The organism is Pseudomonas petroselini, assembly GCF_045037875.1.
Classification (GTDB): domain Bacteria; phylum Pseudomonadota; class Gammaproteobacteria; order Pseudomonadales; family Pseudomonadaceae; genus Aquipseudomonas; species Aquipseudomonas petroselini.
In genome coordinates, this window is the sequence record NZ_CP173614.1 from 6,033,239 (window position 1) to 6,147,753 (window position 114,515).

The 114,515-nt window shown below is 59.1% G+C and carries 108 protein-coding genes, 4 tRNA genes and 1 riboswitch (2 of these 113 running past the window's edge); of the genes, 51 read left to right on the forward strand and 61 right to left on the reverse strand.

The window, feature by feature from the left end; all coding sequences use genetic code 11:
- The 9 genes from mltG to ACI512_RS27825 form a co-directional block, all read right to left on the reverse strand.
- Positions 1-634, reverse strand: partial view of an endolytic transglycosylase MltG gene (gene mltG / locus ACI512_RS27785; protein WP_231808246.1) — the 5' portion only. The gene continues 500 nt to the left of window position 1, outside the view; only the first 634 of its 1,134 coding nucleotides appear in the window; it begins with the start codon at positions 632-634; its stop codon lies off the left edge, out of view.
- A gap of 1 nt (position 635) precedes the next feature.
- Entirely contained in the window at positions 636-1,451 is an 816-nt protein-coding gene (gene pabC, locus ACI512_RS27790; protein ID WP_064055079.1) for an aminodeoxychorismate lyase, read from the reverse strand.
- Positions 1,451-2,695: a beta-ketoacyl-ACP synthase II gene (fabF, locus tag ACI512_RS27795; RefSeq protein ID WP_236379280.1), complete on the reverse strand. Its 1,245-nt coding sequence runs from the start codon at positions 2,693-2,695 to the stop codon at positions 1,451-1,453. Before fabF ends, pabC begins: the two co-directional genes overlap by 1 nt.
- Positions 2,696-2,824: 129 nt before the next feature.
- On the reverse strand, positions 2,825-3,061 hold the full coding sequence (gene acpP / locus ACI512_RS27800) for an acyl carrier protein (protein WP_003175607.1): 237 nt from the start codon (positions 3,059-3,061) through the stop codon (positions 2,825-2,827).
- 191 nt (positions 3,062-3,252) lie between these two features.
- On the reverse strand, positions 3,253-3,996 hold the full coding sequence (fabG, locus tag ACI512_RS27805; RefSeq protein ID WP_236379270.1) for a 3-oxoacyl-ACP reductase FabG: 744 nt from the start codon (positions 3,994-3,996) through the stop codon (positions 3,253-3,255).
- 30 nt (positions 3,997-4,026) lie between these two features.
- Positions 4,027-4,965, reverse strand: coding sequence for an ACP S-malonyltransferase (gene fabD / locus ACI512_RS27810; RefSeq protein ID WP_015885433.1), 939 nt, complete (start codon positions 4,963-4,965; stop codon positions 4,027-4,029).
- Positions 4,966-5,091: 126 nt separating this feature from the next.
- On the reverse strand, positions 5,092-6,102 hold the full coding sequence (gene plsX, locus ACI512_RS27815; protein WP_015885434.1) for a phosphate acyltransferase PlsX: 1,011 nt from the start codon (positions 6,100-6,102) through the stop codon (positions 5,092-5,094).
- A 4-nt stretch (positions 6,103-6,106) separates the two neighbouring features.
- A complete protein-coding gene (gene rpmF / locus ACI512_RS27820) occupies positions 6,107-6,289 on the reverse strand; it encodes a 50S ribosomal protein L32 (RefSeq protein ID WP_003179396.1) in 183 nt (60 codons plus the stop codon).
- Positions 6,290-6,302: 13 nt separating this feature from the next.
- Positions 6,303-6,833: a YceD family protein gene (locus ACI512_RS27825; RefSeq protein WP_015885435.1), complete on the reverse strand. Its 531-nt coding sequence runs from the start codon at positions 6,831-6,833 to the stop codon at positions 6,303-6,305.
- A gap of 105 nt (positions 6,834-6,938) precedes the next feature.
- On the opposite strand from ACI512_RS27825, the gene ACI512_RS27830 reads away from it, so the two are divergent.
- A complete protein-coding gene (locus tag ACI512_RS27830; RefSeq protein ID WP_236379269.1) occupies positions 6,939-7,517 on the forward strand; it encodes a nucleoside triphosphate pyrophosphatase in 579 nt (192 codons plus the stop codon).
- A 73-nt stretch (positions 7,518-7,590) separates the two neighbouring features.
- Here ACI512_RS27830 and ACI512_RS27835 read toward each other — a convergent pair whose 3' ends face one another.
- From ACI512_RS27835 to rluC, 3 genes are read right to left on the reverse strand one after another with little or no spacing between them, the layout of a single operon-like run.
- Positions 7,591-8,574: a S49 family peptidase gene (locus ACI512_RS27835; protein WP_015885437.1), complete on the reverse strand. Its 984-nt coding sequence runs from the start codon at positions 8,572-8,574 to the stop codon at positions 7,591-7,593.
- A gap of 21 nt (positions 8,575-8,595) precedes the next feature.
- Complete coding sequence (locus ACI512_RS27840; RefSeq protein ID WP_046035653.1) at positions 8,596-9,258, reverse strand: HAD-IA family hydrolase; 663 nt, start codon at positions 9,256-9,258, stop codon at positions 8,596-8,598.
- Positions 9,245-10,204: a 23S rRNA pseudouridine(955/2504/2580) synthase RluC gene (gene rluC, locus ACI512_RS27845; RefSeq protein WP_015885439.1), complete on the reverse strand. Its 960-nt coding sequence runs from the start codon at positions 10,202-10,204 to the stop codon at positions 9,245-9,247. The genes ACI512_RS27840 and rluC overlap by 14 nt, the downstream gene beginning before the upstream one ends.
- Before the next feature lie 768 nt (positions 10,205-10,972).
- Here rluC and rne point away from each other — a divergent pair.
- Positions 10,973-14,152 (forward strand): ribonuclease E, encoded by a 3,180-nt coding sequence (gene rne, locus ACI512_RS27850; protein ID WP_236379267.1) that lies wholly within the window; start codon positions 10,973-10,975, stop codon positions 14,150-14,152.
- Between the two features lie 102 nt (positions 14,153-14,254).
- On the opposite strand, the gene ACI512_RS27855 is transcribed toward rne, so the two are convergent.
- From ACI512_RS27855 to ACI512_RS27865, 3 genes are all read right to left on the reverse strand, one after another.
- On the reverse strand, positions 14,255-14,845 hold the full coding sequence (locus ACI512_RS27855) for an NTP transferase domain-containing protein (RefSeq protein WP_236379265.1): 591 nt from the start codon (positions 14,843-14,845) through the stop codon (positions 14,255-14,257).
- On the reverse strand, positions 14,842-15,828 hold the full coding sequence (locus tag ACI512_RS27860) for an XdhC family protein (protein ID WP_046035649.1): 987 nt from the start codon (positions 15,826-15,828) through the stop codon (positions 14,842-14,844). Before ACI512_RS27860 ends, ACI512_RS27855 begins: the two co-directional genes overlap by 4 nt.
- Positions 15,829-15,967: 139 nt before the next feature.
- Entirely contained in the window at positions 15,968-17,299 is a 1,332-nt protein-coding gene (locus ACI512_RS27865; protein WP_064055086.1) for a dicarboxylate/amino acid:cation symporter, read from the reverse strand.
- Positions 17,300-17,637: 338 nt separating this feature from the next.
- Between ACI512_RS27865 and ACI512_RS27870 the strand changes: the two genes are divergently transcribed.
- Entirely contained in the window at positions 17,638-18,636 is a 999-nt protein-coding gene (locus ACI512_RS27870) for an AraC family transcriptional regulator (RefSeq protein WP_236379261.1), read from the forward strand.
- Between the two features lie 120 nt (positions 18,637-18,756).
- Here ACI512_RS27870 and ACI512_RS27875 read toward each other — a convergent pair whose 3' ends face one another.
- Genes ACI512_RS27875 through ACI512_RS27885 form a run of 3 tightly spaced genes read right to left on the reverse strand, consistent with a single transcriptional unit; the run spans position 18,757 to position 21,104 of the window.
- On the reverse strand, positions 18,757-20,103 hold the full coding sequence (locus tag ACI512_RS27875; protein ID WP_046035648.1) for an ATP-binding protein: 1,347 nt from the start codon (positions 20,101-20,103) through the stop codon (positions 18,757-18,759).
- On the reverse strand, positions 20,100-20,777 hold the full coding sequence (locus ACI512_RS27880) for a response regulator transcription factor (protein WP_015885446.1): 678 nt from the start codon (positions 20,775-20,777) through the stop codon (positions 20,100-20,102). The genes ACI512_RS27875 and ACI512_RS27880 overlap by 4 nt, the downstream gene beginning before the upstream one ends.
- 18 nt (positions 20,778-20,795) lie before the next feature.
- Entirely contained in the window at positions 20,796-21,104 is a 309-nt protein-coding gene (locus ACI512_RS27885) for a hypothetical protein (protein WP_043205769.1), read from the reverse strand.
- 137 nt (positions 21,105-21,241) lie between these two features.
- Between ACI512_RS27885 and ACI512_RS27890 the strand changes: the two genes are divergently transcribed.
- Positions 21,242-21,958, forward strand: a complete 717-nt coding sequence (locus ACI512_RS27890; protein ID WP_236379259.1) for a 4'-phosphopantetheinyl transferase — start codon at positions 21,242-21,244, stop codon at positions 21,956-21,958.
- 79 nt (positions 21,959-22,037) lie between these two features.
- Here the strand turns inward: ACI512_RS27890 and ACI512_RS27895 are convergent, their stop codons facing one another.
- Complete coding sequence (locus ACI512_RS27895) at positions 22,038-23,648, reverse strand: ATP-binding protein (protein ID WP_015885449.1); 1,611 nt, start codon at positions 23,646-23,648, stop codon at positions 22,038-22,040.
- Positions 23,645-24,370 carry a response regulator gene (locus ACI512_RS27900; protein WP_236381839.1) on the reverse strand — a complete coding sequence of 242 codons (726 nt, stop codon included), beginning with the start codon at positions 24,368-24,370 and terminating at the stop codon, positions 23,645-23,647. Before ACI512_RS27900 ends, ACI512_RS27895 begins: the two co-directional genes overlap by 4 nt.
- Positions 24,371-25,150: 780 nt before the next feature.
- Here ACI512_RS27900 and ACI512_RS27905 point away from each other — a divergent pair.
- Positions 25,151-28,045: a ribonucleoside-diphosphate reductase subunit alpha gene (locus tag ACI512_RS27905; RefSeq protein WP_015885452.1), complete on the forward strand. Its 2,895-nt coding sequence runs from the start codon at positions 25,151-25,153 to the stop codon at positions 28,043-28,045.
- A 92-nt stretch (positions 28,046-28,137) separates the two neighbouring features.
- Here the strand turns inward: ACI512_RS27905 and ACI512_RS27910 are convergent, their stop codons facing one another.
- The 7 genes from ACI512_RS27910 to ACI512_RS27940 all read right to left on the reverse strand — a co-directional run bounded on the left by ACI512_RS27910 (position 28,138) and on the right by ACI512_RS27940 (position 34,431).
- Positions 28,138-29,082 (reverse strand): hypothetical protein, encoded by a 945-nt coding sequence (locus ACI512_RS27910; protein ID WP_236381841.1) that lies wholly within the window; start codon positions 29,080-29,082, stop codon positions 28,138-28,140.
- A gap of 304 nt (positions 29,083-29,386) precedes the next feature.
- Complete coding sequence (gene flgE, locus ACI512_RS27915) at positions 29,387-30,691, reverse strand: flagellar hook protein FlgE (RefSeq protein WP_064055090.1); 1,305 nt, start codon at positions 30,689-30,691, stop codon at positions 29,387-29,389.
- 31 nt (positions 30,692-30,722) lie between these two features.
- Positions 30,723-31,448, reverse strand: coding sequence for a flagellar hook assembly protein FlgD (flgD, locus tag ACI512_RS27920; protein ID WP_015885455.1), 726 nt, complete (start codon positions 31,446-31,448; stop codon positions 30,723-30,725).
- Between the two features lie 16 nt (positions 31,449-31,464).
- Complete coding sequence (gene flgC, locus ACI512_RS27925; protein WP_015885456.1) at positions 31,465-31,908, reverse strand: flagellar basal body rod protein FlgC; 444 nt, start codon at positions 31,906-31,908, stop codon at positions 31,465-31,467.
- A 3-nt stretch (positions 31,909-31,911) separates the two neighbouring features.
- Positions 31,912-32,319 (reverse strand): flagellar basal body rod protein FlgB, encoded by a 408-nt coding sequence (gene flgB, locus ACI512_RS27930; protein ID WP_003175633.1) that lies wholly within the window; start codon positions 32,317-32,319, stop codon positions 31,912-31,914.
- 308 nt (positions 32,320-32,627) lie between these two features.
- On the reverse strand, positions 32,628-33,455 hold the full coding sequence (gene cheR / locus ACI512_RS27935) for a protein-glutamate O-methyltransferase CheR (RefSeq protein ID WP_064055091.1): 828 nt from the start codon (positions 33,453-33,455) through the stop codon (positions 32,628-32,630).
- A gap of 43 nt (positions 33,456-33,498) precedes the next feature.
- The gene (locus ACI512_RS27940) at positions 33,499-34,431 is read right to left on the reverse strand and encodes a chemotaxis protein CheV (protein ID WP_015885458.1); all 933 of its coding nucleotides are present in this window, start codon (positions 34,429-34,431) and stop codon (positions 33,499-33,501) included.
- 82 nt (positions 34,432-34,513) lie between these two features.
- Here ACI512_RS27940 and flgA point away from each other — a divergent pair, with 82 nt between their 5' ends.
- The 4 genes from flgA (at position 34,514) to ACI512_RS27960 (ending at position 37,107) form a co-directional block, all read left to right on the forward strand.
- The gene (gene flgA / locus ACI512_RS27945; protein ID WP_046035644.1) at positions 34,514-35,278 is read left to right on the forward strand and encodes a flagellar basal body P-ring formation chaperone FlgA; all 765 of its coding nucleotides are present in this window, start codon (positions 34,514-34,516) and stop codon (positions 35,276-35,278) included.
- 141 nt (positions 35,279-35,419) lie between these two features.
- Positions 35,420-35,743 carry a flagellar biosynthesis anti-sigma factor FlgM gene (gene flgM / locus ACI512_RS27950; protein WP_015885460.1) on the forward strand — a complete coding sequence of 108 codons (324 nt, stop codon included), beginning with the start codon at positions 35,420-35,422 and terminating at the stop codon, positions 35,741-35,743.
- 48 nt (positions 35,744-35,791) lie between these two features.
- Positions 35,792-36,262 carry a flagella synthesis protein FlgN gene (locus ACI512_RS27955; RefSeq protein ID WP_015885461.1) on the forward strand — a complete coding sequence of 157 codons (471 nt, stop codon included), beginning with the start codon at positions 35,792-35,794 and terminating at the stop codon, positions 36,260-36,262.
- A gap of 95 nt (positions 36,263-36,357) precedes the next feature.
- Entirely contained in the window at positions 36,358-37,107 is a 750-nt protein-coding gene (locus ACI512_RS27960; protein ID WP_064055092.1) for a flagellar brake protein, read from the forward strand.
- 62 nt (positions 37,108-37,169) lie between these two features.
- Here the strand turns inward: ACI512_RS27960 and ACI512_RS27965 are convergent, their stop codons facing one another.
- Positions 37,170-38,555, reverse strand: coding sequence for an MFS transporter (locus ACI512_RS27965; protein ID WP_064055093.1), 1,386 nt, complete (start codon positions 38,553-38,555; stop codon positions 37,170-37,172).
- 441 nt (positions 38,556-38,996) lie between these two features.
- On the opposite strand from ACI512_RS27965, the gene ACI512_RS27970 reads away from it, so the two are divergent.
- The 12 genes from ACI512_RS27970 (at position 38,997) to ACI512_RS28025 (ending at position 48,850) form a co-directional block, all read left to right on the forward strand.
- The gene (locus ACI512_RS27970; protein ID WP_405121438.1) at positions 38,997-40,058 is read left to right on the forward strand and encodes a tyrosine-type recombinase/integrase; all 1,062 of its coding nucleotides are present in this window, start codon (positions 38,997-38,999) and stop codon (positions 40,056-40,058) included.
- An 824-nt stretch (positions 40,059-40,882) separates the two neighbouring features.
- The gene (locus tag ACI512_RS27975; RefSeq protein WP_405121439.1) at positions 40,883-41,716 is read left to right on the forward strand and encodes a GIY-YIG nuclease family protein; all 834 of its coding nucleotides are present in this window, start codon (positions 40,883-40,885) and stop codon (positions 41,714-41,716) included.
- A 333-nt stretch (positions 41,717-42,049) separates the two neighbouring features.
- On the forward strand, positions 42,050-43,516 hold the full coding sequence (locus tag ACI512_RS27980; protein ID WP_236383872.1) for a PIN domain-containing protein: 1,467 nt from the start codon (positions 42,050-42,052) through the stop codon (positions 43,514-43,516).
- Between the two features lie 428 nt (positions 43,517-43,944).
- On the forward strand, positions 43,945-44,865 hold the full coding sequence (locus ACI512_RS27985; RefSeq protein WP_405121440.1) for a hypothetical protein: 921 nt from the start codon (positions 43,945-43,947) through the stop codon (positions 44,863-44,865).
- 592 nt (positions 44,866-45,457) lie between these two features.
- Complete coding sequence (locus ACI512_RS27990; protein WP_236380958.1) at positions 45,458-45,874, forward strand: DUF5681 domain-containing protein; 417 nt, start codon at positions 45,458-45,460, stop codon at positions 45,872-45,874.
- Positions 45,871-46,302, forward strand: a complete 432-nt coding sequence (locus tag ACI512_RS27995; RefSeq protein ID WP_236380957.1) for a hypothetical protein — start codon at positions 45,871-45,873, stop codon at positions 46,300-46,302. Before ACI512_RS27990 ends, ACI512_RS27995 begins: the two co-directional genes overlap by 4 nt.
- Positions 46,289-46,498 (forward strand): hypothetical protein, encoded by a 210-nt coding sequence (locus ACI512_RS28000; RefSeq protein WP_236380956.1) that lies wholly within the window; start codon positions 46,289-46,291, stop codon positions 46,496-46,498. The genes ACI512_RS27995 and ACI512_RS28000 overlap by 14 nt, the downstream gene beginning before the upstream one ends.
- A gap of 4 nt (positions 46,499-46,502) precedes the next feature.
- The gene (locus tag ACI512_RS28005; RefSeq protein WP_236380954.1) at positions 46,503-47,057 is read left to right on the forward strand and encodes a hypothetical protein; all 555 of its coding nucleotides are present in this window, start codon (positions 46,503-46,505) and stop codon (positions 47,055-47,057) included.
- Positions 47,058-47,126: 69 nt separating this feature from the next.
- Positions 47,127-47,336, forward strand: a complete 210-nt coding sequence (locus ACI512_RS28010; RefSeq protein WP_236380952.1) for a hypothetical protein — start codon at positions 47,127-47,129, stop codon at positions 47,334-47,336.
- 69 nt (positions 47,337-47,405) lie between these two features.
- A complete protein-coding gene (locus ACI512_RS28015) occupies positions 47,406-47,750 on the forward strand; it encodes a hypothetical protein (protein WP_236380950.1) in 345 nt (114 codons plus the stop codon).
- 8 nt (positions 47,751-47,758) lie between these two features.
- A complete protein-coding gene (locus ACI512_RS28020; protein ID WP_236380949.1) occupies positions 47,759-48,355 on the forward strand; it encodes a tail assembly protein in 597 nt (198 codons plus the stop codon).
- A gap of 63 nt (positions 48,356-48,418) precedes the next feature.
- Positions 48,419-48,850, forward strand: a complete 432-nt coding sequence (locus tag ACI512_RS28025) for a trypco2 family protein (protein WP_236380947.1) — start codon at positions 48,419-48,421, stop codon at positions 48,848-48,850.
- A 70-nt stretch (positions 48,851-48,920) separates the two neighbouring features.
- Here ACI512_RS28025 and ACI512_RS28030 read toward each other — a convergent pair whose 3' ends face one another.
- A complete protein-coding gene (locus tag ACI512_RS28030; RefSeq protein WP_236380946.1) occupies positions 48,921-49,583 on the reverse strand; it encodes a DUF4145 domain-containing protein in 663 nt (220 codons plus the stop codon).
- A gap of 152 nt (positions 49,584-49,735) precedes the next feature.
- Between ACI512_RS28030 and ACI512_RS28035 the strand changes: the two genes are divergently transcribed.
- Both ACI512_RS28035 and ACI512_RS28040 read left to right on the forward strand, forming a co-directional pair.
- Positions 49,736-50,374 carry a recombinase family protein gene (locus tag ACI512_RS28035; protein WP_236380945.1) on the forward strand — a complete coding sequence of 213 codons (639 nt, stop codon included), beginning with the start codon at positions 49,736-49,738 and terminating at the stop codon, positions 50,372-50,374.
- A 2-nt stretch (positions 50,375-50,376) separates the two neighbouring features.
- Positions 50,377-51,153: a hypothetical protein gene (locus ACI512_RS28040; protein WP_236380944.1), complete on the forward strand. Its 777-nt coding sequence runs from the start codon at positions 50,377-50,379 to the stop codon at positions 51,151-51,153.
- A 159-nt stretch (positions 51,154-51,312) separates the two neighbouring features.
- On the opposite strand, the gene ACI512_RS28045 is transcribed toward ACI512_RS28040, so the two are convergent.
- Positions 51,313-51,389: transfer RNA gene (locus tag ACI512_RS28045), tRNA-Arg, on the reverse strand.
- Between the two features lie 325 nt (positions 51,390-51,714).
- On the opposite strand from ACI512_RS28045, the gene ACI512_RS28050 reads away from it, so the two are divergent.
- The 3 genes from ACI512_RS28050 to ACI512_RS28060 all read left to right on the forward strand — a co-directional run bounded on the left by ACI512_RS28050 (position 51,715) and on the right by ACI512_RS28060 (position 52,843).
- Positions 51,715-51,942, forward strand: coding sequence for a hypothetical protein (locus ACI512_RS28050; RefSeq protein WP_015885464.1), 228 nt, complete (start codon positions 51,715-51,717; stop codon positions 51,940-51,942).
- 11 nt (positions 51,943-51,953) lie between these two features.
- Positions 51,954-52,133, forward strand: a complete 180-nt coding sequence (locus ACI512_RS28055; protein ID WP_015885465.1) for a PA3371 family protein — start codon at positions 51,954-51,956, stop codon at positions 52,131-52,133.
- 383 nt (positions 52,134-52,516) lie between these two features.
- Positions 52,517-52,843 carry an Arc family DNA-binding protein gene (locus ACI512_RS28060; RefSeq protein WP_015885466.1) on the forward strand — a complete coding sequence of 109 codons (327 nt, stop codon included), beginning with the start codon at positions 52,517-52,519 and terminating at the stop codon, positions 52,841-52,843.
- Positions 52,844-53,055: 212 nt separating this feature from the next.
- On the opposite strand, the gene mgtE is transcribed toward ACI512_RS28060, so the two are convergent.
- From mgtE to ltaE, 8 genes are all read right to left on the reverse strand, one after another.
- Positions 53,056-54,498 carry a magnesium transporter gene (gene mgtE, locus ACI512_RS28065; RefSeq protein ID WP_015885467.1) on the reverse strand — a complete coding sequence of 481 codons (1,443 nt, stop codon included), beginning with the start codon at positions 54,496-54,498 and terminating at the stop codon, positions 53,056-53,058.
- A gap of 340 nt (positions 54,499-54,838) precedes the next feature.
- A tRNA-Arg gene (locus tag ACI512_RS28070) sits at positions 54,839-54,915 on the reverse strand.
- A gap of 72 nt (positions 54,916-54,987) precedes the next feature.
- Positions 54,988-55,064, reverse strand: a tRNA-Arg gene (locus ACI512_RS28075).
- 108 nt (positions 55,065-55,172) lie between these two features.
- Positions 55,173-55,263, reverse strand: a tRNA-Ser gene (locus ACI512_RS28080).
- 62 nt (positions 55,264-55,325) lie between these two features.
- Positions 55,326-55,514, reverse strand: a complete 189-nt coding sequence (gene csrA, locus ACI512_RS28085; protein ID WP_003175645.1) for a carbon storage regulator CsrA — start codon at positions 55,512-55,514, stop codon at positions 55,326-55,328.
- A 172-nt stretch (positions 55,515-55,686) separates the two neighbouring features.
- Positions 55,687-56,928: an aspartate kinase gene (locus ACI512_RS28090; RefSeq protein WP_010208327.1), complete on the reverse strand. Its 1,242-nt coding sequence runs from the start codon at positions 56,926-56,928 to the stop codon at positions 55,687-55,689.
- A 94-nt stretch (positions 56,929-57,022) separates the two neighbouring features.
- Entirely contained in the window at positions 57,023-59,641 is a 2,619-nt protein-coding gene (alaS, locus tag ACI512_RS28095) for an alanine--tRNA ligase (RefSeq protein WP_236380943.1), read from the reverse strand.
- Positions 59,642-59,787: 146 nt separating this feature from the next.
- Positions 59,788-60,792 (reverse strand): low-specificity L-threonine aldolase, encoded by a 1,005-nt coding sequence (gene ltaE, locus ACI512_RS28100; RefSeq protein WP_236380942.1) that lies wholly within the window; start codon positions 60,790-60,792, stop codon positions 59,788-59,790.
- Between the two features lie 191 nt (positions 60,793-60,983).
- Positions 60,984-61,153, forward strand: a riboswitch (FMN riboswitch).
- Between the two features lie 96 nt (positions 61,154-61,249).
- On the opposite strand from ltaE, the gene ACI512_RS28105 reads away from it, so the two are divergent.
- Positions 61,250-61,759, forward strand: coding sequence for a 6,7-dimethyl-8-ribityllumazine synthase (locus ACI512_RS28105; RefSeq protein WP_003193604.1), 510 nt, complete (start codon positions 61,250-61,252; stop codon positions 61,757-61,759).
- Between the two features lie 132 nt (positions 61,760-61,891).
- On the opposite strand, the gene astE is transcribed toward ACI512_RS28105, so the two are convergent.
- The 7 genes from astE to ACI512_RS28140 form a co-directional block, all read right to left on the reverse strand.
- Entirely contained in the window at positions 61,892-62,896 is a 1,005-nt protein-coding gene (gene astE / locus ACI512_RS28110; protein WP_236380941.1) for a succinylglutamate desuccinylase, read from the reverse strand.
- An 11-nt stretch (positions 62,897-62,907) separates the two neighbouring features.
- A complete protein-coding gene (locus ACI512_RS28115; protein WP_003214319.1) occupies positions 62,908-63,198 on the reverse strand; it encodes a hypothetical protein in 291 nt (96 codons plus the stop codon).
- A 38-nt stretch (positions 63,199-63,236) separates the two neighbouring features.
- Complete coding sequence (gene astB / locus ACI512_RS28120; RefSeq protein WP_046035640.1) at positions 63,237-64,583, reverse strand: N-succinylarginine dihydrolase; 1,347 nt, start codon at positions 64,581-64,583, stop codon at positions 63,237-63,239.
- A gap of 99 nt (positions 64,584-64,682) precedes the next feature.
- Entirely contained in the window at positions 64,683-66,149 is a 1,467-nt protein-coding gene (astD, locus tag ACI512_RS28125; RefSeq protein WP_046035639.1) for a succinylglutamate-semialdehyde dehydrogenase, read from the reverse strand.
- The gene (astA, locus tag ACI512_RS28130) at positions 66,146-67,174 is read right to left on the reverse strand and encodes an arginine N-succinyltransferase (protein WP_015885474.1); all 1,029 of its coding nucleotides are present in this window, start codon (positions 67,172-67,174) and stop codon (positions 66,146-66,148) included. Before astA ends, astD begins: the two co-directional genes overlap by 4 nt.
- Before the next feature lie 51 nt (positions 67,175-67,225).
- Positions 67,226-68,245 carry an arginine/ornithine succinyltransferase subunit alpha gene (aruF, locus tag ACI512_RS28135; RefSeq protein ID WP_015885475.1) on the reverse strand — a complete coding sequence of 340 codons (1,020 nt, stop codon included), beginning with the start codon at positions 68,243-68,245 and terminating at the stop codon, positions 67,226-67,228.
- Positions 68,246-68,478: 233 nt separating this feature from the next.
- Positions 68,479-69,699, reverse strand: a complete 1,221-nt coding sequence (locus ACI512_RS28140; RefSeq protein ID WP_015885476.1) for an aspartate aminotransferase family protein — start codon at positions 69,697-69,699, stop codon at positions 68,479-68,481.
- A 286-nt stretch (positions 69,700-69,985) separates the two neighbouring features.
- Here ACI512_RS28140 and ACI512_RS28145 point away from each other — a divergent pair, with 286 nt between their 5' ends.
- Complete coding sequence (locus ACI512_RS28145; protein WP_405121441.1) at positions 69,986-75,916, forward strand: dermonecrotic toxin domain-containing protein; 5,931 nt, start codon at positions 69,986-69,988, stop codon at positions 75,914-75,916.
- On the opposite strand, the gene ACI512_RS28150 is transcribed toward ACI512_RS28145, so the two are convergent.
- The 7 genes from ACI512_RS28150 to acs all read right to left on the reverse strand — a co-directional run bounded on the left by ACI512_RS28150 (position 75,917) and on the right by acs (position 83,815).
- The gene (locus ACI512_RS28150; protein ID WP_015885478.1) at positions 75,917-76,897 is read right to left on the reverse strand and encodes a GlxA family transcriptional regulator; all 981 of its coding nucleotides are present in this window, start codon (positions 76,895-76,897) and stop codon (positions 75,917-75,919) included.
- A gap of 143 nt (positions 76,898-77,040) precedes the next feature.
- On the reverse strand, positions 77,041-77,805 hold the full coding sequence (locus ACI512_RS28155; protein ID WP_003214336.1) for an ABC transporter ATP-binding protein: 765 nt from the start codon (positions 77,803-77,805) through the stop codon (positions 77,041-77,043).
- A 27-nt stretch (positions 77,806-77,832) separates the two neighbouring features.
- Positions 77,833-78,945, reverse strand: coding sequence for a succinylglutamate desuccinylase/aspartoacylase family protein (locus ACI512_RS28160; protein WP_231807745.1), 1,113 nt, complete (start codon positions 78,943-78,945; stop codon positions 77,833-77,835).
- Between the two features lies 1 nt (position 78,946).
- A complete protein-coding gene (locus ACI512_RS28165; RefSeq protein WP_015885480.1) occupies positions 78,947-79,645 on the reverse strand; it encodes an ABC transporter permease in 699 nt (232 codons plus the stop codon).
- Positions 79,642-80,331, reverse strand: a complete 690-nt coding sequence (locus tag ACI512_RS28170; RefSeq protein WP_015885481.1) for an ABC transporter permease — start codon at positions 80,329-80,331, stop codon at positions 79,642-79,644. Before ACI512_RS28170 ends, ACI512_RS28165 begins: the two co-directional genes overlap by 4 nt.
- A gap of 91 nt (positions 80,332-80,422) precedes the next feature.
- Positions 80,423-81,208 (reverse strand): ABC transporter substrate-binding protein, encoded by a 786-nt coding sequence (locus ACI512_RS28175; RefSeq protein ID WP_015885482.1) that lies wholly within the window; start codon positions 81,206-81,208, stop codon positions 80,423-80,425.
- A gap of 651 nt (positions 81,209-81,859) precedes the next feature.
- The gene (acs, locus tag ACI512_RS28180) at positions 81,860-83,815 is read right to left on the reverse strand and encodes an acetate--CoA ligase (RefSeq protein ID WP_015885483.1); all 1,956 of its coding nucleotides are present in this window, start codon (positions 83,813-83,815) and stop codon (positions 81,860-81,862) included.
- A gap of 413 nt (positions 83,816-84,228) precedes the next feature.
- Here acs and ACI512_RS28185 point away from each other — a divergent pair, with 413 nt between their 5' ends.
- The 5 genes from ACI512_RS28185 (at position 84,229) to ACI512_RS28205 (ending at position 88,749) form a co-directional block, all read left to right on the forward strand.
- A complete protein-coding gene (locus ACI512_RS28185) occupies positions 84,229-84,498 on the forward strand; it encodes a DUF2790 domain-containing protein (RefSeq protein ID WP_015885484.1) in 270 nt (89 codons plus the stop codon).
- Between the two features lie 576 nt (positions 84,499-85,074).
- Positions 85,075-86,325: a ribonucleotide-diphosphate reductase subunit beta gene (locus tag ACI512_RS28190; protein ID WP_015885485.1), complete on the forward strand. Its 1,251-nt coding sequence runs from the start codon at positions 85,075-85,077 to the stop codon at positions 86,323-86,325.
- 315 nt (positions 86,326-86,640) lie between these two features.
- Positions 86,641-87,219, forward strand: coding sequence for a Bro-N domain-containing protein (locus ACI512_RS28195; RefSeq protein ID WP_236383728.1), 579 nt, complete (start codon positions 86,641-86,643; stop codon positions 87,217-87,219).
- A 99-nt stretch (positions 87,220-87,318) separates the two neighbouring features.
- Positions 87,319-88,032, forward strand: a complete 714-nt coding sequence (locus ACI512_RS28200) for an HNH endonuclease signature motif containing protein (RefSeq protein ID WP_236383729.1) — start codon at positions 87,319-87,321, stop codon at positions 88,030-88,032.
- Positions 88,033-88,104: 72 nt separating this feature from the next.
- The gene (locus ACI512_RS28205; protein WP_236383730.1) at positions 88,105-88,749 is read left to right on the forward strand and encodes an HAD-IB family hydrolase; all 645 of its coding nucleotides are present in this window, start codon (positions 88,105-88,107) and stop codon (positions 88,747-88,749) included.
- 25 nt (positions 88,750-88,774) lie between these two features.
- Here the strand turns inward: ACI512_RS28205 and ACI512_RS28210 are convergent, their stop codons facing one another.
- The 3 genes from ACI512_RS28210 to ACI512_RS28220 form a co-directional block, all read right to left on the reverse strand.
- Entirely contained in the window at positions 88,775-89,179 is a 405-nt protein-coding gene (locus ACI512_RS28210; RefSeq protein ID WP_043205781.1) for a type II toxin-antitoxin system VapC family toxin, read from the reverse strand.
- Complete coding sequence (gene vapB, locus ACI512_RS28215; RefSeq protein ID WP_080589294.1) at positions 89,172-89,411, reverse strand: type II toxin-antitoxin system VapB family antitoxin; 240 nt, start codon at positions 89,409-89,411, stop codon at positions 89,172-89,174. Before vapB ends, ACI512_RS28210 begins: the two co-directional genes overlap by 8 nt.
- A 375-nt stretch (positions 89,412-89,786) precedes the next feature.
- A complete protein-coding gene (locus ACI512_RS28220; RefSeq protein ID WP_236379997.1) occupies positions 89,787-90,746 on the reverse strand; it encodes a LysR family transcriptional regulator in 960 nt (319 codons plus the stop codon).
- 193 nt (positions 90,747-90,939) lie between these two features.
- Between ACI512_RS28220 and argH the strand changes: the two genes are divergently transcribed.
- From argH to ACI512_RS28255, 7 genes are all read left to right on the forward strand, one after another.
- The gene (gene argH / locus ACI512_RS28225; protein ID WP_236379998.1) at positions 90,940-92,367 is read left to right on the forward strand and encodes an argininosuccinate lyase; all 1,428 of its coding nucleotides are present in this window, start codon (positions 90,940-90,942) and stop codon (positions 92,365-92,367) included.
- A gap of 106 nt (positions 92,368-92,473) precedes the next feature.
- Positions 92,474-93,352, forward strand: coding sequence for an amino acid ABC transporter permease (locus tag ACI512_RS28230; RefSeq protein WP_064053663.1), 879 nt, complete (start codon positions 92,474-92,476; stop codon positions 93,350-93,352).
- A 24-nt stretch (positions 93,353-93,376) separates the two neighbouring features.
- Entirely contained in the window at positions 93,377-94,141 is a 765-nt protein-coding gene (locus ACI512_RS28235) for an amino acid ABC transporter ATP-binding protein (protein WP_046036444.1), read from the forward strand.
- A 25-nt stretch (positions 94,142-94,166) separates the two neighbouring features.
- The gene (locus ACI512_RS28240; RefSeq protein ID WP_236379999.1) at positions 94,167-94,988 is read left to right on the forward strand and encodes an ABC transporter substrate-binding protein; all 822 of its coding nucleotides are present in this window, start codon (positions 94,167-94,169) and stop codon (positions 94,986-94,988) included.
- Positions 94,989-95,135: 147 nt separating this feature from the next.
- Positions 95,136-96,305 carry an MFS transporter gene (locus ACI512_RS28245; RefSeq protein ID WP_231809329.1) on the forward strand — a complete coding sequence of 390 codons (1,170 nt, stop codon included), beginning with the start codon at positions 95,136-95,138 and terminating at the stop codon, positions 96,303-96,305.
- 54 nt (positions 96,306-96,359) lie between these two features.
- Complete coding sequence (locus ACI512_RS28250; protein WP_405121442.1) at positions 96,360-97,307, forward strand: hypothetical protein; 948 nt, start codon at positions 96,360-96,362, stop codon at positions 97,305-97,307.
- 93 nt (positions 97,308-97,400) lie between these two features.
- The gene (locus ACI512_RS28255; RefSeq protein WP_064053667.1) at positions 97,401-97,766 is read left to right on the forward strand and encodes a helix-turn-helix transcriptional regulator; all 366 of its coding nucleotides are present in this window, start codon (positions 97,401-97,403) and stop codon (positions 97,764-97,766) included.
- Here the strand turns inward: ACI512_RS28255 and ACI512_RS28260 are convergent.
- The 3 genes from ACI512_RS28260 to ACI512_RS28270 form a co-directional block, all read right to left on the reverse strand.
- The gene (locus ACI512_RS28260) at positions 97,750-99,252 is read right to left on the reverse strand and encodes an amidase family protein (RefSeq protein WP_236380001.1); all 1,503 of its coding nucleotides are present in this window, start codon (positions 99,250-99,252) and stop codon (positions 97,750-97,752) included. The genes ACI512_RS28255 and ACI512_RS28260 overlap by 17 nt on opposite strands.
- Positions 99,253-99,350: 98 nt before the next feature.
- A complete protein-coding gene (locus tag ACI512_RS28265; protein WP_405121443.1) occupies positions 99,351-100,040 on the reverse strand; it encodes a hypothetical protein in 690 nt (229 codons plus the stop codon).
- Between the two features lie 233 nt (positions 100,041-100,273).
- Entirely contained in the window at positions 100,274-101,323 is a 1,050-nt protein-coding gene (locus tag ACI512_RS28270) for an MBL fold metallo-hydrolase (protein WP_236380004.1), read from the reverse strand.
- A 122-nt stretch (positions 101,324-101,445) separates the two neighbouring features.
- On the opposite strand from ACI512_RS28270, the gene ACI512_RS28275 reads away from it, so the two are divergent.
- The 4 genes from ACI512_RS28275 (at position 101,446) to ACI512_RS28290 (ending at position 105,501) form a co-directional block, all read left to right on the forward strand.
- Positions 101,446-102,072 carry a TetR/AcrR family transcriptional regulator gene (locus ACI512_RS28275; RefSeq protein WP_236380005.1) on the forward strand — a complete coding sequence of 209 codons (627 nt, stop codon included), beginning with the start codon at positions 101,446-101,448 and terminating at the stop codon, positions 102,070-102,072.
- Between the two features lie 192 nt (positions 102,073-102,264).
- Positions 102,265-103,323, forward strand: coding sequence for a diguanylate cyclase (locus ACI512_RS28280; RefSeq protein WP_236380007.1), 1,059 nt, complete (start codon positions 102,265-102,267; stop codon positions 103,321-103,323).
- A gap of 263 nt (positions 103,324-103,586) precedes the next feature.
- A complete protein-coding gene (locus ACI512_RS28285; protein ID WP_329615615.1) occupies positions 103,587-104,906 on the forward strand; it encodes a PAS domain-containing methyl-accepting chemotaxis protein in 1,320 nt (439 codons plus the stop codon).
- A gap of 76 nt (positions 104,907-104,982) precedes the next feature.
- A complete protein-coding gene (locus ACI512_RS28290) occupies positions 104,983-105,501 on the forward strand; it encodes a DUF1003 domain-containing protein (protein ID WP_231809336.1) in 519 nt (172 codons plus the stop codon).
- Here ACI512_RS28290 and ACI512_RS28295 read toward each other — a convergent pair.
- Complete coding sequence (locus ACI512_RS28295; RefSeq protein WP_231809337.1) at positions 105,498-106,376, reverse strand: LysR family transcriptional regulator; 879 nt, start codon at positions 106,374-106,376, stop codon at positions 105,498-105,500. The genes ACI512_RS28290 and ACI512_RS28295 overlap by 4 nt on opposite strands.
- 80 nt (positions 106,377-106,456) lie before the next feature.
- Here ACI512_RS28295 and ACI512_RS28300 point away from each other — a divergent pair, with 80 nt between their 5' ends.
- Together ACI512_RS28300 and ACI512_RS28305 are read left to right on the forward strand one after the other, a co-directional pair.
- On the forward strand, positions 106,457-107,158 hold the full coding sequence (locus ACI512_RS28300) for a CTP synthase (RefSeq protein ID WP_236380009.1): 702 nt from the start codon (positions 106,457-106,459) through the stop codon (positions 107,156-107,158).
- Positions 107,155-107,475 (forward strand): antibiotic biosynthesis monooxygenase, encoded by a 321-nt coding sequence (locus ACI512_RS28305; protein ID WP_015885501.1) that lies wholly within the window; start codon positions 107,155-107,157, stop codon positions 107,473-107,475. Before ACI512_RS28300 ends, ACI512_RS28305 begins: the two co-directional genes overlap by 4 nt.
- A gap of 20 nt (positions 107,476-107,495) precedes the next feature.
- Here the strand turns inward: ACI512_RS28305 and ACI512_RS28310 are convergent, their stop codons facing one another.
- Positions 107,496-107,819 (reverse strand): DUF2025 family protein, encoded by a 324-nt coding sequence (locus ACI512_RS28310; RefSeq protein ID WP_046036455.1) that lies wholly within the window; start codon positions 107,817-107,819, stop codon positions 107,496-107,498.
- A 232-nt stretch (positions 107,820-108,051) separates the two neighbouring features.
- On the opposite strand from ACI512_RS28310, the gene ACI512_RS28315 reads away from it, so the two are divergent.
- From ACI512_RS28315 to ACI512_RS28335, 5 genes are all read left to right on the forward strand, one after another.
- On the forward strand, positions 108,052-109,179 hold the full coding sequence (locus ACI512_RS28315; RefSeq protein WP_046036456.1) for a glycerophosphodiester phosphodiesterase family protein: 1,128 nt from the start codon (positions 108,052-108,054) through the stop codon (positions 109,177-109,179).
- 213 nt (positions 109,180-109,392) lie between these two features.
- Positions 109,393-109,701, forward strand: a complete 309-nt coding sequence (locus ACI512_RS28320) for a PepSY domain-containing protein (RefSeq protein ID WP_236380011.1) — start codon at positions 109,393-109,395, stop codon at positions 109,699-109,701.
- A 176-nt stretch (positions 109,702-109,877) separates the two neighbouring features.
- Positions 109,878-111,050: a GAF domain-containing sensor histidine kinase gene (locus tag ACI512_RS28325; RefSeq protein WP_236380013.1), complete on the forward strand. Its 1,173-nt coding sequence runs from the start codon at positions 109,878-109,880 to the stop codon at positions 111,048-111,050.
- Positions 111,051-111,170: 120 nt separating this feature from the next.
- Positions 111,171-112,193 carry a transporter gene (locus ACI512_RS28330; RefSeq protein WP_015885507.1) on the forward strand — a complete coding sequence of 341 codons (1,023 nt, stop codon included), beginning with the start codon at positions 111,171-111,173 and terminating at the stop codon, positions 112,191-112,193.
- Between the two features lie 171 nt (positions 112,194-112,364).
- On the forward strand, positions 112,365-113,981 hold the full coding sequence (locus tag ACI512_RS28335) for an inorganic phosphate transporter (RefSeq protein WP_064053680.1): 1,617 nt from the start codon (positions 112,365-112,367) through the stop codon (positions 113,979-113,981).
- Between the two features lie 66 nt (positions 113,982-114,047).
- Here the strand turns inward: ACI512_RS28335 and ACI512_RS28340 are convergent, their stop codons facing one another.
- Positions 114,048-114,515, reverse strand: partial view of a biotin-dependent carboxyltransferase family protein gene (locus ACI512_RS28340; protein ID WP_236380017.1) — the 3' end only. Its footprint extends 507 nt past the window's final position; 468 of the gene's 975 nt are visible here — the last part of the coding sequence; its start codon lies off the right edge, out of view; the stop codon is at positions 114,048-114,050.

Here is a 114,515-nt window from a genome sequence, read left to right on the forward strand (position 1 = left end):
CCATGATCAGCGCTTGATAAGGGTCGGTGTAGGGCGCATCGGTGGCGCGCTTGCTCCACTCCTGGGCGAGGACATCGTCCAGGCGGTTATAGGCTTTTTTCAGGAATTCGACGTCGGTCATGCCCCGCACAAAGCGATAGGTATCCGGGAAGAACCGCCCTTCGGGAAACACGCCGGGGTGACCGAGCTTGTCCATCACTTCGCTGTCAGTCAGGCCCGAGAGGGTTTGCACGATCTTTTCATGCTTGGCCAGGGCCGAGCGCACCTGGCGGAAGTTCCAGCCTTCCACCAGTGTCAGGCTGTATTGCACCACTTCACCGCGCTGCCACAGGCCGATCAAGCCCTGCGCCGTCATACCGGGTGTCATGCGGTATTCGCCGCTGTGCAGTGGCTGGCCGTCGAGGTTGAAGCGCCAGTACAGGCGCAACCAGAAAGCGCCTTCAAGCACGCCCTCGGCTTCCAGGCGATTGAAGGTGCCGGTAGGGGTCGCCCCCGCCGGTACATCGAGCAATTGCTCCTGAGTCAGGTTCAAGGGCTGCTTCAAGGCAGAATCGAACTTCCAGGCCGAATAGCCCAACAGCAACGCCGCCGAGAACAAGGCGATCAGCAGCAGTACAACCAGTTTTCGTATCAACTCAAATATCCAATAGTGCGCGAACAATGCCCTGCAGTTTACGGGTGAGCGGCCCAACCGGCCAGCTCATCGCAGCGCACCCACGCACCGGCCAAATGCCATAAACGCTGTTGCACACAAAGACTTCATCGGCCTGCTGTAACTGCTCAAGGCTGATGTCGGCCACGGCCACCGGGACGCCCAGGGTTTGCGCCTGGGCCAGAATCTCGGCGCGCATCACGCCGGCAACCCCACAACGATTCAGATCGGCGGTTAGTAACAAGCCGTTGCGCACCAGGAACAGGTTGCTGAATACGCCCTCGATGACGCGCCCGGACACATCCAGCATCAAGCCTTCGGCATGCTCGGCATCCTGCCACTCAGCGCGGGCGATCACCTGCTCCAGGCGATTGAGGTGCTTGAGGCCGGCCAGTAACGGCTGCTCAGCCAAGCGGGTAGCACAGGCAAACAGGCGGATGCCGTCGGCTGCATGGGCATTGGGATAGGTAGCGGGCGGACTGCCCTGCAAGATACGGCGCGCCGGGGCGCCAGGGGTGATGCCATAACCGCGCAGGCTGTCGCCACGGGTGAGGATCAATTTGAGAACGCCATCGCCGAGGGCGGCGGCAAAGGCCAGCACTTCGCTGCGGATCAGCACCTGATCCGCAACCAAAGCGAGGCGCCTGCACCCCTCTTCGAGGCGTTGCAGGTGGCGGTCGAGCAGCACAGGCTGCCCGGCCTTGACGGCGAGGGTCTCGAACAGCCCATCGCCATACGCCAGGCCACGATCTTTCAGAGGCACGCTGTCCGCTGGCTGACCGTCGACCCAGCTGTGCATCACTCGGCGAACCGGCGGAACACCAGGGAACCGTTGGTACCGCCAAACCCGAACGAGTTGGAGATTGTCACGTCGATCGGCATGGGCTGCGCTTCGTGAGGCACGAAGTTCAGGTCGCAACCTTCGTCCGGCTCATCCAGGTTGATGGTCGGCGGAGCGACCTGATCCTTGATGGCCATGACACTGAAGATCGCTTCAACCGCGCCCGCCGCGCCCAGCAAGTGGCCCGTCATGGACTTGGTGGAGCTGACCGCCAGCTTGTACGCGTGCTCACCGAACACCGACTTGATGGCTTCGGCTTCCGCCAGGTCGCCCGTCGGGGTCGAGGTGCCGTGGGCATTGATGTACTGCACCTGGTCCGGGTTGACCTTCGCATCGCGCAGGGCGTTGGTGATGCAACGCGCAGCACCGGCACCGTCGGACGGTGGCGAGGTCATGTGGTAGGCGTCACCGCTCATGCCAAAGCCGATCAGCTCGGCGTAAATGGTGGCGCCACGCGCCTTGGCGTGTTCCAACTCTTCCAGCACCAGCGCACCGGCACCGTCGGACAATACGAAGCCGTCACGGCCCTTGTCCCACGGACGGCTGGCACGGGTCGGCTCCTCGTTGCGGGTCGACAGCGCACGGGACGCGCCGAAGCCGCCCATGCCCAGGCCGCAGGCCGCCATTTCGGCGCCGCCGGCGATCATCACGTCGGCTTCGTCATAAGCGATGTTGCGCGCCGCCATGCCGATGCAATGCGTACCGGTGGTGCAGGCGGTGGCAATGGCGTAGTTAGGTCCCTGTGCGCCCAAGTGGATGGACAGGAAACCGGAAATCATATTGATGATCGAACCCGGCACGAAGAACGGTGAAATTCGACGGGGGCCGGAATCGTGCAAGGTGCGGCTGGTTTCTTCGATATTGGTCAAACCGCCAATACCCGAACCCATGGCCACGCCGATGCGGTCACGGTTGGCGTCGGTGACTTCCAGGCCGGCGTTACGCACTGCCTGAAAACCGGCTGCCAGGCCGTATTGAATGAACAGGTCGAGTTTGCGGGACTCTTTTATCGAGAGATATTCCTCGACATTAAAACCCTTTACCGAGCCGCCAAAACGGGTGGAATAGGCAGAAAGGTCCGTGTGTTCGATCAGACCAATACCACTGCGGCCAGCCAGAATGCCCTGCCAACTGCTCGGCACATCCGTGCCCAGTGGCGACAACATACCCATACCGGTGACTACGACGCGTCTACGCGACACAGCACTCTCCTTTTTCTTGATGACGACACTTTGCATCAGAACCGACTTTTCATCAGCGCTTAAAGAAAAAACCGCACGCCGTTACAGCAGTGCGGTTTTTCCCTGACAGCAAGCGACGACTACAAACTATTACGCCTGGTGGCTAGTAACGTAGTCGATAGCAGCTTGAACAGTAGTGATTTTTTCAGCTTCTTCGTCCGGGATTTCGGTCTCGAATTCCTCTTCCAGAGCCATCACCAGCTCAACGGTGTCAAGGGAATCGGCACCCAGGTCTTCTACGAAGGAAGCAGTGTTGACCACTTCTTCTTCTTTAACGCCCAGTTGCTCGGCGACGATTTTCTTGACGCGCTCTTCGATGGTGCTCATACCTTGTTTAACTCCTAATGGACAAATTCAGGCAGCTGGCCAGTGGGTAAGTGTATAGAAAGCCATTTCAGCTTTTCAACTGAAAGCTTCACCCTGTACCCGGTCGGCCACCTGCCTATAAATTAAGTTGCAGCTTTATAACGGATTTTAGACAGCTCGTATGACATTTTTTTGAAGCGATCCGTCACAATTTAACTCATGTACATCCCGCCGTTCACCGGGATTGTAGCCCCAGTCACGTATGCCGCACCGTCAGATGCCAGGAAAGTGACCACATTCGCGATCTCTTGAGCCTGGCCCAGACGGCCCAGCGGAATCTGCGTCAGCAGGGCTTCACGCTGTGCTTCCGGCAATTCGCGGGTCATATCGGTGTCGATGAACCCTGGGGCCACCGAGTTGACCGTAATCGACCGCGAGCCGACTTCACGCGCCAATGCACGACTGAAACCTTCCAGACCGGCCTTGGCGGCTGCATAGTTTACTTGGCCTGCGTTGCCCATGGCACCCACTACGGAGCCAATATTGATAATTCGGCCCCAACGCGCCTTGGTCATGCCACGCAAAACGCCCTTGGACAGGCGAAACAGACTGTTCAAGTTGGTGTCGACCACGTCGTACCACTCGTCGTCTTTCATGCGCATCATCAGGTTATCGCGGGTGATACCGGCGTTATTCACCAGAATAGCCGGTGCGCCGAACTGTGCAGTGATCTCGGCCAATACCGCAGCCACGGACTCATCGCTGGTCACGTTCAGTTCAAGACCGGTGCCTTGCACGCCGTGTTCCTTCAGGGTCGCGGCGATACGCTCGGCGCCCGAGGCGGAAGTGGCGGTGCCGATCACAACGGCGCCCTGACGGCCCAGCTCCAGGGCGATCGCCTGGCCAATGCCACGGCTAGCGCCGGTGACCAGTGCAACTTTACCTTGCAGACTCATGCAGGCTTCTCCTAAGTTCGGGATCAGGGTTCAGGCCAGTGCCGCGCGAGCGGCAGCGAAGGCATCCGGGGTATTCAGGTTAGCGGTCGACACACCGTCGGCGCAGCGTTTGTTCAGGCCGGCCAGGACTTTGCCCGGGCCGCACTCGACCAGCTCGGTGGCGCCATTGGCAGCCAGGGTCTGGACCGACTCAACCCAGCGTACGGGCTTGTAGAGCTGTTCCAGCAGGTCGCGCTTGAGGGTCTCGAGGTCGGCGGCCACTGCCGCGCTGACGTTCTGCACCAGCGGGATCTGCGGCGCCTGCCAGTTGATGGCGGCGATGGACTCGGCAAAACGCTCGGCCGCCGGGCGCATCAGCTCGCAATGCGATGGCACACTCACCGGCAACGGCAATGCGCGCTTGGCGCCACGCGCCTTGCAGCCTTCGATGGCACGCTCAACGGCAGCCTTGGCACCGGCGATCACCACCTGGCCAGGGGAGTTGAAGTTCACCGCGCTGACGACCTCGCCCTGGGCCGCTTCGGCGCAGGCTTCGATCACCACGGCATCGTCCAGGCCCAGGATAGCGGCCATGCCGCCCTGCCCGGCCGGAACGGCTTCCTGCATCAGTTGACCACGACGCTCGACCAGCTTGACCGCTTCACCGAGGGTCAGGCTGCCCGCCGCCACCAGGGCGCTGTATTCGCCCAGGCTGTGACCGGCGACGAATGCCGGGCGCGCGCCACCTTCCGCCAGCCACAAGCGCCACAAGGCGATCGAAGCGGTCAGGATGGCTGGTTGGGTTTTATCGGTTTGATTGAGTTGTTCTTCCGGCCCCTGCTGGGTCAGTGCCCACAGGTCGTAACCCAGGGCGTCGGAAGCTTCCTTGAAGGTGTCCAGGATCAATGGGTATTGCGCGCCCAGCTCGGCCAACATGCCGAGGGACTGCGAACCCTGCCCTGGAAAGACGAATGCGAGGGATGTAGACATGTAACAAGCCCCTAATGATCTGGTCGTCAAAAATGCGCACTCCTACGGTGGGAGCGCACGAAACTGACAGATTGGATGGTCAATTGAACTGGCCGGTCACATTTAAGCACTCCCGGGCCGATTCGCCTAAGGCAACAGATCCTCAAGACGCCCGTGCAAGCGTTGCGGCAGGTTCTCCTGGATCTCGATCAAGGCCCGCGCAATCGCGCTTTGAAAGCCCTCGACGCCTGCCGAGCCATGACTTTTCACCACGATGCCCTGCAACCCCAGGAAACTCGCGCCATTATGCCGCGCCGGGGCCAGGTCAGCCTGCAGGCGGCGCATCAACGGCAGCGCCAGGGCGCCCACCATGCGTGACACCAGGTTCTGCCTGAACAACGCTTCGATACGCGTGGCGATCATGGTCGCCAGGCCTTCGCTGGATTTGAGCAGGATATTGCCGACAAAACCGTCGCACACCACCACGTCCGCTTCGCCACGGTACAAGCCATCACCTTCGATAAAACCGACGTAGTTCAGACCCCGCGCGCCTTGCAGCAAGGTGGCCGCCAGCTTGACCTGCTGGTTGCCCTTGATGTCTTCGGTGCCGATATTCAGCAAGGCCACCCGCGGGCGGGCTACGCCCAGCGCTTCGGCGGCCACCGAGCCCATCACGGCAAACTGGAACAGGTGCTCGGCACTGCAATCGACGTTGGCGCCCAAGTCCAGCAGTTGGCAATAACCTTTCTGCGTCGGAATCGCCGCCACCATCGCTGGCCGGTCGATGCCGGGCAACGTCTTGAGCACATAACGCGACAATGCCATCAACGCCCCGGTGTTACCGGCGCTGACACAGGCCTGCACCTTGCCATCGCGCAGCAACTCAAGGGCCACCCGCATTGACGAGTCGGGTTTGCCACGCAGGGCCGCCGCCGGCTTTTCATCCATACCGATGGTTTCGCTGGCCGCTGTAACCGTCAGGCGCGCGCGATCCACCGCCGGATGGCTGGCAATCAGTTCTTCAAGTAAGGAGGGTTGACCGACGAGGGTCAGGTGCAGCGAGGGTGTGGCGGACAGGCTGGCAATGCAGGCCTGAACAATGCTGCGGGGACCGAAGTCCCCGCCCATTGCGTCTATCGCGATGACTAGAGCAGACAAGTGATTACTCGTCAGCGCCCTTGTCGATCACTTTACGGCCACGGTATACACCTTCTGGCGATACGTGGTGACGCAGGTGAACTTCACCGGTGGTCTTTTCTACGGACAGGGTGCTAGCCTCGAGAGCGTCGTGCGAACGACGCATGTCACGGGCGGAGCGGGATTTTTTGTTCTGCTGAACAGCCATAATTGATTAACTCCTAAACGTTTGGGTCACGCTTTAACTGCGCCAATACACTGAACGGGTTGGACCGCGTTACCTCGTCCTCGCTCGGTTCGGACTCGTCATCGAGCCCCTCCGGCTGCTGGCATTCTTCCGGATGATGAGCAGGCACAATGGGCAAGGCGAGCAGAAGCTCCTCCTCGATCAGTGCATGCAGATCCAATGGATCTTCGCCCAGTTCCAGCACGTCATAACCTTTCGGCAACGACTGGGTATTCGCACCCTCCTTCACCACGGCATAACTGCACTCGCTGTGGATCGGCAGGGTGACCAGCTCAAGACAACGCTGGCAAACCATTTTGACTTCGGTGTCGATAAAGCTGTGAATTACCACAGATTTACGTTCATCTCGTTCAAAAACGAATTTAGCCTGGACCGTACCGACGGTGTCGGAAAGCGGGTCGCAGAGTCTCTCCAAATCGGCCAACAGCAACTCACCTTGAAGGGAAGTGCCACGATCAGCCAATTTGCGCGGGTCAACGTGAGGTGGAATCGGGTCATTCAACATAGGCGCAGCATTATAGGGATGCACCCAGCCATGTCAAAGGAAATTCAGCCCTGTGCGTCAGCCGGTCACGCCGCTAGAATCCGCTGCCGCCCTGAGGAGACGCCTATGCTGCCTTTATTACTCGCATCCAGCTCGGTTTATCGCCGGGAATTGCTGAGCCGCCTGCACCTGCCGTTCATCTGCAGCTCGCCGGATATCGACGAAAGCCACCGTAAAAATGAATCCGCCGTCGAGCTGGTCAAGCGCCTGGCCGAACAAAAAGCCCGCGCCCTGGCCGCCAGTCATCCGGGGCATTTGATTATCGGCTCGGACCAAGTCGCCGCGCTGGAAGGTCGGATCATCGGCAAACCGCACACTTTCGAAAATGCTCGCGAACAGTTACTGGCTGCCAGCGGCAAACGCGTGAGTTTCCTCACCGGGCTGGCACTGCTGAACAGCGAGACAGGGCACTGCCAAGTCGACTGCGTAGCTTTTACAGTGCACATGCGCGAGCTGGACGCTAAGCGTATCGAGCGCTACCTGCGCATCGAGCAGCCGTATGACTGCGCGGGCAGCTTCAAGGCAGAGGGGCTGGGTGTGAGCCTGTTCCAGGGTACCGAAGGGCCGGATGCCACCAGCCTTGTCGGCTTACCGCTGATTCGCCTGGTAGACATGCTGCTGGCAGAGGGCATGCAAATCCCCTAAGAACACCACACAACCAAATGTGGGAGGGGGCTTCCCCCCCTCCCACATTTGGAACTACACCAGGCTTGAGACTTCAGCGTAGCGTCGGGCCTTGGAAGCCCATGTACAGCGCCAGCTTCTCAGCCACACTCGAACCGAGTTTCTTGGAGAACCGATCAAACGGCGATTCCTCAACCGTGAAATCCACCAACTCCTTCTCGCCAATCACATCCCGCGCCACCGAACTGGCACTGCCCAGGCCGTCGATCAAGCCCAGCGGCAACGCCTGCTCGCCGGACCACACGAGCCCGGAGAACAGCTCCGGATGGTCTTTATCTTTCAGGCGATCGCCACGCCCTTGCTTCACGCTGGCGATGAACTGGCGATGGGTGGTGTCGAGCACGCCCTGCCAGAACTGGGTTTCATCAGCTTTTTGCGGCTGGAACGGGTCAAGGAACGATTTGTGCTCACCCGACGTGTAGGTGCGGCGCTCCACCCCCAGCTTCTCCATGGTGCCGACAAACCCATAACCAGCCGCCGTTACACCGATGGAGCCCACCAGGCTGGCCTTGTCGGCATAGATCTGGTCAGCGGCGCTGGCAATGTAATAGGCACCCGAAGCCCCCAGGTCGGAAATCACCGCGTACAGCTTGATATCCGGATGCAGGCCACGCAGACGGCGAATCTCGTCATACACATAACCCGACTGCACCGGGCTGCCGCCCGGACTGTTGATGCGCAGGATCACGCCCTTGACCTTGGGGTCCTCGAACGCGGCACGCAGGCTGCTGACGATGTTGTCGGCGCTGGCGGATTCCTTGTCGGCAATCACCCCGCGCACTTCGATCAGGGCGGTGTAGTGGGCGCCACGGGTCGCGCTTTTTTCCATGTCCATGAGCGGGCTGAACAACGCCAGCATGGCAATCAACCAGACAAATGTCAGCAGCTTGAAGAAAATCCCCCAACGCCGCGCACGACGCTGTTCCTGGACGCTGGCCAGGAGGGTTTTCTCCAGCAGCTTCCAGCTTTTGTCATCACCGTTTTCAGCCTTTTCGGGCGCTTTCCACTCGTCACTCATGCCATCAACCCCAGCAAAGACTTATTGGGCCCGGCTGAGCCAGGCCTGCAATTCGGAAAAATGATCAATCGTCAGCCTAGGCTCATAGTGCTGCAAGGCCTCGGCCGCCTGGGCGCCATAACTGACCGCCACACTGTCCATGCCAGCATTGCGCGCCATCATCAGGTCGAAGGAGGCATCCCCCACCATCAACGCCTGGCGTGGCGACACACCGCAGTGCGCCAGGATCTGCTCCAGCATCAGAGGATGAGGCTTACTGGCAGTTTCATCGGCGGCGCGGGTGATATCGAAATAATCTTCCCAGCCGTGGGCCTTGAGCACCCGGTCCAGCCCGCGACGGGCCTTGCCGGTAGCGACCGCCAGGTGATAACCCTCGGCGCGGAACGCATCCAGCGACTGCACCACACCCTCGAACAACGGCGAAGGCGTGGCCTCCAGGGCGATGTAGTGATCGGCGTAGTGATCTCGGAAGGCAACCAGCTCAGCGTCGCTGATCTCGGGGTACAAGGTGCGAATGGCCTCAGGCAAGCCGAGCCCGATAATGCCCTTGACCGCGTGGTCAGTGCACAGCGCGAACCCCGAACGGGTCGACGCCGTGTGCATCGATTCGACGATCCGACCAATGGAATTACACAGGGTGCCGTCCCAATCGAAGATCAGCAGCTTGTAATCAAGGTGCGACACTCAAACGCTCCACGGTCTTGGCCCACATCTCATCGACCGGCGCCTGCAGCTTCAATTCGCCACCATCGGGCAGCGGCACGGTGAGCATGTAGGCGTGCAGGAACAGGCGCTTGCCGCCTAAATCACGGATTTCCTTGGAGAAACCCTCGTCGCCGTATTTGGTATCACCGGCGATGCAATGACCCGCATGCAAGGTGTGTACGCGAATCTGGTGGGTACGGCCGGTTACCGGCTTGGCCTCGACCATGGTGGCGAAGTCACCGAAGCGACGCAGCACCTTGAACAGGGTCAGGGCTTCTTTACCCTCCTCGTCCACCTCGACCATGCGCTCGCCGGAGCGCAGGTTGCTCTTCTGCAACGGCGCGCGAACGCTTTTGATCGAGCTGGCCCAGTTGCCGCGCACCAGCGCCATGTAGCGCTTGTCTACGCCATCGCCACGCAGGGCGGTATGCAAATGACGCAACATGCTGCGTTTCTTGGCGATCATCAGCAGGCCGGAGGTGTCACGGTCCAGGCGATGGACCAACTCCAGCTCCTTGGCGTCCGGACGCAACTGACGAAAGGCTTCGATCACACCGAAATTCAGGCCGCTGCCGCCGTGAACCGCAATACCGCAGGGCTTGTTGATCACGATCAGCTTGTTGTCTTCAAAGACAATCGACGCTTCAAGGCGCTGCAACAGGCCTTGGGCCAGCGGGACAGGCTCATCACGCTCAGGCACGCGCACCGGCGGCACACGGACGATATCGCCCGCCTGCAACTTGTACTCGGGCTTGATCCGGCCCTTGTTCACCCGCACTTCACCTTTACGCAAGATGCGGTAGATCAAGGTCTTGGGCACGCCTTTGAGCCTGGCCAGGAGAAAATTATCGATGCGTTGGCCGGCATATTCCGGCGAGACCTCGAGCAGCTGGACGCTGGGGGTCTGGGGGGCGGTAGTCGTCATGGCGGCGATGATAACAATTTTTTATGGAATTGAAGCACTTAATCATTGCTGCTATAGTCGCGAACGCCGCCAAAAGCGGCCTGGACAGAGGACTTGCGGCAAACTGCCGGCCCTGACCATCGCAATTCATCAGGACGCGAGGCCGTCCTACGGGGCTTTCGCCACCTTGGAAGGCTCGGGATTGTAACAAGCGCAGGTGACATGAGGCCTGAAGCGAGTGCAGTACGCAGAGTGATTACTCGCGTTTTGCGCCGATATTTACGGCCAGTTCACAAAGTGCAGTCAGTCTTGAGCCACACCATGGCGAATGCTTCGGAAACAACGCCTGTTAAGAGCTGAGTGAGAGCGCGATCGCCCACACCTAGTCTTGTTTAGCCATGAGCGTGTACTCCCCATTGGAGTACACGGTAAATGCCAACCCGCTGCGGATTCTGCGCGCGGCAGCACCCGAATTATCAGGGATACGTGTAGGGTGGAGATGCACAACCGTCGGACCGTGTAGCACTAGGCTTATATTTAGACGCTTCATCTCGTCCACAGTCGCCGGTTGATTCCTCCTCCTGACCTTAGCTTTTGTTGAAGTGGTGCCTTTGTCACCACCGCTAACAAGCAGGACGCGTCCGTCGCGATACCGGCCCAATTGGCCTGTTATTGCTGGACACTGGAGTGGCCAACCACTCTTGACGCACCTGACACCGACCGTGAGAAGTCGTGTGTGCCGAACGCCGTTTCCGGCAGCCCGGAAACCGACGGTACAACATGAAAAGAATGCTGATTAACGCAACTCAACCCGAAGAGTTGCGTGTTGCACTGGTAGATGGCCAACGCCTCTACGACCTGGACATCGAATCCGGTGCACGCGAGCAGAAGAAGGCCAATATCTATAAAGGCCGTATTACTCGCATCGAACCAAGCCTTGAGGCTGCCTTTGTCGATTTCGGCTCCGAGCGCCACGGCTTCCTGCCCCTCAAAGAAATCTCCCGCGAATACTTCAAGAAAGCGCCTGAAGGCCGCGTGAACATCAAGGACGTCCTGAGCGAAGGCCAGGAAGTTATCGTTCAGGTCGAAAAAGAAGAACGTGGCAACAAGGGCGCCGCCCTGACCACCTTCATCAGCCTGGCAGGCCGTTACCTGGTCCTGATGCCGAACAACCCACGTGCCGGCGGTATTTCCCGTCGCATCGAAGGCGAAGAGCGCAACGAACTGCGTGAAGCGCTGAACGGCCTGATCGCACCGGCCGACATGGGCCTGATCGTTCGCACTGCCGGCCTGGGCCGCAGCAGCGAAGAAATGCAGTGGGACCTCGACTACCTGCTGCAACTATGGACCGCCATCAAAGAAGCGTCCCTGGATCGTTCCGCGCCGTTCCTGATCTACCAGGAAAGCAACGTGATCATCCGCGCCATCCGCGATTACCTGCGCCAGGACATCGGCGAAGTGCTGATCGACAGCGTTGAAGCGCAGGACGAAGCCCTGACCTTCATCCGCCAGGTGATGCCGCAGTACGCCAGCAAGATCAAGCTGTACGAAGACAGCGTTCCGCTGTTCAACCGTTTCCAGATCGAAAGCCAGATCGAGACCGCCTTCCAGCGCGTGGTCGAACTGCCTTCCGGTGGCTCCATTGTGATCGACCCGACCGAAGCCCTGGTGTCCATCGACATCAACTCGGCGCGCGCCACTAAAGGTAGCGACATCGAAGAAACCGCCCTGCAGACCAACCTGGAAGCGGCTGAAGAAATCGCCCGCCAGCTGCGCCTGCGCGACATCGGCGGCCTGATCGTGATCGACTTCATCGACATGACCCCCGCCAAGAACCAGCGCGCCGTGGAAGAAAAAGTCCGCGAATGCCTGGAAGCTGACCGTGCCCGCGTACAGGTTGGCCGCATCTCGCGCTTCGGCCTGCTGGAAATGTCCCGTCAACGCCTGCGTCCGTCCCTGGGCGAAAGCAGCGGCATCGTCTGCCCGCGTTGCAACGGCACCGGCATCATCCGTGACGTCGAGTCGCTGTCCCTGGCGATCCTGCGCCTGATCGAAGAAGAAGCCCTGAAAGACCGCACCGCCGAAGTCCGCGCACAAGTGCCGATCCCGGTCGCCGCGTTCCTGCTCAACGAAAAACGCAACTCGATCACCAAGATCGAACTGCGCACCCGTGCCCGTATCGTGATCCTGCCGAACGATCACCTCGAGACGCCGCACTTCGAAGTGCAGCGCCTGCGTGATGACAGCCCGGAAGCCCACAGCGGCCAGTCCAGCTATGAAATCGCCGCTGCCGCCGCCGAAGTGGAAGAAGTCCAGCCGGCCGCTGCGACCCGCACCCTGGTTCGCCAGGAAGCCGCCGTGAAGACCGCCCCGGCCCGCGCCAACGCACCGGTGCCGACTGAAGTGGCTGCACCGGTTGCCGCACCGGCCGCCCTGCCTGAGCCAAGCCTGTTCAAGGGCCTGGTGAAGTCGCTGGTCAGCCTGTTCGCGACCAAGGAAGAGCCGGTTGCTCCGGTTGTGGTTGAAAAACCTGCCACCGAACGCCCGGCGCGCAACGAAGAGCGTCGCAACGGTCGCCAGCAGAGCCGTAACCGTAACGGTCGCCGTGACGAAGAACGCAAGCCTCGCGAAGAACGTGCACCGCGTGAAGAACGCGCGCCACGTGAAGAGCGTGCGCCTCGCGAAGCCCGTGAAGAAACCCCGACCGTAGCCCGTGAAGAACGCGCACCGCGTGAAGAGCGCGCACCACGCACCCCACGTGCTCCGCGTGAAGATCGCAAGCCACGTGGCGAGCGTGAAGAACGTGTGCGTGAACTGCGCGAGCCGCTGGATGCCGCTCCGGCCGTCGCCGCCGAAGCCGTCAGCGAAGAACGCCCGGCTCGCCAGCCGCGTGAAGAACGCGCGCCACGTGAAGAACGCCAACCTCGCGCTCCGCGTGAAGAGCGTCAACCACGTGCCGAGCAAGCGGCTGCCGCCAGCGAAGAAGAAGTACTGACCGGCGAAGAGCAACCGCAGGAAGACGGTCAGGAAGGCGCCGAAGGCGATCGTCCACGCCGCCGCTCCCGTGGCCAGCGTCGTCGCAGCAACCGTCGTGAGCGTCAGCGTGATGCCAACGGCAACGTGATCGAAGGCTCGGAAGAGACCGGCGAAAACGCAGAAGCCGCTACCAGCGAACCAACGGGCGCCGAACTGGCTGCCGGCCTGGCTGTTACCGCTGCCGTTGCCAGCTCGGTCATCAGCGCACCTGCTGAAGCCCAGGCCCACGAGCAGGCTGAGCGCGCTACTGCTGCTGTCGAAGAGACCGTCATCGCAGAAACACCTGCTGCCGAGACGCCAGTCGTTGAAGCACCTGCTGTTGAAGCATCGGTTGCTGAAGCGCCAGTTGTAGAAGCGCCGGCTGTCGAAGCCACCACCCCAATCGAAGCGCCGGTTGTGCCGGAAGTGGAAGTTGTTCCGGAAGTGGAAGTTGCTCCGGTTCAAGAAGCCCAGCCAGACGTTGAAGTGGCAGCGGTTGAAGAAGCACCGGCGATTGAACCTCAGCCAGTGACTGAAACAGTCGTTGAAGCACCGGTTGTCGAGGCGGCTCCAGAAGTTCGTGAAGTTCGTGAAGTTCGTGAAGAACAGACCGCCTTCCAATGGACTGCCGAGCCTGCCGCGCCGGTTGAAGCGCCAGAACCTGCCCCAGTGGTAGAAGACGCGCCGGCACCGGTTGCCGAAGTCGTGGTTGCCGAGCCAGCCCCCGTGGTTGAGCCTGCTCCGGTCGTTGAACCTGCACCCGTGGTTGAAGCGCCGGTGGTTGCCGAAGTTGCCGCCCAAGTGGTTGAAGCAGCACCGGTCAGTGCCCTGACCGAAAACGGCCGTGCCCCGAACGACCCACGTGAAGTGCGCCGTCGTCGCAAGGAAGCTGAAGCCGCTGCAGCGGCTGCCGCAGCACAGGAAGCAGAGCACGAGAGCAAACCTCTCGTCTGATTCCGTCAGCAATTAAAAAGCCCCGCCTGAGTGATCAGGCGGGGCTTTTTATTGAGTGCCAGACACTGAGTTTCCGGCCTGGAATACAGCCAGCGCCTACAGCTAGCGTGGGGAGAAATTCAACGACTGCGGCAGGTCGACGTCCCAGAGCACGCCCGGATCATCAACAGGTACTTCAAGCAGCGTCGCCTGCGCAAACAACGGCTTGGCCCCGCGATCACCGGTCAGCGCCATCAGCCCCGGCCGAAATGCCTGGCTGAACGCGACAGGATGCCCATATTGCCCATCCTGTACCGGCACACTGATACACCCCTCCTCCAGCCCATCGATCACCCGTTCAATGCTCGATGCCCGAATAAACGGCATATCCCCCAGCACCACCAACCAGCCATCCGACTCACCGCTGGCCGCAACCACCGCCGCAAGGCTGTCACCCAGGCCGGCCGAGTGCAGCAGCAACACCTTGCAACCGTAGGCCTCTGCCAGACGAATCACTTCAAGCCGATCCGGTGAAGTCACCACCCAGCGCTCAACCACATTGCCCGGCAAATTCACCAGCACTTGCTCGATCACCGGCCGCGCCACACCATCCAAGCCCACACAATCGGCCAGCAACTTATCCTGGCCAGCCCCTGCCACAGCGCGGAAACGACTGCCCTGCCCCGCCGCGAGCACTATCGCAGTGACTGTCACTGCGCCACCACCGGCAACGGCTTTTTCTGCATCGGCGCCACGCCATTCTTGATCGCGACAATTTCCGCCATCAGCGACAACGCGATCTCCGACGGGGTGTGACTGCCGATATGCAAACCAATCGGCCCATGCAAACGTGCGATGGCCTCGGCAGACAACCCCAGCGCGGCGAGGTTTTCCCGACGTTTCTGGCTGTTGACCCGCGAACCCAGCGCGCCAATGTAGAACGCCGAGGAATTCAACGCCGTCAGCAACGCCATATCGTCCAGGCGCGGATCATGGGTGAGGCAGACGATGGCAGTGCGTTCATCCGTTTGGATATTCAGCACAGCTTCATCAGGCATGCCCGGTACGAACCGGCCGTGCTGTTCTTCCCAACCGTAGACGAACTCGTCGCGCGGGTCGCAGATGAGCACTTCGAAATCCAGCAAGCGCGCCATCTCTGCCACATAGCGGGACAGCTGCCCGGCGCCGATCAGCAGCAAGCGCCAGCGCGGACCATAAATGGCCCGCAGACGCTCGCCGTCGAAGGTGACTGCATCAGTCTTGCTTGCGCTGCTCAAGGTCACGTCACCGCTGGCCAGGTCAAGCTCACGCGCGACGATCTGATGATCTTCACACCGCGCCAAAAGCTCCGACACCCACGCCCAGTCGCCCACACGCTCTTCGGTCAGGCGCAAGGTGCCGCCACACGGCAGGCCAAAACGCGCGGCCTCATCACGGGTAACGCCATAGGTCACTAACTGGACCGGCGGTCCATCGGCAGGCAAGCGACCATCCTGCAGGCGCGCAATCAGGTCGTCCTCGATGCAGCCGCCCGACACCGAGCCGATCACCACACCATCGCCCCTCAGCGCCAGCATGGCGCCCGGTGGACGCGGTGCACTGCCCCACGTCTGAACGACGCTGTACAACACGACTTGCTGCCCGGCGCGGCGCCACTCGAGCACGCTGCGCAGGACATTCAAATCCACACTGTCCACAAAACCTCCTGCAAGCGTTAAAAGCGATTTACTTACTGTAAAACAAAAGACCCAAAGTGACGCGCCAGAAACGCAAACGCCCCGAACCAGTCGGGGCGTTTGTGCGTTGCGGTCGGCGTTAGTTCACGCCATCAGCGATTTACTTGACCACGGGTGCAGGGCCTTCGGCCACGCCCAGGTCATCGATTTCGCGGGTTTCCGAGATACCGGTACCGCCAGACGCCAGCTCGCTTTGCAGCTTGTCGGTGTCCAGTTCCTTGACCCACTTGGCCACAACGATGGTGGCAACGGCGTTACCCACCAGGTTAGTCAGCGCACGGGCTTCGGACATGAAGCGGTCGATACCCAGGATCAGCGCAAGGCCGGCAACCGGCAGGTGGCCTACGGCCGACAGGGTCGCTGCCAGTACGATGAAGCCCGAACCGGTCACGCCTGCAGCGCCTTTGGAGGACAGCAGCAGCACCAGCAGCAGGGTGATCTGGTGGGTGATGTCCATGTGGGTGTCAGTCGCCTGGGCGATGAACACGGCAGCCATGGTCAGGTAGATCGACGTACCGTCGAGGTTGAACGAGTAGCCAGTCGGGATCACCAGGCCAACGACGGATTTCTTAGCGCCCAGACGCTCCATCTTGATCAGCATGCGTGGCAATGCGGATTCGGAAGACGAAGTACCCAGAACGATCAGCAGCTCTTCACGGATGTAGCGGATCAGTTTGATCACGCTGAAACCGTGGGCGCGGCAGATACCGCCCAGCACCACCAGTACGAACAGCAGGCAGGTGATGTAGAAGCAGATCATCAGCTGGCCCAGTTGCACCAGGGAACCTACACCGTAGGCGCCGATGGTGAACGCCATGGCGCCCAGGGCACCGATTGGCGCGAGCTTCATGATCATGTTGATGATGTTGAACATCACGTGGGCGAAGCGATCGATGAAGTCCAGGACCGGCTTGCCGTAAGCACCCAGGCGATGCAGGGCGAAACCGAAGATCACCGAAAACATCAGCACTTGCAGGATGTCACCGTTGGCGAAGGCGCCGACGATGGTGTTAGGGATCACGTTGAGGATAAAGCCGACGATGCTCTGGTCTTTACCGGCAGTGACATAGGCCGCTACTTTGGAGGCGTCCAGGGTCGCTACGTCGATGTGCATGCCGGCGCCCGGTTGCACAACGTTGACCACGATCAAGCCGATCAACAGCGCGACGGTGGAAACGACTTCGAAGTAGAGCAGCGCGTAGCCGCCGGTTTTGCCGACCGATTTCATGCTTTGCATGCCAGCGATACCGCTGACAACGGTGCAGAAGATGATCGGGGCGATGACCATTTTGATCAGTTTGATGAACCCGTCACCCAGTGGCTTGAGGGCCACACCGGTCTCCGGGTAGAAGTGACCGAGCAAAATACCGATAACGATGGCAACGATCACCTGGAAATACAGGGATTTGTAGATTGGCTGACGAGTCGTCATTGCAAAGTTCCTCAATCGTCCCGTGTGGCAAATATCCGCCATTGCCCACGACACTTGAATTGCGAACCCTCCTGCACTGGAGGGATTTGTTGTTTGCGAGGTCTGTAGGTCCAGCCTGCGCTGTCATCCTTATCGCAAACGCCGTGCCACTTTGCTGAAAAACCTTACAGGCCTTTAGACATCAGGGCTTGGGGTTGGCAGACGCCCTCCTAAGCGCCGCAACACGTGGCGGATTTCCGCCGACCCGTCCAATCCCGTCCTACAATTTGGCGGATATCCGCCTTGTGACCCTCTGCGGTGATGGCTACCATCCGCCCTTCCATGGACGAGGCCTGCGCATGCGTGAACGTACCATCGCCAGTCATTACGCCCGGGCAGCCCTTGGCGGGGCGCTGCGGGCCGGTTACGACTATTCAGGGCTGCTGCAACAGGTGGGCATTACCCCGGAACTGTTGACCGAACCCCGCGCCCGCATCGCGCCGGAGCAATTTACCCGGCTGCTGCAAATGCTCTGGCTGGCGCTGGACGACGAATACCTGGGCTTCGCTGAAGGCCCGAGCAAACGTGGGACCTTCGCCATGATGTGCCACGCGCTGATCCACTGCCGCACCTTGGAGAAGGCTCTGGAACGTGGCTTACTATTTTATAGCCTATTCCCACAGGGACCGCGCTGGCAGCTGACACGCGAAGGCGATATGGCGCGCTTGAGCCTGGGCGATTCGACGCTGTGGGACCCGGATCACTTTCTCAGCGAATGCCTGCTGGTGATCTGGCATCGCTTGGGCAGTTGGCTGATAGGCCAGCGTATCCGGCTGCATGAGGCCACCTTCAGCTACCCAATGCCGGCTCACGCCAGCGAATACGACCTGCTCTTTCCCTGTACCCAAGTGTTTGGTGCACCGACCAGCAGCCTGGTGTTTCATAGCCGCTACCTGAGCCTGCCGCTGTTGCAGGACGAACGCACACTCAAGCACTTCCTAGAGCGCTCACCCGCCGATTTGCTGTCCCGGCCGGATGAAGGCGACAGCTTGAGCAGCCAGCTACGCCGCTTGCTGAGTCGCGACCGCACCTCCTGGCCCGACCTGGAAGCCGTCGCCCAGCATCTGCACATCAGCCCCCAGACCCTACGCCGGCATTTACGCGAAGAAGGCAACAGTTTTCAGACGCTCAAGGATGAGCTGCGGCGGGACATCGCCATCTATCATTTGGGCCGGGAGGATTTGTCATTGCAGGCGATTGCCGAGCAGTTGGGGTTTTCCGAACCGTCGGCGTTTCATCGGGCGTTCAAGAAGTGGACGGGGTTGACGCCGGGGGCGTATCGGGCGCAGGAGAGTTAGAGAGGCAGCGCCTGGACTGGCGCTATCGGGGGCAAGCCCCCTCCCACATTATTAATGTGTGAACACGTTCAAAGGTGGGAGGGGGCTTGCCCCCGATGAGGCCTCTAAAACCAGTAAAGATCACAAGGCGGGGAAGTGAATCTTGAACGCGGCGCCGCCCAACGGCGAATCGCCCAAGGTCAACCGCGCGCCATAACTTTCAATAATATCCTTGACCACCGCCAAGCCAATCCCCTGCCCCGGATGCTGGCGATCCAGCCGTTCACCCCTTTGCAGAATCCGCGCACGCTGATCCGGCGGTACCCCAGGGCCATCATCCTCAATGCACAACTCGGTGCCTTCCAGGCTTTCCACCAGACTGATGCGCACCTCACTCAGGCACAGGCGGTAGGCGTTTTCCAGCAGGTTGCCGAGCAACTCCAGCAAGGCGCCCTTCTCGATCGGCACATCGCATTCTTCCGGCAACTCAAAAGACACCGTGACGCGTTTATCGCGGTAGACCTTGTCCAGCGTATCGCACAGGCTTTGCAGCACCGGCGCCAGGCGTACCTGATGGCGTACCAGTCCGCTTTTGCGCAGGCTGGCCCGCTGCAACTGGTAGCTGATCTGCTGGCTCATGCGCTCGATCTGCGATTGCAGCACCCAGGCCTGATCGCGATCTTCCGGACGCTGGGCCATGTCTTCACTCACCCCCTGCAAGACCGCCAGCGGGGTTTTCAGGCTGTGGGCCAAGTCGTCGAGGGAATCGCGGTAACGCGTCCGTTGCTCACGCTCGCTGTGCAGCAGGCGGTTGAGAGAGCCGGTGAGACGCAGCAGTTCGCGGGGGTGTTGCTCGGAGAGGCTTTCGCGCGTGCCGCCTTCGATCTGGTCGAGTTCCTGGCTCAGCCGCCGCAGCGCTTGCAGGCCCCAGGTCAGGCCCAGCCATAACAAGGTCAGCAGCACCAGCAGCGCTGCGCCGAAGCCCAGGTAGAGGTTTTCGCGCAGGCCTTCGAGGGTCAGTTGGTATTCGCGCACCGGTTGCAGGGCGACGATGCTGAAGGCCGCGCTCTTGCCGCCGAGCAGCCTGACCTCGACGTCATACACGAAGAATTCCTGGCCGTTGGCCTCGCGAATCCGCGCAAATTCATTGCCGCGCCCGTCGTAGCGCGGCTTGTAGTTGATATTTTCTTCCTTGGTCGCCCGCGAACGCCATACCAGATGACCTTCACGGTCGTAGATATAGCCCAGCAGACGGCTATCGGTCAGGTTGAAGCGCTCGTCCGGCAACTGCGCCGGCATCAGCAGGCGGTTGTTTTCGACCCGCGCGGCAGAGATCAGGGTGGTGACATCCGACGCCAGGCGTTGCTCGATGGAGTCTTGCAGCGCCAGGCTGAACGCGCCCTGCATGGCCGGCAACAACCCGAGCATAAACAACACGGCCAGGGTGGCGGCCGCCAGCATCAAGCGCACGCGTAGCGAGCGAATCAACGGCAGCGCTCATTGAACAGGTAGCCCAGGCCACGCACGGTGTCGATCGGTTTGAACCCGCCCGGGCCTTCCAGCTTGCGACGCAGGCGGCCGACCAGCACTTCAATGACATTCGGATCGCGCTCGTCGTCATCGGGGTAGAGCTGTTCCATCAAGCGGTCCTTGGCGACCACTTGCTGGTGATGACGCATCAGGTATTCGAGGATGCGGTATTCGTAGGCCGTCAACGCCAAGGGCTGTTCGTCAAGGGACGCCTGCTTGCGGTTGAGGTCCAGCAGCAAAGGCCCGGCAACGATGGTCGACTGGGTAAAGCCACTGGAACGACGCAGCAAGGCGTTCATGCGCGCCTCCAGCTCTTCGAACTGGAACGGCTTGACCACGTAGTCGTCGGCGCCGGCCGCCAGGCCTTCGACCTTGTCCTGCCAGTTGCCGCGCGCGGTGAGGATCAGGATCGGGAAGGTCTTGGCCTGGGTACGTAATTGGCGGATCAGGTCCAGGCCGCCCATGCCGGGCAGGCCCAGGTCGATGATCGCCAAGTCATGGTTGAACTGGCCGGTCTGGTACAGGGCCTCTTCGGCATTGGCCACGGCCTCGACCACATGCCCGCTGTCGGTCAGGCGGGTCAACAGGTGATGACGCAGCAGCGCCTCATCTTCCACCACCAGCAATTTCATAAGGCTCTCCAAGGCAAATCAACTGTCCGACAGAGGGATATCATAGCGGCCCTGCAGGTCTTGCGGGCGCAGTTTAATACCATTGAACTGGCCGGTCAGGTGTTCATAGCCGGCGCGGTAGTCCGGCTGCGGGGTTGCAAGGCCCAGGGATTGGCCCCAAGGCGTGGGTTGGCTGCCGGCGTCTTCGAAGCTGACACGCTGGATCAGCGCGCTGGCTTTCTTGGTTTTCTCACGTCCGAATGCGGCAAAGGCGCCGTCCGAGGCCTGGACCCCGGCGGTGGCACTGAGCATGGTTAACGCCAACATCAGCTTTTTGATCGCAGTCATGGTGTTACCTCTACGCGTTTGGCTGTTGTAGCCCAGACTACGCAAGCGCCCCTGAACTCCCCCTGAACAGGCTCTGAACCTCACCTGAACCGCAGCGGGCTATCCGCAAGCGTTTGAACTCGGCAAAATACCGGCCCATGAATCCCCTACCCGCTTGCTGCACCCCACTCGACGCCCACTGGCCCCTGCCTGAGCCCTTGCCGGGCACGGTATTGCTCAGCACCCGCTTCGACCCTGCCTTATTAACGGCAGGCGACTTCCAGCGCAGCGCCGTACCGCCGCCGGCCAGTATCCAGCGCTCCGTGGCCAAGCGTCAGGCCGAGTTCCTCGCCGGCCGGCTGTGCGCCCGCGCGGCGCTGCAACAACTCGATCACCTCAACTACATCCCCGCGATCGGTGAAGACCGCGCGCCCGTGTGGCCCGCACATATCTGCGGCTCTATCACCCACAGCACCGGGCATGCCGCCGCGATCGTCGCGCACAAGGCGCAATGGCGCGGGCTGGGGATGGACCTGGAGAATGTGCTGAGCCTGGAGCGGGCGGAGCGGTTGGCGGGGGAAATCCTCACGACTGATGAGCTGCACCGCATGGGCTCGCTGCCGCGTGAACAGCATGCGCTGCTGGTGACGCTGACGTTTTCGGCCAAGGAGAGCCTGTTCAAGGCGCTCTACCCGATCGTGCAGCAGCGCTTCTACTTTGAGCATGCCGAGGTGGTGGAGTGGTCAGCTGCAGGCCATGTGCGCCTGCGACTGCTGACGGACCTGTCTGCCGAGTGGTCCCATGGCACAGAGCTGAGCGCACAATTTGCGCTGCATGAAGGTCAGTTGTTGAGCCTGGTGGCCATCAGCGCCTGAGCCCTCCTCCCACACTCGACCGAGTTCCAACGTTGGAATGCCATCGACTGTGGGAGGGGGCTTGCTCCCGATAGCGACATCAGGATTTATCCTGATCCCGTGGCCAACTCAGGCTGAAGCAGGCCCCACCCAAATTATTGCTCTTGCCGATCAACGCCCGCCCGCCATGCCAATAAATGATTCGCCGCACAATCGACAACCCCAGGCCATGCCCACCCGAAGCACGGGTGCGGCTGTCATCCAGGCGCAGGAACGGCGTGAAAATGCGCTCCCAGGCACTTTCCGGCACGCCGGGGCCGTCGTCCTCCACATCGATGCGGCAGCGCACCTGGCCGACCTGATAACTGATCAACACCTGCCCCTGGGCATGGCGCATGGCATTGCTCACCAGGTTCTGCAGCGCTCGATGCAGATAACGCGGCTCGGCATCCACCCAGGCGTCATCCCAATGCACCGAAGACAGGCAAATACCCCGGGTCACGTTGACCTGCGGGCGCAGTGGCGATAATTCGCCGATCACCTGATCGAGTAGCGCATTGAGGTCCACCCGCTGGAAATTCAGCTCCGGCGAGCCTTGCTCCAGACGCGCATACGTCAGCATTTCGTCCACCAGGCCATCAAGGTCCTGGATATCGCTGTCCATGCCCTCCAAGTATTTGCGCCGTGCCTCGGGGGTGGTGGCATCGCCGACCATCTCCAGGCCGAAGCGCAAGCGCGCCACCGGCGTGCGCAGTTCATGGGACACCGCGCGCACCAGTTCGCGCTGGATCGCCAGCAACTGTTGCAAGTGCTCGGCCATGCCGTTGAACGCCGCGGCCAGGCGCCCCACCGAGTCAGCGCCGCGAGCCGGTACGCGGACTTCCAGGTTGCCCTTGGCGATGCGGGTGGCAGCGGCTTCCAGGCCGCGCAGCCGGCGTTCAAGCTGACGCACTAATAGATAGACGATCAGACCGATCAGCGTCAGGCCGATCAAGGCAATCAGCACCAGCCATTGCGCCGGGTAAGGACTCATCTGATACAACGGGCCGATTTCCAGCACCCACGGCGTGCCGACCATGCCGGCAAACACGCGGATCGAATCGCCGCCCTTGCCCAAGGCCATCACCGTGTCGCCTTCCGATACGCGGCGGCGCTGGTCTTCGTCCATATCGGTCTGGTCGAGGGTCATCAGGTGCATGTCAAAGCCAAAACCCTTGGCTTCTTTTATGTCTGCCAGGCGTTGCGGTTGTTCCGCCACCGGGAAGCGCACCAGTTCGTCGGCGAGCAGGTAGATGGTCGCGCGGGCCAGTTGCTCGCTGATCTGCTGCACCTCTCCCTCCAGCACCAGTTGATCCTGATCACTGACCCATCGCAGCACCCGTGCGGCATGCGGCCCGGTCTGCTCCACCAGCACCTGCCCGCGTTGCAGGCGGTTGCGCTGGCTCGAGTCCAGTTGCGTATCCGCCAGGGGGCGCAATTGCAGCGGGATACCCAGCAAACGTTCCCACACCGCCAGGGCGCGTTGGCGCTCGATGGGGCTCATGGGCTGCAGGTTATCGCCCATCAACGCGAAGGTGCCGTGGGCCAGGCGCTCGCGGTATTGGCCGCTGCGCACCTCGTTGAGCAGGTGCAGGGCCAGCACCCCGAGCAGGGCCACCAGGATCAGCGCCGCGCACATACCGCCGTAGATGCGCAGGAAGATCGAGTTCACAGCGGCATGTCGGCGGCGGCTTCGGGGACGAACAGGTAGCCTTTGCTGCGGATGGTCTTGATCAGGCGCGGGTGGATCGGATCGTCGCCGATTTTCGGGCGAATACGCGAGATGCGCACATCGATGGAACGGTCCTGGCCGTCGTAGCCGATGCCGCGCAGGGCGATGAAGATTTCTTCGCGGGACAGGATGCGCCCGGCATTCGCCACCAACAGCCACAGCAAGTCGAATTCGGCGCTGGTCAGCTCGATACCGGCATTATTCAACCAAGCCTCGCGCAGGGCATTGTCCACCACCAAAGGACCAAATTGCAGGCGGCGCTGACTTCCCACGGCAGCCGGTTCCGCCGGTTCGCTGCGCCGCAGCAGGGCCTGGATCCGCGCCAGCAACAAGCGCGGGCGTACGGGTTTGCACACGTAGTCATCGGCGCCCATGTCCAGGCCCAGCACCTGGTCCATGTCGTCGGTGCGCGCGGTCAGCATCAGGATCACGCCGTCATAACGCTGGCGCACTGTGCGGCAGATGCTCAGGCCGTCTTCGCCGGGCAGCATCAGGTCGAGGATCACCAAGTCCGGCTGTTCGGCGATGATCCGCGCCGCCGCCAAGGCCCCATCGCCCTCCACCGACACCTGCAGGCCGTTGCTCTCCAGGTACTCGCGGGTCAATTCGGCGAGCCGCTCGTCATCCTCGACGATCAATACCTGCCAGGCTTCTTGCTCCACGGGTGATCCTCATTGTTATAAAGAAGGTCGTCCTGACCATGCGATCTATTGTGGGAGGGGCTTGCGCTCACATTTTGATCTGCGCCAGCCACACCTTATTTGTAATGTTGGGAAGGCATAACAAAGACCGATTGTAGCCATGCCGCAACCCTGGAACACAAGCTTGGAAATGCATTCGGTGATCGCATTTTTTTGTGATAGGGTTCGCGCCCTCAAAAATCCAATCAGCTGTTTTTACCTTGGAATATTCGGTGACAAACGGCCGAATCCAGCAGCAATGCGGCCTACACGGGTGTTCCACGTTTCATACACATTTTACCCACAGCGTTATCCACAGGTAGTGCGTTGCTAAGCCCCCCAAAACGCATTATCTTGTAGCTCCGCGCAAAAAAAACCCTACATGTAGGGTTTTGAGCGAAAAAACCAAACACAGATCAGACAAGAAACTCAAGCCCTTTCTTGCTCTCGTTTGGTTGAACCAAAGCATTTTTTGAAAGCCCAAACCGCTCACGCGGATGGCAGCCGTTTTCACGCTCCAACAGCGCAAAACGGTACGGGTGTTGCAGTGCTTGAACCTGGCAACTGTCACCCACCAGGAATACGGCCAAGGGCTTTTGAGCCCCGAACCGAAGACTTCGGCATGGAAGCGGCGCGAACAGCTCCCTTCCTCCTGTCCCGAAGTTGTTATGCCAGGCCCAGGCCTGCTGTAAATGCTTCAGGACGGAACGGTGGGCACCGTGATGGTGCCCAAATAAATATAGAACGTGGAGACAACCCCCCATGCAAACCGACACAACTCGCGAGAACCCGCAGGGCTCCGTGCCGCAGGCCGCTGATTCGAACCTGGATCTGTCCGCCACCGCACCTGGCCAACTGCGCGTGATCAAGCGTAACGGGACTGTCGTTCCTTACACCGATGACAAGATCACCGTCGCCATCACCAAAGCGTTTCTTGCAGTTGAAGGCGGCACCGCTGCCGCTTCGTCGCGCATTCATGACACCGTTGCCCGCCTGACCGAACAAGTCACCGCGACCTTCAAGCGTCGCATGCCCTCGGGCGGCACTATCCACATCGAAGAAATCCAGGACCAGGTCGAACTGGCCCTGATGCGTGCCGGCGAGCAGAAAGTTGCCCGCGACTACGTGATCTACCGTGACTCGCGCGCCAAGGAACGTGCCGTGCGCACGCCAGCCGAAGAAGCCGCGGTACAGGCTCACCCGTCGATCCGCATCACCCTGGCCGACGGCACGTTTGCGCCGCTGGACCTGGGCCGCCTGAACACCATCATCACCGAGGCCTGCGAAGGCCTGGAAGAAGTCGATGGTGACCTGATCCAGCGCGAAACCCTGAAAAACCTGTACGACGGCGTGGCCCTGACCGACGTCAACACCGCGCTGGTGATGACCGCCCGTACCCTGGTCGAGCGTGAGCCGAACTACTCGTTCGTGACCGCTCGCCTGCTGATGGACACCCTGCGTGCCGAAGGCCTGGGCTTCCTCGGCGTAGCCGACAGCGCCACCCACCACGAGATGGCTGACCTGTACGCCAAGGCCCTGCCGGCCTACATCGCCAAGGGTATCGAATTCGAATTGCTGAACCCGATCCTGGCCACCTTCGACCTGGAAAAACTCGGCAAGGCGATCAACCACGAGCGCGACCAGCAGTTCACTTACCTGGGCCTGCAAACCCTGTACGACCGTTACTTCATCCACAAGGACGGTATCCGCTTCGAACTGCCGCAAGTGTTCTTCATGCGCGTGGCCATGGGCCTGGCGATCGAAGAGAAGCACAAAGAAGACCGCGCCATCGAGTTCTACAACCTGCTGTCGTCCTTCGACTACATGTCGTCGACCCCGACCCTGTTCAACGCCGGCACCCTGCGTCCACAGCTGTCCAGCTGCTACCTGACCACCGTGCCGGATGACCTGTCGGGCATCTACCACGCGATCCACGACAACGCCATGCTGTCCAAATTTGCCGGTGGCCTGGGCAACGACTGGACGCCGGTGCGTGCGCTGGGTTCGTACATCAAGGGCACCAACGGCAAGTCCCAGGGCGTTGTACCGTTCCTGAAAGTCGTGAACGACACCGCCGTTGCGGTCAACCAGGGCGGCAAGCGCAAAGGCGCTGTCTGTGCCTACCTGGAAACCTGGCACATGGACATTGAAGAGTTCATCGAGCTGCGCAAGAACACCGGTGATGACCGTCGTCGTACCCACGACATGAACACCGCCAACTGGATCCCTGACCTGTTCATGAAGCGCGTCTTCGATGACGGCCCGTGGACCCTGTTCTCGCCTTCCGAAGTGCCGGACCTGCACGACCTGACCGGCAAGGCCTTCGAAGAACGCTACGAGTACTACGAAGCCCTGTCCCAGTACCCAGGCAAGATCAAGCTGTTCAAGACCATCCAGGCCAAAGACCTGTGGCGCAAAATGCTGTCCATGCTGTTTGAAACCGGCCACCCATGGCTGACCTTCAAAGACCCGTGCAACCTGCGCAGCCCGCAGCAGCACGTAGGCGTGGTCCACAGCTCGAACCTGTGCACCGAGATCACCTTGAACACCAACAAGGACGAGATCGCCGTTTGCAACCTGGGCTCGATCAACCTGCCGAACCACATCGTCAACGGCAAGCTGGACACCGCCAAGCTGGAACGCACCGTCAACACCGCCGTTCGCATGCTCGATAACGTGATCGACATCAACTACTACTCGGTGCCACAGGCGCAGAACTCCAACTTCAAGCACCGTCCGGTCGGCTTGGGCATCATGGGCTTCCAGGACGCGCTGTACCTGCAGCACATTCCTTACGGTTCGGACGCTGCGGTCGAGTTCGCCGACAAGTCCATGGAAGCGGTCAGCTACTACGCGATCCAGGCTTCCTGCGACCTGGCCGATGAGCGCGGCGCCTACGAGACGTTCCAGGGTTCACTGTGGTCCAAGGGCATCCTGCCGCTGGATTCGCAACAGATCCTGATCGAGCAACGTGGCCAGAAGTACATCGACGTTGACCTGAACGAATCCCTGGACTGGGCGCCGGTACGTGCCCGTGTACAAAAAGGTATTCGTAACTCCAACATCATGGCCATCGCGCCGACCGCGACCATCGCCAACATCACCGGCGTATCGCAGTCGATCGAACCGACCTATCAGAACCTGTATGTGAAATCGAACCTGTCGGGCGAATTCACCGTGATCAACCCGTACCTGGTTCGCGACCTGAAAGCCCGCGGCCTGTGGGACTCGGTCATGATCAACGACCTGAAGTACTACGACGGTTCCGTGCAGCAGATCGAGCGCATCCCGCAAGAGCTCAAGGAGCTCTACGCGACCGCTTTCGAAGTGGACACCAAGTGGATCGTTGACGCGGCCAGCCGTCGTCAGAAGTGGATCGACCAGGCCCAGTCGCTGAACCTGTACATCGCCGGCGCATCGGGCAAGAAGCTGGACGTGACCTACCGCATGGCTTGGTACCGTGGCCTGAAAACCACTTACTACCTCCGTGCCCTGGCCGCCACCAGCACCGAGAAGTCGACCATCAACACCGGTAAGTTGAACGCTGTTTCCAGCGGCAACCACGGTGACGATTCGGTACTCGCTGCTCCGGCCGGCCCGGCGCCAGTGCCAAAGGCCTGCGCGATTGACGAGCCGGATTGCGAAGCCTGCCAATAAGCTGAGTCGGTCTTGGGCTTGAACGCCCGGGATTGAAAAAACCCCTGATAAACCCTGGATGTATTGGGTTTACCGGGGGTTTTTCTTTTCCACTATATGAAAGCGTAAGCATTGCCCTGCTGAGGCCTGCCGCCTTTCTGGCCCCACAATTCAATGCGACCACCAATCACCGCCATTGAATGCCCGCCATAATCCACGACCCCTAGCTTACCGCTTGCGAGTTCAGAGCTGGATGACTGTCTGTAGAGCCCCTTCAAACCAAGCCGATCCAGCGCCTCCCAGCCCATTTCGCCATTGTTCAGGCTTTGCATCGCGTGGGCAAAACTACGCTTTGCATCATTAGGGTTGTCATCAACGCCATTACCCTCCATCTGTGCGCGCTTGGCACTCGCCGCGTACATGAAGTTAGCGTCGGTCATCATGGCCGGATCATCACCTTGAAATTGCGCATAACTCGCTGCTTGCTTCAATTCAGCTTTTGACAAATGCAGATCAAACCCATCCCGCATCCTCACGTCATAACCATCGCCTGCCTGCTTTACGTCCTGAAAGACATCGGTAGGTTTCTGGCCAAACTTCATCATTGCCGACTTTATGGCTGAAACAGTGACACAGTTACCGTCCGGCCCCTGCTTGAAACCACTCCAGATATTGCCAGCTTCTCTGCCCATGCCGGGTTTTTTACCTGGGTTGCTAGGGTCAGGCTTGTAATCAAAGTGGCGCGCGCCCTCGGTAAAGGGCTTGTTGGTCATCGGCTCACTGCCGCCGAAATCGTTCGGATTAACCCTGACGCCGCCACCGCCACCGCCACCGGGTGATGGCGGAGACGGGGGCGGAGTAACGCCCTCATCCTCCTCAGGGAACAACTCTTTCAGCAATCGCTTGAGAAACTCAAGAAACTGCTGATCAGCCTCGTCGATCAGCTTCTTAAGGATCTCCTTGAATTTTTCATCACCCAGTTGCTCGCGCAGCTTGTTCAATTTATCCCGCGAGTCTTGAACCGTCTGCGTCTTGCCTGTTTGCTGCGCCTCAAACATTTCGTTGAGCAGCTTTTTGACCGCAGTTACCTCAGCAGTGGGCGTGACCGGTGTGGCATCCCCTCGCACGACACCCGGTAAAGGAACTGCCCGCCCAGCACCTGGCCCAAAAACGCCTGAACTCCACATATTCCGTTCCCCTTGATTGGTGAACCTCCTGGGCTCTGATCCGATCAGTGGCAAGACGGGTAATAGGCGTTCCTTACCGGGCAATTCAGCGCGTAACCCTAGGTGTCGCGGGCTATATTCCTACACGCAAAAAAAAGCCCCTCTTACGAGGGGCTTCTTGTAGAGCATTGATGCATCAGGTCATCTGAATGATGGTCTGCATGATCGTGCTCTGGGTGGAGATGGTCTTGGCGTTCGCCTGGTAGTTGCTCTGGGCCTTGATCAGGTCCACCAGCTCGTTGGTCAGGTTGACGTTGGAGTTCTCCAGGGAGTTGGCCACGATCGAACCCAGGGTACCGGCTTGCGGGGTGTCATAACCTGGCTGGCCCGAGGCGAAGGTCTCTCTCCAGGTGGTGCCGCCCGAAGGCTGCAAGCCTTGTTCGTTGTTGAAGCTGGCCAGGGAGATCTGGCCGATGGCCTTGCTCTGCTGGTTGCTGAACGTGGCGAACAATACGCCGCTGCCGTCGATTTTCAGGCCGGTGATCTGCCCGGTCGCGTAACCATCGGTGGTCGGCGGGTTGCGGTAGCTGGCCGAGTTGTACTGGGTGACGTTACCCAGGTTGACGGCAATATTCGGCGCTGTAGCGTTGTTTGGCGCCCAATTACCGTTGGTCACCGTACCCGGCACCCAACCCGTGAGCGTCAAGGTTGTGCCGACCACGCCTGTACCGGTGACACCCAGAAGCTTACCGGCACCGTCAAAGGTATAGGTCGCTGGCACGGGGGCGGTGGCGCCGGTGGTTGTAGGCTTAGTGCCATCCAGGTTACGGCCGTCGATCAACGTGTAGGCCTTCCACTCGTTGGGGTTCGACTTCACCATGTACTGCACCATTTCGTGGGAGTTACCCTGGGCGTCATACAAAGTGGTGCTGTTCTGGGTGGTGAAGGTGCTCGTGTCAGTAGGATCAAACAGCTTGGTAGTCTGGTCGATCACCGGCGACGACGAGTTCAGGTTACTGGTGGAATCCACCTTGGTGGACGCCTTGGGTGGCAGGTACGACAGGTTCAGTTGCAGGTCGGTCAAGCCGCCCTTGACGATGTTGCCGTCCGCGTCCGCGGCGTAGCCTTGCAAGCGCGAAGTGCCGGTATTGTTGGTGATATAGCCGTCTTTGTCGGCACGGAAGGCACCGCTGCGGGTGTACTCCAGCGAGCCGTCGCTGCCCTTCTGAACGAAGAAGCCACCGCCCTGGATCGCCATGTCCAGCACGCCGCCGCTGTTGTTGACGTCACCCTGGGTGAACTGCTGGGACACGGCCGCCAGGTTTACACCGTTGCCGATGCTGTTCTGGCCGGTGCCCAGTTTGGACGCGGCGTAGATGTCCGAGAATTCCGCGCGGGACGACTTGAAGCCAGTGGTCGCGACGTTGGCGATGTTGTTGCCGGTCACGTCCAGTTGTTTGTTGGCCGCATAGAGGCCGCTAAGGCCGATATTAAAAGACATGTTTCTCTCCCTCTGCCGTATTTAGCCGGCTCTATGTACCGATAGTCTGAATTTGCGACAGCTTGACGCTGCCCATGCCACCTGCAAGGTTCAGCAGCATCTCGCCGCCGGTCTTGCTCAAGGTCACGCTCGTTACCGTCGCAGGCAACGAAGTGGCCAGGGCGACAGCCTCGCCCTTGTCGTTCTTGGTAGTGGCATTGAAGGTGTAGGTGCCCGCAGGAGCGACCTCGCCATTTTCGTTCTTGCCATCCCAGATGAAGCTTTGGGTACCGGCGCTCTGGGCCCCCATGTCGAGGGTGCGCACCACAGTGCCATCTTTGTCGGTGATCTTGACGGAGACGTTGCCCACCGCCGAGGTCACCGCCACGGAACCGTTCATGCTCTTGCTGGTGTCGACCATGGCCTTGTCGGTCTGGATGATGATCGACCGCCCTACCAGCGACGACGCCTGCAGCGCTTGCGAGGAGCTGAAGTTGCTGGAGATGTTATTCACCGAATCGTTCAGGGTGTTGATGCCTTCCAGGCTACTGAACTGTGCAAGCTGGGCCACGAACGCGCCGTTGTCCTGGGGCGACAGCGGGTTCTGGTTTTTCAGCTGGGTCACGAGCAGTTGCAGGAACGCGTCCTTGCCCAGCGACTGGTTGCCCGTCGCCGACTTGGCGGCGTCGCCGACGCTGCTGTTGTCCGTTGCAGTCTTGACCTTGGAATTGAAAAGGTCCTGGACTGCCGTGTTGTTACTCGTATCAACGATGGCCATTATTTGGCGCCCCTTATCACTGACCCAGGGTCAGGACCTTTTGCATCATGGTTTTGGCGGTGTTCATCATTTCCGCATTGGTCTGGAACGAGCGGCTGGCGGAAATCATGTCCGCCATTTCCTCGACCACGTTGACGTTCGGGTAGTACACGTAGCCTTTTTCGTTGGCCGCCGGGTGGTTAGGCTCGTAGCGGGCCTCCAGATTGCTCTGGTCTTCAACCACACCGAGTACCTGCACGCCGGAGCCTGCGGCACCTTGGTCCTGGAACAGCGAGTCGCTGCCGCCGCTCTGGCCACCCTGGAACATGGTGGCGAACACCGGGTGACGGGCGCGGTAGGTCTGGTCAATGCTCGAAGACACGGTCTCGGCGTTGGCGATGTTACTGGCGACGGTGTTCAAGCGCGTGGTCTGCGCGCTCATGCCACTGCCGGCAATATTAAAAACACTGGACAGGGACATGGCTTACTCTCCGCGCAGGGCTGACATCAGCCCTTTGAATTTGCTGTTAAGCAGGGTGAAGCTGGCTTGGAAGTTCACCGAGTTCTCGGCGTAGGCCGATTGCTCCAGCTGCGCGTCGACGGTGTTCTGGTCGATCGACGGCTGCATCGGCGTGCGATACAGCAACGACTCGTCACCACTGCTCAGGCCTTGCGCTTCAATATGACGGCTGTTGGTCATGTTCAAGGCGAAGGTGCCGTTCTTGGTCTTGTCCTGCTGGGCGGCGAGCACGGCAGAGAAGTCCAGGTCCCGAGCCTTGTAGTTCGGGGTGTCGGCGTTGGCAATGTTGTTGGCCAGGACTTCAGCACGCTGGGCGCGGAAGCCCAGGGCTTGTTCGTGGATACCGAGCGCTTTATCGAAGCTGATGCTCATGGCGGAAACCTTTAGGCTGACCTGCTTTTCGTTAACAGGGTTATAGCAAGGTGCATGCCAATCTGGTGAAGGCCCGTATATCAAGGGCTTGCGAGGCGGTTGCCGGCGACGATGCCAGAAAAGCGGCAAGCGATTTCCGCGTGGCGCCAGTAAAGCGGCAATGGGGAGTTGCCGCTCTCTTGAAATTTGCCGCAAAAAAATGTGGGAGGGGGCTTGCTCCCGATGACGGTGTGTCAGTGATAGCTATATCAACTGAACCACCGCCATCGGGAGCAAGCCCCCTCCCACATTGATCGAGTGCGATCGTCTTACTTGGCCTGGTAAATGATCCCAGGGCTGCACTGCACCATCTGGTAATGGTCCGGCAGGCCATTCAACGCTTCGGAAGCTCCGAGGAACAGATAGCCGCCGCGCTTGAGCGTGCCGTGAATGCGCAGCAGGATGTCTTTCTTCACTTCGGCCGAGAAGTAGATCAGCACGTTGCGGCAAAACACCATGTCGAACTTGCCCAGGCTCGCGTAGCTGTCGAGCAGGTTGAACGAGCGAAACTCCACGCGGCTCTTGATCGGCGCCTTGACCGCCCAACGCCCGGCCCCTTTGGAGTCAAAGTAACGTTGCAGGCGTTCCTGGGACAAACCACGGCCCAGGGCCAGGCTGTCGTACTCGCCGGTCTTGCAGTTGGTGAGCATGGTGCCGGACAGGTCGGTGGCAACAATTTGCGCGCCTGCCTTTAACTGGCCCATGTTGGTTCGCTCGAACTCATCGATGGACATCGAAATCGAATACGGTTCCTGCCCCGAGGAGCAGGCAGCAGACCAGATGCGCAGACGCTGGCCCGGGCTGGCTTTGATAGCTTCCGGCAGCACTTTGCTCTTGAGCACTTCAAACGGATAGGTATCGCGAAACCACAGGGTCTCGTTGGTGGTCATGGCATCGACCACCATCTCCTTGAGCCCACTGCGCGGCTGCCCCTGGATGCGCTGTACCAGCTCACCCAAAGACTTGATGCCCTGCTGCTCCATCATTTTGTTGAGACGGCTGGATACCAAGTACTGCTTGTTTTCACCGAGCAATATGCCACAGGCTTTTTCCAGGAAGACCCGGAACTGTTCAAAATCCAAATTACCCGTAGACACTGATACCGCCTCTTAAATCGTAAGACCGCCAGGGAAAAGGCCCCTAGCTATGATCTGCTGCCTTGATCCGGTCGACTACCCGGGATGCCAGGTCATCAGGACGGAATTTGGCCAGGAAGTCATCGGCACCGACTTTCTTGACCATCGCCTGGTTGAATACACCCGACAACGAAGTATGCAGGATGATATGCAATTTTTGCATGCGCGGATCGTTGCGTATCTCGGCCGTGAGGGTGTAGCCGTCCATTTCCGGCATCTCGATGTCAGAGATCATCATCAAGAACTCTTCCTCCGGCTTCTTGCCTTCATCCACCAGCTTGCGCAGGTAATCCAGCGCCTGGCGACCATCGTTGAGCGCCACCACTTCGACGCCGACGGTTTGCAGGCAACGGGTCACCTGTTTACGCGCCACCGAGGAATCGTCCACCGTCAGTACCCGCAGCGAAATAGCCTTGTGCGCGGTTTCGGCGTCCACCACACCGACGGAAATCGATTCGGACGTGGGCGCGACTTCGGCGAGGATCTTCTCCACGTCGATGATTTCCACCAACTGGTTATCGACCCGCGTCACCGCCGTGAGGTAGTGATCGCGACCGGTGCCCTTGGGCGGCGGATGGATCTCCTCCCAGTTCATGTTGACGATGCGCTCCACCGAGCGCACCAGGAAACCCTGGGTCTTGGTGTTGTATTCGGTAATGATCACGAACGGGTTCTCGCGGTCCTGCAACCCAGCAGAACCGGTGGCCAGGGCCAAATCAAGAATCGGAATCGTCGCGCCACGGATGTTAGCGACGCCACAGACCACAGGGCTGGACTTGGGCATGATGGTCAACTTGGGGCACTGCAGCACTTCCCGCACCTTGAACACATTGATGCCATACAGCTGCTTGCCATCCAGGCGAAAAAGCAACAACTCCAGGCGATTCTGCCCTACCAGCTGTGTGCGCTGGTTTACTGAATCCATTACTCCTGCCATGCCTTGACTCCTACGCTAAAACCTTTGGGGGTGCGATGCGCACCCAACACTAAACGGCACGAGCTTTGCTATTTATTGGTTTATGGATATTAAAACGACAGTTTCCCGACGCCCTGGTGCCCGACGATTGCGCAGATTGCTCTGCGCCGCGATGGCATTGCTTGCTGTTAGCCTGGGCACCACGGCCCGTGCCGATAACGTCACATTGCCTGATCTACTTATCGGCGTCACTCAAGGCTTTCTTGAGTTCACTGTAGAAGATTATCTGGCAACCACTCAGACGCCGGGGCGTTATGAAATCCAAGTCAACCAGTTGGACCCGCGTTTACGCATGCCAATGTGCGACAAGGAATTGACAGCCACGCTGGAAAGCCCCGCCCAACCCATCGGCCGCGTGACGGTGAAGGTGCGTTGCGACGGCGCCTCGCCCTGGACAGTGTTCGTGCCGGCACAGGTCAAACTGTTCCGCGATGTGGTGGTGGTTGCCCGGCCAATGAAACGCACCGGCATCATTGGTTTCGAAGATGTGGTACTGCGCGAACGCGACATCAGCATGATCAGCCAGGGCTACCTGACCTCCCTGGACCAAGCGGTCGGACAGAAATTAACCCGACCAGTGGTAACAGACCAAGTCATCACCCTGGTGCATCTTGAACAGGCAGAGGTGATTCGCAAGGGCGATCAGGTGGTGATTTCCGCCAGCAGTGGCGGGCTGAACGTAAAAATGCCGGGGGAGGCACTGTCCAACGGTGGCATGAGTGAACAAATACGGGTCAAGAACCTCAACTCCAACCGCGTCATCAAGGCGCGAGTGACGGCCCCCGGGCAAGTCGAGGTTGCTTTATAGAGTGCTGGCAGAGGACGCTGGGTTTTTCTACACTGTGCACGAGATATTCCGTGCGCAGATTTATTGTCATTCGCGCCTAAAGTTCGTCCGGGTATTGCCGAAAACATGGCAAGCGTCCAAATACCCAGAGGTTTTTTGATCATGGTCATCGATTTCAGCCGTTTAAATAACACCCCGACAACGTCAGGCACTACGCGTACCACCGGTACCAAGGAAAACGTAGAAGCCAAGGCCCAGCCCCTGCCCGCCAAGGCAGAACAGGCCGCCGTCAGCCAAAGCGGGGAATCCGTACACCTGAGCAATGAGGCTCAACAGTTGCAGAAGGTCACTGACTCGCTGCGCGATCAACCGGTGGTCAATAAAGCCCGTGTGGCCGAATTGAAACAGGCAATCGCCGATGGCAGCTATAAAGTCGACAGCAACCGTGTAGCCAGCAAGCTGCTTAATTTCGAAGCCGAGCGCTAGGCAAAGGCCTGCGCCGGGCTTTTGGACGCTTAAAACCCAAGGCCAGCCATGCATCACGACGAAAATCTGCTTCAACTGATCATTGATGATCTAGCGCCGACGCAGCAGCTGCTCGAGCTACTCAGGGAAGAATCCCTGGCCCTCTACGGCCGCGACATGCCGCTGCTGGAAGAAATTCTGGCGCGCAAGCAATCGCTGATTGTCCTGCTGGAACAGCATGGCAAAAAACGCAGCCAGATCCTCGTCAGCCTTGGCCTGCCCGCAGACCATGACGGCCTGGCGCAGCTGGCCAGCCACTCTTCGGTCGGCGATCAATTACTGGCCCAGAGCAAAGAACTCAATCAATTGCTCGCCCAGTGCCAGGAAGCCAACCTGCTCAACGGTCAGTCGATCCAGCTTCAACAAGCTACGACCGCCAACCAGTTGCGTATACTTCACGGCGGAGAGCCTCCAGCGCTTTACAACGCTCAAGGTTCCACCTCGCGCCTGGTCAAGCCAAGCACTCGCAGCCAAGCCTGACGCCGGTTTACAGCGCGGCTATCCAAGACGCGCCACATACTGGCAGAATGCCTGCTCTTGCGTGTAGTCGTATTTTGTCTGGAGATGGAAGAACCGTGTTCAACGCCCTTAATGCGGAAGATGCTCCGCAGCCACCCAAGGTCCTCACCACCCCTCTGGAAATCGCCAGCACCTTGCGGATGCTGCAAGAAAGCCATGACCCGCTGATCATCACCTTCCACGAACGCAGCCAGCGCTTCCAGAGCTACCTGGTCGACGTCAACCGCGACGGCGGCTCCGTGGCCCTGGATGAGATGATCCCCCGCGATGGCGAACGCCACCTCGAAAATGGCGAACCCTTCCGCATTGAAGGCTTCCACGACGGTGTGCGCATTGCGTGGGAAAGCAACGGCAGCCTGAGCATCAGCGAAAAGGACGGCCACCGCATCTACACCGGCAGCCTGCCCGCCGAAGTGGTTTACCATCAGCGCCGCAATGCGTTCCGCGCCGCCTTGAAGCTGGCGCAACTGGTCAACATCGAACTGGGTGGCGAGAAGCTGAAGGCCCCGGTCAACGGTAAGCTGCTGGATATTTCCGCGACGGGCTGCAAATTGCGCTTTGAAGGAGATATCTCCGAGCGCCTGCAGCTGGGCCAGGTGTATGACCGTTTCATCGCCGCCCTGCCCTTTGGCAGCATGACAACCTCAGTCGAACTGCGTTACCTGCACTTCGAAGAGAAGATCAACACCACCTTCGCCGGCGTGCGCTTCCACAATATGAGTGGCTTGGTGCAGCGCCAGGTCGAGCGCTTTGTTTACCAACTGCAACGCGAAGCACGGCGTTTCGACAAAGACGACGATTTTTAAACCTTAAAAGATCGCTGTAAAAAAAAACGGGCAGATCCTGATGGACCTGCCCGTTTTTACGTTCAGGGGCGCGCCCTGCTCAAGTCGTGAGGGTGTTCGTCAGGGCCCGCAGGCTCAGGCGGCCCTTCAAAGAGCGGCTCGTCCGCCTGCGCATCGGGATCCGTCTCCGGTTCAGGTTCCGGGGCAGCGTTTTGCATTTGCTCCTGCACCACCTGCTCATCGACACGCGGATCCAGGGCGGCGACCAGCGGTGAGCTGGACATACTGTCGGGCATCGCCACGTGATGCAGGGGCGCGTCTTCCACCTGATGCAAATTGGTGACGGCTTTCGGCCGGATACGCCACACCAGGATCAACGCACACAGGCTGAAAAACGCATACAGCATGTGGCTGCCGAACATCTTCATCACCACACCGGCCAGCAACGGCCCAATGCTGGCGCCCACGCCGTACGTGACCAGCAGCATCGCCGTGAGGGATACACGGCGATCACCTTCCACATGGTCGTTGGAGAACGCCACTGCCAGCGGGTACAGGCAGAACTGCACCAGCGAACACAAGAAACCCGCCACAAACAGAACTTCCAGCGGCACCTTGGTCATTATTGCCAACGGCAACGCCGCCACCGCCAGGCACAGAGCAAAACAACGAATCAGCAGCGCGCGATCATAGCGGTCCGACAACCACCCCAACGGCCACTGCACCAGCAGGCCGGCAAAAATGCAGCTACCCATGAACAGGCCCACCTGCTCGGTGGTCAAGCCTTGCTGAGAGGCATAGAGCGGCGCCAGACCGTAGAACGAGCCCACGATCAACCCCGCCCCCAACACGGTGCTCAACGACTGCGGCACGCGCTTGATAAAGAAACGCGGCTCCATCGGCGCCGGGTGCAGGGCCGCCGGGTGAATCCGCCGAGTCATGGCCACCGGCACCAGGCATAGGGCAAAACACAGGGCAACCAGCATCAACAGCTCAAGGCCGAGCTGAGGGTGCATGACCAGGATCAACTGGCCGAGTACCAGGCCCAGGTAAGACGCAATCATATAGCCGCTGAACACCACGCCGCGTTGCTTGGCGTCCGCCTGCTCGTTGAGCCAACTTTCGATGACCATGTACTGGCACATCATGCCCAGGCCCACGATCATCCGCAGCACGATCCAGGCCGGCAGCCAGTCGATCAGGCCGTGGCCCAGCACGGCCGCACCGACAATACCGGCACAGGTGGCATAGGCCCGGATATGCCCGACCCGGGCAATCAGGCGGTGCCCGATCTTGCCGCCCAGCACCAGGCCAAAATAGTTGGCCGCCATCAGCGCACCCACCCACAGGCTGTCGACATGGTCGGCCGCCAGGCGCAGGGCCAGGTAAGTACTGAGCAGGCCGGAGCCGATCAGCATCATCAAGGAGGCGAAATAAAGGGCTCGAAAAGATTTCCAGATTTGGCGCATCGGCGTTCCGAGCGGCTCCTTGCAGTGAGAGACAGGGCTATCGGCATGATAGTCCGGGGTGGCCGGGTCCGGACAGGCGGCAGGCGCTGTTTCCGGGGATTAATTTGCTTACAGACTCAGACGCTGTCCGGCCGCTTGCTGGATACACGGATTGTGATAAATACACCGTGCACGTGCTGTGAACCCTGGACTGCAGCAAGGTTCGACTGAATCGTTGGAAAACGCGCACAAAAAAGCCCTGCCAGAATGTTCTGTGCAGGGCTTTGAACCTGGTGTCCCAGGGCCGGTTCGAACGGCCAACCTTCCCCTTAGGAGGGTCAATTTAGGCCCAACGGGTAGAGCCACAAGCCCAGGATTACTGGACCTTTTAGTCCCATTGAGTCCGTGAACATCGAGCGGTATAGTGCTTTTTGCTGCCACCCTGCTGTCACGGTCAAACCCTTGAAAACCAAAATCACTCAGAAGCTAATCGGCAGCCTAGCCGCCGAGGCGAAAGCATACCGCGTACATGACACCGTGCAACCCGGTTTCTTCATTCGCGTACTGCCCAGCGGTCACAAGTCCTACATGGTCACGTGGGGCCGAAACAAGAACGCCACCCTCGGACGTGTCGGCGTGCTTACTCTTGACCAAGCCCGAACCGAGGCCGCCCAGTACTTAGCCGATGCGCACGCCCACGGCGAGCCCCTGGCTATCGCCCAGGGCCGCAAGGGGTCAGCCCTGCCCTCGCTGCGCGATTTCATCGACGACACGTATATGCCTTGGTTCAAGGCTCATCACAAAGGCCACGAGAAGACACAACACACCCTAAGCAATAACTTTGCCCCAATCATGTCCCAGCGCCTGGACGCGATCACCGGGCGAAACCTAGAGCAAATCCGCACCGCCTGGATGCAAGCCGGCAACAAAGCATCGACGGTGAATCGAAAAATGGGCTCGATCAGTGGTGTTTTCAGTCGTGCCGTTGAGTGGGAGTACATCGACACACACCCGCTGGCCAAGCTGAAACAGCTCAAAGTCGATTCAAAGGGGGTGATTCGCTACCTGGATGCTGACGAGACAAAGCGTCTACGCGACGCCCTGGACGCTCGACAGGATGAGGTGAGGGCTGAGCGCGAAAGTGCAAACACCTGGCGCACGGATCGCCACAAAGAGCCGATGCCATGCCTGCTGGAACTGCCCTTCACCGATCACCTGAAACCAATGGTGTTGGTATCGTTGAATACCGGCATGAGGCGCGGAGAGCTGTTCGATCTGAAATGGTCAGCGGTGAACTTCGACACGAAGACAATCACAGTCGCCGGGGCCACCACCAAGACAAGCGATATGCGCCACATCCCGATGAACAAGGAGACCATTGGCGTGGTGGAAGCCAGGAAGAAGCAGGTGAGCAAGTCGCCGTACGTGTTCCCAGGGCAGGGAGGTGGACGCTTTGAGGACGTGAAAAGCGCTTGGCTCAAGTTGCTTGAGCGGGCGCAGATCGTCAGGAAAAACTCAAGATAAAAGAATTGCAGACCTAGAAAATAAATTCGAGAACCTGCAAAAAAACAACTCTAAAAAAAATGAAACTGCAAACGCATCCTCGATTGAAAGGGCCATCAGGGACGCTCATCCAAAGTTACTTGAAACCCTCCAAGAGATGGCTGAAAAAGATCATAACCGAGACCAGATCAATTCAATAATCAACAATTCAAGAAACAGCAACTTAAATAGAATCAGGTATGAAATCAGTAAACGGGGATTTCGCGGAGTTGTCTACCTTACGACAGGTGTATGTTTAGCTATCCTAGGTATTTTAGGGTTAGCTGGATTTTTTTCCAGGTGCGTTTGGAACCTACTCGAAATTTTTTGATAGCGTACCAGCAGCTGGAGCTAGCGAGTACGCAATTGCAATCCATTACGCATCGAGATTCTCATTAATAATTTCCATTGAGATTTTAGCGTATTTTTTCTTACGCCTTCACAAATCCAACCTAGTCGACTCCAAATACTATCAGAACGAGTTAACCAACCTTGAACTGAAATACATATCTCTCAACGCGGCACTTTTTTAGACCGCAGCGACATATTGCACAAAGTGATTTCAGAACTTTCCGAAACCGAACGAAACCACATACTTGAGAAAGGTCAATCTACTATCAAACTAAAGAGAGCCGAACTAGAAAAAAACCAATTTATTGAAATCACCAAATCACTAATTTTTCTCGCCCCTAAATCCAAATAAATCAACAGGATTCATTTTTCCTCCGCCCCCTCAGCTACGAGACGCCCATAAATCAAGGGCCATGGTATGACGGCGGACAAAATGCCGATACGGAAATTACAAGATGGAACCCGGCTATATCTACATCCTACAAAATCCCCTTCATGATGCCTATGTAGTTAAAATTGGTTTAACAAAACGAGAGCCGGACGCGAGGGCACGAGAATTATATGTAGGCTCCTCAGGAGTTCCCACTCCATTCGAGATAGCTGTCGCCTATTCCGTAGGCGACTGCAGAGCTGCCGAAAAACGAATCCACAAACGTTTTGCAGCATTCCGCCTAAATGGGCGCCGCGAATTCTTCCGCATATCCCCCGAAGTTGCCGCCTTCGTAACGCTTGATACATGCACAAAACTGAATGAAGAGCTTGGGCTCACCTCTCCTGTAAAATTTGAAATTAAAAAAACCATATCCGAATCAAAACGACTTCCGGGTTGTGACAGGAATTCCGAAGCACCTGAAGACAAAGATGAATATATAAAAAGAAACCTTCAGCTAGTGAATATAAACTCACTAAGAAATGCCCCGCTCGGCACCAGCACCCTGACCGAAGACCAACTTGACCGGATACAAATATTAAAGCTACAACTATCACGACTTTTTCCTGAAAAAATCCAAGAAATGCTGGATGGATTTAGCCGTGATAGAACGCCAGAACGGGAAATTCGGATCTGGGAACACATTACGAAAGCCTACTTAACAATCGAGCAAGTAGAGTTTGCTAGCGAGGACTTAAAGAACGAAGCATTCATTTTACTACTCATGCGCTCGGGTTCTTCAACAGAAGATGTTCTAAGCAGGATCAAACTTAAGCACTTTACACCGAAGGCAGCGAAAAAACTATTACAAGCATATGAGATGAGGCCAAAACCTATCATTGTGAGATTCAATCCATAGAAACTTAGCCGTTAGTTAGTAGGTTTACGATACTAGGCGCGAGAGCTGTTTACGCGAAATGTGAAGATTTGATCTCACTGAGACGTTTTGGTCTCACTGATCGAACGTCCTCGTCGACCTGTTAGGCGTCACCGCCAGCAACAAGCTAGCCCTATCCCCTTGAGGCTACCATGGAGGAGCTTTCCAATTGGGTTTGAGACCGCGGCTCGGCAGAGATAGCAGAATACGTACGCAGAGCGCCTTCCACGCTAGACAAGAAGCTTGATTTCTTGAGGCGTGGCATTGCGGAGATGACTGCTTCAGTCTGAATCATTGGACTAGGATGACGCCGTCGTGCTGAAGCCACTTTTCGACAAGCGCACGAAAAGCCTGCAAGATGATGCCATTCAATGGCCACCCACTCGATTTGGGTGTCACCTGCCTGGAGGGCACATGAAGGGACTCTTTCCGCAGTACGATTACTCAACCCCAGCAGATTATGAAGAAACCTGGAAAACTGCGCTTTTCGTCTTTGACACAAATGTTTTGCTAAATCTTTACCGCTATCAAGAGCGTACGCGCGAAGAATTATTTGAAACGTTTGACAAGCTAGCTGATCGTGTCTGGATACCACATCATGTGGCACTAGAATTTCAACGTAATCGGCTAACAGTGATAGCAGCACAAGGAAGACGCTTCACTGAAATACGCAAAGTTATAGACAAGACTAAATTAGAACTAACAAACGGCATCAAAAATCTTCAACTAACAAAAAGGCATACGCTAATAGATCCAGAACCACTTACAACTGGCTTTGACAAGCTGACCGCGGAATTCCTTTCAGAACTTGACAAGCTGCAAGAAAATCAACAGGCACTTAATGCGCCGGACCCAGTAAAAGACAGAATTGAACAGATTTTTGATGGAAAGGTTGGGCTTGCTTTTAGCTCTCAGGAAGACGTGGATAAAAAAAACAAGATAGCCGAGACGCGATATAAAGCGAAAATGCCTCCAGGCTATATGGATGATGAAAAAGACAAAGATGAACCGGACGACTTTTATCACCACGGAATTACGTACAAGAGAAAGTATGGTGATTACTTTGTCTGGACTCAGATACTTGACTACGCAGAAAGCTCCCAGCAAAAAAAAATAATATTCATAACCGATGATGCAAAAGAAGACTGGTGGAAAAAAATTGACCTCGACGGGCCCAAAACGCTGGGGCCACGAGCAGAGCTTATTGATGAAGCGACCAACGTTGGGAAGCTTGATACATTCCTGATGTACAAACCTGAAGGATTTCTAAAGTTCGCAAATGAATTTCTGGCAGCAAAAGTCTCTAATGAAACCTTGAAAGAAGTCCATGAGGTATCCAAAGACAACAAAAAATTCACATTTTATAACTTCATCAACAAAACGGAACATACGATAATGGAAACGGCCGTGTTAAATTGGGCGCGTTCCAAGCATCAAAATGCCACAATTAACGATGGTTACCCAGACATACTCGCAACTGATGAGAGCGGCGTTACCGGGTACGAAGTTAAGCTCTTCAAATCACAAGATATTTCAAAATTACTTATTACAATTGACAAAGTAATTCCCTCTATCGAGATGTACAACCTTGCATATTTAAATATAGTCTTAATTGTGGATGATTATTATCATGCAGACAAAATCCTCCACACACTCAAAAAATACTCCAGCACGTCAATACCGGATAATTTATATATTATTTTCGGACAGATCTCAAACGCCAATGAAACATTAACATTCGAGCAACTTCACGAGATCCGATATAACGACATTGGCAAATAATCACATATAAAAATAACACTATACAAATATAGGGGCAGCACACATTTACGCTCCGCTCGACGGCGCCTTGTGCAGCACACAAGCGGTATAGCCAAATAGGACGCTGATTCGGTCTCAGTCAGTGTGGTGTAAACGCCACAAAGTGTGGAGAACAACAGACGGGGGAGTGGTCAACATCACCATACCATTGCCGCAAGACCCGAGATGGTGCCCTCTCTCTTTCCCTTCGAGACAGACCAAATGAGCCGACTCGGACCGTTTCGTCTGTTGACGACCGGCGCACGCAAGAGGCGCCATTGAGCTCAAGACGAGTAGAGCGCCCCCCCATCGCTCCCTCCTTAAACCAAAGTAGCAATCATCACTTTCTAGCTTGATTTGCCACAAAGGGTGTGGCTATTTGCAATCATACCCACATGGATGAATGACCAATGGCGAACAAACGGAAGATTGCTTATGCACACCACCTGCCAGGGTGGAAATTTGAGGGCGGCAACCGAGAAGTCTTGAAAGCAAGCAGGCGTGTGGCACCGGATGAATATGAAGAGGAAATGAGAGGCGCCTTGTATTGCCCCGGATGCTTCACCAACGTCGAGCGCACCCCCAAAGAAAAAGACTTGTTTACGAACCAGCGTGACCCTTTCTATCGGCATCTGAAGCGATGGAGTCATGTCGCATGCGTGCTAAGGGCCAAGAAGCCCATCGGCAAACGATATGACACTTGGGAAGAGGCCAAAAGGGCGGTGGAACACGGGCAGCTAGCGATAGTGAACGAGTTTTTGCAAGAAAGGCCCGAAATCGACTTCACGCCAAGCGAGGAATATGACGAAACTCCTGTCGAGGATACGGACGGACCGCCATCGGAAGTACCCATAGGTCGACACCAGGGCGAATCGTTCGAGCTTCCGAGCAAAATAACAACTGTCGCGGGAATATGCCGTAATTTTGAAAAAAACAAAGACAAGTACTTCGTTCTCCCTGGAGCAATTCACGCGGTGAAGCTCGCAGAACTCCTCACCGACGTGGCTGACCTAAAGTGGGACGTCCTTGATAAAGCTCAAACGCCAAAGCTCTATTTCGGGAAAATCCTACGCAGCTGGAATGCAGGTAAGTACAGCACCTCCATCAGAATGACTCGCCTGCGATGCGGTAAAGGAGTGGGTGACTTCACGGTTAAAATGCCAGACGGCTTTTGTCAGGCGAAGAACATTAATGACGTGTCAGTAGGCAGAATCGTAATGTTCTACGGGGCGATTACTAAAAATGGCGGAGGGCTTGGGGTCGAGCACCTTGCCTGGGGCGAAATTGCGTTGGTGCCGAAGAAGTACAACGAGCTATTAATTCCCGAATAAACGCCGCTGAAAATGGCCTGACAGCAGGCTGGAACAGGTGTTGTGATGACAGCAATACCCGATCGAACTGACGAGGATTGCTCGGTAGTTCCGCCGCGGAACCAATTCTCCGCGCCACGTTTTCAAAACTCTCAAAACGTGGCGCGGATACCTGCCATACCGAAACGGTAGATCAGCCCCCGCCCAATCTCAATCTGAGGTCGGACTGAGCCGACAACCCGGCTGTGTATCACTTTGCCTACCACCGCCTTACTGCAACAAAAATCCCCTTCTCGATTCGCTGCAAACCAACTATTTGAGTCCCGTTTAATCCGGTTGCTTGTATCACCTAGAGTGCACCTAAAAAGCACTGGATAAATGATCAGATCATGCCTAATGTGAGTTTTTGAGCCACTCAAAACCCATTCGAGGCAGCACCTATGAACACAGCTAAGCCCGCCCGAGGACGCCAGCACAAACCAACTCGATCCGAAGTTGCCGCCGCCTGGGGCCGCCTTCGCGAAGCCGCAGCCGACGGAAGCGTTCAAGCATCCGCCCTGCTGATAGCGCTTGCCGAAAACAAACCGGTCATCGCTATGGAATCGCCCGCCGCATGACTGATCGCGATAAAGCCGGCAAATGGAAGCCGGGGCAGTCAGGTAATCCCGGTGGTCGTTCTGGCCAAACGCAGGAGCTGCGCGCCCGACTCGCTGAAGGTGCAGACGCCGTAACAAAAAAGGTTCTGACAGCGGCCAAGAAGGGCGATATGCAGGCTTGCCGTTTGATCCTTGAACGCCTGGTACCGCCAATCAAGCCAACCGCAGAGAAAGTGTGCTTCGACCTGGACGACACCGACCTACCCAGCGCAGCCAAATCAATCCTTCGTGCAGTTGCCGCCGGCGAGCTACCACCCGACCAGGGCAAAGCACTGATCGAGGGGCTAGGCGCCGTCGCCCGGGTGATCGAAGTTGCCGAGCTACAGAGGGCCGTCGAAGAACTCCGCGAACAGATGGAGGGAATGCGGCAATGAGCATTAAGTGGATACGGGCCGAGCTCAAGCGAATTGCAGAGAAGATCGGCACCGAAGACGAAGAGACAGTGCTCGTTATGTTGACGGTGGTGGACTGCAGGGTTGACGCGGTTGAGGGGGAGATGGATTACCCCGAGACGGTGGGCCATTCGTTCAACTATCCCGTCCTGGGCGTACAGACGGTCATGCACTTCCCACTGCGCACCATGAACAGCTATGACGCGGCCAATTTGGCAGAGGCGTTCATTCTCCACGTCCGAGCAATCGAAAGCCTCCGCCGCCCTGCTCCAGTGGGTGTGATGGATATGCGGCCATTCCCAAGTTCTGGTGCCTGGGTCTTCCCGCCGCTGGCTAATGGGCAAGACATCAAAGACCACGTCGCAGAACAGTACCAACTGATCATCGAGGCCCGCCATGAACATCCGTAGCCAGGTGGCCAAGCTGCGTCAGCAATCCGGGCTCACTCAATTCAATCGTGACGTACGAGAGATCAGCGCCCTTATGGACGAGTTGCACGTAACAGCAACCGGCGGTGGCACCCGAGAAAACGTGTCCCTACTCGAAATCCTGAGCGAAGCCTCAGACCAAAACCGGCCGAACCACGGCCAGACAATCAGAAGGTAACCCAATGAAAATCGGCAAACGATCCGTCCTCAAAGTTGGCTTGGCCAATCTTCATTACTCCGAATACGAGCACTCCCAGGTAGAGGCAAGAACATTCAACATTCAACGACCCGATGGCACCAAAGGCACTTGGCAGGCCGGTGGTTTGCTGAAGTCTGTCCGCCATTTGCAGGGATTGTCCCTGGAGGCGTTCAAGGACCTCGGAGAAGAAATCCTCTCGATTCGCGAGAACAAGGACCTCAACGCCGCAGCCATTGAGCGCAAGGGCAAGGAGCAGATTGATGGAATCATTCCCGCCCTGATGCCTGCGATGGAGAAGGCAGCAAAAGATATGCTCACGCTAGCCCAAACAGTGGCCAGCGGGTTTGCAGCGGTCACGCCTCGCGCTAGCTCAGACGTTGTTGGTTTCCTGGCTGACCAGGAGCTGCGAGCCATCGTGCGAGGCCTCAAGCCGGAGGAGCGTCAGCGGCTGGTAGCTGAAGCGCGCGCAGGCAGTCACCCCGACGTTGTAGAGGCGGTGCTCAGGGCAAACCCAATGCTTTCCGGGCTATCGCCATAGGCGGCTGACAGCCTTTCGCGCGCGGGTATTGCCGCGTCCCGCGCCGAAGACATCGAAGGGCTCAAGCAGATGCTAGCGATCTACGATGACGTGCTGGCCACCGCCTCCAATGCTGGTGTCGCACTGAGCGGTATGGTCGCCAATTCGAATGGGTACACCGGCCGATTTGAGAAGTGGAGATCGGGCTGTGAGGGCTCCGAAGCGCTTCGCGAATGGCTGGCGAAAATGCCCACTCGCACCTCTGCAAAAGCGGCCCCTGATCAATCCGAAGCGGCCTAACTGACCATCCGTGCGCTACGCAAGCATTGGTAGCGCCGATCAGCCGGCTGATTCTTTGAGTAAGAAGACATGACGTTTCAAGAGCGCTTTACCGAGGCGTGCAAAACGCAGAAATTCAAACCCTACGAACTGATCCAGGGGCCGGACGCCGGCTACACGGTGTGGGAGGTCCAGCACATCAGTGGTGGCCAACAAGTGACACTCGACGGCCCCTTCTTCACTGAGGAAGAGGCCAGGGTTTCCGCCGACCTGCTGAGGGGCACATTCCGAGGCGCCCGGGCCAGCGATTCGATCTACAACCGGGTGTGGAACTACGACCCGCGCCAGGAGCAACTGACCATCGACCAGGCGCATATGTCGCGCGCTGTACTCGCCATTCGCCTTGGGCTTCCAGCCCCTTCTACCAATCTATAGGAGGCCCCATGGCCGCCACAGCAATTGAATATGCCCCACTCACCACTATCAAGCTGTGCGGGCAACTACGGCAGTTCGGTAAGTCCTACCAGTTCTCCGTCCGCACGCCGGCCGAGGCGATCAAAGCATTGTCAGTGCAGATCCCAGGGTTTGAACGGTTTCTGTCAAACGCAAAGTCTCGCGGGCTCGTGTTCGCAGTCTTTCGAGGCAAGAAAAATATCGGTGAGGGTGAGCTTGGATTTCAAGGCAAAGGCGACATCATCATTGCCCCTGTGATCGTAGGCAGCAAACGCTCTGGAGTTCTGCAAACCGTCATCGGCGCCGTGCTGATCGCAGCCTCATTCTTCACGTTCTGGGCGCCCCCGGTATCAGCCGGGCTGTTTGCATCAGGAGTGGGTATGGTCGCCGGCGGCGTAATCCAAATGCTCAGACCCCAGGCTGGCGGCCTCAAGACGAGCGCAGCGCCAGAAAACACGCCGGGATATGCGTTTGGCTCCGCTCGGAATACCACAGCCTCCGGCAACCCGGTACCGCTTTGCTGCGGCCACCGCCGCTGGGGTGGCGCGATCATCAGCGCCGCGATTTATGCTGAGGATCAGCTGTAAAATCGGCCTCCCGGCGATACGTTTTATACGATATCGTGAGTTTTTAAACCCGAGTGCAGAGCCATGAAAGGAATGATCAGCCTAGTTGACTTCATCAAGGAAGTTAAAAAAGAACTCCGCGCAGCAGTCGATAATGAAGACCCATTTTTTGAAATGGGAGAAGTCGAGCTAGAGGTCTCTTTCACCTTAGATGCATCCGCTAAAGCCGGAGTAAAGTTACTGGTTGCAGACATTGGCGGCCAAACGAAAGCAACCCAAATGCACAAAGTAAAGATAAAGCTCCATCCGTTCGTGGAGGTGGAGGCAGAACAGCTCCCATCCTCGATGCCTGAAATCCGAAAAGGTGCAGTGACCACAGTTACGACTACCAGGCGCGTGGCTATCAAAGGCCAGCACTCCACCCAAGCTGGCAGCGCTAAGGACAAGCAAAAACCCAAAGCAAGTAAGCCAGTTGCTAGCGTCTCGTCAACGAAGGCTGCCCCTAGGGCAGGTTGATAGAGTGTGCTGATCCATGCGAGAGGCCTACAGTTTTGAGCATATATAATGCGAGCAAAACTGCTCACATCTACACCTTCGGCTTATCTCGTTTTTCAATCGCCAAGCGAGCCTTCTCCGGAAGGTTCGCGAATCGATCCTGCGTCTTGAGCGGTCGACTGATGCGCTCCTCGACAATGAAATTGATCATCTCAAAGAGCACGAGAACGCTGTCGTGATCATCCTCCAAATTCATTTCGAGAGGATGAACAGCGTTGTTGCCTGTAACCCTAATTACATCAAGCGCCTGCTGGACATGGGCATCTAATCCCCTAGCGACGAGCGTCTTTATATCGGTATCGATATGCTCACCCGTACCACCGATATGTCCCAGCAGTTTTTGTAGACAAAGTCGCAGCAAGGCCGCAGCACCGCGCGGCGATCGGCCACAAATTTCTCGCGCTTCCTCAAAATCGGGTTTACAGGCATCGGGCAGACACTCGTGAGCTGCTTGTGCAGATACATCGTATGGAAAGATCAGATTGCTCCGCTGACTACTCGACAACGTCGCTCCGTCCATCCATACGCTTTCTCCTTGGCAATGCGTGCATTGGCAAAGCCAGAATTTAGTCGAATACGCCTGACCATAAGGCTCGGCGATCAACTGCGCCCACCCCATGGTCGTCAGCGTTGAACAATGAATGCAAGTGAAGGAGCGCTCTCTAAACGAGGGTGACTTAATGATAGGAGGCATTCTGACGATCCATGACATTGAAATGATGCCACTTTAACCTATGCCTATCCAGATACAGCCTTATTTTGTCTTTTTAGGGCTTTCCGCTTGATAAGGAACACCCAAAGTGCAACAGTATTAGTAGAACGCCCTAACTGATACAGGCACACATCATGTTCATCCGCGCATACCTCCGAGCCTCCACCGAGGAACAAGACGCCGGCCGCGCCCGGGCGTCGCTTGAGCAGTTCGCCAGCGACCATAACAAGGTCATCGCCAGCGTGTACCTGGAGAATGCCAGCGGCGCCACCGCAGACCGGCCTGAGCTGGTGCGGCTGCTCAAGGATGCACGCAAAGGTGACGTGTTACTGGTGGAGTCGATAGATCGCCTATCCCGCCTCCCGGTAGAAGACTGGCAAAAGCTCAAGACTGCGATCGACTCCAAGGGCTTACGCATCGTTGCGCTCGACCTGCCGACCAGCCACCAGGGAATGCAGGACACTAAGGGCGACGAGTTCACCGGGCGGATGCTGGGGGCCATCAACTCAATGCTGGTGGAAATGATGGCGGCCATTGCACGCAAGGATTACGAGCAGCGGCGCGAACGGCAGGCCCAGGGCATCGAAAAAGCCAAGGCGGAAGGCAAGTATCAGGGCAGGCCAATAGACGTCGATCTGCACAAGCGCGTGACAGAACTTCTAGGTGCTGGTTTGGGCATTCGTGCCACAGCACGTCACGCCAGTTGCTCGACTACAACCGTATTGCGTATCCGTGATCAGACATCTATCCAATCAACTGTCGTGAGGCCCTGACGATGAAAAACCATATGGACTTGTTGAGCCAGGGGGGAAAGATCGGCGGTTCCGCGCTGGGAGGTGCTATTGGCTCTCTAGCAGGCCCAGAAGGGACGTTCATCGGAGCAGCACTCGGCGCGGCGGTGAGTGAAACGTGCGTGCTGGTACTGGATGACTTAGCCAATAGGTACCTATCACCTAAGGAACAGCAGCGTGTCGCTGGAGTAGCGGCTCTTGCGATCGATGGAATACGCGATCGGCTTTTGTTTGAAGCTCGGCGAGACGATGGTTTTTTTGAGAGCACAGATGGCGGCCCAGCAGCTGCCGAGGAGCTGTTTGAGGGGCTCCTGTTAGCCGCCAAGCAAGAGCACGAACAACTCAAGCTGCCTTACCTGGCCAACTTTTACACCAACCTAGTTTTTGACAGTAGCGTGAAACGGTCTGAGGCTAACTACCTTTTGAACCTCGCTGAATCTTTGACATTTTGCCAATTATGCCTGCTGGGATTGGTATCCCAGAAACAAAAGAAGGCATTCGATTTGAGATCTGGGGGCTGGATAGCGGGCGTAGCCCTCTCTGACGAGACAATCAGCATCGGTGAGCAAGCAAGCTATCTCAATCAACGGCAGCTGTTTTACAACCGAACACAGCCCGGCGATTCCGATCAGCGGTTCACGACTGCATATGCACTCCCAAGGTATACGAGCCTCTCTCAAACTGGGCAAAGGCTTGCAAATTTAATGGGATTGCACGGGATAGACGACGCTGAATTAAAGGCAGTAGCTACAGCTTGGTGAGATAAGCAAGGATTTATCCTTCACAGGTGCTGGCGCACCTTCCACCTGAGGTAGCAATACCTGACTCTAATCTAGGGAGAAAATCGACCTGAAGCTGTCACCCTGCTGTCACGGGCGATTCAACTGAGAGGCTTAAGAGGCTGTAAGCATTGAATTATATGGTGTCCCAGGGCCGGTTCGAACGGCCAACCTTCCCCTTAGGAGGGGGATGCTCTATCCAATTGAGCTACTGGGACAAATGACCGACGTCGAGCCAAAGACGTGGCGACGGACGGCGTGCATGTTAACGGCCGAGGTGGGTTTTGTCATGTCGTCCGTAGGCTTTTCGAGTGTAGGCCAACCCACACCCGAGTGCTTGCGGCCAGCCCCCGCAAACACGGGCACTTGCCACCATCGTGCAAAATGCACTCCCCCAAAATGCCATCATTGCAAATTGCAACCTTTCCGGCATTTGAAGTAGACTCAAGCCATTGATTTTATTGGATTAATAGTTTGGCACGGCACCTGCAATACTTCTCCTACAAACCCAACAAGCCACGGCGTTAAGCGGAGAACATAACCATGAACAGTGCCCTTCTGTTAGCCCTCAACACCGTCGCCTTGGCCGCGTTGGTCACGTTCCATTTCCAATCGACTGGCAGCAATGACCCGGCGCAGATCAGCCAGGCCGTGCCGCATCATCTGCAACAGCGCCCACAGTTGGCGGTGATGACGCCGAACGCACAGTCGCCCGTCCGCCTGACCCAAGGCACCCAGGCGGCGCCTGCATCTGAACACTGGGTTTTCTGAGGAGGCCACCGATGACCAAATTTGCCTGGCTGTTTCTGTGCCTGACCGCATTCACCGGCATGCTTGGACTGGGCGCTGAGTCACAAGACGGCCAAACCACGGCGTTCATCGCCAGTGCCGTGTTTGCCAGCCTGCTGTTGCTCACCCTGATTGTGGGTCGTCGGATCAAATTCGACCCGGTCCTGCGCTGATCCCCCTCCCGCCTTACCTTATGTCGCCTCATCCTCGCTAATCGGCAAATTGCCACTAGTCTTAAACCTAAGGGCAAAAGGCCACTTTGCGATAGCATGTGCGGCCTCAAACCCTGTGGTGGCCTGGACTTACGGGAAGTTCGCCTGCGCGATTGCGTATGCAAAAGTTTTCCAACCAGTCCGCAAAAATGCAAATGAGTGCTGGCATAAAGCCTCTAGGCAGTTCAATATTTGTCACAGAATTGACGCCAAGGAACTGGCAAATCTGAGGCATGATGCGGCCTCTTTGCAATTCAGGTTGAACTTTGGTCGTGAGCCTTGTCTTAACACTCATCTTGCGGCCAATTCCAAAAACCGCTCCCCTGAACTAACCGGTTAAATATATGCGCCCATTGAAACAGGCAATTTATTCCAGCCGTACGGCTGACAAGTTCGTCGTACGTCTGCCAGACGGAATGCGGGAACGCATTGCCGAGGTGGCTCGCAATCATCACCGCAGCATGAACTCCGAGATCATCGCTCGCCTGGAACAAAGCCTCATTCAGGAAGGTGCGCTGGGCGACGAGTTGAGCATGCGCATGGACAGCCCTGAGCTGTCGCTGCACGAACGCGAACTGCTGCAGCGTTTTCGTCAGCTCTCCCACCGCCAGCAAAATGCTCTCGTCTCGCTTATCGCGCACGACGTTGAGGCGGCCGCAGAAGCCAATTGATTTGCAACTGAAAGCCGAAGCCAGCCATGTGCTGGCTTTTTTTTGCCTGGGATTTGGCGGGAATCCCTAGAAGCCGAGCTTCTTTAGCGAGCAAGCTTGCGCTGGAGCGCGAAGCACCTGCCAGGGATACGACTGCTGCGCAGCCGAGCGGGAGCAAGCTCCCTCGCCACAAAAAGCCAGCGCCCAGAGGGGAGCCGGCATGCGATGAACGATCAGAGCAGGAAGATCGTTGCCAGGCCCAGGAAGATGAAGAAACCACCACTGTCGGTCATGGCCGTGATCATCACGCTGGCCCCCATGGCAGGGTCACGCCCAAGGCGGGCCAGGGTCATGGGGATCAGCACCCCCATCAGCGCAGCGAGCAGCAGGTTGAGCGTCATGGCAGCGGTCATCACCACGCCAAGGGACCAACTGCCATATAGCAAGTAGGCAACCACGCCGATCACCCCACCCCACACCAGGCCGTTTATCAGGCCCACCGCCAACTCTTTGCGCAGCAGGCGCGACGAGTTGGCGGTACTCACCTGATCGAGCGCCATCGCACGCACAATCATGGTAATGGTCTGGTTGCCGGAGTTACCGCCGATCCCGGCAACGATCGGCATCAATGCCGCCAGCGCCACCAGCTTCTCGATTGAACCCTCGAACAGCCCGATCACGCGCGACGCGATAAAGGCGGTAATCAGGTTGACCGCCAGCCAGGCCCAGCGGTTATGCAACGAACGCCAGACCGAGGCAAAAATATCTTCCTCTTCACGCAAACCGGCCATGTTGAGGACTTCGGTCTCACTTTCCTCACGAATCAGGTCGACGATTTCATCGATGGTCAAACGACCGATCAACTTGCCGTTCTTGTCGACCACCGGCGCCGAGATCAAGTCATAACGTTCGAACGCCTGAGCGGCATCGTAGGCATCTTCATCCGGGTGGAAACTGACCGTGTCACTGGCCATCAGATCCGCCACTCTTTTGTCCGGATCATTGACCAGCAGACGCTTGATCGGCAGCACACCCTTGAGAATGCCTTCGTAATCGACCACGAACAATTTGTCGGTATGGCCAGGCAATTCCTTGAGGCGGCGCAGGTAACGCAGGACCACTTCCAGGCTGACGTCTTCGCGGATGGTGACCATCTCGAAGTCCATCAGGGCACCGACCTGATCCTCATCGTAAGACAGCGCCGAACGCACACGCTCGCGCTGCTGAGTGTCCAGCGCTTCCATGAGTTCATGGACAACATCACGAGGCAGTTCAGGGGCCAGGTCAGCCAACTCGTCGGCGTCCATCTCCTTGGCTGCCGCCAGAAGCTCGTGATCGTCCATGTCGGCGATCAGGGTTTCACGAACCGAGTCGGATACTTCGAGCAGGATATCGCCGTCGCGGTCGGCCTTGACCAACTGCCAGAGGGTCAGTCGATCATCCAGCGGCAAGGCTTCGAGAATATAGGCGACGTCGGCGGAGTGCAGGTCGTCGAGCTTGCGCTGCAACTCGACGAGGTTTTGCCGGTGAACCAGGTTTTCGACCAGGTTGTTATTCGGGCCATCCTGGCGGTGCGTCAGGTCTTCGACCACGCGCTGGCGCTGCAGCAGCTCGATGACTTGAGCCAGACGATCCTGCAGGCTTTCTTGTGTTTTCTTTACTTCTACTTCGGTCATAGGCGAGCTCCACTCCCAGCAGCGGGGCACGCCGGAAGGATCAATCAGTCAATTCATGATTGGTAAAACGGGGTACTGAGTCACTACTGGGTAAGTCCATGGAGGTATTCCACAAGCCCCGGCGGGGCTGACGGGCGCAATGATACACCGCCCGGCCACTTTAAACGTTAAAAAACTGGAAAGAACAAGCGCTTGCGAGCCAAAGTTGAGTATTGGCTGCATCTATGAACTGCGACGTCGCAGCAAGAAAGGAAAACACAGGGGAGCAGGAGAAAAAGATGAAATCCTACACAAATCCCAGACGGCAAAAAGCCCGCACTTGGCGGGCTTTTTGTTTGTATGGTGCACTCGACAGGATTCGAACCTGTGACCGCTCGGTTCGTAGCCGAGTACTCTATCCAGCTGAGCTACGAGTGCAGATTGTGTTTTTAGACCAGATCACAACTGGTTGCAACCGAATCACCTGCATGACTGCAACTGACTCTTAAATGGTGCACTCGACAGGATTCGAACCTGTGACCGCTCGGTTCGTAGCCGAGTACTCTATCCAGCTGAGCTACGAGTGCATTTGTTGCCGCGCATTATAGGCCGTTCAATCTCTATGTAAAGCTATTTTTTCGAGTAATTTCAAGCACTTACCGAAAAAACCAGATTGCAACGTACTAAGCAAATAATGGCGGAGAACGGGGGATTCGAACCCCCGACACCCTTTTGAGGTGTACTCCCTTAGCAGGGGAGCGCCTTCGGCCACTCGGCCAGCTCTCCGCAACACGGGGCGTATATTAACCACGTTCATCCCCGTTTGCAAACATAAAAAACGATAAAAATTAAAGGCTTGGTTCTTCGTCCTTCTCTTTCTTGATCCGCAGGTAGATTTCCTCGCGGTGCACCGCTACCTCTTTCGGAGCGTTAACCCCGATACGTACTTGATTGCCTTTGACGCCGAGCACGGTCACGGTGATTTCGCCATCACCGATAATCAGGCTTTCTGCGCAACGACGAGTCAGAATCAGCATACCTTTCTCCTCACGCATTTCAGTTCAGGAACAACAGTCTGCAAAAAAAGGCCTTCGACCTACAACCAAAAGGCCATAGTCCTACCGCCTAAGTATTGTCGAGCGCGCGCAAAAGAACATGCGCCCTACAAAAAAAGAAAGGCGCGGTAAACCGCGCCTTCCTGGCACTGCATCACTCGCCCTGTCGGGCCGGAGCGTCCAGCTCAAAAGCGGTGTGCAAAGCACGCACAGCCAGCTCCAGGTATTTCTCTTCGATCACCACCGAGACTTTGATTTCCGAGGTGGAAATCATCTGGATGTTGATGCTTTCCTTGGCCAGCGCCTCGAACATGCGGCTGGCAACGCCGGCATGGGAACGCATGCCCACACCCACGATCGACACTTTGGCAATCTTGGTATCGCCGACCACTTCACGGGCGCCGATTTCCTTCGCCGTGTTCTGCAGGATCCGCTCCGCCGCATCGTACTCGTTGCGGTGCACCGTGAAGGTGAAATCTGTGGTGTTATCGTGCGAAACGTTCTGCACGATCATGTCGACTTCGATGTTCGCGCCGCTGATAGGGCCCAGGATCTTGAAGGCCACGCCCGGGGTGTCTGGCACGCCACGGATAGTCAGCTTGGCTTCATCACGGTTGAAAGCGATACCGGAAATGATCGGCTGTTCCATGGATTCCTCTTCATCAATAGTAATGAGGGTGCCCGGACCCTCTTTGAAGCTGTGCAATACGCGCAGCGGAACGTTGTACTTGCCGGCGAACTCCACCGCGCGGATCTGCAACACCTTGGAACCGAGGCTGGCCATTTCCAGCATCTCTTCAAAGGTGATCTTGTCCAGGCGCTGGGCCACGGACACCACACGCGGGTCGGTGGTGTAGACGCCATCCACATCGGTGTAGATCTGGCATTCATCGGCCTTGAGCGCCGCGGCCAGTGCCACGCCGGTGGTGTCCGAACCGCCACGCCCGAGGGTGGTGATGTTGCCCTGCTCATCCACACCCTGGAAGCCTGCTACAACTACCACGCGCCCGGCTTTCAGGTCAGTACGGATTTTCTGATCATCGATCTGCAGGATACGCGCCTTGGTATGCGCGCTGTCGGTCAGGATACGCACCTGGCTGCCAGTGTAGGACACCGCCGGCACACCACGCTTATTCAGCGCCATGGCCAGCAAGGCGATGGTCACCTGCTCGCCGGTGGACACGATCACATCCAGCTCACGCGGGAGCGGCTGTTGGTCGCCACTGATTGCCTTGGCCAGATCGATCAGGCGATTGGTCTCGCCGCTCATGGCCGACAGCACCACCACCAGGTCGTCGCCGGCATCGCGGAATTTCTTAACCTTGTCGGCCACCTGCTCGATTCTTTCGACGGAACCGACCGAGGTGCCTCCAAATTTCTGTACGATCAAAGCCATTTCTAAGCCGCCTCAGCCCGTAAAGGGGCGCCTAATATCCAATCAACCAGCACCGAGCAGCCCGTGACTAGACCACGGGCCGGTTAACAGTGCCTTAAATACCTGCTTCGACAAACGGCACGGTCAGGGCCAGGGCCGCGTCCAGGGCGCCAGCGTCTACACCACCGCCTTGCGCCATGTCCGGACGACCACCGCCCTTCCCGCCCACTGCCGCGGCGGCTTGCTTCATCAAATCACCGGCCTTGAGTTGGCCAGTCAGGTCCTTGGTTACACCGGCAACCAGAACGACCTTATCCTCATGGACACTGCCGAGCAGGATCACTGCGCGGCCGAGCTTGTTCTTCAACTGATCGACCAGGGCCAACAACGCCTTGCCGTCCTGACCATCCAGGCGCGCAGCCAGGACTTTGACGCCCTTGACGTCCACGGCCGAAGCCGACAGATCGTCACCTGCAGCGCTGGCCGCCTTGGCTTGCAACTGCTCCAGCTGTTTCTCCAGAGCACGGTTGCGCTCCAGCACAGCGGACAGCTTGTCGATCAGGTTGTCGCGGCTGCCCTTGACCAGGCTGGCCGCTTCCTTGAGTTGCTCTTCAGCTGCATTGAGGTAGGCCAGGGCCGCAGCACCGGTCACCGCCTCAATACGACGCACACCGGACGCGACGCCGCCTTCGCTGATGATTTTCAGCAGGGCGATGTCGCCGGTACGGTTGGCGTGAATACCACCACACAGCTCCACCGAGAAGTCGCCACCCATGCTCAGTACGCGAACATTGTCGCCGTACTTCTCGCCGAACAACGCCATGGCACCCTTGGCCTTGGCGGTCTCGATGTCGGTCTCTTCGGTTTCTACCGCAGTGTTCCTGCGAATCTCAGCGTTGACGATGTCTTCCAGGGCCTTGATCTGCTCAGGCTTGATCGCTTCAAAATGGCTGAAGTCAAAGCGCAGGCGCTGGCTGTCCACCAACGAACCTTTCTGCTGGACGTGCTCGCCCAGGACCTGGCGCAGTGCGGCGTGCAACAAGTGCGTGGCCGAGTGGTTCAGCGCCGTTGCATGGCGTACATCGGCATCGACCTGGGTGTCCACTGGCGCACCGACCGTCAAGTTGCCCAGCACCAACACACCGTGATGCAGGAAAGCGCCGCCGGTCTTGGTGGTGTCGCGCACTTCAAAACGACCGGACGTCGAGCTCAGGAAACCGCAGTCGCCAATCTGGCCACCGGATTCGGCGTAGAACGGCGTCTGGTCCAGGACCACAACCGCCTCGTCGCCTTCACTCAACACGTCGACCGATTTACCGTCTTTATAAAGGGCAACGATCTTGGCCGCGCCAACGGTAGCCTTGTAACCGGTGAACTCGGTGGGCACGTCGACCTTGACCAGGGTGTTGTAGTCCAGGCCAAAGGAACTGGCGGAACGCGCACGCACACGCTGGGCTTCCATCTCACGTTCAAAACCGGCCTCATCGATGGTCAACTCGCGTTCACGGGCGATGTCGGCGGTGAGGTCCATCGGGAACCCGTAGGTGTCATACAGCTTGAACACGACATCGCCCGGCACAACGGTGCCTTTGAGCTCAGCCAAGTCCTGTTCCAGAATCTTCAAGCCGTGCTCCAAGGTCTTGGAGAACTGCTCCTCCTCAGCCTTGAGCACGCGCTCGATGTTGCCTTGCTGCTGCTTGAGTTCCGGGAAGGCTTCGCCCATCTCGGCAACCAGCGCGGCCACGATTTTGTAGAAGAAGCTGCCAGTGGCGCCCAGCTTGTTACCGTGGCGGCAGGCGCGACGGATGATACGACGCAGCACGTAGCCACGGCCTTCGTTGGACGGCAGTACACCGTCGGCAATCAGGAAGCCGCAGGAACGGATGTGGTCCGACACCACCTTGAGCGAAGACTGGCTTTCATTGGCACAGCCAATGGCCGCGGCCGAAGCGCTCAGCAGGTTGGTGAACAGGTCGATTTCGTAGTTGGAATGAACGTGCTGCATCACCGCACTGATTCGCTCCAGGCCCATGCCGGTATCCACCGACGGCGCCGGCAGCGGATGCAACACGCCATCGGCGGTGCGGTTGAACTGCATGAACACGTTGTTCCAGATCTCGATGTAACGGTCGCCGTCTTCTTCCGGCGAGCCCGGTGGGCCACCCCAGATGTCGGCGCCGTGATCGTAGAAAATCTCGGTGCAGGGGCCGCATGGGCCGGTATCACCCATGGTCCAGAAGTTATCGGAGGCGTAAGGCGCACCCTTGTTGTCGCCGATGCGAATCATGCGCTCGACCGGCACACCGATTTGCTGGGTCCAGATGTCGTAGGCTTCGTCATCGGTGGCATAGACGGTGACCCAGAGTTTTTCCTTGGGCAGCTTCAACACGCCGGTCAGGAAGGTCCAGGCGAACGTAATCGCATCTTTCTTGAAATAGTCACCGAAGCTGAAGTTACCCAGCATTTCGAAGAAGGTGTGGTGGCGGGCGGTGTAGCCGACGTTTTCCAGGTCACTGTTCTTGCCGCCGGCACGCACGCACTTCTGGCTGCTGGTGGCACGGGTGTAGGCGCGCTTTTCCTGGCCCAGGAAGCAGTCCTTGAACTGGTTCATCCCCGCGTTAGTGAACAGCAGGGTAGGGTCATTGCCTGGGATCAAGGAGCTGGAGGCGACACGGGTGTGACCTTGCTCTTCGAAGAAGCGAAGGAAGGCTTCACGGATTTCTGCGCTTTTCATTAGGTTCTTCCACGGAGTCTGCGGCCAAAGGCCAGTGCGCAACATCATCAGACGAAGCGACGGCAAAGGGCCGCATTATATCGGCCCTTTGCCGGTGGTACAGCGTGTTTATGCGATAGAGAGGTTCAATTAGACGGTCTGCACGCTCATTTTGGCGAAAACTCGACAAATGCCTGCAGCACGCGCTCCATCTGCGCGCGGCTGACATCCATATGCGTGACCATGCGCAGCCGCGGCGCAACGCTCAGCTTGATCCCGCGCTCGGCGGCAAAGGCCTTCAGGGCATCGGCCCGGTCGCCGATCTGCACGTAGACCATATTGGTCTGCACCGGCTCCACACTGTACCCGGCCTCGCGCAGCGCATCCCCCAGCCACAGGGCATTGGCGTGGTCATCGGCCAGGCGCTGTACCTGGTGATCCAGGGCATACAGCCCCGCCGCCGCCAGGGAACCGGCCTGGCGCATGCCGCCACCGACCATCTTGCGCAGGCGCCGGGCCTTGGCGATCAGCGCCGTGGAGCCGCACAGCACCGAGCCGATCGGCGCGCCAAGGCCTTTGGACAGGCACACCGACACCGAGTCAAAGTGCTGGGCAATCGCGCGCGCATCCACCCCCAGCTTGACCGCTGCGTTGTAGAGCCGCGCTCCGTCCAAGTGCAGCGCCAGGCCATGTTCACGGGTGAACGCGCGGGCTTTCGCCAGGTACTCCAGCGGCAACACCTTGCCTTGCATGGTGTTTTCCAACGCCAGCAGGCGGGTGCGGGCGAAGTGGAAATCGTCCGGCTTGATCGCAGCCAGCACCTGGTCCAGGTCCAGTGAGCCGTCCGCCTGCACGTCCAAGGGCTGGGGCTGGATCGAACCGAGCACCGCCGCCCCGCCCCCTTCGTATTTGTAGGTGTGGGCTTGTTGGCCGACGATGTATTCCTCGCCGCGCTCACAATGCGCCATCAACGCCAGCAGGTTGCTCATGGTGCCGGTGGGCACGAACAACGCCGCGGCAAACCCCAGGCGCTTGGCCAGCTCGGCTTCCAGGCGGTTGACGCTGGGGTCTTCGCCGTAGACGTCATCACCGCTGGCGGCAGTGGCCATCGCATCGAGCATGCCAGGGGTGGGTTGGGTCACGGTGTCGCTGCGCAGGTCAATCACGGACATGAATCAAGCCTCTGACGATTTGAATAAGTGCCTTATAAGCATGATTACTGCGGGCAAAGCCTCGGAATATCAAGCCCCCGCTGCATTGAATCGAATACCAACCAAACAAACCGATATAGCTTATCGATACGGCGGTCGTGCAGTTTTCGAAAAACCGTGTTAAAAACTCTCCGCCGCCAGGGTTCTGGCGGCAACGTTCTCAGGGCGGGGTGCAATTCCCCACCGGCGGTAATTGCACGCAATGTGCATAGCCCGCGAGCGCTTGGCGCCTCGAACTGCTCACGCGGTACGGCGACAAGGTCAGCAGACCCGGTGTGATCCCGGGGCCGACGGTCATAGTCCGGATGAAGAGAGAACGGGATTGGCACCTAAGGGCCGCGCACCGCGTGTGCTTGCGTACCCTTAAATCCCATTCGATTCATAACGCCCTGTTTTTTTCTTAAACAGGAGTCAGAACATGCAACCCACCGCTATCGACAGCAAAAGCAAAAACCATCACGGCGAGCGCGTCGCGTTTATCCAGGCCTGCTGGCACAAGGATATTGTCGACCAATCGCGTAAAGGCTTCCTCGCCGAAATGATCGCCCAGGGCTACCAGGAATCGGACATCGATTTCTTCGAAGTCGGCGGCGCCTTTGAAATGCCCCTGCACGCCAAGCTGCTGGCCAAGACCGGCCGTTACGCCGGCATCGTTGCCGCCGCGCTGGTGGTGGACGGTGGCATCTACCGCCACGAATTCGTCGCCCAATCGGTGGTCAGCGGCCTGATGCAGGTGCAGTTGGAAACCGAAGTACCAGTGTTCTCGGTGTCGCTGACCCCGCACCACTTCCACGCCGGCAGCGAGCACACCACGTTCTTCTACGAACACTTCGTGCACAAGGGCCAGGAAGCTGCGCGTACCTGCGCCGACACCCTGCACAAGGTCCGCGCGATTCGCCGTAGCGAGCCACGCGCGGTAGCGGTCTAAGCAGCACTGCAAAGCAAAATGTGGGAGGGGGCTTGCCCCGATGGCGGTGGGTCAGAATCACATACGGTGACTGACACATCCTCATCGGGGGCAAGCCCCCTCCCACATTTGGATCCGGTTAAGACTTGAGATCTAGGCCAGGCCGGCATCCGTCGTCGGCACAATCAATATCCCCGCCCGCAAACCATTCTTCACCTTCGGGTTAGGGAAGATGATGCGTGCACCCTCCTCCTCGATCACCCAGCGCGTCTTGGCCACATCTTCGGCCAGCAGATAACCCTTTTCCAACTCCGAAAAGTTCTCCACGTCAGCCGGCAAATGCAGCAGGAACGCATCGCTGTGCTTGATGACTTCGCGCGACACGGCGAACAGTTTCAACCCTTCCAGGCTGTCAGTCTCAGGTTCGGTGCCTTCGATGATCTGCTTGAGGCGCAGCTCCAGGCGGGAAACATTCACGCCCTGGTTCTGCCCAAACGGCCGCGCCTTGCCCAATTCCAGGGTGAACGCCTCGGCCTCCAACTGTTCATAGGTAAACGCGGTGAAGGTGATCGAGGTCTTGTTTTGCAGCAGCACCGCTTGCATGCCTGCAGCGTTTAGGCGCGCCAGTTGGTGACGTGAATGCTGGCGACCTTCTTTCCACGGGTACAAGGCGAACTGCTCGATCTTCGAGCCACGAATGGCCGTGTGTAGGTCGTAATGCAGGCGCGAACGGCCCGGCAGGCTGAAGAAACTGCGAGCCAGTTGCTCCAGCTCGGCGGCGCGCATGGCTTCGGGGCCGATGTTTTTTTCATGCCGACCGTTGAACAGCCGGTTGACGTCCAGCTCGAGGTAGCGCTCGCCGCGGCGCATGGCCTCGGTGTTGCCGAACAGGAACAGCACACGGGAGCGTGGTTTGATCTCCCCACGGGCGATGCCATGCAACAGGCGGTCGAGCAGTTCGATCGGCGCGGTCTCATTGCCATGGATGCCGGACGACAGCAGCAGGTCGCTGCCGTTGTCGCGGGCCTCAGGTGGGCGCACTTCAAGCGCGCCCTCACTGAGCCAGCGCATCTGCACGCCGTCGACAGTCAGTTGAATTTTTTGCGCCGGTTCGCGACCGGCGAGGGTCAGTTCAAGCAGTTTGCCGAGGGCGAGCATAAGCAGCTTCCTTAGTGGTTGCAGCCAGGACCGTGGACGTGATCGTCGTCATCGCCTTCAACGTCGGCCGGTTCCATTTCCAGTTGCAGGCTCATCAGGTTGGTAGCCAGCGGGCGCATCAACAGGTTGGCGTACTCGGCGTCGCCTTCTTCCACGTCCACACCGATCAGCAGTTGGCCACGGCCGTCGTGCTGGATCCAGATCTCCTTGCCCTGCCACACCACGGCGACGCGGGTGCAGGAGGTTTCCAGCTGGGTGCCGTCGGTGTCTTCAAGGATCAGTTTCAGGGTGTCGGTGGTCATAGAGTAGCTCTCAGCATAGGGCGTAAAAGAAGGTGGCGTTAATTGATCTGGAACGGATAAACCGAGCCCAGTTTAAGGATTTGCGTCAGTTCATCCAGTGCCGTCCGGCACTCAAGCAGCAATTGCGGGTCAGCCAGGTCGGTTTCACGCAGGCTGTCGCGGTAGTGCTTGTCGACCCATTGGGTCAGCGTGTCGTACAGCGGCGCCGTCATGATAACGCCTGGATTCACCGCCGCCAGTTCCGTTTCGTTCAAGGCGACACGCAAGCGCAGGCAGGCCGGGCCTCCGCCGTTCTGCATGCTTTGCTTGAGGTCGAACACCTTCACTTCGCGGATCAACCCACCGGACGCGGTCAGGCCTTGCAGGTACTGCCAGACGCGTTCGTTGGCGCGGCACTCTTCCGGCACGATCAGCAGCATCGAGCCATCGGCGCGGCTCAGCAGCTGGCTGTTGAACAGGTAGGAACGCACCGCGTCCTCGACACTGACCTGGGCGCGGGGCACGCACACCGACTGAAAGTTGCCGCCCAGCTTGCCCAGCTTGCCGTGCAGTTCGCCGAGCATCTGCTCGGTATTGAGGAACGCATCCTCGTGATAGAACAGCACTTCACCGTTGCCCACCGCGATCACATCATTGTGGAACACGCCGGCATCGATCACCGCCGGGTTCTGCTGGGCGTAGACCACGCCGTCGTCCTGCAAGCCGTGCAAGCGTGCGACCGCCTGGGACGCTTCGAGCGTCTGGCGCGCCGGGTACTTCTGGGGTGCCGGGTAACGGGTGTCAAAGGCGCTGCGCCCGTACACAAAAAACTCCACGCCCGCCTCGCCATAGTCGCGGCAGAAGCGCGTGTGGTTGGCCGCACCTTCGTCGCCGAACTGCGCCACCGCCGGCAACGCGGCGTGGTGGGCGAAGTGCTTCTGGTCGGCAAACATCGCCCCCAGCACGCGGCTGGTGGTCGGGTGTTCGATACTGCGGTGATACTTGCAGTTGAGGTTGGCGGCGGTGAAATGCACGCGGCCATCGGCGGTGTCGGCACTCGGGCTGACGGTGGCGGCATTGGCCACCCACATGCTCGACGCCGAACAGCTCGCGACCAGCAGCGGCATGGCGTGCTTGGCCGCCTGCTGGATGACTTGGGCGTCGGTGCCGCTGAAACCGAGGTTGCGCAAGGCGGCCACATCCGGACGCTCCTGGGGGGCCAACACACCTTGCACAAAGCCCATGTCCATCAGGGCTTTCATTTTCTGCAGGCCCTGCAACGCCGCTTCCTTCGGATTGGAAGACTGCTGGCTGTTGCTCTGGGACGCGACGTTGCCGTAGGACAAACCGCCGTAGTTATGGGTCGGCCCCACTAGACCGTCAAAATTGACTTCATAGGATTTCATCGGCGAGGCTCCACGAACATCTGTATTTTTATAGGCATCAATAACAAAGCTTCTGTGGCGAGGGAGCTTGCTCCCTCGCCACAGGGTTTCATTGCCCCCCTAAGACAAGCGCACGCCGGGGGTCAGCGTTGCCGGGACCACCAGGCTCGGGGTCTCCAACGAGGCCACCGGGTATGCGCAATAGTCCGCCGCGTAATAGGCACTGGCGCGATGGTTGCCCGACGCCCCTACCCCACCGAACGGCGCGGTACTGGCGGCGCCAGTCAGTTGTTTGTTCCAGTTGACGATACCGGCGCGGCTTTCCAGCCAGAACTGCTGGTAGCGCGCTTCGGAATCCGACAACAAGCCCGCGGCTAGGCCGTACTGGGTGTTGTTGGCCTCGGCAATCGCCGCTGCAAAATCCGCGTAGCGGATCACCTGCAACAGCGGGCCGAACAATTCTTCGTCTTCGCGCGCGGTAACGCCGGTCACGTCGATGATGCCTGGTGTCAGCAGCGCTGCCTGATCCTGTGGCTGGGTCATTTCCAGCAGCGCCACGGCGCCGTTGGCCAACATCAGTTCCTGGGCATCCATCAAAGCCTTGGCAGCCGCCAGGGAAATCACCGACCCCATGAACGGCGCCGGTTGCTGGTCAAACGCACCGACTGCAATCGTCGCGCTGACTGCCACCAGGCGCGCCAGCAACGCATCGCCCCAGGCGCCTTCCGGCACCAGCAGGCGACGGGCACAGGTGCAACGTTGGCCGGCGGAGATAAACGCCGACTGAATAATGGTGTAGACCGCGGCATCCACGTCGGCCACTTCGTCGACCACCAGCGGGTTGTTGCCGCCCATTTCCAGGGCCAGGATCTTGTCCGGGCGACCGGAGAATTGCTGGTGCAGGTGGTTGCCGGTGCGGCTGGAACCGGTAAAGAACAGCCCGTCGATACCGGGGTTGGCCGCCAGGGCGATGCCGGTTTCCCGCGCGCCTTGCAGCAGGTTCAGCACACCCGCCGGCAGGCCGGCTTCGATCCAGCATTGCACGGTCAGCTCGGCGACTTTAGGGGTCAGCTCGCTAGGTTTGAACAGCACGGTATTACCCGCCAGCAAGGCCGGGACGATATGCCCGTTCGGCAAGTGCCCCGGGAAGTTGTAAGGCCCGAACACCGCCACCACACCGTGTGGCTTGTGGCGCAGTACAGCGGTGGCGTCGCCCAGGGGACCGCTCTTCTCGCCGGTACGCTCGCGGTAGCTCTGCACCGAGATCGCGATCTTGTTGGCCATGCTGGTGACTTCGGTGGCCGACTCCCAGAGCGGCTTGCCGGTTTCCTCGCCGATGCAACGGGCGATCTCATCGGCGCGGTTTTTCAGCGTGGCCGCGAAGGTCTCGAGCACACTGATACGCTCTTCCAGCGGGCGCCGGGCCCAGGCCGGGAATGCTTGGCGCGCGGCCTGGACGGCGGATTCAACCTGCTCGGCAGTCGCACCATTGCCGGCCCACAGCACGTGCTGGGTCACCGGGTTGCGCGACTCAAACAGTTCACCCTGGCCAGCCAGCCAGCTACCTGCGATATACAGCGAATTCATTGTTTCGACTCCCGAGCAGCGGACAACGGTACGGCACGCACTTGATCACCCACCACCAGTTGCAGGCGCTTGGCGGTCAGCGGATCGACCACCAGCGTGCCTGCCGCCAGGCGGGCCGGTGCAGCGGTAATGCGACAATCCTCGCGCTTGCGGTTATGGATCAGGAACGGCGTGGCGTCGTCCCCCGGCGTGCCGATGGCCAGTACCAGCGACTGGCTGTCGCGCACGGCGCGGATCTTGGTGGTTTCACACTCCACCGCGGGGCCGGCGTCGAAGATGTCGACGTAGCCCTGGTAGCTGAACCCTTCGCTCTTGAGCATGCTCAGCGCCGGTTCGGTGTCCGGGTGGACCTTGCCGATCACGTTGCGCGCATCCTCGGACAGGAAGCAGCTGTACAACGGAAACTTCGGCATCAGCTCGGCGATAAACGCTTTGTTGCCCACACCGGTGAGGTAGTCGGCCTGGCTGAATTCCATCTTGAAAAAGTGCCGACCCAGGCTTTCCCAGAACGGCGAGCGCCCCGCGTCGTTGGACACGCCACGCATCTCGGCAATGATCTTGCTGCCGAACAACTGCGGGAACTCAGCGATAAATAGCAGGCGCGCCTTGGCCAGCATGCGGCCGTTGAGGCCGGTGCGGTAATCGGCGTGCAGGAACAACGAGCACAGCTCGGAATTACCGGTGAGGTCGTTGGCCAGGAACAGCGTCGGAATCTCGCGATAGATGTTCAGCTCCTGGGAGGCGCTGACGGTCAGGCCGACCCGGAAGTTGTACCAGGGCTCACGCAAGCCAACGGCGCCGGCGATGGCAGAAATGCCCACCACGCGGCCTTCGTCATTTTCCAGCACGAACAGGTAGTCGGCATCGCCGCGCCCGGCGTCGCCGCGAAAGGTTTTCTCGGCCCAGCCCACGCGATGGGTCAGGCGCTCTTCGTTGGCCGGCAAGGTGGTGAGGCCGGTGCCGGTGCTGCGCGCCAGATCAATCAGGGCCGGTAAATCGCTGCTGCGTACGGGACGAACGATCATGCTATCTCCTCGAACGGGCCGCTGTTGTCAGCCACCCGCGAAACTCTCTTTTTAAACCGCTACCAGGCGCACGCTCGCGCCTTCGCCAACACCCAGGGCTTCGGCCGCTGCGAGGTCCAACGTCACCGGTTTACCCGGCGCGTAATCCAGCTCCAGCATCACCGCGCGGTAATCCTGCAACTGCGCGTTGCTCACCAGGTACTGGCGGCCGACACCCTTGACCATCTCACCGATTTTCACTGGCACCACGCGGCTCTGGGCGATGGAGCGAATGCCCGACACCCGCGCATGCAGCGTTGGGCCACCGTCGAAGATGTCGATGTAATGGTCGGTCTCGAAGCCTTCGCGCATCAGGATGTCGAAGGTGATCTGCGCACGCGGGTGCACCTGGCCCATGGCTTCCTGGGCTTCGTCCGGCAGCAGTGGCACGTAGATCGGGTAGTGCGGCATCAGCTCGGCGAGGAACGTGCGGCTTTTCAGTCCGCACAGGCGCTCGGCGGCGGCGTAGTTGAGGTCGAAGAAGTTGCGACCGATGGCGTCCCAGAACGGCGAATCACCGTTCTCGTCGCTGTAGCCGACGATCTCGGTCACCACCGAGTCGGCAAAGCGCTCGGGGTGGCTGGCGACGAACAGCAGGCGGCCACGGGAGTTGAGTTCCGACCACGGCGAACCGACCAGCGCAGGCTTCACGTAGAAACTGGTGAGCAGGCTGTTGCCGGTCAGGTCGTGGCACTGGGAAAGCACGTGGATCTTGTTGTGGATCTTCAGCTCGCGGGAGGCGTGCACGAAGGTTTCGTTACGGAAGCTGTAGAACGGCTCCGAGTAACCGGCCGAGGCGACGATGGCCGAGCAGCCGGCGAGCTTGCCGGTCTCGGTGTCTTCGAGCACAAAGAAGTAGCTCTCTTCACCGTTGAAACTCACCTCGGCCGCGAAGGAGGCTTCGCTGGCGGCGATTTTATCGCTCAGGCGCTCCACATCGTCCGGCAAGGAGGTGACACCAATCGGGCTGTCCGCAGCCAGACGCTGTACCTCGCCCAGATCAGCCATTTGCGCGGGGCGCATCACCAGCATGGTGTCACTCCTTAACTCGAAAAACTCACAGGAAAAAATACCGGACAGGTCCTGATTCAACACAGGTCCAAATGTGGGAACCGGCTTTTGTGGCGAGGGAGCTTGCTCCCGCTGGGCTGCGTAGCGGCCCCAAAGATATTGGGAGCGCTTCGCACTCCAGCGGGAGCAAGCTCCCTCGCCACAAAAAGCAGCTCCCACATTTGATCCGGTCCAGCCAACAAAATGTGTATCTATCAGGCGTGTGTCAACGACTTCACGGCACGCTCAAAACGGTCCAGGCCTTCGTTGATGTCCGCCTCTTCCACCACCAGGCTTGGGGCAAAACGCACCACGTCCGGGCCGGCTTGCAGGATCATCAGGTTTTCTTTCTCGGCCGCGTTGAACACGTCCTTGGCCTTGCCTTTGAAGGCATCGCTCAGCACGCAACCGATCAGCAGGCCCATGCCACGGACTTCGGTGAAGATGCCGTATTGCTTGCCGATCTGCTCCAGGCGCGCCTTGAACAGGTCGTGCTTGGCGTTGACGCCGGCCAGCACCTCGGGGGTGTTGATCACGTCGATCACCGCCTCGGCGACCGCGCACGCCAGCGGGTTGCCGCCGTAGGTGGTGCCGTGGGTGCCGACCACCAGGTGCTTGGCCAGCGCCTCCGTGGTGAGCATCGCCGCAATCGGGAAACCACCGCCCAGGCTCTTGGCGCTGGTGAGGATGTCCGGCACCACGCCGTAATGCTGGTAGGCGAACAGGTGGCCGCTGCGGCCCATGCCCGTTTGCACTTCGTCGAACACCAGCAGCGCGTTGTTCGCGTCGCACAGCTCACGCGCGCCTTGCAGGTAGGCCAATTCGGCCGGCAGTACGCCGCCTTCGCCCTGGATCGGCTCCAGCACCACGGCGCAGGTCTTGTCCGACACGGCGGCTTTCAGCGCGTCGAGGTCGTTATAAGGGACGTGGGTGATGCCCGTGATTTTAGGCCCGAAACCGTCGGAGTACTTCGACTGGCCACCGACGTTGACGGTGAACAGGGTACGGCCGTGGAAGCTGTTCAGCGCGGCAATGATCTCGTACTTCTCAGTGCCGAAACGGTCGAACGCCACGCGACGGGCCAGCTTGAAGGCGGCCTCGTTGGCTTCGGCGCCGGAGTTGCAGAAGAACACGCGCTCGGCAAAGGTGGCGTCGATCAGCTTATGCGCCAGGCGCAGGGCCGGCTCATTGGTGAACACGTTCGACACGTGCCACAGCTTGTTGGCCTGTTCGGTCAGCGCACCGACCAGCGCCGGGTGGGCGTGACCCAATACGTTGACCGCGATGCCGCCGGCAAAGTCGATCAGCTCTCGACCCGCCTGGTCCCATACGCGCGAACCTGCGCCACGCACGGGGATGAAGGCGGCAGGTGCGTAGTTGGGAACCATCACCTGGTCGAAATCGGCACGTTGCACCGGGGCTTGCTCAACGGACATCGGAGTCTCCTGAAGAGGAACGCCTGCCTGGAACTGGCGGGCGATGCAGGGATTGTAAGGACAGTTTTCAGAGCGGCCTTGCCGCCAAGCGACAACTTCTTATAGCGCCAACCCCCGTTTTACGCGGGTTTACGCCAATGCGACAAATAGCGTCGCAATGGCGCAGTTTAAACGTTCCACGCCGTCTTAGGCAGCGGGAATGCCGGCAGGTTATTTATCTACCGCCGAGTGCAGGCGCCGGATTGCTTTGCTGACAGCCTTCTTGATCATGCAAAGGACCGCGCTCGTGACCCCATCCTCCATCGCCCTCCACACCCCGCCCTTGAACGCCTACGCCGACGTGCATGAGGAAACCCTCAAACAATCGATTCCCGCCTGGATAATCAACGCCTCGCCGGCCAAGCGTGCGGCCCTCAGCCGTGGGCAAGCCGCCATTGCCGACTGGTACAAAACCGCGAGCCCCAGGGGACATGACACCCTCAAAGCCCTCGTCGGCGCGGCCTGGGTCGCGCAAAACCAGGTGGACCAGGCGATGAACAACCTGCTGTCACCCGCCGACTTCGGCGCTCCACTGCTGCAACAGTTACTCAAGCAGCGCTTCGGCATGGACCTCGATGTACGGGCTACCTACCTGCGGTTTTACGTGCCCCAGACTGTCCCGTGGTTTCCTATCCGCACCGGCGCAGCCCGGACCTGGACCGTCTCCCTGCTGGACGCCGCCTTGCATAACTTCGAAGAGGGTGAAGCCTTTGAAGCCCAGTCGGGCTTCATCACGCAGCCGCGCCACGATGGCCAGTTCGAGCCTTTGCCCACGCTTGACGCGCGCATCAGCGTGGCCCAGTTCACCGCCCTGTGCCGCGAACTCGATATAGGCGGTCGGTACCAGCACTACCTGGATCAATTCTTCGATGCCGGGAACGCGGTGGCCGTGACCCGACTGCGACTCAAGCTCGACACCACCCACAAAGCGGACCTGGCCGTTGCCCTGCAAATAGCCTGGATGAAAAAAGACCTGCTCGACGACCAGTCCTTTGTGCTGTTGCAACGCCTGCTCAGCCCACAAAGTGGCGGTAAACCCGGCGCGCCCCTGCAGTGTTACGACCTGAGCATCATGTCGAGCACACTGACCGGCATCGTGCTGTTTTCGCAGAGCCTGGGCAGCCGTCACGACGTTCCGATGATCGCCTACATCCCGGACGACCCCTACGCGCCGCTCAAACAATACCCCTCCCCCGCCGCCTTCATGAAGGCCTTGGGAAACAACTTGCGCACCGTCGAGTATCAACAGTTTTTCAGCCGTTTCATCCACCACGACGAGCGCGGGGAGTTTTTCGCCGACCTCAATCACCGACTGTCCCGAGTCACCTGGCACCCACACACACGGGGCGACCCGCTGCCGACGTGGCGCGACACGCCCATCGACAATCCTCATCTGACATTCGGTGGCCATGTCATCCAAGGCGACCTATTCCAACACCTGTACCTGCAAAAGCTCAACAAGGTGTACCGGGACGCGAAAGCCCTCGCCGTGTCCACCGCCAGCGTCGATCAGAAGGTGCGCTGGGAGCGTTGGAGCGTCTTTCAGAAAATTGCTTCGACGCTGCTGCAAATCGCCGCCTTTGTTGCTGCGCCCTTTATTCCGCCGATTGGCCTGGTGATGCTCGGCTATACCGCCTACCAGATGCTCGATGAAGCCTTCGAGTGGATTATCGACTGGGCCGAAGGCGAGGTCAGCGAAGCCTTCAGGCATTTGCTGTCGTTCGTCGAACAAGGCATACAACTGGGGCTGTTCATTACAGGTGCGCCTTTGGCCACTGGCGCCTTGCGCAAGCTGCTACCGCCCGAGGCCTGGGCGTTTTTCGAGCGTCTCAAGCCCGTGATATTGCCAGATGGCCAGGCGCGCCTGTGGAAACCCGACCTCTCACCCTATGCCCACGACCTCACGCTGGCCAAGCACTCCTACCCCAACGCGCAGGGCCTGCACCCCTATAACGGCATAAAGGTACTGCCCCATGCCAAAGGCATGCTGGTGGTACAAAGCGACCCGATCACCGAGCAGCCTTACCTGCAACATCCGTCCCGGCCCAACGCGTACCGCCCGCCCTTGACCACCAACGGCAAGGGTGCCTGGCTGACCGAGTTGGACCGCCCCCTGAGTTGGGACAGCCAGACCCTTATGCAACGCCTGGGCCCGCACACCCAGGGTTTGACCCACGAACAATTGGCCAATGTACGCCGCATCAGCGCCACCGAAGAAGGCGCGCTACGCAAGATGTACGCCACCGGCCATCCCCCGCCCGCGCTACTGCTCGACACCCTGGAACGTTTCAAGATCGACCAGGGCTTGCAGGACTTCATACGGCAAATGAGCAGCGATGACCCGCAGGTCTATGGGCAGGCCGACATCCAGACACAACTGCAACTGCTCACTAACCTGGACCCGTGGCCCAAGACCGCGACCCTGCGTGTTGTCGATGCCCAAGGTCAACGCCTGTGGGAGTTTGCCGGGGATAAACAGGCCCGCGTCATCCTGATCCAAGAAGCCCAACTGCAAAACGGGGACCTGTTGCACACCCTGCTCGACGCTCTTGATGAGCCGCAGCAAAAGGCACTGCTGGGCGAATACTTCGGTGACCCGACCCTGTCCACGCGAGCGCGCGCCGCCAACCTGCGTAAAAAGCTGGCCGGCCTGGCCCGATCGCACCGCAGGGAACTCTTCGAGTCACGCTACCTGCTCCTTGACCGCCCTGCGGACGCGCGACAAAAAGTGCTGGTCGACGCCACCCCCGGACTGCCTGCCAGCGCCGCCGAGGCCATACTGCACAGCGCAAACAGCGAGGAGCTGCAACAACTCGACCAAGGCACGCTGGCGCCACGCCTGGCGGAACTGGCCAAAACGCTGCAGGAACAAGCCCATCTCAATCACACCTACGAAGGCCTGTTCCTCGACGCCGTCGACGACCTCGACACCCACCGGCTGGCCCTGCATTCCCTCGAAAGACTGCCAGGGTGGACAGGCACCGTGCGCATGGAGATCCGCCGACCGGCACCGGCCTCTACGCTCATCGACGCGATTGGCACGCCGGCAGCGCCCACCCTTAGAACCCTGATTCGCGAACCTGATGGGCGTTACACCCCACACGACAGCGAAGGCCCGCTGTTTGGGCAGACGGATCTGTACACCGCCATGCTCCAGGCCCTTCCCGACAGTGAACGCGATGCCCTGAGCCTGCGCATCGGTCAAGCCCCCCAACTGAAGCAGGCACTGGCGGCCCACGCACTGGAGCGTGCACCGCTAAAAAAACTGATCATCGCCCACCCCGCGCCACCACCCCGCGACACCCGCACGCATCTGCGCCTGCTGGGCATGGACGGCTATCGTGCGGCGCCCAGGGAGCCAAGTGCAGGCCCGAGCCACCGGCTTTCCCTGGAAGAACAGGCACAACAGCTCTTCCCCGCGCGCACCGCCGAACAAATCAGCCAACTGATTCACAACTTACAAACCCACCCCGGCGGGGCTCAACCGCGGCTCACTGCACTGAAGCAGGAATATCAACAGCTGGGCCGAGACCTGGACACCTGGGTGGTCAACCCCCCCCGGCTATACCCAGGCACACAGGTGCGCATCAGCCGTTCGGAGTACGGGAACAACAAACAAAATCGACACCTTTGGGCACAGGAGCTCAGGCGCTGCTGGCGCCAGGAAACCGAAGTCGACCCGTATTTCGACGTGCCCGAGCGAAACGGCCAGGTACTGACGCTGCTCCACCCCGTCTCCGGCGAACTACCGTCGCTACGGGTGCGCTTCGATCACATTTCCAAACTGGAGATCACCGGCCGTGGCGAGGCATTGGATGTCGATACGTTTCTACAGCTGTTCCCCAGGCTTCGTCATCTGAGCCTGAGGAAGATCCGACTCCACAGCCTCCCAGGGACGATCGGTACATTGGGGCATCTAAATGCGCTGATCCTCAGCGAATGCAACATCACCCTGACGCCCATCAGCCACATCACGTTGGCCACCCTCAGCCGGCTCCGGGCCCTGGACCTGTACAACAACCCCTTGGGCCTTACTCCCAACATCGAAAACCTGCCTGAGCTACGCGACCTGGACCTGTCCTCCACAGGCATCACGGCGCTACCCACGGGACTTTTGAGCCGCCCTCAACTGGAACTGGCCGTGCTATCCGACAACCAGATCAGTGAACTGCCGGCAGCTTTTTTCGAGCTGCCCGGCGATACCCGAAAGGAGTTCGACCTTTCCAACAATCCACTTTCCCTGCAGACCCTGGAGCACGTCAAAGCCTACTTCCTGAGGACCGGCCGCCACTGGGACATCGATGCGCCCAGCGAGGAGGTCGAGCAGGTCAATACGCTGTTCCCGAGCTTCAGCACAGACGAGGTCAACCGCCTGATTTTCGGCTTACCCGGAAGCCTGGAAACCGGGCGAGTCGAACTGGCCCGCCTGCATCAGCAATACCAAGGCTTGAATAGCGACCTGAACCGCTGGGTCAGCAGTGCCGCATCCCCCGAGGAACAAGCCCGGCGCCTGGCCTTCCAGCACTCGCTCCAGGCGTGCTGGCGACGGGAAACCCCGCTGGACAACAACAGCCCTCAAGCCATTCCTACCTACACGCTTGAGCATCTACAGCCGATTGAAGGTGAGTTCCCGCCGCTGGACAGTGTGTTCAGCCACGTATCCGCGCTGCGGCTGCAAGGCGAAGACGGTCCGTTCCCTTTGCACTCAGCCCCGTTTTTAAGGGGTTTCCCGACACTCAATCACTTGTCGATTGGGCATTACACAATGGGCGATATTCCTGGCCCGCTGCTCGAACTGCCGCAGCTCACGTCTTTAAGCCTGCGCTACTGCGCACTCACCTTGTCTGCCGACAGCGCGGCCTCCCTCGTCACCCTGGACGCCCTGGATTTACTCGACCTCAGCCACAACGCACTGGAATGGGTGCCGGAATTCGGCCGCTTACCACGGCTGTCCCGCCTCAACCTTGAACATACCGGCCTCACTCAAATTCCCGACAGCTTGCTGACACCGGTAGCGCGCACGCAGATCAACTTGAGCGGCAACCGGATCACCCAGATTCCCGACGCGGTATTCGAGCTGCGCGCCGAGGTGACCGCCGCCTTCGACCTGTCCCGTAACCCCCTGACAAACCAGACACTGGCGCAGGTCAAACGCTATTGCCAACGAACCGGCGAACACCTGAAAGCCGACCCTCCTACCGCACTGAGCGAGCGGATCAAGGCCCTGTACCCCACGTTTACCGACAACGAAGCCAATCGCTTTTTCTTTGAATTACCCGGCGACCTGGAAGCAGCGGCGCCGGCGATTGAAGGCCTTGAACGCGAATTCCACCAACTGATGACCGACCTGCAGCAATGGGCCCTGGATATCCCCACACGACACCCCATCCTCGACGTTCCGCTGGACGCTGGGATGCGGGCTCAGGAGCAATTCAACCGCCTGGCCTTCAAGGCACTGCTGGAAGAGGCGTGGCGCAGGGAGACCGAACTGGACGAAACCAACGGCGCCATCACCCACAGAATAGTGTTCGAGAGTCCCTTGCTGGGGGCGTTGCCGGAACTGTCCGCACGCTTCGACCATGTTTCGCTGCTGGAACTGGGAGGCGAAGGCGGCACCACAAACGTCGACGGGCTCCTACAGCGCTTCCTGCAACTCGACACCCTGATCCTGTCCAAACTCCGCTTGGGCGCTGTTCCCCAGCGGGTGTTCGATATGCACAGGCTGACCAGCCTGACCCTGTCGGAGTCCAACATTCGACTGACGGCTGCCAGCGTCGATGCACTGTCAGGCATGAGCACCCTCAGGTACCTTGATTTGAGCGAAAACCCGCTGGGTACCACGCCGGACGTCAGTCAGCTCAACCAACTGGATTCGCTGTACCTGCAGGACACCCAGATCAGCGAGATCCCCCGCGGTCTATTTGAATTGCGCGAACTGGGCGTGCTGGACTTGAGCGACAACCTGATCACCGAGATACCGGCAGACATCATCGACCTGGCGCCACGGCTCAACGGCGCGTCCGACCTGAGCGGTAACCCGCTGTCGGTGCAAAGCCTGGAGCATCTGCGCCAGTGCTATTTACTCACCGGTAACGACTTCGGCATCAGAGAGGCCACCCAGGATGCCGCCGGCAACCCGTTGGTGCGACCGGACGCCACTGAACCCATGGAGGAATAATCAGCCGCGCTCGGAGGGTACCGACGACAACTCGAATGGGCTGCTGCTGCGTCGCTGGTTGCGGTCTTCGCGAGGGGTGGCGCCGAAGAAGTTGCGGTAGGCGCTGGAGAAGTGCGGGCCCGAAGAGAAACCGCACGACAGGCCGATCTGGATGATCGACTTGCTGGTTTGCATGAGCATCTGGCGCGCTTTGTTCAGGCGCAATTCCAGGTAGTACTGGCTGGGGACACGGTTGAGGTACTGCTTGAAGATGCGCTCGAGTTGTCGTCGCGATACGCACACGTGCTGGGCGATTTCGTCGGTGGTCAGCGGCTCCTCGATATTCGCTTCCATCAGCAACACCGCCTGGGTCAGCTTCGGATGGCTGGAACCCAAGCGGTTTTGCAGAGGGATACGCTGGCGCTCGCCGCCTTCGCGGATGCGCTCCACCACCAACTCTTCGGACACCGCACCGGCCAATTCGGCGCCGTGGTCACGGGCGAGTACCGCCAGCAGCAGGTCGAGTACCGACATGCCGCCGCAGGCGGTCAGCCGGTCGCGGTCCCAGTCGAACAGATGGCTGGTGGCGATGACCTTGGGGAAGCGTTCGGCGAAATCGTCCTGCCAGCGCCAGTGCACGGCGGCGCGGTAGCCATCGAGCAAACCCAGTTGGGCCAGCGGGTAGACGCCGGCCGACAGGCCGCCGATCACGCACCCGGCGCGCACCAGTTGCTTGAGTGCCGTGCTCAGTTGTGACGCGATCACGGTCGGCGGTTCGTCCGCCAGCAGGAACAGTTTCTGGAAGCCCTCAAGCTTGCCGGCCCACGGCACGCCCGGCAGTTGCCAGTCGCCTTCGGCGGGCGGTTCGGCCTGCAGGAACGAGAGTTCATACACCACATCCGGATGCACCCGCTGAGCAACGCGCAAGGCCTCCTCAGCCAGCGCAAGCGTCAGTGCTTTTGTGCTGGGCCAAATCAGGAAACCAATTTTGTGGGCGGTCATGGAGTGCTATCCGAAGCCTGTAACAGTAATGAAGACAAGGGCCAATGCTAGCCCGTAAACCAACACAAATCTCAAAAACAATGAAGATCAATGTGGGAGGGGGCTTGCCCCTTCCCACACAGAGCCAACCCCACAAGCAGGAATTATTTCAAGCTGCCGGACAGGAACTGCTGCAACCGCTCGGACTGCGGGTTCACCAGTACTTCACGCGGGTTGCCACGCTCTTCGACGATGCCTTTGTGCAAAAACACCAACTGGTTCGACACTTCACGGGCAAAGCCCATTTCGTGGGTCACCACCACCATGGTGCGGCCTTCCTGGGCCAGGTCCTGCATCACCTTGAGCACTTCGCCGACCAGCTCCGGGTCGAGGGCCGAGGTGGGTTCATCGAACAGCATCACCTCCGGCTCCATCGCCAGGGCACGGGCGATCGCCACGCGCTGCTGCTCGCCGCCGGACATGTGGCCGGGGAACGCATCCTTACGATGGCCCACGCCGACTTTGGCCAGGTAGTGCTCGGCCTTTTCACGGGCGTCTTTCTTCGACATGCCCAGCACGTGCACCGGCGCTTCCATCACGTTTTCAAGGGCGGTCATGTGCGACCACAGGTTGAAATGCTGGAACACCATGGACAGGCGCGAACGCATGCGCTGCAGTTGCTTGGGATCGGCGGCCTTCATGGCGCCGTCCTTGTTGGCCACCAGTTTCAGCTCTTCATTGTTGAGCAGGATCTTGCCGGCGTGGGGTTGCTCCAACAGGTTGATGCAGCGCAAAAAGGTACTTTTGCCCGAACCACTGGAACCGATGATGCTGATCACATCACCGGCCGCGGCGGCCAGGGACACACCTTTGAGCACTTCATGACTGCCATAGCGTTTATGCAGGTCTTGGACTTCAAGTTTGTACATGCGGTCGGTTCTCACAAAAACAGGTGGTCAGTCGTTGAGCAAGCGCCCGTGACGCAGCGCTTCGCGCCCCGCCACCTTGGCCAGCCAGAAACCCGCTTGGGCATAACGTAGCCGTTCAACGGCAAACAACACCCCCGAGGTGCCCGCGCAAATCGTGCTGACGCGGTCTTCCAGGGGGTCAATCACTTCAAAAATCGGCTCGCCTTTTTCGACCACATCACCGGCTTTACGCAGGTAACTGATCACCCCGGCGTGGGGCGCGAACAGCAGTTCGGTGCCTTCAAACGGCAGGCCTTCACAGGGCTCGAACTGCGGCGCGGGCCACTCCCCCTTGATCAAGCCCTGCTCGGCGAGGAACGCGAGAATGCCTTCGGCGTGGAAGATCGCTTCATCGCGTCCAGTGTCGGCTTGGCCGCCCAGTTCCAGCGTCGTCGCCAGGCAGGCCAGCGGGATCTGCGCCTCAGGGAACGCCTGGGATAAACGCAGCCATGGCAGCGAACAGGCCTCATCGAACGAACTGCCGCCGGAGTCTTCCGCCAACAGGCCGACTCTCACATTCAAGTGCGCCGACAGCGAGCGCCACTGCGGCCAGTGCTGCGGCAGCGCGTACATGTGCAGCGCGGCTTCGGCGTCGCAATGCAGGTCGAGCACCACATCGGCGGTGCAAGCGTGGCTGAGCAGAATGCGCTGCATGCCCTGCAACTGGCTGCTCGGCTCTGGCAATGCGCTGAGCACATCGTTCATGGCTTGGCGGATCATGCGCACATTGGCGTGGGGATCATCGCCCAACTTGCCCTTGAGCAGCTCAGTGACCGGCTCGCTCAACTCAACAAAATCGCGGTTGAAGTTCTTGCCGCTGCCCACTTCGAAACGGCCCTGGTGGCTGCCTTGCAGCAACTGGCCCAGGCCCATCGGATTGGCCACCGGCACCAGCTCGATCACGCCGTTGAGGGCGCCTCGCTGTTCCAGTTCGGTGAGGCGCTTTTTCAGCTCCCAGGCGGCGCGCATGCCGGGCAATTCATCGGCGTGCAAGCTGGCCTGGATATAGGCCTTGCGCTCGCCCTTGCCGAAACGGAACACGCTCAGCTGGCGCTCGCAGCCCAGGTGGCCCCAGGGCAACAGGTGATCGATACGTTCCATATCAGTGCTTCCGTGGAGCCAGGTAGCTCAGCCAGCGGCGCTCGGCCAACTTGAACAGGCGCACCAGGATGAAGGTCAGGCACAGGTAGAACACACCGGCGGTGATATAGGCTTCGAACGGCAGGTAGAACTGCGCGTTCACCGTGCGTGCGGCACCGGTGATGTCGATCAGGGTGACGATGGACGCCAGGCTGGTGGTCTGCAGCATCATGATCACTTCGTTGCTGTACTGCGGCAGCGCACGGCGCAGGGCCGACGGCAGCAGGATGCGGCGGTACAGCTTGTAGCGCGACATGCCCATGGCCTTGGCCGCTTCGATCTCGCCGTTCGGCGTGGCCTTGAGGCTGCCGGCAATGATCTCGGCGGTGTAGGCGCTGGTGTTGATCGCAAAGGCCAGGCACGCGCAGAAGGTCGCGCTGGACAGCAGCGGCCACAGGACGCTTTCGCGCACCGCTTCGAATTGGGCCAGGCCGTAGTAGATCAAAAACAGCTGCACCAGCATCGGCGTGCCGCGAATCACATAGGTGTAGAGCCAGGCCGCACCGTTGACGATCGGCTGCTTGGACACGCGCATCAAGCCCAGGGGCAAGGCGGCGAGCAGGCCGAAGAACAGCGAGATGGCGAGCAGTTTCAGGGTGGTCAGCAGGCCGCCAAGGTACAGCGGCATGGCCTCCCAGATGACGTTGTAGTCGAAGATCATAGATCAGCCGCCCTTACGCCTACCGAGTAGCGCTTCTCAAGAGAACGCAGGGCCAACAACGACACGCTGGTGATCACCAGGTACATCGCCGCCACTGCGAGGAAGAAGGTAAAAGGCTCGCGGGTGGCGTCTGCCGCCTGCTTGGCCTTGAACATCATGTCTTGCAGGCCCACCACCGAAATCAGCGCAGTAGCCTTGGTGAGGACCAGCCAGTTGTTGGTAAACCCAGGGATCGCCAGCCGGATCATCTGCGGCACCATCACCCGGAAAAACACCTGGAAACTGCTCATGCCATACGCAAGGCCGGCTTCGGCCTGGCCCTTGGGAATGGCCATGAAGGCGCCGCGGAAGGTTTCCGATAGGTAGGCGCCGAAGATGAAACCCAGGGTGCCGATACCGGCGGCCAAGGGGTTCAAGTCGATATAGTCGTCGTAGCCGAGCATCGGCGCGACGCGGTTGAGCAGGTCCTGACCGCCGTAGAAAATCAGCAGGATCAGCACCAGGTCCGGAATCCCGCGGATCACCGTGGAGTACAAGTCACCCAGCCAGGCCAACCAGCGCACCGGCGACAGGCGTAACGCGACCCCGATCAGACCCAGAACAATGGCCAAGGCCATGGACGACAAGGCGAGCTGAAGCGTCAACCATGCGCCATCGAGGATGACGGCCCCGTAGCCTTTCAACATGATTCAGGTCCTCGAAAAGGGGGATGAAAAAATGGCGCAAACCGCAGGAATTCTGTTGCTTGCGCCATTTTGGACAGACCGTTGCGACGATTTACTTAGGGTCAGCGCCGTAAATATCGAAGTCGAAGTACTTGTCCTGGATTTTCTTGTACTCACCATTGGCACGGATCGCGGCAATGGCTGCGTTGATGCGGTCCAGGTTTTCCTTGTCGCCTTTACGTACAGCGATGCCGATGCCGTCGCCGAAGTACTTGGGGTCGGTGAACTGTGGGCCCACGAACGCGTAACCTTTACCGGCTGGGGTTTTCAGGAAGCCGTCTTGCAGCAGGGTAGCGTCAGCCACGGTGCCGTCGAGGCGACCGGCTTCCACGTCCAGGTAGATTTCGTTCTGCGAGCTGTAAGGCACAACCGTGGCGCCTTTAGGGGCCAGAACTTCCTTGGCGAAACGATCGTGGATCGAACCGCGTTGCACGCCGATTTTCTTGCCCTTCAATTCATCCAGGCTGTCGCTGACGGTGGTGCCTTCCTTCATCACCAGTTGCGCTGGGCTCAGGTAATAGCGGTTGGTGAAGTCCACGGACTTCTTACGGTCTTCGGTGATGGACATGGACGACAGGATCGCGTCGATCTTGCGCACTTTCAGCGCCGGGATCAGGCCGTCGAACTCTTGTTCGACCCAGGTGCACTTCACGTCCATCTGCTTGCACAGGGCGTTGCCGATGTCGTAGTCAAAACCGACGATGCTGCCATCGGGCGCTTTGGAAGCAAACGGAGGGTAAGCCGCTTCGATACCTATTTTCAGAGGCTTGCCTTCAGCGAAAGCCTGCATGGACAGCACGGACAGCGCCAGGGCGCCCAACAGCACGAGTTTCTTCATCTTGGGACTCCATCGGTATAGGGCAAAACAGCAGTATGAGCCATGGCCCACGATGCGACGTAAGGGAAACCGAATTGCGCTGCTGCGTCCTACACCAGTTACACACCGGAGACGACGAGCGAGTGATCGGCATTCTAACGACAGGCCGGAAGCCGATATTTCCTCAATGCGACAACAATTTACAGAAGCACCGAGAAAGCGGTTCCAACTCATTGACAGCCTCTGGATTTTATGCAGAGACAAAAGACATTAAACCTGTAGACGCTGCAAATTGCGGGCCTATTATTCGCAAACCCTTCTAGCACGGCAAGTGTGGCGTTTAATCTTATTTCTGGGGGTGTCTGGAACGCGGTTTTTCGGGGCATGGGCGTAGCGCATTGCCTCATGTTCGGGCGGCAGGTTACACATTTGCGTTTGACGGTAACATTCAGAAACGCCCTACACGAAAAACCGATATTTATTTGACTGGCGCAGATCCCACGTGGGAGGGGGCTTGCCCCCGATAGCGGTGGACCAGCGCCAAATATGGCCACTGACACGCTGCCATCGGGCGCAAGCCCCCTCCCACATTTGATCTCCATTGGTTTCAAGATCCCACAAAAAAGCCCCACCCGACTCACGCCGGATGGGGCTTCGTCCCACTAACCCGCGTTACGCGACGTTCATGGTCTTGTGCGTCTCAATCAAATGCGCCACCACGCCCGGATCCGCCAGGGTGGAGATATCCCCCAACCCGTCATACTCGGCCGTGGCAATCTTGCGCAGAATCCGCCGCATGATTTTCCCCGAGCGCGTCTTCGGCAAGCCCGGCGCCCACTGGATCACGTCCGGCGAAGCAATCGGCCCGATCTCCTTGCGCACCCAGTTTTTCAACTCCAGGCGCAGCGCTTCGTTCGGCTCTTCGCCATTTTTGAGCGTGACATACACATAGATGCCCTGCCCTTTGATGTCGTGCGGCACACCGACGACGGCCGCTTCGGCAACTTTCGGGTGCGCAACCATCGCGCTTTCAATCTCGGCGGTGCCCATGCGGTGGCCGGACACGTTCAACACGTCGTCCACACGCCCGGTGATCCAGTAGTAACCGTCCTCGTCACGCCGCGCACCGTCACCGGTGAAGTACATGCCACGGAACGTCTTGAAGTAGGTGTCGACGAAGCGGTCATGGTCGCCAAACAGCGTACGCGCCTGGCCTGGCCACGAATCGAGGATCACCAGGTTACCTTCGGCGGCGCCTTCGATCAGGTTGCCGAGGTTGTCCACCAGCGCCGGCACCACGCCGAAGAACGGGCGTGCCGCCGAACCGGGTTTGAGCGCATGCGCGCCCGGCAATGGGCTCATCATGTTGCCGCCGGTTTCGGTCTGCCACCAGGTGTCGACGATCGGGCAACGGGATTGGCCGACGTTCTTGTAGTACCAGTCCCACGCCTCTGGGTTAATTGGCTCACCCACCGAACCGAGCAAACGCAGGCTGCTGCCATCGGCGCCTTCAACAGCGGCGGTGCCGGAAGCCATCATCGCGCGGATCGCGGTCGGGGCGGTGTAGAGGATATTGACCTTGTGCTTGTCGACGATCTTCGCCACCCGCGTGATATCCGGGTAGTTCGGCACGCCTTCGAACAGCAAGGTGGTCGCGCCATTGGCCAGCGGGCCGTAGACAATATAAGTGTGGCCAGTGACCCAGCCGACGTCGGCGGTGCACCAGTAGATTTCGCCTGGGCGGTAGTCGAACACACGTTCATGGGTCAGGGCCGCATACAACAGGTAGCCGCCGGTGGTGTGCTGCACGCCCTTAGGCTTGCCGGTGGAGCCGGAGGTGTAGAGGATGAACAGCGCTTCTTCGGCGCCCATCTCTTTGGGCGCACACACGGTGCCCGCCACTTTCATCAGGTCTTCGTACCAGATGTCGCGATGCTGGTTCCACTTGATCTGGCCATTGGTGCGCTTGCACACGATGACCTTCTGGATGCTGCTGGTTTCCGGGTTGGTCAGGGCGTCGTCGACGTTGGCCTTCAGTGGAATTTTCTTACCGGCGCGGATGCCTTCGTCTGCTGTGATCACCACCTTCGACTTACAGTCGATGATGCGACCGGCCAAGGCCTCCGGCGAGAAACCGCCAAACACCACCGAATGAATCGCACCGATGCGGGTACAGGCCAGCATGGCGACCACGGCTTCGGGGATCATCGGCATATAGATCGTCACCACGTCGCCGCGGTGCACATCCTGGCCACGCAGGGCGTTGGCGAACTTGCAGACTTCTTCATGCAGCTCGCGGTAGGTGATGGTGCGGCTCTCGGCAGGGTCATCGCCCTCCCAGATGATCGCCGCCTGGTCGCCACGCTCGGCGAGGTGACGGTCCAGGCAGTTGTAGGAAACGTTCAAGGTGCCATCGGCAAACCACTTGATGTCGACATGGTGATCGTCGAAAGAAGTCTGCTTCACCGTGGTGAAAGGCTTGATCCAGTCGAGGCGCTTGGCTTGCTCGCGCCAGAAGCCATCGGGGTTGACCACCGACTGCTGGTACATGGCCTTGTAGGTTGCCTCGTCGGTCAGCGTGTTGGCTGCTACTTCGGGGCGAACGGGGTACAGGGAAGCCGCACTCATCTTTCTTACCTCGGTGACATAGTTGTTGTTGTATGGCCCTGTTGTAGCCGGGGCTGGCCTATAGAACCATTCGACGATGGTAGTAACAAGCCCCTACAAATTGCCTTGATATCCCCTCCTGCACCTCTAGCCCGCGGTCTGCGGCGCTTCGCAGCATTGTGAAAAAAGCTTTACCACAGGATTGTTACAAAAACCGCCAACAGTGTTTATCAAAAGCACGGGTATATGAATATAACCTGAGGGCCTAAAATCATTTCCGCCAACACGGCACTTTAGTTAAATACAGCAGTGATTAACAACGCAACAGCCCCCACGAAGGCAACGTTAATCCGAACTTCCCAACTCTTAAGTTACACACGTGACCTCACAAGGGTCCCGTGACCCCTTTCGCCCTGAAGAAGGTAAATAGAGAAATGAAAGCTTTAGTAGTTATGGCCCTCAGCAGCCTGTGCGCCACCGCCGCCCTGGCCGACGAAGCCCCGACTGACGTAGCTGGCCGCAACACCCCGATCGTTGAGGACTACACTTACAGCACCCATCTGGACGTAGCAAAAGTACTGTCCATGAGCAACATTCCAGAAGTGTGCGAAGTTGTACCGGTAAAGATGGAATACGAAGACTCACAAGGTCAGCGTCATATTCTTAATTACCATGTGATGGGCAATGGTTGCTCTAACGGGTAATAACTTGGTTATTTAGATTCAACTCGGATCTTGGTCGCCGCAAGAAATCGATCTTGCGGCCAAGAACCGACCCCAAGCCCGACACCGCCCAAATGTGGGAGGGGGCTTGCCCCCGATAGCAATAGCCGCCACACCCACCCTATAACGCCTGACTCACCACTCCTCTCCCCGCCCTACAAAAAACATCCCGCCGCCCGTCAAAAAATTCCAACCGCAGCAAAGCCTTATAAACCCGCACTCTGGCCGAAAAACACGCCATTCGGCCCCGTCTCCGTGACCATCCGCCTCAACACAAACCGGTTTTTTTCCCCTACAATGCGCGGGTAAATCGGGCCTGCAATATCCCTTTACACAGGGATGAAGAGCCAGACCTGAGGCCTCCGCTGGAGCAAGCACCTACCGCTCCGCCCCTCAAGCCTCACGCAGAGCACCCGTTACCCTATTGCGTTTAATGCCTGCGCTAGCTGCTGCAACAAACGATTCCTTAAGATCCACCGCGGCCCTGGGGCCGTGTGAACACCCAACCATCCGGTTTCACACGGGCACCTTGAGCCCTCACGCAGGAGACGACACGTCATGCTGAGCTGGGACGAATTCGACAAAGAAGAAGACGGCGAAGTAGCCACCAAAGGCGCCAACGCCGGCCACGCCACCGAAGCCAACATGGACCGCCTCGACGGTGCCGGCGCCGCCGCCGCCATCGAAGCCCGCGCCGTCACCGCCAGTGACTCCGCCGCCATCGTGCGCGCCAAGGCCGCCCTCGACAAACTCGACGTCGCCGAAGGCCTCGCCGAACTCGAAGGCTCCGCCGCCCGCGTCGCCGTCGACGAAAAGCGCATGATCAACTGCCGCGCCGACCTCAACCAACTCGTGCCCTTCAAGTACGACTGGGCCTGGCAAAAGTACCTCGACGGCTGCGCCAACCACTGGATGCCGCAAGAGGTCAACATGACCGCCGACATCGCCCTGTGGAAAAACCCCGAAGGCCTGACCGACGACGAGCGCCGCATTGTCATGCGCAACCTCGGCTTCTTCTCCACCGCCGACTCCCTGGTGGCCAACAACCTGGTCCTGGCCGTGTACCGCCTGATCACCAACCCGGAGTGCCGCCAGTACATCCTGCGCCAGGCCTTCGAAGAAGCGATCCACACCCACGCCTACCAGTACTGCATCGAATCGTTGGCCATGGATGAAGGCGAGATCTTCAACATGTACCACGAGATTCCATCGGTCGCCAAAAAGGCTGCCTGGGGCCTGAAGTACACCCGTTCGATCTCCGATCCGAAGTTCGAAACCGGCACCGTCGAGACGGATAAAGAACTGCTGCGTAACCTGGTCGCCTACTACTGCGTCCTGGAAGGCATCTTCTTCTACTGCGGCTTCACCCAGATCCTGTCCATGGGCCGTCGCAACAAAATGACCGGCGTGGCCGAGCAGTTCCAGTACATCCTGCGCGACGAGTCGATGCACCTGAACTTCGGTATCGATGTGATCAACCAGATCAAAATTGAAAACCCACACCTGTGGGATGCCGAGATGAAGGAAGAAGCGACCCAGATGATCCTGCAAGGGACTCAGCTGGAGATTGAATACGCTCGCGATACCATGCCGCGCGGCGTTTTGGGCATGAACGCGGCGATGATGGAGGATTACCTCAAGTTCATCGCGAACCGTCGTTTGTCGCAGATTGGCCTCAAAGAAGAGTACCCAGGGACGACTAACCCGTTCCCTTGGATGAGCGAGATCATGGACTTGAAGAAAGAGAAGAATTTCTTTGAGACTCGTGTGATTGAGTACCAGACTGGTGGAGCGTTGAGCTGGGATTGATTCCTGAGCTAGACCCCCTTAAGAAGCCCTGACTTGTTCAGGGCTTTTTTATGCCCTAAGAACTGAATAGGAACGGTCTTACGCAAAGATCATCCAGAAAGTAGTTGATGCGAGGTTCGATACTGATAGCCTCGCTCGCCGGTGCCTAAGAAACGCCCAACGTAGAAGCTAGCCTCACTCACACAGCCGAAATCCATATGACCTAGTCATGCGGAATTTTAAGGTTGTATCGAGGCCAAGCCAGTTGGAGTTTCTTAAATCCGCTCTCTACGTTGGGCCCTGGCCCTTCCGAAAATCACGTAGAGGTCATAGGAAATGCCTAGTCCATATCAGCTCGACTTACCAGCCGCCAAGAAGGTAGTTCTACCTGCGCCTTCAATTGCCATTATTTTCACCCGACAAAATCTTCTTCTACATGCCCTCCTTTTAGAAAACCAACCGTGGTTCTGCGCGCGCGACCTCGGCCGCTTGATGGGCTGCTACCTAGATGAACGAACGACTCGAAAGCTCGATGACGATCAACGGCAATACCTGAAGTTGCTGTTTCACGGTCAACCGGAAGAAATGCTGATGATCAGCGAATCCGGTGCATATGCACTGCTGGTCTATCACTACGCACCAGAGAACCGACGACTACGCAGTTGGCTCACCCACGAAGTCGTCCCGACGTTGCGGGACGAGCGTCAGCCACGAACGGTGGACCGACCACTATTGAGCCTGTTGGATTGGCCGGAGATGTCGCTAAACCTTCTGCATTGGCAGGATGAAGGCTGGATACGTCTTAGGGATATGCCGTATTTGTTGGTGAATCGAACCTATCGCAGAGAGCCGGTAAGAACTCCGTGGTGGCGAAAGCTCATTCAACCGTTCCGAACGAAGCAGCGAATTTACTGACGTAAACGACCGCCAAAGCCCAACAGCGCGTAGGAAATTTCGTAGACGTCATAATGGCTACTCAGTATCGTCCGAGGGTTTTCTACCCTCGGCGGCTGTATGGATATTACGAAAGACAAAACGGACTGGAACGACGCGGAACTGGCAGCAGCGGTCGAAGCGTACTTAAAGATGTTGGCCTGGGAAAAGAGCGGCCAACCTTTCAACAAAGCGCTCGAAAACCGCCTTCTGCGTGAAGGCCCGGTGGCAGGCCGTGCAAAGGGCTCCATCGAGTTCCGCATGCAAAACATTTCCACCGTGCTTGTGCGTATGGGCTGGGACCGCATAGAAGGATATAAGCCTGCAAAGAACGTGGGCACAGGCGTAGAGCAACGTATCCGCCAAGCCCTCGCCGCACAGGGTGTATTCGAATCCGACGACGCCGCCCAAACAGCGGATGAACAAACGCTTATCCGCCGCGCGTCCAAACTGCAGCAGCAACCTTTCCCTAAGCTACCGGACGGCATTGCCCAGCCGCAGAAGGTATCGACCGTCAGCACGGCCTTTGTCCGCGATCCCAAGGTCCGCGCCTGGGTGTTGAAAGAAGCCAAAGGCATCTGCGAAGGCTGCGGCTCAAACGCGCCTTTTGAGGTCGACGGTCAGCCATTTCTTGAAGTACATCACGTCAAGCACCTCGCCCAGAAGGGTTCGGATCGCATCACCAATGCTGTAGCCTTGTGCCCCAATTGCCATCAGCGTTGTCACCGGTCGAGTGACCGGGATGCCTTCACCGAGGGGCTTTACGCCAAAGTCGGAAGATTGGCACGGGAGTAAACTCCTGCTGTCACACCTGATGCACACTCAAAAAATACTAGATAGGACCGAGGCCAACCCGTGAACCCAGACATGCTCGAAGCCGGCCCCGCTGACGCCAAAGTACTCTCCGTCTTTGACTTCGACGGCACCCTCACCCACCACGACAGTTTCGTGCCGTTCCTCAAGTTCGCCTTTGGCACCGGTGAGTTTTATGGCCGGATGGTCAAGCTGGCGGTGCCTGGGCTGCGCTTTTTGTTGCAGCAGATCAGCCGGGATGAGTTGAAGGCGCAGTTGATCCGCACCTTTATGACCGGGATGGAGAAGGCGTGGGTGCAGCAGAAGGCCGAGGAGTATTGCCAGCGCAATTGGGCGCGGTTGATGCGGCCGGCCGGCGTGCTGTCGGTGGAGCAGGAGTTGGGTTCGGGGGCAGTGGTGACGCTGTGTTCGGCATCGCCGGCGTTGGTGTTGCAGCCGTTTGCCGATCGTCTTGGGATCAAGTTGATCGGGACTGAGCTTGAGGTGGTGGATGGGGTGCTGACCGGTAAGCTCACCGGGAATAACTGCCGGTGTGAGAATAAGGTGCTGCGGCTTGAGGCGGTGTACGGCGATTTGGGCGAGTATCGGCTGCGGGCCTGGGGCGATACGCGTGGGGATCGGGAGTTGCTGGCGGCGGCGCAGGATGCGCATTTTCGGCATTTTCATGCGAAGAAGAAGCGGGCTCGGTTGAAGCGGTGATACGGGTGGGGTTGGCAGATACTCGCTAGGCGCCTATCCAGTTCTCCACAATCAAGCCATTTACGCGCTTGAACTCACCCTCATTGTTAGTCACCAACACCAAGCCTGAGCTTCTAGCGTGTCCGGCAATGTGTAGGTCATTGACGCCAATAGGCGTGCCCTTTTTCTCCAGGTCTGAACGGATCGAGCCGTAGTGAAAAGCCGCCTTGTCGTCGTAGCTAAGGACATCGAGCCGGGAAGAGAAGTCTTCCACGGCGCGCGTGTTTTTTTCTACAAGCTGACTCTTTTCTGCGCCATGCATCAGCTCTGCGAGGGTGATTGAGGAGATAACCATGCGCCCTACGTTGGCGTTGAATTTCTCCAGTATCTCAATCGGCCGACGCTTGATGATGTAGATCACGATGTTGGTATCAAGCATGTACTTAATCATCAAAGGACTCTCGTTCTTGCTGGGTTTGATCGGCGCGCTCCTCCATAAAATCCTCAGATACCGATTCACTGGCAAGAAAAAAGCTGTCCCACGTGTTTTCCACAGGCGAAATGATCAGCTCTCTCCCTACAGCACGGACCTCGACAGTTTTCACTCCCGCAGGAAAACGCATGTCGGCAGGGATGCGGATATTTTGCGTCCGATTGTTAGTAAAGATGGTTCCAGAAGACATAGAGAACACCTCTCTGGGTAGGGAAAGACCAAGAAGAATGATAGATCGAGGATGCTCTATTGCATAGCTCTATGGCAACCGTCCGACGAATGTCTATTCTTAGCGCACTAGTATGGGGGGCTAGGGGTCAATCATCCAATTCACCCCTCCTGATAGCTGCTTGTTACTTCCTACTATCAGGAAAACGCTAATGCACTCTGAAATTCGCTAACAAATCGGCTATCCGCGTTGAAAACGATAACGGTCCGTAGAGATGCGATATGAGGTCGTGGGCTCGACAGGGAAACCGAGTCGATCCCTTCGCAGCCTCGCTGAAGCTCGACAGCTCCCACCGTTGATCTCTGTCGCTCGGAGGGGCGGTGTTTGGCTTGAGTGTTATGTCGTGGCTTTGAGGTCTACGCCCAGGGCTGTGGCGAAGGCTTTTACCATCGGGCTGCGCGGGGCGTTATGGCGCAGGATGAGGTTGAAGGCGGTGCTCAGGTGAACGTGCTCCGGGCACAGTGCGCGCAGGCGCCCTACCCTTACCAATGGCGCGGCGTAGTGTTCGGGCAGGAAGCCGAGGAAGCGGCCGGTGAGGATCAGGATCGCGACGGCTTCGACTTGCGAGGCCGAGGCGGACTGGCTGTCGTAATTGACGAAGGTGGCCTTGTCGCGATGGATCGCATACCGGTGGTTGACCACTTCATATTGGCGCAGCACGTCGGGCGTAATGTCGTTCGCGGTGAAGAGCGGGTGTCCTACGGCGCAGTAGGCGTGGGCTTTTTCTTCGTACAGCGGGAAGTAGTCAAATTCCTCTCGGCGTTGGTACACCGGCACGATGCCGACGATCAAGCGCCCTTCCACCACGCCACGTTCAACTTCGTCCAATTGCGAGGCATGTAGGCGCAATCTAATTTTTGGTGATTCGCTATGTAATTTTCCCAACGCGGTAATTAGCGGGGAATTAACGTCGGACACGGTGTTATCAATAACCCCCACACTAAGGTCGCCGATCAGTTCGTTTTGCGCCGAACTAAGCTTGTCGCGAAAACTGTCCACCGAGGTAAATAACTCGATGGACGCCTGATACACCAACTTGCCTTCTTCGGTCAGGCCGAACCCTTCCCTCCCCCGTGTACACAGGCGCATGCCGATGCGGATTTCCAGGTCAGAGATCTGTTTGCTGATGGCTGCCAGGCCCACGTTCAGCTCGTTTTGCGCGGCGCTGAAGCCGCCGGCTTCGACCACGGCCATAAATACCCGCAGCAATTTGAAGTCCAGCCCGCTCAGTTGCAGGGGCGGTCGTGTGCCGGGTTTTGGCGGTAGGTTTCCAGAAGTGGAAAGTGGAGTTTCCATAATACGCGTTGACCTCAAGTGCCATATTCAACAGGCTTCAACCCAGTCCTTGAACATAGCCAGGCGGCGATAATGAACATAAACAACCGCCCTTGGCAACCTTGAATATGGCGCGTCAGACGCTGATTCAGTCTAATTGAAAACTTATTTTTACTGCCTCCGACTCTTCTAAAAACAAGCGTGAGGAATACCCATGTCCCAGCCCACCGACCGCCTTTGGGGCGCTCGTTTCAAGACCGGTCCGTCTGCTGCATTGGCCGCGTTGTCGCGTTGCCCTGAGCGCTATTTTCGCCTGACGCCCTACGACCTGGCCGGCTCCCGTGCCCATGCCCGTGAGTTGCAGCGCGCCGGTTTGCTGGATGAGTCGGAGACCTTGCGTACCCTCGAAGCCCTGGAGGGGATCGGCATTGACTTCGCTGCCGGCCGCCTGCATCCGACCCTGGATGACGAGGACGTGCACACCTTCATCGAACGCGTATTGACCGAACGCCTCGGCGCCTTGGGCGGCAAGTTGCGCGCCGGGCGTTCGCGTAACGACCAGACGGCCAATGACCTGCGGCTTTTCCTACGCGACCATGCGCGCACCATCACCACTGAGGTGTTGGGTCTGCAACAGGCGTTGGTGGAGCAGGCTGAGCAGCATATCGAGAGCATCTGCCCCGGCTTTACCCATTTGCAGCAGGCGCAGCCGATTGTGTTTGCCCACCATTTGCTGGCTCATGCGCAGTCGATACTGCGGGATGTGCAGCGTTTGGTGGATTGGGATGCGCGTACAGCGCTGTCACCGTTGGGTGCGGCAGCCATGGCCGGTTCGGCGATTGCGCGCCAGCCGGAGCATTCGGCCAAGGAAATGGGCTACACCGGGCCGTGCGAAAACTCGATTGACGCCGTCGCCAGCCGTGACCATGTGGCGGAGTTTCTGTTTGTGGCGGGCATGCTCGGGGTGAATATTTCGCGGCTGTCGGAGGAGTTTTGCCTGTGGTCGTCGCGCCAGTTTCGCTGGGTGGTGTTGGACGATGCCTACGCCACCGGCAGCTCGATCATGCCGCAGAAGAAGAACCCGGACATTGCCGAATTGGCACGGGGCAAGGCTGGGCGTTTGATTGGCAACCTGACCGGGTTGATGTCGACGCTCAAGTCGTTGCCGCTGTCGTACAACCGCGATTTGAGTGAAGACAAGCACAGTGTGTTGGACAGCGTGGACACCTTGCTGCTGGTACTGCCGGCGATGGCCGGGATGGTTGCGACCATGAAGGTGCAGGTGGAAGAGCTACGTCGCCAGGCGCCGATGGGCTTCACCTTGGCGACGGAGGTGGCGGATTGGTTGGCCACCCGTGGTGTGCCGTTTAAAGAAGCCCATGAGATTACCGGCGCGCTGGTGCAGGCCTGTGAGAAGCATGAGATTGAGTTGTGGGAAGCCTCGCCGGCGATGTTGGCGGAGGTGGACGCTCGGTTGCTGCCGGAAGTGCGGGACTGCTTGACCCTGGAGGCGGCGATTGCGGCGCGCAGTGGGTGGGGTGGGACGGCGCCGGAGCGGGTGCGCGAGCAGATTGGGCGGTTGAAGATTGCATTGGCGGCTCAGCAGCAGTGGGCTGAGAGCTATCAGGGCTTTCGGATTTAAGCCTGTCAGAGGTGTGGTGCTGGGGCTGACGCTTTCGCGAGCAAGCCCGCTCCCACAGTTGGACCGAGTACATCAGTAGTAGCGTCATCAGTTTTGGAGAATCACCATGAACCAAACCCCGGCCGAGCGCTTGGAAATAGAGCGCAAGTTGTCCGAGAACCAGTTCGATATCACGCAGTACGAGCATGTGCCGCGTCGCTATTACGGGCGGATGTTTTTTGCCACGTTGATCGTGATCGTATTGGCCGCGCTGTTGCGCGCATTCGCCAACGGCCAGATCGAATGGTCCTACATCGGTCAGTTCCTCACGTCTGAGGCCATCCTCTGGGGCCTGATGAACACTATCGTCATGTCGATCCTGGCGATGGCGCTGGGCGTGGTGATCGGGGTGATCACGGCGATCATGCGCATGTCGGCCAACCCGATCCTGCGGTATGTGGCCATTACCTACACCTGGCTGTTCCGTGGCACGCCGTTGATTCTGCAGCTGCTGCTGTGGTTCAACCTGGCGCTGATTTTCCCGGTGATCGCGATTCCCGGGCTGTTCAGCATCGACACCGTCGACCTGATGACACCTTTCGTGGCCGCCCTGCTCGGCTTGAGCATCAACCAGGGCGCCTATACCGCCGAGGTGGTGCGCGCCGGCTTGCTGTCGGTCGACACCGGCCAGTACGAAGCCGCCAAGTCCATCGGCATGCCGAGCCTGCAAGCGCTGCGTAGGATCATTCTTCCGCAGGCGATGCGAGTGATCATCCCGCCTGTAGGCAACGAGTTCATCAGCATGGTGAAAATGACCAGCCTGGCCAGTGTGATCCAGTACTCGGAGCTGCTGCACAACGCGCAAAACATCTACTACGCCAACGCCCGGGTCATGGAGCTGCTGATTGTGGCCGGCATCTGGTACCTGGCGGTGGTGACTGTTCTTTCATTTGGTCAAAGCCGCCTCGAGCGTCGTTTTGCCCGCGGCGCCGGCAAGCGTTCGTAAGTTTGGGTTGAGGAGATTTGCCCCATGAGAAGCATCGTCAAGGCCGTCAACCTGAACAAGTATTACGACCAGTATCACGCGCTGCGCGACATCAATATCGAGGTCGAGCAAGGCGAAGTGATGTGCATCATTGGCCCGTCCGGCTCGGGTAAAAGCACCCTGCTGCGTTGCGTCAACCAACTGGAAAAAATCGACAAGGGCGGCCTGTGGGTCGACGGCGAACTGGTGGGTTACCGCGTCATCGGCAACAAGCTGCATGAGATGAATGAAGCGCAGATCGCCCGCCAGCGCCTGGCCACCGGCATGGTGTTCCAGCGCTTTAATTTGTTCCCGCACATGACCGTGCTGCAGAACATCATCGAAGGCCCGTGCCAAGTGCTCAAGCGCTCGCCCAAGGAAGCCATCGAGGATGCGTTGGAGTTGCTCGCTCGCGTGGGCCTGGCGGACAAACGCAATGCCTACCCGGTGGAATTGTCTGGCGGGCAGCAACAGCGCGTGGCAATTGCCCGAGCGTTGGCGATGCGCCCCAAGCTGATGTTGTTCGACGAGCCCACATCAGCCCTCGACCCGGAGCTGGTCGGCGAAGTGCTGTCGGTGATGCGCGATTTGGCCACCACCGGCATGACCATGATCGTGGTCACCCATGAATTGGGCTTCGCTCGCGAAGTGTCCAACCGCATGGTGTTTATGGATGCCGGCCAGATTGTGGAAGCCGGCAGCCCCGAAGAAATTCTAATAAGCCCACAAAACCCGCGTACCCAAAGCTTTATTTCTGCCGTTCGCACTTAACTAGAAAACTAACGAGAACGCCCCCATGAAAAAATTGTTTATCCCCACGTTGCTCGCAGGCCTGATGGCCTCCACTGTTGTTTTCGCGGCTTTGCCGGCGGCAATCAAGGACAAGGGTGAGATCAGCGCGGCCATCGTGCCGAACTATCCACCGATGGATTTCAAGGACCCCGCCACCAATAAGCTCACGGGTTTCGACTTCGACTTGGGCAATGCCTTGGCCGAGCGCCTGGGCGTGAAGATCAAGTGGCAGGAAACCGGCTTCGAACAGATGCTCAGCGGCCTGACCACCAAGCGTGTGGACATTGTGCTGTCGGGCATGAGCGACACCGCCGAGCGCCAAAAGGCGGTGACTTTCATCGACTACTTCACCAGCGGCCCGCAGCTTTATACCCTGGCCAAGCGTGAAGAGATCAAGGAATTGACTGACCTGTGCGGTAAAAAAGTCGGCACCAGCCGTCGCACCACCTGGCCGTCGGAAATTGCCGCGTGGAGCAAGGAAAACTGCGAAGCGGCGGGTAAGCCGGCGATCGTGGTGATCGGCACTGAAGGCTCGGCGGATGCTCGCGCGCAGTTGCAGCAGAACCGCCTGGATGCGGCGATGCAGGGCAGCGAGACGATTCCTTATTTGATGGCGCTGGACAAGGGCAAGTACAAGCCGGTGGGCCTGGCGATTTCCAAGCAGTTCACCGGGCTGGGGATTGAGAAGAGCAACACCGAGTTGGTCACGGCGATCAGTGAAGCGTTGCAGGGCATGATTGATGATGGGACCTACGGCAAGATCCTGAAGAAGTGGGAGCTGGAGCAAGGCGCGGTCGAGAAGATCACCATCAACTCCGGCCAGTAAGTCGATCCAAGTGTGGGAGCTGGCTTGCCTGCGATGGCGGCGTCATCTTGCATAATCATTGCCTGAACCACCGCTATCGCAGGTAAGCCAGCTCCCACATTTGATGTGTGTTGTCTTTAGAAAATAACAAGGACACTTGCCCCCACCGTGGCCACCTACTCCCTGGTAATCCGCCGCCTGCTGGTCTGCTCGGTGACCATCGTGGTCAGCCGTGCCATGACCAGCCCGCTGCTGGCCTTGCTGCTCAGCACGCGCCTGGGCCTCAACCAGCAGGACATCGGCCTGCTGATGGGCATCGCCGTATTCATCGCGACACTGCTGGGCCTGTACGGCGGCTACATCATCGACCGCCTGGAAAAACGCAAGCTGCTGATCCTGGCCATGCTCTCGAGCGCCATCGGTTTTCTGTTACTGACCTTTGCCAGCAACCTTTACCTCACCACCTTGACCCTGGTCATCACCGAAGCGGCGTCGGCGCTGTTCCTGATCGGCTCCAAAGCCATCATCAGCGAGAACCTGCCGGTGGGTGACCGTGCCAAGGTGTTTTCCCTGCGCTACACCCTGACCAATGTGGGCTACGCGACCGGCCCGATGGTCGGCGTGGTGATCGCCGGGCACCTGCCGCTGGCGCCCTTCCTGATCGCCAGCGCCATCGCCTTTGGCAGCGTGTTCCTGATGATCGGCATCCCCCCCACCCAACGGGATGACAGCCACAAACCCTTGAGTTTCCTCAGCACCCTGCGCACGTTGCGCAGCGACCGCACGCTGATCCTGTTCACTAGCGGCAGCCTGCTGAGCACCATTGTCCACGGGCGCTACACCCTGTATCTGTCGCAGTTTTTGCTGGTGGCCTACAAACCCGCCGAGGCGTTGAAGATTCTGTCTGCGGTGCTGGCCTGCAACGCCATCACCGTGATCTTGATGCAGTACCAGATCGGGCGGTTTCTCAAGCGTGAGCAACTGCGTTACTGGATCGTGCTCGGCACCTTGCTGTTCATTGTCGGGCTGATCGGGTTCAGCCTGGCCGACAGCCTGGTCACCTGGTGCCTGGCGATGTTCGTATTCACCTTGGGCGAGATGATCATCTACCCCTCGGAGTTCCTGTTTATCGACACCATCGCTCCCGATGCCCTGCGCGGCAGTTATTACGGTGCGCAAAACCTGGCCGCGTTTGGAGGGGCGATGAGCCCGGTGATTTGTGGGTATTTGCTGATCAATGCGGCGCCAGCCAGCATGTTCTATGCATTGGGGGCGCTGACGGCGGTCGGTGGAACGCTGTGCTTCTTGAGCGGCCGAAGGGTTGCAGTTTCTTGCTGATATTTGCGCGCGATCCCGCTATTACTAGCGAAACTTCTCACGGACCCGAGCCCCATGAAATTCGACACGGCCTACAGCCTGAGTCTCGACGACAAGCTGTCGATCTACGACGTACGAGACCTGAATTTCGACGAAACCGCCGATTTCGATTCCGACAAGGACAGCTTCCTCTGCCCCAACGAAGCCTGCCGTGCCGCGTTCGATACGGGCAATACGCTGAGCACCTTCAACGCGAAGAACGTTAACTATCAGCGCACACCCCATTTCAAGAACAAGACCAGCACCCAGCATATCGACGGCTGCCGTTACGCCAGCACCCACAAGACCGCGACCGGTGAAGGCGACGACGAGCGTGAAGACAACTTCCCCTCGGAATTTGTACTCACGCGCCGTCAATACGAACGTAAGGCCCCGCTTGCCGGGGCTGAGGGAAGTGCCCCACGCGAGCCAGCGAAAGCGCCTTCAAACCGTAGTTCTTCGCCCCACAGCGCCCACGACACCACACCGGACAAAACCAGCGTCTTCGCCCACCCGGTGGAATGCTATGTGTCGAATATCGACGACAAGGACAAGCTCAAGGCGATGCCGCTGAAGATTGGCGACCACACCGCGACCTACTGGACGTTTTTCAAGAAAATCGAATACCTGCAAGACAACAAGGGCCTGATCTACTGGGGCAAGATCAAGGCGATCAAGGACTACACCAAAAGCTTTCGCATCGACTTCGAGAAGAAGGTGTGGCTCGACAAAAAGCCCTATTCGGTCAACGTCTACCTGAGCAAAAAACTCATCGACACTTACCGCAAGCGCAAGGCGTTCCTGGAACAGATCAAGGCGGCGGTGGACAGTGATCGGGCGCTGTATTGCTTCTTCTACGGGGTGACGCCGGCGTTGAAACACGTACCGAGCACAAAAAACCCCGAACAGACGTTCGGGGTGTTCAGCGCGAATATCGAGAACCTGGATCACCTGATTATCCGGGAGGCGCCGGGGGTGGAGTAACGGCTGATTAAACATCCAGTTGATGAGCGGTCAAAACAACTGTACAAAAACACAGTATAGTTTGCCCTCCCCCGTCGAATCCTGGAGAAAACCATGTCCTCTCTGGCAATGAGCTCTTTTGTAGAACAGCAGATCGTCCTGCATCAATTCACCGCCAAGCACAGCGTGCAGGCCCGCGCGATGCTGGGCTGGAGCACCGAAGACCTGGCCCGGTTGGCGGGCGTGACGGCGCAAGCGGTTCAGCACTTCGAAAGCCAGGGCGACGTGGGCGATGAAACCCGCCTGGCATTGGCGTTCAGGCTGGAGGCTGAGGGGCTGGTGTTTTTTCCGGGCTTTGCGCCGGGGTGGGGAATGAGTGTGCGTCGGTTCGACCTTCCTTCAACCGAGCCCACTGCCCACAACAGCGCCCGACGCTCCCTTTGCGATGTACTGGGATGGCCGGTCAAAACCCAGGTTTGATTGCCACCTGGGCGGCCTGCTCATACCCATGGGCCACTGCCAGCAAGGTAGGTTCAGCCCAGCGGGTGCCGAAAAAATAAGCACTGGTGGGTAAACCGTCCTCATCCGTCCCGGAAGGTACGGCGATCCCTGGGTAGCCGGCTGCCGCGACACCGAAGAAACTGTTTGTCTCGAAATCCGACACCATGACGTCCAGGTTTTCCGATTTGATCGGGTCATCTATGGAGCTGCGGAAATCCTGGATGAGCGCGTCCCACAGTGGCTGACGCTGCTCCGGCGTCAGGGTTGAGGCACTGATTTCCTTGAGTAGTGGTTGATGATCCTCGTTGGCGCCATCACGTTCATCGTTGAACCTGATGAGTTCGGTCAGTGATCTGACCGGTAGTCCCGAGCGATTGGCCAAGTAAGCATTGAGTTCCTCTTTCGCGTCCGAGAACAACAACTCGTCATAGCGTGAAGCATCGGCCAGGCGCATGTTGACCGGCACCAATATCGCGCCTTGCTCGCGAAGCACCTCAAGTGTCCGACTGAATTGCGCACTGTTCACCACGGGCAGGGTTTCACCCTCTTTGGAAAACGTCGCAGGGTAACCGATACGCTTGCCCTTCAACGCACCTGGAACCAATAACTTTGTGTAATCAATGCCTTGGGGCGCGCCCACGCTCGCCGGGTCCAGGGGATCGCTGCCTGACATGGCATTGAGCATCAACGCAGCATCCATTACCGAGCGAGCCATCGGGCCTGGCGTGTCCTGGCGCTGGCTCGCGGGAATAATCCCATTGCGGTCCAGCAGGCCGACGCTGGGTTTGAGCCCCACCACACCATTGCGGGCGGCCGGCACAATGATCGAACCATTGGTTTCAGCCCCTACCGCCAAGGGCGCCAACCCTGCCGCGACTGCGGCGGCAGAGCCGGAACTGGAGCCCCCGACGTCGGCATCCGACTGATGCGGGTTACGGGTTTGCCCGCCCCGGCTGCTCCAGCCATCGGGGCCTCCACGAAACCCGGCCATTTCACTCATGTTGGTTTTACCCAGGATGACCGCGCCCTGCTTGATCAGGTAATTCACCAACGGGGCATTCTTGCCGGCACTTGCCCCCACAAGCCCAAACGCACCTGCACTGGTTTGCATGCCTGTGGTTTCGAGGGTGTCCTTGAGCAAAATGGGAATGCCATGCAGTGGCCCGCGCACTTTGCCGCTGGCTCGCTCGCGATCCAACTCGCGCGCAGCCTCAAGCGCTTCAGGGTTGAGTTCGATAACAGACCTCAGTTGAGGGTCCAGCCTGCGAATCCGCTCTTGCAGGAAACTGACCAGATCGACCGAGGTGAGCCTACCCGGCCGGGCCATTTGCCTGCCAAGCTCATTGACACTGAGGTATTCGGTACCGGGGGCGACTGGCTTGGAGGCCGCAGGTAAGTAGTCGCCGGCAATGGACTGCAGGGCCAACTGGGCAATCGAGCCCAGACCATACGCAATAGAGAACATAAGACCTCTTCAGGGAGTCAGAAACGACGAAGGACCCACATCGATCCATGCCCCAGTCTAAAAACCTCTCGCCCTCCCAGCATTGCGACGCACGTCGCTTACACCGTGGGATTAGTCAACACGTCGAGTAGCCCGGCCTGTACCGGTGTCAGGCGCCGAGCATTGCGGTACACCCGCACCAGAATCGGCAGCACATCCTTGGAAGATCGCGCGCCATAGAACCACAGCGTTGAACCGTCCCCGAGCGGCTCGCCAAGCCTTGGGTAACCCGTCCAGCAGGCCGCATGGAACGCAGCGCTTTGACTGTCGGACACCAGCGCATCCAAGCGGTATTGACTCATGAGCGTGTCGATTTCATTGCGGGTGTGCAGATCGAACCTCAGGGAGTCATCCGCTCGCTGTGCAGGCACTGGCACCAGTGTCAGCCCAGCCAGACGAAGGGTTTCCAGCGCCAGCGTAAAGAGCGCACGGTGCTCAATACGTTCGTGGTCATTGCCGCGCTCGTACCGTTCTGCAACCCCCACGCACAGCCCAGTCGCTCTCCGGTCTGCCGTGAAGGTGGTGTTGTTCTGCACCAAAGGCACCTCCACCATCACCGGCCCCGAAGGATCGATGCCGCTTAAGGCAATCAGCGACAGCGATGGGTCACGCACAGGTTTCACGGGCAGGGCAGGCGCGTCATACCCTGGAATCGGGATGCCGCCCGCAGGGCGTTTGTCGCCACCGGGGGCCGTCCCGAAAGCGATACCGCTCGGGGCGGGTGTATCGACGGAGGGAGTGGGTGGCACTGTCGCCAGACCTGCTATCTCCGCCGGCGAAGATGACGGTGGCGGCGCAGGTGAGCCCGGTCGACAAGGCACGCCCAGCAGCCAAATTTTCCTACACTTGATGTCCATGTGGACAGCCCTCCGGAAGATGACTTTCCGAAGGATCATCGCACCCTCATCCGAGGCCTGGAACTGCTTGGAAACACCCGGAAAACTCCTTTTTCCGACGCGTCCTCCGACTACCAGCCCAGTCGTCAGCCAGCCAAGTGCTCTTGCGCACCTTGTGTTTCCACCTCCAGCCACCACGCATACCCACGCTCAGGCTGGTTCAAGCTGAATGCCTGCCCCATCGGCGGTGTGGTAATCGATACGTTGCGCTCCCAGGCCAGCGCCATGATCCGGTCAAACGGTTCGTGCCAGGCATGGAACGCCAGGTCGAAGGTGCCGTTGTGAATCGGCAGCAGCCAGCGCCCCTTGAGGTCGATATGGGCTTGCAGGGTTTGCTCAGGTTGCATATGCACATGGGGCCAATCGACGTTGTAAGCACCTGTTTCCATCAGCGTCAGGTCAAAGGGGCCGTACTGTTCACCGATACGTTTAAAGCCGTCGAAGTAACCGGTATCGCCGCTGAAAAAGATCCGCCGCGCCCCGTCGATCATCACCCAGGAACACCACAGGGTCTGGTTGGCATCAAACAGCCCGCGCCCGGAAAAATGCTGCGCAGGTGTCGCGACAAACCGAATACCGTCCACCTCAGTGCCCTGCCACCAATCCAACTGGCGTACTTTGCTGGCCTCCACCCCCCACTTCACCAGCAGGTCACCGACTCCCAACGGCGCAAGAAAATAGCGGGTTTTCTCGGCCAATTGAACGACAGCCTTGCGGTCAAGGTGGTCATAGTGGTTGTGGGAAAGAATCACCGCTTCCAACGGTGGCAGCGCTTCAAGACTGATGGGCGGCTGATGGAAGCGCTTGGGGCCGGCCCAACTGAACGGTGAGGCACGCTCGGCGAACACCGGGTCGGTGACCCAGAATTTACCGCGCATTTTCAGCAAAACCGTCGAATGCCCGAGGCGGAACACGCTGTGATCCGGGGCGGCCAGTAATTGCTCGCGGGTCAGCGATTGCACCGGGATCTGCCCCACCGGCCGCGTACTGCGCGGTTTGTTGAACAGCATGTTCCAGAAAATACGCAAGGTCTTGCCAAAGCCTCCATGCTGCACGGGGGGCTCGTTGCTGAAATGCGCCTGATCGTGCCTGGGCGCTGCTGGCGAAGAATCGACACGGGACGAGATCGTGGCCATTACCGGGTGACTCCTACGGATCGCTTATAAGTTACACTGCACAGTGTAGTTTCAAGATTGCAACAAAATCCGGAGCAAGTAAACTGCCGAGTGTAATTTCCTTGAAGAGCCGAACGCCACCCATGACTGCCCCTCAACGCCTCACCGACCGCAAGCGCGAAGCCATCGTGGCAGCGGCCATTGCCGAGTTTCGCGCAAACGGTTTCGAGGTCACCAGCATGGACAAGATCGCCGCCACCGCCGGCGTTTCCAAGCGTACGGTGTACAACCACTTCCCCAGCAAGGAAGAACTGTTCGCCGAAATCCTCCACAAACTCTGGGCCAGCAGTGTTGCACAGCTCGACGTCAGCTACGCCAGCGACCGCCCGTTGCGCGAACAATTGCGGGGGTTGCTGGAAGCAAAGATGAAGATGATGTCGGACGTGAATTTCCTCGACCTGGCCAGGGTCGCTATCGCTGCCACCATCCATTCGCCGGAACGTGCGCAGGACATGGTCACCCGCCTGAGCGAACGCGAAGAAGGGTTTACCCAATGGGTGCGTGCCGCCCAGGAAGATGGCCGGCTCAACTGCAGCGACCCGGCCTTTGCCGCCCACCAGATCCAAAGCCTGCTCAAGGCGTTTGCCTTCTGGCCACAGATTACCCTTGGGCAACCGACCCTGGATGCGGCCAGCCAAGCCAGCGTAATCGAGTCGGCCATCGACCTGTTCCTGGCCGGCTACGAAGTCAAAACACCGGGCCAGCCGTAAAAAACCGTTGCACGAGCGACGTCCCAGGTCGTTTTTGACGCATTCGCCCTCTGTTTTGCGCAAATGGCCTGGAAGGCCACTGATTATTCCCTCGCGAATAATTGACAATATTCGTGGGCATTCTCCGATCAGCAGTGAAGCCCACGAACACGTGTCGTCGTATCTGCAAAAAAAGAGCTGACCCAGGAATTTATGGAAAACAGACAAGGCAAAGGGCTTTCCTTTGCCAGGCGTATCTACAGGCCAAGGATTATCGGCACAGCCATGTGCTGTATCAGCGTGATAGCGGCGCTGTACCCGCTCGCGATGCCGGGTTGGCTCTGGGCGCTGTTATTGGTCAACGCTTTCGTCTGGCCACACGTGGCGTATCAATGGGCAACCCGCTCCAAATACCCCTATGACGCCGAGCAACGCAACCTGCTGTATGACGCACTGTTCAGTGGGTTCTGGGCGGCGACGCTGCAATTTACCCCGCTGACCACCGTGACCTTGCTGTCGATGGTCGCCATGAACAACGTCGCTGCCGGTGGTAAGCGCCTGCTGATACGCGGCGCACTGGCCCAAGTGCTCGGCGCCGCTATCGGCGCTGTGGTGTTCGGCCTGCACTTCAACCCGTCGGTGAGCCTGGTTGAGGTTTACGCCTGCCTGCCCATGCTCACGCTCTACCCCATGGCCATCGGCATGGTCTGCTATCAACTGGCGATCAAACTGTCGGAACACAAGCGAGCCCTCAGCGCCCTGAGCCGTATCGATAGCCTCACCGGCCTGCTCAATCACGGTTCATGGAAAGACCTGCTGCACCTCAAGTTCCACAAGTGCCAGCAACAGCAAAGCCATGCCACCATCGCCTTGATCGATATCGATCACTTCAAGCGAATCAATGACACCCACGGGCATATCGTCGGCGACACGGTACTGCGGCAATTGAGCCTGGAGTTGCGGCGTAACCTGCGGGAAAACGACCTGGCCGGGCGTTACGGAGGCGATGAATTCTGTGTGATTCTTCCACAAATGTCGCTGGAACAAGCCGCCCAGGTCATGGAGCGCATGCGTGAAACCTTCAGCAATTACCGCAACCCGCAGATCCCGGAACTGCGCGTGAGCCTGAGCATCGGCCTGGCGGGGTTTCAGCCGTCCTTTACCAACGCCGCCATGTGGCTCAATGCGGCGGACCGGGCGCTGTATGCCGCCAAAGACACCGGGCGCAACCGGGTCAGCGTAAGTGACGACAAGGTCGCCTATTCCGCCTGACGTTGTCCGATAACTGCTCGTCTGAATAGTGCGCCCTGCACCCCAGGCAGCAGCATAATGCCACCATTGGTCGCCTGCCCAAAAAAGGTCCTGCCCCTGGGGCGAACTTCCCGTCAGGCTGATCACTCTGAACCCGTTGTTCCACCCCGTTCTGTCGGCACAAGGAAGCTGACAATGAGCAAGTCAACCGTATGGCGTATGCCTTACGGGGGCAGGCGCATACCCAAGGAAACTCCAGCAGTCGCTTGCCCGAGCACCCGACCATGTTTTTTAACACCCATAAACAAACCATCAACACCCTGCAACACACCGTCGCCCAACAGGCCAGCCTGCTGGATGCCATCGAGCGCGCCATGGCGGTGATCGAATTCGACCTGCACGGCAACGTGCTGCGCGCCAATGCCAACTTCCTGCAGACCATGAACTACCGCGCCGAGCAGGTGGAGGGCCAGTCCCATCGCATGTTCTGCACCCCGGCGTTCGCTCGCAGCGCCGAGTACAACCAGTTGTGGTCGAACCTGCGCAATGGCCAGTTCCAGTCCGGCACCTTTGAACGAGTGGCCGGCAATGGCCAATCGGTGTGGCTGGAAGCCAACTATAACCCGGTGCGAAATGACGCCGGCCAGGTAATAAAAGTGGTGAAGTACGCGATGGACGTCACCCCGCGCCTGCAGGCGGAAAGTGAAGCCAATGCCAAACTGGAGGCCATCGGGCGTGCCATGGCGGTGATCGAATTCAACCTCGACGGCACCATCATCACGGCCAACACAAACTTTCTGCAGCGCATGGGTTACACCTTGGCGCAGATCCAGGGCCAGCATCACCGCCTGTTCTGCACCGCGGAACTGGCCGGCAGTTCGGCCTACAGCGACTTCTGGCGACGCCTGAACCAGGGCGAATTGTTCAGCGGCCAGTTCGAGCGGGTCGATAAAAACGGCCGGACCGTATGGCTTGAAGCCAACTACAACCCGGTGTACGACGCCAGTGGGCGCCTGTGCAAAGTGGTGAAGTTCGCCTCGGATATCACCGCCACGGTGCAACAACATGCGGCCGACGCCGCCAGCGCCGCCCAGGCGTACCACATCTCCCTGAACACGCGGGACATCGCCGAAAAAGGTGCCGAGGTGATCCAGCAAACAGCCAGCGGCATGCGCGACATTGCCGCAGACATCGATGGCTCCTCGCAACTGATCGCCAAGCTGGGTGAGCGTTCGCAGCAAATCACCGCCATCGTCAACACCATTCGGGGCATCGCCGACCAGACCAACCTGCTGGCACTCAACGCCGCCATTGAAGCGGCGCGGGCAGGCGAACAAGGTCGCGGGTTTGCCGTGGTGGCTGATGAAGTCCGGCAACTGGCAGCACGCACCAGCGGCTCCACGACGGAAATTTCCAGCATGATCGCAATGATCCAGGACGAAACCCGCCAGGCCATCCACAGCATGGACGGCACCCGCGACCGCGCGGCACAAGGTCTCGACCTGGCCGATCGCGCCGGTACGGTGATCCTGCAGATCCGCGCAGGCACGAGCGAGGCTGTGCAGGCGGTGAGTGCGTTTGCCAATGAACGTGGGGCCAACTGACCCGATCTTCATGCGGGCAGCCGGGGGCTCGGTCTATAGTGCACAACTGTCTATTTGTTGAGCACCCGAGCCCGCCATGACCTCAGAAAAGCCCGAAGCCGCCCCCGTCGACCACCTGCGCTTCCACCGCCGCCACGCTCACTTGGCGCCGACCTTTGGTAACGACACCTTCGCCCTCAAGGCCGAAGCCTTCGCACGCTTCTTCGGTACGCCCACGTTCCTCGGTGCGCAAACCGCCATTGTGGTGCTGTGGGTGGTACTGAACATCACCGGCATCACACATTTCGACATGTACCCGTTCATCCTGCTCAACCTGGCCTTCAGCCTGCAATCGGCCTACGCCGCGCCCTTGATCCTGCTGGCCCAGACGCGCCAGGCCGCTCGCGACAAAGCTCAGTCCGACGCCGACGCGCAGCACCGCGAAGCGCTGGCCGTTGCCAACACCGAACGCCAGGCCCAGGCCGCGCAGACCACCAAGCAGTTGCTGGAGCTGCTTGAGCAAAACACCCGGCTCACGGAAATGACCAAACAGCTGACAGAACATATCGAAAGCCTGACGTGCGAAATGCATGAGCACTTTGTGCGAAAAACCTAAGGCAAGCGCACATGCCCACTCAGCTCATCAAACAGTGTCACCACCGAGCGCAACGCCCGGCAGTCAGGGCGCGTCAGCAACCACAGCGCCGTATCGTGCCCCGCCAACGCGGGGCCCAGCGGTTGCAGGCCGTCGTCGACTAGAAAGTCGGGCAACGCCGCCACGCCCAACCCCGCCCGTACCAGCTCGGTGACCGACTGCATGCTGTTGCAGCGATAACTCAAGCGCACGCCGGGCAGGTGCTCGCGGCGCCAGGCCACTGTGGGATGATCGGGCAGGAAGTCATCCGGGGCGATCCAAGGCAGGTCCGCCCACTCCCGGCCCGCGTATTGGCTTGCCAACCCTGGGCTGGCGCACACCCGATAGGCCACGCCGCCCAAACGGCGGCCAACCAGATGCTCCGGCGGCGTGCGGGTGAGGCGCAAGGCAATATCCGCATCGCGGCGGCTGAGGTTGGCGAAATCATTCGACGTGCTCAGCTCCAAGGTCAGCGCCGGGTACTGCGGCATGAACTGCGCCAGGGCCGGCAACAGCAAACCTTGCAGCACCGAGTCGGTACAGGTCAGGCGCACCGTGCCGCTGATCACCTCACCGCCCTGCTCCACACCGATGCGCGCCGCTTGCAGCGCTTGTTCGGCACATTCCGCCTGCTGCGCCAGGTGGCTCGCCAGGCTCGTGGGCAGGTAACCGGCGCGGCTTTTTTCAAACAGCGTCTGGCCCAACGCCGCCTCCAGGCGCCGCACTGCACGGAACACCGTGGACACATCCACGCGCAATAACGTCGCCGCCCGCGCCAGGGTACCGCCGCGCACCAGGGCGAGGATCAGCGACAGGTCAGGGTAGTCAATGGAATAGTGCGTGGCTGCATTGAGCATGTGGGCAAACGCCAATTTTGATTGCGTGAACGCCAATCTATAGTGCACCCCAGGACACCACAAGCCACGGGATGTAAACCATGAACGCCACGCCCTTGCACCTCGCCCTGATCGGCGATTACAACCCTGATGTTATCGCTCACCAGGCGATTCCCCTGGCGCTGCAACAGGCGGCCGAAACGCTGGGCCTGACCCTCCATAGCCAATGGCTCGACACGGATGCGATGCCAGAAACCCTCCACGACTTCGACGGTTTCTGGTGCGTCCCCGGCAGCCCCTACCGCGACACCGATGGCGCACTGCGGGCGATCCGTTTTGCCCGCGAACAGCGGCGACCGTTCCTCGGCACCTGTGGCGGTTTTCAACATGCCGTACTGGAATACGCGCGCAATGTGCTCGGTTGGAAGGACGCCGAGCATGGCGAACTCGCCCCAGAGGCCAAACGCGCGGTGATCGCGCCGTTGAGCTGTACCCTGGTGGAAGCCACCGACAACGTGCGTCTGAAGCCCTACACTCGCATCGCCGACGCCTATGGCACCCTTGATCTGCTGGCAGGTTATCGCTGCCGCTACGGCGTGAACCCTGAGTTCGTCGATGCCCTGCTCGAAGGCGATCTGATCCCCAGCGGCCATGATTCGGCTGGCGACCTGCGCGCGGTGGAACTGCTCGATCATCCGTTCTTCGTGGCCACGTTGTTCCAGCCCGAACGCAGCGCGCTGAAAGGCGTCACCCCGCCCTTGGCGATTGCCCTGCTCAACGCCTGCCAGGCGGTGTCGGCATGATCGCCCGTACGCCCAACCCGCCCTACTACGCGGTGATTTTCAGCTCACTGCGCACCGAGGGCGACCAAGGTTACGGCCAGGCGGCCGGCCGCATGCTCGAACTGGCGCGCGAACAGCCGGGGTTTCTCGGCGTGGAATCGGCGCGGGAAGACGGCCTGGGGATCACCGTATCGTACTGGGAGAGTGAGGCGGCGATCCTCGCCTGGAAGCAGCAGGCCGAGCACCAGGCGGTGCGCGAACAGGGGCGCGCCACGTGGTATTCGGCCTTTCAGACCCGGGTATGCAAAGTCGAGCGGGCCTACGCCTTCCAGAATTGAAAGACAGGCCCCTCGCGGGCCTAACTGACCAGGCTGCGCAATGCAGTGATCTGCGGGATTTCGACCCGGCGCATATACACCCGCAGCGGCTCGGTGATGTTGATGCGGTCATCGACGTTCTGGTCCAGCAGCAACTGGATGCGTTCGCGGGACAGGGTCATGGTCTGCTCCGGGGCCGGCAGCCAGACGAATTCGGCGGTGGGGATGATGCCGTCATCGGCCACGTCCATACCGAAGGCGTCTTCGCTGAAACGTACGATGTACTGGCCCGTCTTGCGGTTGAGGCCAACAAACCCGTGGAGTTGGTCGGCGGCCTGGCAGATAAGCTCGGAGGTGATGCGCATGGTAAACCTCACTGAAAAGTCCCACAGGGACTGGAAAGATGGTTTACACGCGTGGCGAAAGTACCGCCCTCTGACGGGGCAGCTTCGCGCAAGAGTACTGCAATGCATCCCCTAAAAACCCGAAAAACTTTGGCCGTGCGCACGTTAATGTCGGTTTGGTGATAGCGCCTTTCGCAATCAATTGTTAAAAAGGAGGCCTTCTCAAAGCTACCTCCACGAAAGGACTTCGCATATGCCTGTCACGTTTACCAAGAGCGCCCTGCTGCTCGCCCTGATGCTCGGCCTCGGCCAGGCACATGCGCAAGACCCGATCAGCCCGGCTGAATTGGCGACTAACGAAGGCATCCCCTACCCTGCCGTGATCGCCCACCGTGGCGCCTCCTATGACGCCCCAGAGTCCACCGCCGCCGCCTACAAGGTCGCCCGCGACCTGGGTGCCGATTACCTGGAAATGGACCTGCAGCGCAGCAAGGACGGCGTGCTGTTCGCCCTGCACGACAACAACCTGCAGCGCACCACCGACGTGGCCACCAAGTTCCCCGACCGCAAGGACGCCCCGGCCAACGAGTTCACCTGGAAAGAATTGCAAACCCTCGACGCCGGCAGCTGGTTCAACGCCGCCTACCCGGACCGTGCGCGCCCAGGTTTCGTCGGCCTGAAAATCCAGAGCCTGGACGACATCATCAAGATCGCCGAAGGCAACCCGCAGCACAAACCGGGCCTGTACATCGAGACCAAAGAACCCAAGCAATTCCCAGGCATCGAAGCCGACCTGAAGAACAAGCTGCTGGACAAAGGCTGGCTGAGTTCGGCCGGTTCCAAGCTGGGCAAGAGCAACACCGGCGTCGGCCAGGGCAAGGGCCGCGTGGTGCTGCAAACCTTTGAAGTGGCAAGCCTCAAAGCGCTGCAGAACGAAATGCCCAACACCCCGAAAATCCTGCTGTTATGGGTGGGTGAAGGCAGCATCGAGCCGAAAAACAAGCAGACGTTCGCGGAGTCCGGCGAAACCACCAAGGCCGCTTATTACGCCAAGCAAGAACCGAAGGATGCTGCCGAGTTCGAAAAATGGGTCGACGAAGCCAAGAGCCTCGGCGCCATCGGCACCGGTCCTTCGGCTGAGCTGACCGCCCATGGCGACCAGAGCTACACCGACCTGGTGAAACCCGAAATGAACAAGCTGACCCACGACAAAGGCCTGCTGGTGCACGTGTACACCGTCGATGAGCCGGTGGACTTCGACAAGGTGATGAAAGCCGGCGTCGACGGCATCTTCACCAACCGCGCCGCCGAACTGCTGAAGTTCTACAAGCGCTGGCCGTCGTCCAGCGTGCAGGATCTGTTGAACGACTATAAGTACTGAGTCAACGGCCTGATCCTCGGGGCGCTGGGGCGCATAGAGGCCAGTCGCTAACCGTTTCATCCGAGTCTCGCTTTTACAGGAGGCTCAAGCCTGAAAGCCTGCGTGTAAATCGGATTGAACAAACGGCGTAACGGCTTGAACTAATTAAGGATGAATTAAGTTGCACTGGCTAACCTGATCCCACTTAAACAGCTCACCGAAGAAGGACACACCATGAAAACCCTGACTACGTTGTTCGCCGCTACCGCCCTGACCCTGACCGCCGGCCTGGCCCAGGCGGATGTTCGCCCGGACCACATCGAAGGCCTGCTCAAGTCCGGCGCAGTGATGCCTTTCGAGAAACTCAACGCGGCCGCAGTGGCCAAACACGCCGGTGCCACCATCCACGACACCGAGCTGGACCACAACAAAAGCGGCGTACTGGTCTACGAAGTTGACCTGACCGACACCACCGGCAAGAAGTTTGAAGTGAAACTCGACGCCAAGACCGGCGCCGTGCTGGAAGACAAACTCGATACTTGAGTGACCGCCTCACATAAAAACCGCGCTACCTCTGGGTAGCGCGGTTTTTTTATGCCTGCGGGTAGGAAAACCCTCCCCCTAACGAATGAAATAACGCCTACAGCGCACAAGGTCGCTAAAATCCCACTCATTGGCCGGGGCATAACGCTCACCACCTTACGGATCGAGAGTGCTGCATGGGGCAAAAAGCCGCCGACATCGCCACCATTGGCAGAATCAGTGCCGTCCCCGCGATGCTCAAAGTCATCAGCGATATGACCGGCCTGCGCTTTGCCGCCGTCGCGCGGGTGACCGACGACACCTGGACCGCCTGCGCCGTGCTCGACCAACTGGACTTCGGCCTTGGGGTGGGCGGTGAGCTGGACCTGGCCACCACGATCTGCCACGAGATTCGCGGCTCCCACGTGTCCGTGGTGATCGACAAAGCCAGCGAAGATCCGGTCTACCACGACCACCACACCCCGCGGCTCTACCAGTTTGAAAGCTATATTTCGGTGCCGGTGTTCCGCACCGACGGCAGATTCTTCGGCACCATCTGCGCCCTGGACCCCAATCCCGCCCATCTGCGCAGCAGCAGTATCCAGACCACCATGGAGTCGTTCGCCCGGGTGCTGTCCTTGCAAATCGAAGCCGAAGAAGCCGCGCATTACACGCAAGCGCAATTGCAGGAAGAACGCGGCACCGCCGAATTGCGCGAGCAATTCATTGCAGTGCTCGGCCACGACCTGCGCAACCCGCTGTTCGCGATCAACTTCGGTGCGGAACGGCTGCTGCGCAAATTCCCCGACCCGGCCACCGACACCCTCGTACGCCATATCCTCACCAGCGGTCGCCGCGCCGCGCAGTTGGTCGAAGACCTGCTGGACTTTGCCCGTGGCCGCCTGGGCAGCGGTATCCCGCTGAACATCGGCGATTGCCAGGGTTTGCAGGAGGCATTGCAGCATGTGGTCTCGGAAGTACAGAGCGTGCACCCGCAACGGGTGATCCAGGCGGATATCGGCGACCTGCAGGGCGTGAGCGGCGACCGTGATCGCCTGGCGCAGTTGCTCTCCAACCTGGTGGCCAATGCCATCCATCATGGTCATCACGATGGACCGGTGGAGGTCACGGCAAAAATCGAACAGGGTCGTTTCAACCTGAGCGTGAAAAACCCCGGACAGATTGACGCCCAAGCCTTGCCCCGGCTGTTCGAGCCCTACTCGCGCCCCGCCAAGGACACCCCCCAGGCCGGTCTGGGACTGGGGTTGTACATCGTCAAGCAGATTGCCGACGCCCATGGCGGTGAATTGAGCGTCTCCACCACCGCTGAGCACGGCACCGTGTTCACGTTCAGCCTGCCAACGGCCTGATCAGGCGCCGAGGCGCGCCGTCAACTCAGCAAACAGTCACAAAACTGTCAAATCTCCTTGCAATGATTTGCGCATGCGAACCTGTGAAATTTCCTACAGGCGCTTTCTCTGCGAGCCCTCATGAACCACAGCATCGACCACAGCCACCAGGACTCCGACCTGTTTGGCTTGCTTTACGGTTTCCGTTTCCGCCCCGGTGAAAAGGGTGAGCAAATCGATTCGGCCACGGCGCTCCAGGCGCTGCAACAACCGGCCGACCCGGATGAGTTTTTGTGGCTGCACCTGAACCTCGCCCACGCGGCGTGCGAGCGTTGGATGCAGGCCCACCTGGATTTGCCGGAAGAATTCTTCGAAGCCCTGCATGAAGGTTCACGCTCCACGCGTATCGAACACGTCGACTCGGCCTTGTTGGCGGTGGTCAACGACGTGGTGTTCAACTTCAGCAGCATGGTGTCGTCGGATATTTCCACGCTGTGGGTTTGCGCCCGCAGCCGCCTGCTGATCAGCGCGCGCCTGCAACCGCTGCACTCGGTGGACAAGTTGCGCTCGTCGGTGAAAGCCGGTGAAAGCTTTCGCTCGCCGCTGGCCTTGCTGGTGCACTTGCTGCGCGACCAGGGTGAAGTGCTGACGCAGATCGTGCGCAAGACCAGCATCAGCGTCGACCATATCGAAGACCAGTTGCTGTCTTCGCGCCTGTCCACCAACCGCGCGGAGCTTGGTGCCGCGCGCCGGGTGCTGGTGCGCCTGCAACGCCTGCTGGCGCTGGAACCGGGCTCGCTGTTGCGCCTGCTCAACCGGCCGCCGCAGTGGCTGCAGAAGGAAGACGTGAAGGAATTGCGTAAATCCACCGAGGAGTTTGCGCTGATCATCAACGACCTGATGGCCCTGGGTGAGCGGATCAAGCTGTTGCAGGAAGAGATCGCCGCCAACCTCAACGAGCAAAGCAACCGCACGCTGTTCACCCTCACCGTGGTGACGGTGTTGGCCTTGCCGATCAATATAATCGCCGGTTTTTTCGGCATGAACGTGGGCGGTGTGCCGCTTTCCCAGGACCCGGAGGGGTTTTGGATATTGGTGGCGTTGGTGGCCACTTTCACCTTGATCGCCGGGCGTTGGGCCTTTAGAAAGCGCAAAGATTACTGAACTTGAAATGCAATCCAATGTGGGAGTTGGCTCGCCTGCTCGCACATTGAATCTGCGGTGTTTTGTAGACCAGCGGCGACGTCAATTCCCTAAACACTGATCTGCGGCAGCATCTCTGTAACATTCTGCAATGACTATGAACGGCATCCTCACAACACTGGATGCTCCGGCATGGCCACCCCTTCCCTGACTGCCTCCACCCACACCTCAGTTGCAGACCCCAAACCCAGGCTGGACAAGAAACCCAGCCTGGTGACGGTGATCATCTTCTTCGCCGTGCTCGCCATGGGGCTGTTGTTCACCGCCTACAGCCTGATGCATGACATGCATGAAATGGGCGCCCAACTCACCACGTGGACGCCGTTTTTGCTGCTCGGCGTGGCGCTGTTGATCGCCTTGGGGTTCGAGTTCGTCAACGGCTTCCACGACACCGCCAACGCCGTGGCGACGGTGATCTACACCAACTCGCTGCCGCCGCATTTCGCGGTGGTGTGGTCGGGCTTTTTCAACTTCCTCGGCGTGCTGCTGTCGAGCGGCGCGGTGGCGTTCGGGATCATTGCGCTGCTGCCGGTCGAGCTGATTTTGCAGGTGGGTTCATCGGCCGGTTTCGCGATGATCTTCGCCCTGTTGATCGCCGCGATCCTGTGGAACCTCGGCACCTGGTGGCTGGGTTTGCCGGCGTCGTCGTCCCACACCCTGATCGGCTCGATCATCGGCGTGGGGGTGGCGAATGCCTTGATGCACGGGCGTGACGGCACCAGCGGCGTGGACTGGAGCCAGGCGATCAAGATCGGCTACGCCTTGCTGCTGTCGCCGCTGATCGGCTTCGCGTTTGCGGCCATGCTGTTACTGGCCCTGCGCGCCTTCGTCAAAAACCGTGCGCTGTACAAGGCGCCGAAAGGCGACACCCCGCCGCCATGGTGGATCCGCGGCATGCTGATCGCCACCTGCACCGGCGTGTCCTTCGCCCATGGCTCCAACGATGGGCAAAAAGGCATGGGCCTGATCATGCTGATCCTGGTCGGCACCCTGCCGATGGCCTACGCGCTGAACCGCACCATGCCGGCCGAGCAGTCGTTGCAGTTCGCGGCCGTGGCCGAAGTCACCCAGGTCGCCCTGGTGAAAAGCGCACCGCAACCGCTGAGCGGCGATCCGCGCCCGATTCTCTCGACCTACGTACGCACCAAGGAACCCACTGCAGAACTGGTGCCGGCCCTCGCGGCCCTGGCCGGGCAGATCGGTGAGGAAGTCAAAGGCTACGGCTCCCTGGCCAAAGTGCCTGCCGAAGCCGTCGGCAACGTGCGTAACGACATGTACCTGAGCAGCGAAACCATCCGCCTGATGGACAAGGGCAAGGTCGGTAATTTCGACGCCGATACCCAAGGCAAGCTGCAACTGTTCAAGCAACAGATCGACAATTCCACGCGCTTCATTCCGCTGTGGGTCAAGATCGCCGTGGCAATCGCCCTGGGCCTCGGCACCATGGTGGGCTGGAAGCGCATCGTGGTGACCGTGGGTGAAAAGATCGGCAAGACCCACCTGACTTACGCCCAAGGCGCCTCGGCTGAAATGGTGGCAATGCTGACCATCGGTGCGGCGGATATGTATGGGTTGCCGGTGTCGACGACGCATGTGTTGTCGTCGGGCGTCGCGGGGACCATGGTGGCTAATGGCGGTGGGTTGCAGATGCGTACGATCCGTAACCTGGCGATGGCGTGGGTACTCACGTTGCCGGCGGCGATCCTGCTTTCCGGCAGCCTTTACTGGCTGTTCACCCAACTCTTCTGACACAAAACCAAAGCAAAAGTGAACAGAGAACCAAATGTGGGAGGGGGCAAGCCCCCTCCCACAGTTTTATCCAGCGAACAGTCCAGCCATCATCTTCAGCCGCTTCTTGTAGACACGCCGCGCCTCCAACGCCTCCTCCAGTGTCACCGCCACAAACCCCGCCCGCTGGTTCGGCTGCATCTGCCCGATCAAGTCCAGGTCAGCGCTGATCACGGTGCCAATCATCGCGTAGCCACCGCCCGACACCGCGTCCCGGTGCAACACAATCGGCTCCAGCCCGGCTGGTACCTGGATCGAGCCGATCGGGTAGCAACTGTCGACGATATTCGACGGATCCGATCCCGCGCCGAACGGCTGCTCCCGTGGCTGGAAGCTCAGCGCACTGCCGCCTTTGAAGCGATAGCCGATGCGGTCAGCTTCGGAGCCCACGGTCCAGGGCTCGGCAAAAAAGCTGCTTTTGGCCGCAGCGGTCAGGCGCTCGTAATACAGGCCAGGCACCACACGCAGGGTCACATCGCCACCCACCGACCGGCG

What these genes read in the sequence shown, in the direction of transcription:
- pabC (WP_064055079.1), bottom strand. Translation starts at nt 1,451, where the DNA reads ATGCACAGCTGGGTCGACGGTCAGCCAGCGGACAGCGTGCCTCTGAAA.
- acpP (WP_003175607.1), bottom strand. Translation starts at nt 3,061, where the DNA reads ATGAGCACCATCGAAGAGCGCGTCAAGAAAATCGTCGCCGAGCAACTG.
- fabG (WP_236379270.1), bottom strand. Translation starts at nt 3,996, where the DNA reads ATGAGTCTGCAAGGTAAAGTTGCACTGGTCACCGGCGCTAGCCGTGGC.
- fabD (WP_015885433.1), bottom strand. Translation starts at nt 4,965, where the DNA reads ATGTCTACATCCCTCGCATTCGTCTTTCCAGGGCAGGGTTCGCAGTCC.
- rpmF (WP_003179396.1), bottom strand. Translation starts at nt 6,289, where the DNA reads ATGGCTGTTCAGCAGAACAAAAAATCCCGCTCCGCCCGTGACATGCGT.
- ACI512_RS27825 (WP_015885435.1), bottom strand. Translation starts at nt 6,833, where the DNA reads ATGTTGAATGACCCGATTCCACCTCACGTTGACCCGCGCAAATTGGCT.
- ACI512_RS27830 (WP_236379269.1), top strand. Translation starts at nt 6,939, where the DNA reads ATGCTGCCTTTATTACTCGCATCCAGCTCGGTTTATCGCCGGGAATTG.
- ACI512_RS27835 (WP_015885437.1), bottom strand. Translation starts at nt 8,574, where the DNA reads ATGAGTGACGAGTGGAAAGCGCCCGAAAAGGCTGAAAACGGTGATGAC.
- rluC (WP_015885439.1), bottom strand. Translation starts at nt 10,204, where the DNA reads ATGACGACTACCGCCCCCCAGACCCCCAGCGTCCAGCTGCTCGAGGTC.
- rne (WP_236379267.1), top strand. Translation starts at nt 10,973, where the DNA reads ATGCTGATTAACGCAACTCAACCCGAAGAGTTGCGTGTTGCACTGGTA.
- ACI512_RS27865 (WP_064055086.1), bottom strand. Translation starts at nt 17,299, where the DNA reads ATGACGACTCGTCAGCCAATCTACAAATCCCTGTATTTCCAGGTGATC.
- ACI512_RS27870 (WP_236379261.1), top strand. Translation starts at nt 17,638, where the DNA reads ATGCGTGAACGTACCATCGCCAGTCATTACGCCCGGGCAGCCCTTGGC.
- ACI512_RS27880 (WP_015885446.1), bottom strand. Translation starts at nt 20,777, where the DNA reads ATGAAATTGCTGGTGGTGGAAGATGAGGCGCTGCTGCGTCATCACCTG.
- ACI512_RS27885 (WP_043205769.1), bottom strand. Translation starts at nt 21,104, where the DNA reads ATGACTGCGATCAAAAAGCTGATGTTGGCGTTAACCATGCTCAGTGCC.
- ACI512_RS27890 (WP_236379259.1), top strand. Translation starts at nt 21,242, where the DNA reads ATGAATCCCCTACCCGCTTGCTGCACCCCACTCGACGCCCACTGGCCC.
- ACI512_RS27905 (WP_015885452.1), top strand. Translation starts at nt 25,151, where the DNA reads ATGCAAACCGACACAACTCGCGAGAACCCGCAGGGCTCCGTGCCGCAG.
- ACI512_RS27910 (WP_236381841.1), bottom strand. Translation starts at nt 29,082, where the DNA reads ATGTTTGAGGCGCAGCAAACAGGCAAGACGCAGACGGTTCAAGACTCG.
- flgE (WP_064055090.1), bottom strand. Translation starts at nt 30,691, where the DNA reads ATGTCTTTTAATATCGGCCTTAGCGGCCTCTATGCGGCCAACAAACAA.
- flgD (WP_015885455.1), bottom strand. Translation starts at nt 31,448, where the DNA reads ATGGCCATCGTTGATACGAGTAACAACACGGCAGTCCAGGACCTTTTC.
- flgC (WP_015885456.1), bottom strand. Translation starts at nt 31,908, where the DNA reads ATGTCCCTGTCCAGTGTTTTTAATATTGCCGGCAGTGGCATGAGCGCG.
- flgB (WP_003175633.1), bottom strand. Translation starts at nt 32,319, where the DNA reads ATGAGCATCAGCTTCGATAAAGCGCTCGGTATCCACGAACAAGCCCTG.
- ACI512_RS27940 (WP_015885458.1), bottom strand. Translation starts at nt 34,431, where the DNA reads ATGGCAGGAGTAATGGATTCAGTAAACCAGCGCACACAGCTGGTAGGG.
- flgA (WP_046035644.1), top strand. Translation starts at nt 34,514, where the DNA reads ATGGATATTAAAACGACAGTTTCCCGACGCCCTGGTGCCCGACGATTG.
- flgM (WP_015885460.1), top strand. Translation starts at nt 35,420, where the DNA reads ATGGTCATCGATTTCAGCCGTTTAAATAACACCCCGACAACGTCAGGC.
- ACI512_RS27955 (WP_015885461.1), top strand. Translation starts at nt 35,792, where the DNA reads ATGCATCACGACGAAAATCTGCTTCAACTGATCATTGATGATCTAGCG.
- ACI512_RS27965 (WP_064055093.1), bottom strand. Translation starts at nt 38,555, where the DNA reads ATGCGCCAAATCTGGAAATCTTTTCGAGCCCTTTATTTCGCCTCCTTG.
- ACI512_RS27975 (WP_405121439.1), top strand. Translation starts at nt 40,883, where the DNA reads ATGGAACCCGGCTATATCTACATCCTACAAAATCCCCTTCATGATGCC.
- ACI512_RS27985 (WP_405121440.1), top strand. Translation starts at nt 43,945, where the DNA reads ATGGCGAACAAACGGAAGATTGCTTATGCACACCACCTGCCAGGGTGG.
- ACI512_RS27990 (WP_236380958.1), top strand. Translation starts at nt 45,458, where the DNA reads ATGACTGATCGCGATAAAGCCGGCAAATGGAAGCCGGGGCAGTCAGGT.
- ACI512_RS27995 (WP_236380957.1), top strand. Translation starts at nt 45,871, where the DNA reads ATGAGCATTAAGTGGATACGGGCCGAGCTCAAGCGAATTGCAGAGAAG.
- ACI512_RS28000 (WP_236380956.1), top strand. Translation starts at nt 46,289, where the DNA reads ATGAACATCCGTAGCCAGGTGGCCAAGCTGCGTCAGCAATCCGGGCTC.
- ACI512_RS28005 (WP_236380954.1), top strand. Translation starts at nt 46,503, where the DNA reads ATGAAAATCGGCAAACGATCCGTCCTCAAAGTTGGCTTGGCCAATCTT.
- ACI512_RS28010 (WP_236380952.1), top strand. Translation starts at nt 47,127, where the DNA reads ATGCTAGCGATCTACGATGACGTGCTGGCCACCGCCTCCAATGCTGGT.
- ACI512_RS28015 (WP_236380950.1), top strand. Translation starts at nt 47,406, where the DNA reads ATGACGTTTCAAGAGCGCTTTACCGAGGCGTGCAAAACGCAGAAATTC.
- ACI512_RS28020 (WP_236380949.1), top strand. Translation starts at nt 47,759, where the DNA reads ATGGCCGCCACAGCAATTGAATATGCCCCACTCACCACTATCAAGCTG.
- ACI512_RS28025 (WP_236380947.1), top strand. Translation starts at nt 48,419, where the DNA reads ATGAAAGGAATGATCAGCCTAGTTGACTTCATCAAGGAAGTTAAAAAA.
- ACI512_RS28030 (WP_236380946.1), bottom strand. Translation starts at nt 49,583, where the DNA reads ATGCCTCCTATCATTAAGTCACCCTCGTTTAGAGAGCGCTCCTTCACT.
- ACI512_RS28035 (WP_236380945.1), top strand. Translation starts at nt 49,736, where the DNA reads ATGTTCATCCGCGCATACCTCCGAGCCTCCACCGAGGAACAAGACGCC.
- ACI512_RS28040 (WP_236380944.1), top strand. Translation starts at nt 50,377, where the DNA reads ATGAAAAACCATATGGACTTGTTGAGCCAGGGGGGAAAGATCGGCGGT.
- ACI512_RS28050 (WP_015885464.1), top strand. Translation starts at nt 51,715, where the DNA reads ATGAACAGTGCCCTTCTGTTAGCCCTCAACACCGTCGCCTTGGCCGCG.
- ACI512_RS28055 (WP_015885465.1), top strand. Translation starts at nt 51,954, where the DNA reads ATGACCAAATTTGCCTGGCTGTTTCTGTGCCTGACCGCATTCACCGGC.
- ACI512_RS28060 (WP_015885466.1), top strand. Translation starts at nt 52,517, where the DNA reads ATGCGCCCATTGAAACAGGCAATTTATTCCAGCCGTACGGCTGACAAG.
- mgtE (WP_015885467.1), bottom strand. Translation starts at nt 54,498, where the DNA reads ATGACCGAAGTAGAAGTAAAGAAAACACAAGAAAGCCTGCAGGATCGT.
- csrA (WP_003175645.1), bottom strand. Translation starts at nt 55,514, where the DNA reads ATGCTGATTCTGACTCGTCGTTGCGCAGAAAGCCTGATTATCGGTGAT.
- ACI512_RS28090 (WP_010208327.1), bottom strand. Translation starts at nt 56,928, where the DNA reads ATGGCTTTGATCGTACAGAAATTTGGAGGCACCTCGGTCGGTTCCGTC.
- alaS (WP_236380943.1), bottom strand. Translation starts at nt 59,641, where the DNA reads ATGAAAAGCGCAGAAATCCGTGAAGCCTTCCTTCGCTTCTTCGAAGAG.
- ltaE (WP_236380942.1), bottom strand. Translation starts at nt 60,792, where the DNA reads ATGTCCGTGATTGACCTGCGCAGCGACACCGTGACCCAACCCACCCCT.
- ACI512_RS28105 (WP_003193604.1), top strand. Translation starts at nt 61,250, where the DNA reads ATGCAACCCACCGCTATCGACAGCAAAAGCAAAAACCATCACGGCGAG.
- astE (WP_236380941.1), bottom strand. Translation starts at nt 62,896, where the DNA reads ATGCTCGCCCTCGGCAAACTGCTTGAACTGACCCTCGCCGGTCGCGAA.
- ACI512_RS28115 (WP_003214319.1), bottom strand. Translation starts at nt 63,198, where the DNA reads ATGACCACCGACACCCTGAAACTGATCCTTGAAGACACCGACGGCACC.
- astB (WP_046035640.1), bottom strand. Translation starts at nt 64,583, where the DNA reads ATGAAATCCTATGAAGTCAATTTTGACGGTCTAGTGGGGCCGACCCAT.
- astD (WP_046035639.1), bottom strand. Translation starts at nt 66,149, where the DNA reads ATGAATTCGCTGTATATCGCAGGTAGCTGGCTGGCTGGCCAGGGTGAA.
- astA (WP_015885474.1), bottom strand. Translation starts at nt 67,174, where the DNA reads ATGATCGTTCGTCCCGTACGCAGCAGCGATTTACCGGCCCTGATTGAT.
- aruF (WP_015885475.1), bottom strand. Translation starts at nt 68,245, where the DNA reads ATGCTGGTGATGCGCCCCGCGCAAATGGCTGATCTGGGCGAGGTACAG.
- ACI512_RS28140 (WP_015885476.1), bottom strand. Translation starts at nt 69,699, where the DNA reads ATGTCCGTTGAGCAAGCCCCGGTGCAACGTGCCGATTTCGACCAGGTG.
- ACI512_RS28150 (WP_015885478.1), bottom strand. Translation starts at nt 76,897, where the DNA reads ATGACCGCCCACAAAATTGGTTTCCTGATTTGGCCCAGCACAAAAGCA.
- ACI512_RS28155 (WP_003214336.1), bottom strand. Translation starts at nt 77,805, where the DNA reads ATGTACAAACTTGAAGTCCAAGACCTGCATAAACGCTATGGCAGTCAT.
- ACI512_RS28160 (WP_231807745.1), bottom strand. Translation starts at nt 78,945, where the DNA reads ATGGAACGTATCGATCACCTGTTGCCCTGGGGCCACCTGGGCTGCGAG.
- ACI512_RS28165 (WP_015885480.1), bottom strand. Translation starts at nt 79,645, where the DNA reads ATGATCTTCGACTACAACGTCATCTGGGAGGCCATGCCGCTGTACCTT.
- ACI512_RS28170 (WP_015885481.1), bottom strand. Translation starts at nt 80,331, where the DNA reads ATGTTGAAAGGCTACGGGGCCGTCATCCTCGATGGCGCATGGTTGACG.
- ACI512_RS28175 (WP_015885482.1), bottom strand. Translation starts at nt 81,208, where the DNA reads ATGAAGAAACTCGTGCTGTTGGGCGCCCTGGCGCTGTCCGTGCTGTCC.
- acs (WP_015885483.1), bottom strand. Translation starts at nt 83,815, where the DNA reads ATGAGTGCGGCTTCCCTGTACCCCGTTCGCCCCGAAGTAGCAGCCAAC.
- ACI512_RS28185 (WP_015885484.1), top strand. Translation starts at nt 84,229, where the DNA reads ATGAAAGCTTTAGTAGTTATGGCCCTCAGCAGCCTGTGCGCCACCGCC.
- ACI512_RS28190 (WP_015885485.1), top strand. Translation starts at nt 85,075, where the DNA reads ATGCTGAGCTGGGACGAATTCGACAAAGAAGAAGACGGCGAAGTAGCC.
- ACI512_RS28195 (WP_236383728.1), top strand. Translation starts at nt 86,641, where the DNA reads ATGCCTAGTCCATATCAGCTCGACTTACCAGCCGCCAAGAAGGTAGTT.
- ACI512_RS28200 (WP_236383729.1), top strand. Translation starts at nt 87,319, where the DNA reads ATGGATATTACGAAAGACAAAACGGACTGGAACGACGCGGAACTGGCA.
- ACI512_RS28205 (WP_236383730.1), top strand. Translation starts at nt 88,105, where the DNA reads ATGCTCGAAGCCGGCCCCGCTGACGCCAAAGTACTCTCCGTCTTTGAC.
- ACI512_RS28210 (WP_043205781.1), bottom strand. Translation starts at nt 89,179, where the DNA reads ATGATTAAGTACATGCTTGATACCAACATCGTGATCTACATCATCAAG.
- vapB (WP_080589294.1), bottom strand. Translation starts at nt 89,411, where the DNA reads ATGTCTTCTGGAACCATCTTTACTAACAATCGGACGCAAAATATCCGC.
- ACI512_RS28220 (WP_236379997.1), bottom strand. Translation starts at nt 90,746, where the DNA reads ATGGAAACTCCACTTTCCACTTCTGGAAACCTACCGCCAAAACCCGGC.
- argH (WP_236379998.1), top strand. Translation starts at nt 90,940, where the DNA reads ATGTCCCAGCCCACCGACCGCCTTTGGGGCGCTCGTTTCAAGACCGGT.
- ACI512_RS28230 (WP_064053663.1), top strand. Translation starts at nt 92,474, where the DNA reads ATGAACCAAACCCCGGCCGAGCGCTTGGAAATAGAGCGCAAGTTGTCC.
- ACI512_RS28235 (WP_046036444.1), top strand. Translation starts at nt 93,377, where the DNA reads ATGAGAAGCATCGTCAAGGCCGTCAACCTGAACAAGTATTACGACCAG.
- ACI512_RS28240 (WP_236379999.1), top strand. Translation starts at nt 94,167, where the DNA reads ATGAAAAAATTGTTTATCCCCACGTTGCTCGCAGGCCTGATGGCCTCC.
- ACI512_RS28250 (WP_405121442.1), top strand. Translation starts at nt 96,360, where the DNA reads ATGAAATTCGACACGGCCTACAGCCTGAGTCTCGACGACAAGCTGTCG.
- ACI512_RS28255 (WP_064053667.1), top strand. Translation starts at nt 97,401, where the DNA reads ATGTCCTCTCTGGCAATGAGCTCTTTTGTAGAACAGCAGATCGTCCTG.
- ACI512_RS28260 (WP_236380001.1), bottom strand. Translation starts at nt 99,252, where the DNA reads ATGTTCTCTATTGCGTATGGTCTGGGCTCGATTGCCCAGTTGGCCCTG.
- ACI512_RS28270 (WP_236380004.1), bottom strand. Translation starts at nt 101,323, where the DNA reads ATGGCCACGATCTCGTCCCGTGTCGATTCTTCGCCAGCAGCGCCCAGG.
- ACI512_RS28275 (WP_236380005.1), top strand. Translation starts at nt 101,446, where the DNA reads ATGACTGCCCCTCAACGCCTCACCGACCGCAAGCGCGAAGCCATCGTG.
- ACI512_RS28280 (WP_236380007.1), top strand. Translation starts at nt 102,265, where the DNA reads ATGGAAAACAGACAAGGCAAAGGGCTTTCCTTTGCCAGGCGTATCTAC.
- ACI512_RS28285 (WP_329615615.1), top strand. Translation starts at nt 103,587, where the DNA reads ATGTTTTTTAACACCCATAAACAAACCATCAACACCCTGCAACACACC.
- ACI512_RS28290 (WP_231809336.1), top strand. Translation starts at nt 104,983, where the DNA reads ATGACCTCAGAAAAGCCCGAAGCCGCCCCCGTCGACCACCTGCGCTTC.
- ACI512_RS28295 (WP_231809337.1), bottom strand. Translation starts at nt 106,376, where the DNA reads ATGCTCAATGCAGCCACGCACTATTCCATTGACTACCCTGACCTGTCG.
- ACI512_RS28300 (WP_236380009.1), top strand. Translation starts at nt 106,457, where the DNA reads ATGAACGCCACGCCCTTGCACCTCGCCCTGATCGGCGATTACAACCCT.
- ACI512_RS28305 (WP_015885501.1), top strand. Translation starts at nt 107,155, where the DNA reads ATGATCGCCCGTACGCCCAACCCGCCCTACTACGCGGTGATTTTCAGC.
- ACI512_RS28310 (WP_046036455.1), bottom strand. Translation starts at nt 107,819, where the DNA reads ATGCGCATCACCTCCGAGCTTATCTGCCAGGCCGCCGACCAACTCCAC.
- ACI512_RS28315 (WP_046036456.1), top strand. Translation starts at nt 108,052, where the DNA reads ATGCCTGTCACGTTTACCAAGAGCGCCCTGCTGCTCGCCCTGATGCTC.
- ACI512_RS28320 (WP_236380011.1), top strand. Translation starts at nt 109,393, where the DNA reads ATGAAAACCCTGACTACGTTGTTCGCCGCTACCGCCCTGACCCTGACC.
- ACI512_RS28325 (WP_236380013.1), top strand. Translation starts at nt 109,878, where the DNA reads ATGGGGCAAAAAGCCGCCGACATCGCCACCATTGGCAGAATCAGTGCC.
- ACI512_RS28330 (WP_015885507.1), top strand. Translation starts at nt 111,171, where the DNA reads ATGAACCACAGCATCGACCACAGCCACCAGGACTCCGACCTGTTTGGC.
- ACI512_RS28335 (WP_064053680.1), top strand. Translation starts at nt 112,365, where the DNA reads ATGGCCACCCCTTCCCTGACTGCCTCCACCCACACCTCAGTTGCAGAC.